At 73.1% G+C, this 112,667-nt stretch carries 107 protein-coding genes, 2 tRNA genes and 1 pseudogene (2 of these 110 running past the window's edge); 50 read left to right on the forward strand and 60 right to left on the reverse strand.

What is annotated here, in order from left to right; all coding sequences use genetic code 11:
• Positions 1–21, forward strand: the final stretch of a protein-coding gene (locus ACTMS2_RS02660) for a DsbA family oxidoreductase (RefSeq protein WP_441173885.1). It extends 615 nt beyond the left edge of the window; only the last 21 of its 636 coding nucleotides appear in the window; its start codon lies off the left edge, out of view; it ends in the stop codon at positions 19–21.
• A gap of 96 nt (positions 22–117) precedes the next feature.
• Here the strand turns inward: ACTMS2_RS02660 and ACTMS2_RS02665 are convergent, their stop codons facing one another.
• Positions 118–666: a YbaK/EbsC family protein gene (locus tag ACTMS2_RS02665; RefSeq protein ID WP_151452791.1), complete on the reverse strand. Its 549-nt coding sequence runs from the start codon at positions 664–666 to the stop codon at positions 118–120.
• 150 nt (positions 667–816) lie between these two features.
• Here ACTMS2_RS02665 and ACTMS2_RS02670 point away from each other — a divergent pair, with 150 nt between their 5' ends.
• A complete protein-coding gene (locus ACTMS2_RS02670) occupies positions 817–1,017 on the forward strand; it encodes a hypothetical protein (RefSeq protein WP_144082310.1) in 201 nt (66 codons plus the stop codon).
• Positions 1,018–1,193: 176 nt separating this feature from the next.
• On the opposite strand, the gene ACTMS2_RS02675 is transcribed toward ACTMS2_RS02670, so the two are convergent.
• The 3 genes from ACTMS2_RS02675 to ACTMS2_RS02685 form a co-directional block, all read right to left on the reverse strand.
• A complete protein-coding gene (locus tag ACTMS2_RS02675) occupies positions 1,194–1,388 on the reverse strand; it encodes a hypothetical protein (protein WP_089002770.1) in 195 nt (64 codons plus the stop codon).
• Positions 1,389–1,425: 37 nt separating this feature from the next.
• On the reverse strand, positions 1,426–2,211 hold the full coding sequence (locus ACTMS2_RS02680) for an SDR family oxidoreductase (protein WP_441173886.1): 786 nt from the start codon (positions 2,209–2,211) through the stop codon (positions 1,426–1,428).
• A 205-nt stretch (positions 2,212–2,416) separates the two neighbouring features.
• Positions 2,417–3,811, reverse strand: coding sequence for an MFS transporter (locus ACTMS2_RS02685; protein WP_441173887.1), 1,395 nt, complete (start codon positions 3,809–3,811; stop codon positions 2,417–2,419).
• Between the two features lie 360 nt (positions 3,812–4,171).
• Here ACTMS2_RS02685 and ACTMS2_RS02690 point away from each other — a divergent pair, with 360 nt between their 5' ends.
• Together ACTMS2_RS02690 and ACTMS2_RS02695 are read left to right on the forward strand one after the other, a co-directional pair.
• On the forward strand, positions 4,172–8,602 hold the full coding sequence (locus ACTMS2_RS02690; protein ID WP_441173888.1) for an HAD-IC family P-type ATPase: 4,431 nt from the start codon (positions 4,172–4,174) through the stop codon (positions 8,600–8,602).
• Positions 8,603–8,693: 91 nt separating this feature from the next.
• Positions 8,694–9,497 (forward strand): MBL fold metallo-hydrolase, encoded by an 804-nt coding sequence (locus ACTMS2_RS02695; RefSeq protein ID WP_441173889.1) that lies wholly within the window; start codon positions 8,694–8,696, stop codon positions 9,495–9,497.
• A 91-nt stretch (positions 9,498–9,588) separates the two neighbouring features.
• Here the strand turns inward: ACTMS2_RS02695 and ACTMS2_RS02700 are convergent, their stop codons facing one another.
• Together ACTMS2_RS02700 and ACTMS2_RS02705 are read right to left on the reverse strand one after the other, a co-directional pair.
• Positions 9,589–10,008, reverse strand: coding sequence for a CBS domain-containing protein (locus ACTMS2_RS02700; RefSeq protein ID WP_441173890.1), 420 nt, complete (start codon positions 10,006–10,008; stop codon positions 9,589–9,591).
• 154 nt (positions 10,009–10,162) lie between these two features.
• Positions 10,163–11,149: an L-threonylcarbamoyladenylate synthase gene (locus ACTMS2_RS02705; RefSeq protein ID WP_441173891.1), complete on the reverse strand. Its 987-nt coding sequence runs from the start codon at positions 11,147–11,149 to the stop codon at positions 10,163–10,165.
• Between the two features lie 109 nt (positions 11,150–11,258).
• On the opposite strand from ACTMS2_RS02705, the gene ACTMS2_RS02710 reads away from it, so the two are divergent.
• The 3 genes from ACTMS2_RS02710 (at position 11,259) to ACTMS2_RS02720 (ending at position 13,008) form a co-directional block, all read left to right on the forward strand.
• Entirely contained in the window at positions 11,259–11,801 is a 543-nt protein-coding gene (locus ACTMS2_RS02710) for a DapH/DapD/GlmU-related protein (protein ID WP_101413467.1), read from the forward strand.
• A gap of 29 nt (positions 11,802–11,830) precedes the next feature.
• Positions 11,831–12,586 (forward strand): HAD family hydrolase, encoded by a 756-nt coding sequence (locus tag ACTMS2_RS02715; protein WP_441173892.1) that lies wholly within the window; start codon positions 11,831–11,833, stop codon positions 12,584–12,586.
• Positions 12,587–12,735: 149 nt separating this feature from the next.
• The gene (locus ACTMS2_RS02720; RefSeq protein ID WP_441173893.1) at positions 12,736–13,008 is read left to right on the forward strand and encodes a hypothetical protein; all 273 of its coding nucleotides are present in this window, start codon (positions 12,736–12,738) and stop codon (positions 13,006–13,008) included.
• A gap of 259 nt (positions 13,009–13,267) precedes the next feature.
• On the opposite strand, the gene ACTMS2_RS02725 is transcribed toward ACTMS2_RS02720, so the two are convergent.
• Positions 13,268–13,723, reverse strand: coding sequence for an ArsI/CadI family heavy metal resistance metalloenzyme (locus ACTMS2_RS02725; RefSeq protein ID WP_441173894.1), 456 nt, complete (start codon positions 13,721–13,723; stop codon positions 13,268–13,270).
• Between the two features lie 19 nt (positions 13,724–13,742).
• Positions 13,743–13,895: a hypothetical protein gene (locus tag ACTMS2_RS02730; protein ID WP_441173895.1), complete on the reverse strand. Its 153-nt coding sequence runs from the start codon at positions 13,893–13,895 to the stop codon at positions 13,743–13,745.
• Positions 13,896–13,972: 77 nt separating this feature from the next.
• Between ACTMS2_RS02730 and ACTMS2_RS02735 the strand changes: the two genes are divergently transcribed.
• Entirely contained in the window at positions 13,973–14,347 is a 375-nt protein-coding gene (locus ACTMS2_RS02735; protein ID WP_441173897.1) for an ArsR/SmtB family transcription factor, read from the forward strand.
• A 21-nt stretch (positions 14,348–14,368) separates the two neighbouring features.
• Positions 14,369–14,593 carry a tyrosine-type recombinase/integrase gene (locus ACTMS2_RS02740; protein WP_441174088.1) on the forward strand — a complete coding sequence of 75 codons (225 nt, stop codon included), beginning with the start codon at positions 14,369–14,371 and terminating at the stop codon, positions 14,591–14,593.
• 61 nt (positions 14,594–14,654) lie between these two features.
• Here the strand turns inward: ACTMS2_RS02740 and ACTMS2_RS02745 are convergent.
• From ACTMS2_RS02745 to gyrB, 6 genes are all read right to left on the reverse strand, one after another.
• Positions 14,655–14,730: transfer RNA gene (locus ACTMS2_RS02745), tRNA-Ala, on the reverse strand.
• Between the two features lie 44 nt (positions 14,731–14,774).
• Positions 14,775–14,903 carry a DLW-39 family protein gene (locus ACTMS2_RS02750; protein WP_210834795.1) on the reverse strand — a complete coding sequence of 43 codons (129 nt, stop codon included), beginning with the start codon at positions 14,901–14,903 and terminating at the stop codon, positions 14,775–14,777.
• Between the two features lie 42 nt (positions 14,904–14,945).
• A tRNA-Ile gene (locus ACTMS2_RS02755) sits at positions 14,946–15,019 on the reverse strand.
• A gap of 209 nt (positions 15,020–15,228) precedes the next feature.
• Positions 15,229–16,140: a DUF3566 domain-containing protein gene (locus ACTMS2_RS02760; protein WP_441173899.1), complete on the reverse strand. Its 912-nt coding sequence runs from the start codon at positions 16,138–16,140 to the stop codon at positions 15,229–15,231.
• A 4-nt stretch (positions 16,141–16,144) separates the two neighbouring features.
• Positions 16,145–18,664: a DNA gyrase subunit A gene (gyrA, locus tag ACTMS2_RS02765; protein WP_357866783.1), complete on the reverse strand. Its 2,520-nt coding sequence runs from the start codon at positions 18,662–18,664 to the stop codon at positions 16,145–16,147.
• Positions 18,665–18,795: 131 nt separating this feature from the next.
• Positions 18,796–20,742, reverse strand: a complete 1,947-nt coding sequence (gene gyrB / locus ACTMS2_RS02770; RefSeq protein WP_441173901.1) for a DNA topoisomerase (ATP-hydrolyzing) subunit B — start codon at positions 20,740–20,742, stop codon at positions 18,796–18,798.
• Between the two features lie 508 nt (positions 20,743–21,250).
• Here gyrB and ACTMS2_RS02775 point away from each other — a divergent pair.
• The gene (locus ACTMS2_RS02775) at positions 21,251–21,805 is read left to right on the forward strand and encodes a hypothetical protein (protein WP_101413461.1); all 555 of its coding nucleotides are present in this window, start codon (positions 21,251–21,253) and stop codon (positions 21,803–21,805) included.
• Here the strand turns inward: ACTMS2_RS02775 and ACTMS2_RS02780 are convergent.
• Positions 21,790–22,275: a MarR family winged helix-turn-helix transcriptional regulator gene (locus tag ACTMS2_RS02780; protein ID WP_441173903.1), complete on the reverse strand. Its 486-nt coding sequence runs from the start codon at positions 22,273–22,275 to the stop codon at positions 21,790–21,792. The two genes, ACTMS2_RS02775 and ACTMS2_RS02780, sit on opposite strands and share 16 nt — an antisense overlap.
• 94 nt (positions 22,276–22,369) lie before the next feature.
• Between ACTMS2_RS02780 and ACTMS2_RS02785 the strand changes: the two genes are divergently transcribed.
• On the forward strand, positions 22,370–22,597 hold the full coding sequence (locus tag ACTMS2_RS02785) for a hypothetical protein (RefSeq protein WP_089002785.1): 228 nt from the start codon (positions 22,370–22,372) through the stop codon (positions 22,595–22,597).
• Positions 22,598–22,599: 2 nt separating this feature from the next.
• On the opposite strand, the gene ACTMS2_RS02790 is transcribed toward ACTMS2_RS02785, so the two are convergent.
• The 5 genes from ACTMS2_RS02790 to dnaA form a co-directional block, all read right to left on the reverse strand.
• The gene (locus ACTMS2_RS02790; RefSeq protein WP_441173904.1) at positions 22,600–23,205 is read right to left on the reverse strand and encodes a DUF721 domain-containing protein; all 606 of its coding nucleotides are present in this window, start codon (positions 23,203–23,205) and stop codon (positions 22,600–22,602) included.
• Positions 23,195–24,328, reverse strand: a complete 1,134-nt coding sequence (gene recF / locus ACTMS2_RS02795) for a DNA replication/repair protein RecF (RefSeq protein ID WP_441173906.1) — start codon at positions 24,326–24,328, stop codon at positions 23,195–23,197. The genes ACTMS2_RS02790 and recF overlap by 11 nt, the downstream gene beginning before the upstream one ends.
• A gap of 17 nt (positions 24,329–24,345) precedes the next feature.
• Positions 24,346–25,218, reverse strand: coding sequence for a phosphogluconate dehydrogenase (NAD(+)-dependent, decarboxylating) (gene gnd, locus ACTMS2_RS02800; protein WP_357717477.1), 873 nt, complete (start codon positions 25,216–25,218; stop codon positions 24,346–24,348).
• Between the two features lie 41 nt (positions 25,219–25,259).
• Positions 25,260–26,393, reverse strand: coding sequence for a DNA polymerase III subunit beta (dnaN, locus tag ACTMS2_RS02805; RefSeq protein ID WP_101413456.1), 1,134 nt, complete (start codon positions 26,391–26,393; stop codon positions 25,260–25,262).
• An 842-nt stretch (positions 26,394–27,235) separates the two neighbouring features.
• Entirely contained in the window at positions 27,236–29,071 is a 1,836-nt protein-coding gene (gene dnaA, locus ACTMS2_RS02810) for a chromosomal replication initiator protein DnaA (protein ID WP_441173907.1), read from the reverse strand.
• Between the two features lie 635 nt (positions 29,072–29,706).
• On the opposite strand from dnaA, the gene rpmH reads away from it, so the two are divergent.
• The 9 genes and pseudogenes from rpmH to ACTMS2_RS02855 all read left to right on the forward strand — a co-directional run.
• Positions 29,707–29,844: a 50S ribosomal protein L34 gene (gene rpmH / locus ACTMS2_RS02815; protein ID WP_089002791.1), complete on the forward strand. Its 138-nt coding sequence runs from the start codon at positions 29,707–29,709 to the stop codon at positions 29,842–29,844.
• 36 nt (positions 29,845–29,880) lie between these two features.
• A complete protein-coding gene (gene rnpA, locus ACTMS2_RS02820; RefSeq protein WP_363892004.1) occupies positions 29,881–30,297 on the forward strand; it encodes a ribonuclease P protein component in 417 nt (138 codons plus the stop codon).
• Positions 30,298–30,341: 44 nt separating this feature from the next.
• Positions 30,342–30,581: a membrane protein insertion efficiency factor YidD gene (gene yidD / locus ACTMS2_RS02825; RefSeq protein WP_231926251.1), complete on the forward strand. Its 240-nt coding sequence runs from the start codon at positions 30,342–30,344 to the stop codon at positions 30,579–30,581.
• A gap of 3 nt (positions 30,582–30,584) precedes the next feature.
• A complete protein-coding gene (gene yidC / locus ACTMS2_RS02830) occupies positions 30,585–31,574 on the forward strand; it encodes a membrane protein insertase YidC (protein WP_089002794.1) in 990 nt (329 codons plus the stop codon).
• 214 nt (positions 31,575–31,788) lie between these two features.
• On the forward strand, positions 31,789–32,379 hold the full coding sequence (locus ACTMS2_RS02835) for a Jag family protein (protein WP_441173908.1): 591 nt from the start codon (positions 31,789–31,791) through the stop codon (positions 32,377–32,379).
• 232 nt (positions 32,380–32,611) lie between these two features.
• Positions 32,612–33,496 carry a 16S rRNA (guanine(527)-N(7))-methyltransferase RsmG gene (gene rsmG, locus ACTMS2_RS02840; protein WP_441173909.1) on the forward strand — a complete coding sequence of 295 codons (885 nt, stop codon included), beginning with the start codon at positions 32,612–32,614 and terminating at the stop codon, positions 33,494–33,496.
• A 277-nt stretch (positions 33,497–33,773) separates the two neighbouring features.
• Entirely contained in the window at positions 33,774–35,066 is a 1,293-nt protein-coding gene (locus tag ACTMS2_RS02845) for a ParA family protein (protein WP_441173910.1), read from the forward strand.
• 27 nt (positions 35,067–35,093) lie between these two features.
• Positions 35,094–36,134 carry a ParB/RepB/Spo0J family partition protein gene (locus ACTMS2_RS02850; RefSeq protein WP_441173912.1) on the forward strand — a complete coding sequence of 347 codons (1,041 nt, stop codon included), beginning with the start codon at positions 35,094–35,096 and terminating at the stop codon, positions 36,132–36,134.
• A 1,470-nt stretch (positions 36,135–37,604) separates the two neighbouring features.
• Positions 37,605–38,199: pseudogene (locus tag ACTMS2_RS02855) on the forward strand (hypothetical protein); the annotation flags it as partial.
• A 296-nt stretch (positions 38,200–38,495) separates the two neighbouring features.
• Here the strand turns inward: ACTMS2_RS02855 and ACTMS2_RS02860 are convergent.
• Together ACTMS2_RS02860 and ACTMS2_RS02865 are read right to left on the reverse strand one after the other, a co-directional pair.
• Entirely contained in the window at positions 38,496–39,494 is a 999-nt protein-coding gene (locus ACTMS2_RS02860; RefSeq protein ID WP_441173914.1) for a D-alanine--D-alanine ligase family protein, read from the reverse strand.
• Between the two features lie 7 nt (positions 39,495–39,501).
• Complete coding sequence (locus ACTMS2_RS02865) at positions 39,502–40,815, reverse strand: PLP-dependent aminotransferase family protein (protein WP_441173915.1); 1,314 nt, start codon at positions 40,813–40,815, stop codon at positions 39,502–39,504.
• Positions 40,816–41,108: 293 nt separating this feature from the next.
• Here ACTMS2_RS02865 and ACTMS2_RS02870 point away from each other — a divergent pair, with 293 nt between their 5' ends.
• Positions 41,109–41,774, forward strand: coding sequence for a GNAT family N-acetyltransferase (locus tag ACTMS2_RS02870; protein WP_210834776.1), 666 nt, complete (start codon positions 41,109–41,111; stop codon positions 41,772–41,774).
• Positions 41,775–41,817: 43 nt separating this feature from the next.
• Here ACTMS2_RS02870 and ACTMS2_RS02875 read toward each other — a convergent pair whose 3' ends face one another.
• The 7 genes from ACTMS2_RS02875 to murJ all read right to left on the reverse strand — a co-directional run bounded on the left by ACTMS2_RS02875 (position 41,818) and on the right by murJ (position 50,361).
• Positions 41,818–42,981, reverse strand: a complete 1,164-nt coding sequence (locus ACTMS2_RS02875) for an N-acetylmuramoyl-L-alanine amidase (RefSeq protein ID WP_441173916.1) — start codon at positions 42,979–42,981, stop codon at positions 41,818–41,820.
• A gap of 148 nt (positions 42,982–43,129) precedes the next feature.
• Entirely contained in the window at positions 43,130–43,453 is a 324-nt protein-coding gene (trxA, locus tag ACTMS2_RS02880; RefSeq protein WP_089002804.1) for a thioredoxin, read from the reverse strand.
• Positions 43,454–43,485: 32 nt separating this feature from the next.
• Positions 43,486–44,439 carry a thioredoxin-disulfide reductase gene (gene trxB / locus ACTMS2_RS02885; protein ID WP_441174089.1) on the reverse strand — a complete coding sequence of 318 codons (954 nt, stop codon included), beginning with the start codon at positions 44,437–44,439 and terminating at the stop codon, positions 43,486–43,488.
• Between the two features lie 180 nt (positions 44,440–44,619).
• Positions 44,620–45,711, reverse strand: a complete 1,092-nt coding sequence (locus ACTMS2_RS02890; RefSeq protein WP_441173917.1) for a hypothetical protein — start codon at positions 45,709–45,711, stop codon at positions 44,620–44,622.
• Complete coding sequence (gene sigM / locus ACTMS2_RS02895; RefSeq protein WP_441173918.1) at positions 45,708–46,499, reverse strand: RNA polymerase sigma factor SigM; 792 nt, start codon at positions 46,497–46,499, stop codon at positions 45,708–45,710. Before sigM ends, ACTMS2_RS02890 begins: the two co-directional genes overlap by 4 nt.
• Positions 46,500–46,542: 43 nt before the next feature.
• The gene (locus ACTMS2_RS02900) at positions 46,543–48,147 is read right to left on the reverse strand and encodes a protein kinase family protein (protein ID WP_363891985.1); all 1,605 of its coding nucleotides are present in this window, start codon (positions 48,145–48,147) and stop codon (positions 46,543–46,545) included.
• Positions 48,148–48,609: 462 nt separating this feature from the next.
• Positions 48,610–50,361 carry a murein biosynthesis integral membrane protein MurJ gene (gene murJ, locus ACTMS2_RS02905; protein WP_441173919.1) on the reverse strand — a complete coding sequence of 584 codons (1,752 nt, stop codon included), beginning with the start codon at positions 50,359–50,361 and terminating at the stop codon, positions 48,610–48,612.
• 134 nt (positions 50,362–50,495) lie between these two features.
• On the opposite strand from murJ, the gene ACTMS2_RS02910 reads away from it, so the two are divergent.
• A complete protein-coding gene (locus ACTMS2_RS02910) occupies positions 50,496–51,956 on the forward strand; it encodes a CCA tRNA nucleotidyltransferase (RefSeq protein ID WP_441173920.1) in 1,461 nt (486 codons plus the stop codon).
• Positions 51,957–52,177: 221 nt separating this feature from the next.
• On the opposite strand, the gene ACTMS2_RS02915 is transcribed toward ACTMS2_RS02910, so the two are convergent.
• Complete coding sequence (locus ACTMS2_RS02915; protein WP_441173921.1) at positions 52,178–53,695, reverse strand: flotillin family protein; 1,518 nt, start codon at positions 53,693–53,695, stop codon at positions 52,178–52,180.
• A 28-nt stretch (positions 53,696–53,723) separates the two neighbouring features.
• Positions 53,724–54,245 carry a hypothetical protein gene (locus ACTMS2_RS02920; RefSeq protein WP_441173922.1) on the reverse strand — a complete coding sequence of 174 codons (522 nt, stop codon included), beginning with the start codon at positions 54,243–54,245 and terminating at the stop codon, positions 53,724–53,726.
• 83 nt (positions 54,246–54,328) lie between these two features.
• Here ACTMS2_RS02920 and ACTMS2_RS02925 point away from each other — a divergent pair, with 83 nt between their 5' ends.
• Positions 54,329–54,808 (forward strand): methylated-DNA--[protein]-cysteine S-methyltransferase, encoded by a 480-nt coding sequence (locus ACTMS2_RS02925; RefSeq protein WP_441173923.1) that lies wholly within the window; start codon positions 54,329–54,331, stop codon positions 54,806–54,808.
• A gap of 104 nt (positions 54,809–54,912) precedes the next feature.
• Here the strand turns inward: ACTMS2_RS02925 and ACTMS2_RS02930 are convergent, their stop codons facing one another.
• Both ACTMS2_RS02930 and ACTMS2_RS02935 read right to left on the reverse strand, forming a co-directional pair.
• On the reverse strand, positions 54,913–55,992 hold the full coding sequence (locus ACTMS2_RS02930) for an inositol-3-phosphate synthase (protein WP_334561472.1): 1,080 nt from the start codon (positions 55,990–55,992) through the stop codon (positions 54,913–54,915).
• Between the two features lie 23 nt (positions 55,993–56,015).
• Positions 56,016–56,654 (reverse strand): PadR family transcriptional regulator, encoded by a 639-nt coding sequence (locus ACTMS2_RS02935; RefSeq protein WP_101413433.1) that lies wholly within the window; start codon positions 56,652–56,654, stop codon positions 56,016–56,018.
• Positions 56,655–56,829: 175 nt separating this feature from the next.
• Here ACTMS2_RS02935 and ACTMS2_RS02940 point away from each other — a divergent pair, with 175 nt between their 5' ends.
• From ACTMS2_RS02940 to ACTMS2_RS02950, 3 genes are all read left to right on the forward strand, one after another.
• Positions 56,830–57,297: a DUF5318 domain-containing protein gene (locus ACTMS2_RS02940; protein WP_441173924.1), complete on the forward strand. Its 468-nt coding sequence runs from the start codon at positions 56,830–56,832 to the stop codon at positions 57,295–57,297.
• 194 nt (positions 57,298–57,491) lie between these two features.
• Entirely contained in the window at positions 57,492–60,425 is a 2,934-nt protein-coding gene (locus ACTMS2_RS02945) for a transglycosylase domain-containing protein (RefSeq protein ID WP_441173925.1), read from the forward strand.
• Positions 60,426–60,543: 118 nt separating this feature from the next.
• Positions 60,544–62,049 (forward strand): glycosyltransferase family 87 protein, encoded by a 1,506-nt coding sequence (locus ACTMS2_RS02950; protein ID WP_441173926.1) that lies wholly within the window; start codon positions 60,544–60,546, stop codon positions 62,047–62,049.
• Between the two features lie 49 nt (positions 62,050–62,098).
• Here the strand turns inward: ACTMS2_RS02950 and ACTMS2_RS02955 are convergent, their stop codons facing one another.
• The gene (locus ACTMS2_RS02955; protein ID WP_441174090.1) at positions 62,099–64,048 is read right to left on the reverse strand and encodes a hypothetical protein; all 1,950 of its coding nucleotides are present in this window, start codon (positions 64,046–64,048) and stop codon (positions 62,099–62,101) included.
• Between the two features lie 353 nt (positions 64,049–64,401).
• Positions 64,402–65,193: a deoxyribonuclease IV gene (locus ACTMS2_RS02960; RefSeq protein ID WP_441173927.1), complete on the reverse strand. Its 792-nt coding sequence runs from the start codon at positions 65,191–65,193 to the stop codon at positions 64,402–64,404.
• A gap of 630 nt (positions 65,194–65,823) precedes the next feature.
• On the opposite strand from ACTMS2_RS02960, the gene rpsF reads away from it, so the two are divergent.
• The 4 genes from rpsF to rplI all read left to right on the forward strand — a co-directional run bounded on the left by rpsF (position 65,824) and on the right by rplI (position 67,474).
• A complete protein-coding gene (gene rpsF, locus ACTMS2_RS02965; RefSeq protein WP_074315517.1) occupies positions 65,824–66,114 on the forward strand; it encodes a 30S ribosomal protein S6 in 291 nt (96 codons plus the stop codon).
• Positions 66,115–66,195: 81 nt separating this feature from the next.
• The gene (locus ACTMS2_RS02970; RefSeq protein ID WP_172896610.1) at positions 66,196–66,732 is read left to right on the forward strand and encodes a single-stranded DNA-binding protein; all 537 of its coding nucleotides are present in this window, start codon (positions 66,196–66,198) and stop codon (positions 66,730–66,732) included.
• Positions 66,733–66,773: 41 nt separating this feature from the next.
• Positions 66,774–67,013 carry a 30S ribosomal protein S18 gene (gene rpsR / locus ACTMS2_RS02975; protein ID WP_007073789.1) on the forward strand — a complete coding sequence of 80 codons (240 nt, stop codon included), beginning with the start codon at positions 66,774–66,776 and terminating at the stop codon, positions 67,011–67,013.
• A gap of 14 nt (positions 67,014–67,027) precedes the next feature.
• Positions 67,028–67,474: a 50S ribosomal protein L9 gene (gene rplI, locus ACTMS2_RS02980; RefSeq protein ID WP_101413423.1), complete on the forward strand. Its 447-nt coding sequence runs from the start codon at positions 67,028–67,030 to the stop codon at positions 67,472–67,474.
• Between the two features lie 127 nt (positions 67,475–67,601).
• Here the strand turns inward: rplI and ACTMS2_RS02985 are convergent, their stop codons facing one another.
• Positions 67,602–69,158 carry a hypothetical protein gene (locus tag ACTMS2_RS02985; RefSeq protein ID WP_441173928.1) on the reverse strand — a complete coding sequence of 519 codons (1,557 nt, stop codon included), beginning with the start codon at positions 69,156–69,158 and terminating at the stop codon, positions 67,602–67,604.
• A gap of 411 nt (positions 69,159–69,569) precedes the next feature.
• On the opposite strand from ACTMS2_RS02985, the gene dnaB reads away from it, so the two are divergent.
• Complete coding sequence (gene dnaB / locus ACTMS2_RS02990) at positions 69,570–70,961, forward strand: replicative DNA helicase (RefSeq protein WP_441174091.1); 1,392 nt, start codon at positions 69,570–69,572, stop codon at positions 70,959–70,961.
• A 60-nt stretch (positions 70,962–71,021) separates the two neighbouring features.
• Here the strand turns inward: dnaB and ACTMS2_RS02995 are convergent, their stop codons facing one another.
• From ACTMS2_RS02995 to ACTMS2_RS03015, 5 genes are all read right to left on the reverse strand, one after another.
• Positions 71,022–71,708 (reverse strand): maleylpyruvate isomerase N-terminal domain-containing protein, encoded by a 687-nt coding sequence (locus tag ACTMS2_RS02995; RefSeq protein WP_441173929.1) that lies wholly within the window; start codon positions 71,706–71,708, stop codon positions 71,022–71,024.
• Between the two features lie 113 nt (positions 71,709–71,821).
• The gene (locus ACTMS2_RS03000) at positions 71,822–72,250 is read right to left on the reverse strand and encodes a zf-TFIIB domain-containing protein (RefSeq protein ID WP_441173930.1); all 429 of its coding nucleotides are present in this window, start codon (positions 72,248–72,250) and stop codon (positions 71,822–71,824) included.
• A gap of 22 nt (positions 72,251–72,272) precedes the next feature.
• Positions 72,273–72,905, reverse strand: coding sequence for a phosphoribosyltransferase (locus ACTMS2_RS03005; RefSeq protein WP_089002830.1), 633 nt, complete (start codon positions 72,903–72,905; stop codon positions 72,273–72,275).
• 9 nt (positions 72,906–72,914) lie between these two features.
• Complete coding sequence (locus tag ACTMS2_RS03010; protein WP_441173931.1) at positions 72,915–74,219, reverse strand: glycosyltransferase 87 family protein; 1,305 nt, start codon at positions 74,217–74,219, stop codon at positions 72,915–72,917.
• Positions 74,220–74,284: 65 nt separating this feature from the next.
• Positions 74,285–76,789 carry a putative bifunctional diguanylate cyclase/phosphodiesterase gene (locus ACTMS2_RS03015; RefSeq protein WP_441173932.1) on the reverse strand — a complete coding sequence of 835 codons (2,505 nt, stop codon included), beginning with the start codon at positions 76,787–76,789 and terminating at the stop codon, positions 74,285–74,287.
• Between the two features lie 790 nt (positions 76,790–77,579).
• On the opposite strand from ACTMS2_RS03015, the gene moaC reads away from it, so the two are divergent.
• The 4 genes from moaC to ACTMS2_RS03035 all read left to right on the forward strand — a co-directional run bounded on the left by moaC (position 77,580) and on the right by ACTMS2_RS03035 (position 80,329).
• Positions 77,580–78,071, forward strand: a complete 492-nt coding sequence (moaC, locus tag ACTMS2_RS03020) for a cyclic pyranopterin monophosphate synthase MoaC (protein ID WP_441173933.1) — start codon at positions 77,580–77,582, stop codon at positions 78,069–78,071.
• On the forward strand, positions 78,068–78,538 hold the full coding sequence (locus ACTMS2_RS03025; protein ID WP_363622896.1) for a MogA/MoaB family molybdenum cofactor biosynthesis protein: 471 nt from the start codon (positions 78,068–78,070) through the stop codon (positions 78,536–78,538). The genes moaC and ACTMS2_RS03025 overlap by 4 nt, the downstream gene beginning before the upstream one ends.
• A gap of 82 nt (positions 78,539–78,620) precedes the next feature.
• Positions 78,621–79,880, forward strand: coding sequence for a molybdopterin molybdotransferase MoeA (locus ACTMS2_RS03030; RefSeq protein ID WP_441173934.1), 1,260 nt, complete (start codon positions 78,621–78,623; stop codon positions 79,878–79,880).
• Positions 79,877–80,329 carry a molybdenum cofactor biosynthesis protein MoaE gene (locus ACTMS2_RS03035; protein ID WP_441173935.1) on the forward strand — a complete coding sequence of 151 codons (453 nt, stop codon included), beginning with the start codon at positions 79,877–79,879 and terminating at the stop codon, positions 80,327–80,329. The genes ACTMS2_RS03030 and ACTMS2_RS03035 overlap by 4 nt, the downstream gene beginning before the upstream one ends.
• Positions 80,330–80,348: 19 nt before the next feature.
• Here the strand turns inward: ACTMS2_RS03035 and ACTMS2_RS03040 are convergent, their stop codons facing one another.
• Together ACTMS2_RS03040 and ACTMS2_RS03045 are read right to left on the reverse strand one after the other, a co-directional pair.
• Positions 80,349–81,791 (reverse strand): glycosyltransferase 87 family protein, encoded by a 1,443-nt coding sequence (locus tag ACTMS2_RS03040; RefSeq protein WP_441173936.1) that lies wholly within the window; start codon positions 81,789–81,791, stop codon positions 80,349–80,351.
• Positions 81,792–82,006: 215 nt separating this feature from the next.
• Positions 82,007–82,552, reverse strand: coding sequence for a DoxX family protein (locus tag ACTMS2_RS03045; RefSeq protein ID WP_101413412.1), 546 nt, complete (start codon positions 82,550–82,552; stop codon positions 82,007–82,009).
• A 125-nt stretch (positions 82,553–82,677) separates the two neighbouring features.
• On the opposite strand from ACTMS2_RS03045, the gene ACTMS2_RS03050 reads away from it, so the two are divergent.
• On the forward strand, positions 82,678–83,232 hold the full coding sequence (locus ACTMS2_RS03050; protein ID WP_441173937.1) for a GNAT family N-acetyltransferase: 555 nt from the start codon (positions 82,678–82,680) through the stop codon (positions 83,230–83,232).
• Between the two features lie 96 nt (positions 83,233–83,328).
• Here the strand turns inward: ACTMS2_RS03050 and ACTMS2_RS03055 are convergent, their stop codons facing one another.
• From ACTMS2_RS03055 to ACTMS2_RS03065, 3 genes are all read right to left on the reverse strand, one after another.
• Entirely contained in the window at positions 83,329–84,570 is a 1,242-nt protein-coding gene (locus ACTMS2_RS03055; RefSeq protein WP_441173938.1) for an AAA family ATPase, read from the reverse strand.
• 139 nt (positions 84,571–84,709) lie between these two features.
• Entirely contained in the window at positions 84,710–85,198 is a 489-nt protein-coding gene (locus ACTMS2_RS03060) for an LppU/SCO3897 family protein (protein WP_441174092.1), read from the reverse strand.
• A 607-nt stretch (positions 85,199–85,805) separates the two neighbouring features.
• A complete protein-coding gene (locus ACTMS2_RS03065) occupies positions 85,806–86,423 on the reverse strand; it encodes an LppU/SCO3897 family protein (RefSeq protein ID WP_441173939.1) in 618 nt (205 codons plus the stop codon).
• Between the two features lie 80 nt (positions 86,424–86,503).
• On the opposite strand from ACTMS2_RS03065, the gene ACTMS2_RS03070 reads away from it, so the two are divergent.
• Entirely contained in the window at positions 86,504–87,532 is a 1,029-nt protein-coding gene (locus ACTMS2_RS03070; RefSeq protein WP_441173940.1) for an EamA family transporter, read from the forward strand.
• A 10-nt stretch (positions 87,533–87,542) separates the two neighbouring features.
• The gene (locus ACTMS2_RS03075) at positions 87,543–88,172 is read left to right on the forward strand and encodes a prepilin peptidase (protein ID WP_441173941.1); all 630 of its coding nucleotides are present in this window, start codon (positions 87,543–87,545) and stop codon (positions 88,170–88,172) included.
• A 46-nt stretch (positions 88,173–88,218) separates the two neighbouring features.
• Here ACTMS2_RS03075 and ACTMS2_RS03080 read toward each other — a convergent pair whose 3' ends face one another.
• From ACTMS2_RS03080 to ACTMS2_RS03100, 5 genes are all read right to left on the reverse strand, one after another.
• Entirely contained in the window at positions 88,219–91,413 is a 3,195-nt protein-coding gene (locus tag ACTMS2_RS03080; RefSeq protein ID WP_441173942.1) for a UvrD-helicase domain-containing protein, read from the reverse strand.
• Between the two features lie 100 nt (positions 91,414–91,513).
• On the reverse strand, positions 91,514–92,785 hold the full coding sequence (locus tag ACTMS2_RS03085; RefSeq protein ID WP_441173943.1) for a metallophosphoesterase: 1,272 nt from the start codon (positions 92,783–92,785) through the stop codon (positions 91,514–91,516).
• A gap of 13 nt (positions 92,786–92,798) precedes the next feature.
• The gene (locus ACTMS2_RS03090) at positions 92,799–93,038 is read right to left on the reverse strand and encodes a MoaD/ThiS family protein (RefSeq protein ID WP_089003790.1); all 240 of its coding nucleotides are present in this window, start codon (positions 93,036–93,038) and stop codon (positions 92,799–92,801) included.
• 122 nt (positions 93,039–93,160) lie between these two features.
• Positions 93,161–94,174 carry a GTP 3',8-cyclase MoaA gene (gene moaA, locus ACTMS2_RS03095; protein ID WP_441173944.1) on the reverse strand — a complete coding sequence of 338 codons (1,014 nt, stop codon included), beginning with the start codon at positions 94,172–94,174 and terminating at the stop codon, positions 93,161–93,163.
• Entirely contained in the window at positions 94,171–95,085 is a 915-nt protein-coding gene (locus tag ACTMS2_RS03100) for a fructosamine kinase family protein (protein ID WP_441173945.1), read from the reverse strand. Before ACTMS2_RS03100 ends, moaA begins: the two co-directional genes overlap by 4 nt.
• 257 nt (positions 95,086–95,342) lie before the next feature.
• Between ACTMS2_RS03100 and ACTMS2_RS03105 the strand changes: the two genes are divergently transcribed.
• Positions 95,343–96,383, forward strand: a complete 1,041-nt coding sequence (locus ACTMS2_RS03105) for a DUF4192 domain-containing protein (protein ID WP_441173946.1) — start codon at positions 95,343–95,345, stop codon at positions 96,381–96,383.
• A gap of 6 nt (positions 96,384–96,389) precedes the next feature.
• Here ACTMS2_RS03105 and ACTMS2_RS03110 read toward each other — a convergent pair whose 3' ends face one another.
• A complete protein-coding gene (locus ACTMS2_RS03110) occupies positions 96,390–97,562 on the reverse strand; it encodes a serine hydrolase domain-containing protein (RefSeq protein ID WP_441173947.1) in 1,173 nt (390 codons plus the stop codon).
• 172 nt (positions 97,563–97,734) lie between these two features.
• Positions 97,735–98,577, reverse strand: coding sequence for a helix-turn-helix domain-containing protein (locus tag ACTMS2_RS03115; protein ID WP_441173948.1), 843 nt, complete (start codon positions 98,575–98,577; stop codon positions 97,735–97,737).
• Positions 98,578–98,602: 25 nt separating this feature from the next.
• Between ACTMS2_RS03115 and ACTMS2_RS03120 the strand changes: the two genes are divergently transcribed.
• From ACTMS2_RS03120 to ACTMS2_RS03130, 3 genes are all read left to right on the forward strand, one after another.
• Complete coding sequence (locus ACTMS2_RS03120; RefSeq protein ID WP_089002847.1) at positions 98,603–99,109, forward strand: VOC family protein; 507 nt, start codon at positions 98,603–98,605, stop codon at positions 99,107–99,109.
• 35 nt (positions 99,110–99,144) lie between these two features.
• Positions 99,145–99,798, forward strand: a complete 654-nt coding sequence (locus tag ACTMS2_RS03125) for a class I SAM-dependent DNA methyltransferase (RefSeq protein WP_441173949.1) — start codon at positions 99,145–99,147, stop codon at positions 99,796–99,798.
• A gap of 93 nt (positions 99,799–99,891) precedes the next feature.
• On the forward strand, positions 99,892–100,836 hold the full coding sequence (locus ACTMS2_RS03130; protein WP_441173950.1) for an acyltransferase domain-containing protein: 945 nt from the start codon (positions 99,892–99,894) through the stop codon (positions 100,834–100,836).
• 44 nt (positions 100,837–100,880) lie between these two features.
• On the opposite strand, the gene coaD is transcribed toward ACTMS2_RS03130, so the two are convergent.
• Positions 100,881–101,303 carry a pantetheine-phosphate adenylyltransferase gene (gene coaD / locus ACTMS2_RS03135; protein WP_441173951.1) on the reverse strand — a complete coding sequence of 141 codons (423 nt, stop codon included), beginning with the start codon at positions 101,301–101,303 and terminating at the stop codon, positions 100,881–100,883.
• A 164-nt stretch (positions 101,304–101,467) separates the two neighbouring features.
• Between coaD and ACTMS2_RS03140 the strand changes: the two genes are divergently transcribed.
• Entirely contained in the window at positions 101,468–102,256 is a 789-nt protein-coding gene (locus ACTMS2_RS03140; RefSeq protein ID WP_441173952.1) for a class I SAM-dependent methyltransferase, read from the forward strand.
• 70 nt (positions 102,257–102,326) lie between these two features.
• On the opposite strand, the gene ACTMS2_RS03145 is transcribed toward ACTMS2_RS03140, so the two are convergent.
• Both ACTMS2_RS03145 and ACTMS2_RS03150 read right to left on the reverse strand, forming a co-directional pair.
• Positions 102,327–102,521 carry a DUF397 domain-containing protein gene (locus ACTMS2_RS03145; RefSeq protein ID WP_441173953.1) on the reverse strand — a complete coding sequence of 65 codons (195 nt, stop codon included), beginning with the start codon at positions 102,519–102,521 and terminating at the stop codon, positions 102,327–102,329.
• A complete protein-coding gene (locus ACTMS2_RS03150) occupies positions 102,509–103,252 on the reverse strand; it encodes a Scr1 family TA system antitoxin-like transcriptional regulator (RefSeq protein ID WP_441173954.1) in 744 nt (247 codons plus the stop codon). The genes ACTMS2_RS03145 and ACTMS2_RS03150 overlap by 13 nt, the downstream gene beginning before the upstream one ends.
• A gap of 206 nt (positions 103,253–103,458) precedes the next feature.
• Between ACTMS2_RS03150 and ACTMS2_RS03155 the strand changes: the two genes are divergently transcribed.
• From ACTMS2_RS03155 to ACTMS2_RS03165, 3 genes are all read left to right on the forward strand, one after another.
• Complete coding sequence (locus tag ACTMS2_RS03155) at positions 103,459–103,782, forward strand: hypothetical protein (RefSeq protein ID WP_441173955.1); 324 nt, start codon at positions 103,459–103,461, stop codon at positions 103,780–103,782.
• A complete protein-coding gene (locus ACTMS2_RS03160) occupies positions 103,779–104,024 on the forward strand; it encodes a flavin reductase (protein ID WP_441173956.1) in 246 nt (81 codons plus the stop codon). The genes ACTMS2_RS03155 and ACTMS2_RS03160 overlap by 4 nt, the downstream gene beginning before the upstream one ends.
• A gap of 189 nt (positions 104,025–104,213) precedes the next feature.
• Positions 104,214–104,909 (forward strand): GAP family protein, encoded by a 696-nt coding sequence (locus tag ACTMS2_RS03165; protein WP_441173957.1) that lies wholly within the window; start codon positions 104,214–104,216, stop codon positions 104,907–104,909.
• Positions 104,910–104,942: 33 nt separating this feature from the next.
• Here ACTMS2_RS03165 and fdhD read toward each other — a convergent pair whose 3' ends face one another.
• Positions 104,943–105,812, reverse strand: a complete 870-nt coding sequence (gene fdhD, locus ACTMS2_RS03170) for a formate dehydrogenase accessory sulfurtransferase FdhD (RefSeq protein ID WP_441173958.1) — start codon at positions 105,810–105,812, stop codon at positions 104,943–104,945.
• A gap of 51 nt (positions 105,813–105,863) precedes the next feature.
• Here fdhD and mobA point away from each other — a divergent pair, with 51 nt between their 5' ends.
• The 3 genes from mobA to ACTMS2_RS03185 all read left to right on the forward strand — a co-directional run bounded on the left by mobA (position 105,864) and on the right by ACTMS2_RS03185 (position 108,018).
• A complete protein-coding gene (gene mobA / locus ACTMS2_RS03175) occupies positions 105,864–106,568 on the forward strand; it encodes a molybdenum cofactor guanylyltransferase (protein ID WP_441173959.1) in 705 nt (234 codons plus the stop codon).
• Positions 106,565–106,831 carry a DUF6457 domain-containing protein gene (locus ACTMS2_RS03180; protein ID WP_089003792.1) on the forward strand — a complete coding sequence of 89 codons (267 nt, stop codon included), beginning with the start codon at positions 106,565–106,567 and terminating at the stop codon, positions 106,829–106,831. Before mobA ends, ACTMS2_RS03180 begins: the two co-directional genes overlap by 4 nt.
• Before the next feature lie 80 nt (positions 106,832–106,911).
• The gene (locus ACTMS2_RS03185; protein WP_441173960.1) at positions 106,912–108,018 is read left to right on the forward strand and encodes a T3SS (YopN, CesT) and YbjN peptide-binding chaperone 1; all 1,107 of its coding nucleotides are present in this window, start codon (positions 106,912–106,914) and stop codon (positions 108,016–108,018) included.
• 106 nt (positions 108,019–108,124) lie between these two features.
• Here the strand turns inward: ACTMS2_RS03185 and ACTMS2_RS03190 are convergent, their stop codons facing one another.
• Positions 108,125–110,008 (reverse strand): beta-propeller domain-containing protein, encoded by a 1,884-nt coding sequence (locus ACTMS2_RS03190; RefSeq protein ID WP_441173961.1) that lies wholly within the window; start codon positions 110,006–110,008, stop codon positions 108,125–108,127.
• An 87-nt stretch (positions 110,009–110,095) separates the two neighbouring features.
• Entirely contained in the window at positions 110,096–110,554 is a 459-nt protein-coding gene (locus ACTMS2_RS03195) for an Lrp/AsnC family transcriptional regulator (RefSeq protein ID WP_089002854.1), read from the reverse strand.
• Positions 110,555–110,613: 59 nt separating this feature from the next.
• Here ACTMS2_RS03195 and ddaH point away from each other — a divergent pair, with 59 nt between their 5' ends.
• Complete coding sequence (gene ddaH / locus ACTMS2_RS03200; protein WP_441173962.1) at positions 110,614–111,447, forward strand: dimethylargininase; 834 nt, start codon at positions 110,614–110,616, stop codon at positions 111,445–111,447.
• A gap of 51 nt (positions 111,448–111,498) precedes the next feature.
• Here ddaH and ACTMS2_RS03205 read toward each other — a convergent pair whose 3' ends face one another.
• Positions 111,499–112,667: the 3' portion of an ABC transporter substrate-binding protein gene (locus tag ACTMS2_RS03205; RefSeq protein ID WP_441173963.1), read on the reverse strand. Its footprint extends 28 nt past the window's final position; only the last 1,169 of its 1,197 coding nucleotides appear in the window; its start codon lies off the right edge, out of view; its stop codon occupies positions 111,499–111,501.

A 112,667-nucleotide genomic window follows, 5' to 3' on the forward strand; every position in this document is an offset into this window, starting at 1 on the left:
CGCGAGGCCGCAGCCGGCTGAGCCGGCCCGCAGGCGACGACGGCGGGGTCGACCACCGGCCACTTACATCGACGCGCGCGATGTTTCACGTGCAACGGTATCGACGTCGGTGAACGGTCAGGCCGGCCTGGCCAGCCCCTCCACCACGCGCGCGCCGGGCAGGGCGCCGAGCGCCGGCCCGGGCAGCGCGATCTTGCTGTGCCGTACGCCCGACCCGATGATCACGTGCGGGGCGGCGATGACGCGCGCGTCGACGAGGATCGGCCACTGCTCGGGCAGCCCGATCGGGGTGATGCCGCCGTACTCCATTCCGGTCAGCTCCACCGCCTCGGCCATCGGCGCGAAGCTCGCCTTCCGCACGTCGAGCGCGCGCCGGGCCACGCCGTTGACGTCGACGCGGGTGGTGGCGAGCACGACGCAGGCCGCGTAGCGCACGACCCCCTCACGCTTGCCGGCCACCACGACGCAGTTGGCCGACTCATCCAGCCCCACCTCGTACGCGGCGCAGAAGGCGGCGGTGTCGGCCAGCTCGGCGTCGATCGGCGCCACCAGCACGTCGTCCACGTCCACCGGCGCCTCGGCGGGCCACTGCCCGACGGCGGCGGCGACCGGCGGCGCCAGCAGGTCGAGCCGGCTGCGGGCAGGTTCGGTCTTCAGCGTCCCCATCACGCCTGCGATCCTCGCACCCGGCCACACCCGGGCCGCCGGCACACCGTCGACGGCCGGAAACGTCGGCGGCAGGGGGTCACCCCTATCGATCCGGAGACGGGTGCCGGCGGCGTGTGGGGGCCGGCGATGCCGGGTACCGGCGCCGACATGAGTGATCTTCCGCTGCACATCCTGACCGACGCCGGCTTCACCACCGACGAGGCGAACTCCATCGTCGACCACCTCCTGAAGGGTGTGGACACCCACGACGGCAGGGGCGAGACCGACCGGATCGACGTCGAGGCGCTCCCCCCGGAGAAGAAGGCCGCCATCGACAAGTTCAACCTCGCCGTGGCCGCCGACTTCTAGCCACCCGGCGCACCGGCCCCGTCCCGGACCACCGGGACGGGGCCGGCCGGGCCAGCCGCCGCCCAGTTGGAACGGGCCAGCCGCGGCCAGACCGGGCCAGCCGCAGAGCGGGCCGGGCGCCGGCTCGGCCAGCCGCAGAGCGGGCCGGGCCGAGGGCCACCGCAGGGTGGCGCCGGTCAGTTGCCCGTGAGGAAGCCGTTGTCGCGCAGCAGGGCGCGGTCCCGTACGGCGGCCAGTTCCTCGGCCCGCTCGGCCTGGACCCGGCGCACCTCCATCTCCTCCAGGGCGTGGCGGATGGCGAGCCGGATCACGCCGTAGAGGAAGACGAAACCGGCGACGTACAGGATGACGGTGGCGACCATGGCGAACATGGCGTCACGGTAGGCCGGACGTGAACGCGGGAGCCGTTCATCTTGCGTCGGTTCCCCCGTACGTGTCGGCGAGGTGGTCGGCCCACGTCCGGGTGCCCGTCGGGGTCGCCCCGGTGACCAGGCCGCCCGAGCGCAGGGCGCGGCCCAGCCGGCCGGGTATCCGCACCGGCAGCAGCGGGCGACGGGACCGCCGGGCGGCCGTCCACGCGCGGGCCGCCTCGTCGAAGCGGAGGACCTCCGGGCCGCCGTACTCCTCGATGCCGCGTAGCGGGCCGGCGGTGAGCCGGCGCACGAGGTGGTCCGCGACCTCGCCGGGATCGACCGGCTGGGCGAGCACGGCCGGGTCGCCGACGACCGGGCCGAGGCGGCTCGCCCCGCGCAGCATCCCGTCGAGGAACTCCGGGAACTGGGTCGCCCGCAGTACGGTCCACGGCACCGGCCCGGCCGCCACGACCTGCTCGGCGGCGAGCTTGTGCCGGTAGTAGGGAATCGGCACCCGGTCCACCCCCACGATCGAGACGTAGACCAGGTGCCGTACGCCCTCCTGCCCGGCGGCGACGACCAGCCGGCGGGTGCCGAGCACGTCGACCCGGTGGGTCTGCCGCCCCCGGTTGGGCGACGATGCCAGGTGCAGGACGGCGTCCACGCCGGACACCGCCTCGACCAGCCCTTCCCCGGTGGCCAGGTCGACCACCACCCACCGCGCCGACCGGTCGGTACGCGCCCGCCGGCTCGTCGCCCGGACCTCCCAGCCCTCGGCACGCAGCCGGGGCAGCACCACCCGCCCGAGCCGACCGCCCGCCCCGGTGACCAGCACCCGCATGGTTCCCTCCCTCTCCGGCCGCCGCACCTCCGCCGCGCGACAGTGGGCAGACGGCACCCGACCCGCGCGTGTGACCGACTGTGCGGCGCCTCACGGCGGCCCATCACCACGGCCATCGGGAGGATGGTCAGGAGCCCATCGTCCCGGGCCGGCGGCCGTCACCGGCCCGAATCGGCACACCCGCCCACCCGCGGCGGTGGGGCGGTCAGCCGGCGCGGATCCCGGGCACGCCGGGCACCACCCGACCGGCGAGTACGACGCCCAGCACGGCCAGGCCGGAGGTCACCGCGAGCGTGCCGGCGTAGCTGGCCGGCCCCGGGGCCGCGCCGGCGGCGAGCACGGCGCCGGTGAGCGCCAGCACGGTCGCCGCGAAGAGCGAGTCGCCCAGTTGCAGCGAGGAACTGTTGCGCCCCTGCTCGCCGGGCGCGGACAGCTCCAACGTCAGCACCGACAGCGACGGGTAGAGCAATCCCATGCCGAGGCCGGCGCCGGCCCAGCCGAGCACGCCCACCCAGACCGGCACGGCCGGCGCGACGGCGAGTGTGACCACTGCCGTACCGGCCGCGATGCACGTCAGTCCCGCCCTCGGCAGGGTGGCCCGGGAGCGCGGGGCGGGCATCCGACCCTGCAACCAGGAACCGGCCGACCAGGCGAGCGCGCCGGTGGTCAGGACCAGGCCGGCGGCGGTCGGCGACAGCCCGCGCTCCCGGGAGAGCATCAGCGGGATCACCACCTCGGCGCCGACGAACGCCGCCGAGGCGAGGCCGCGCAGCCCGACCACCGTCGGCAGGCCCCGGCCGGCGCGCAGGAACCCGGCCGGCAGCAGCCGGGGCGCGCAGACCAGCAGCCCCGCCAGCGCCAGGGCCACCAACCCGACGGCGGTGGCGCCGCGCTGCTGCCCCCCGATGTGCAACAGTGCGGCGCTCACCCCCGCCCCACAGGCCCAGCCGATCCGGGCCGCCGCGCCGGACGGCAGCCCGGTCGCCGTGGTCGCGCCGACCGCCCGCAGGCCGGGGTGGATCAGCAGCACCGCCGGCACCGCCACCGCCGGCACCGCCAGGAAGACCCAGCGCCAGCCGAGGTGCTCCACGATCAGGCCGGCCAGCGCCGGCCCGACCAGGGACGGTACGACCCACGCGGCGGCGAACGCCGCGAAGATCCGACGGTGCAGCACCTCCGGGTACGCCTGCCCGACGATCACGTACAGCGCCACGGAGAGCAGCCCGGAGCCGAAGCCCTGCACGATCCGGCCGGCCACCAGGACGCCCATGCTGGTGGCGCTGCCGGCGAGCACCAGCCCCAGCACGAACCAGACGAGCCCGTGCCACATCGGGGCCCGGGGGCCCCGGGAGTCGCACCAGATGCCGGAGGCGACCATGGCGAGCACCCCGGCGGCGAACGGTCCCCCGAAGGCGATCCCGTAGAGGGCCAGCCCGTCGAGGCTGCGGGCGACGGACGGCATGGCGGTGCCCACCGCCAGCGCCTCGAATGCGAGCAGCGAGATCAGCGCCACGCTGCCCACCGTCATCGCCCGCAGCCGGGGTGCGAAGAGCCCCGCCTCCCCGACGTCCGGGGCGACGGGCGCCGCCGTGTCGGTCACCTCCGGCCCGCCGGGCGCGGCAGGCACAGCGGTCGGTGGCCAGGGCGGGCCCGCGGGTACGGCGTACCCGCCTCGGCGCGGAGCAGTTCGATCAGCATGAGGTCAGCCTGGGACCTCAATCCGGGTTGAGGTCAAGGGTGACCCGCCTCTCTCCGGCCCTCCTATCTCCGGCCCTCCGAAGCCGACGGACACCCTCGGACACGACGGCCGCACGGGAGAAACCTCCGCCGCCCGGGGGCATAACCGACTACCCACCGGGAAGCCAGGCCGCCGGAGCGCAGGCGTGGGAGGCGTGATGGCGTACGGCGGGAGCAGCGGTGGCGAGGGGCCTGACCGGCGCCTGTCCGGTCGTACGCCTCGATGATCTCCCTGGGCCGCGCGGCCGGCCGGCTCCTTCCGGCGGTCCCGGTGCCGCCGGTCGTCGGTGAGGCGTCCCGGAACGTCGGCGCCGTCGCCGCCCGGCTCGCGCGGGTCGCGGGACTGAGCCGACGCCGGGTCTGGTCCCGCCCCGGCCGGCACCACATCGAGGTGCTCGGGGTCTGCCAGGACGGCGGCGACGTCCTCGCGCGGCAGGTCGAGGCGGCGCTGGAGCGGATGCCCGGCGTCGAGTGGGCCCGGGTCAACGCCCCGTCCGGCCGGGTGGTCGTCGCCGTCGGTACGCCAGAGCCCGCCCTGCGCGACCTCATCGCGACCGTCGCCCGCACCGAACGCACCTGCCCCCACGAGCCGGACCCGGAGATCCCGCCGCCACACCCACCCGAGGAGGGACCCCGCACACCGCGCACCCTCGGCGGGCTGGCCTCCGACGCCCTGGGCCTGACCCTCTCCGCCGCCACCCGGATCCTGCCGTTCACGCCGGTGCCCGGGGAGGTGGCCGGGCTGCTCGGCGCGGTCGACCTGCATCCGAAGCTGCACGCGCTGGCGGACCGTGGGCTGCGCGCCGACCCGCGAGCCGACCTGCTGTTCCCGCTCGCCGAGGCGGTGGTGCAGGGCCTCACGGGCAGCTGGACCGGGCTCGTGCTCGACGGCGCGCACCGGGTGGTGCAGTGGGGCGAGGCGCGCGCCCAGCTCCGCGCGTGGGCACAGGCCGAACCTCGGCTGACCGGGCATCCGGAGCGGGCCGCCGCCCCCGCGCCGAAGATCGAGCGCCCCCGGCCGAAGCCGGACGGCCCCGTCGAGAAGTACGTGTCCCGGACGCTCGACGCGGGCGCCGTCGCGGCGGCCGCCGCGACGCCGGTCGTGGGTGGAAAGCGGGCCGCCGCGCTGGGCCTCTCCACGCTGCCGAAGGCGCCGGGCAGCGGCCGCGAGGGTTACGCCGCGCAGCTCGGCCTGATCCTCGCCCGGCGCGGGGTCATCGCGATGGACCGCAGCGTGCTGCGCGAACTGGACCGGATCGACACCGTCCTGCTGGACGCCGCCGTGCTCGGCTCCGACCGGGGAGCGCTGGCGGACCTGGCGCCGCTCGCGGGGGCGGACACCGGGCGGGTGGCGGCGCGCGCGTTCGCCCTCTTCGACCCCGCCGCGCCCCGGGAGCCACGGCACGCCGACGGCTGGCGGCTCGGGCCGCTGGACGCGCTGGACGTCGAGGACCCGGGCGACACCACCGACAGCCGGCGGCTGCGCGACGCGGGCGGACTGCTGCTCGGCCTGGCCGACGGCGGCACCCTCGCCGCCGTGCTGCGGGTCGAACCGGAGCCGGCGCCGGGCGTCGACGCCCTGCCGGCCGCCGCCCGCCAGGCCGGCCTGCGGCTGGTCGTGGCCGGCGACGACGAGCAGCGGTACGGCTTCGCCGACGCCCACCTGCCGGGCCGCGACCGGCTGGCCGAGTCGGTGCGTGACCTGCAACGCGACGGGGCGATGGTGATGGTGGTCTCCGCCGACCGCGCCGCGCTCGGCGCCGCCGACTGCGGACTGGGGCTCAGCGGCCCCGAGGAGCTGCCGCCCTGGGGGGCGCACCTGCTGGTCGGCGCCGACCTGCGGGTCGCGGCACTGCTCATCGAGGCGGCGGGGGTGGCCCGCCGGATGGCCCGGCAGAACATCGGCCTGGCCATGGCCGGCACCGGCCTCGGCGCGCTGAACGCGCTCACCGCCCCCCGCGCACGGCTGCCCGGACGCGCCGTCGTGGCCGTGAACGGGGCGGCCGCGCTGGCCTTCGCCCACGGCGTACTGCGGGCGCACCGGCTGCCCGACCGGACGGACGGCCCGACCCCGGCCGTCACCGCCTGGCACCTGATGCCGTCCCCGACCGTGCTCGACCACCTCGACACCGGCCCCGACGGGCTGACCACCGCCGAGGCCGAGCGCCGCCGGGGCGACCGGAGCGTAAGGCCCGACGGACCCACGGGGCTGCTGCGCGCCTTCGTCGACGAGCTGGCCAACCCGCTCACCCCCGTACTGGCCGCCGGGGCGGTGCTCTCGGCCACCTTCGGCTCGCCCGTCGACGCCGCCCTGGTCGGCGGCGTGGTCGGCGGGTCGGCGCTGCTCGGGGCGGTGCACCAGCACAGCACCGAACGGTCGCTGGCCGAGCTGCTGTCCCGCTCGGCGGTCACCGCCCGCGTACGCCGCGACGGCACGGAACGGACGCTGCCGGCCGAGGAGCTGGTGCCCGGGGACGTCGTCCTGCTCGAATCGGGCGACGCCGTACCGGCCGACTGCCGGGTGCTGGAGTCGGCCGGGCTGGAGATGGACGAGTCCTCGCTCACCGGCGAGTCGCTGCCGGTCACCAAGACCGACCAGCCGGTGGTCGCCGCCGCCGTCGCCGACCGGCGCTCGATGCTCTACGAGGGCACCAGCGTCGCCGCCGGAACCGGGACGGCGGTGGTGGTCGCGACCGGCGCGGACACCGAGGCGGGACGGAGCCTGGCGATGGCCCGGCAGGCCCCGCCGTCGAGCGGCGTGGAGGCGCGGCTGGGCCGGTTGACCCGCGCGGCGATCCCGCTGGCCGCCGGCTCGGCGGTGGCGGTGGCCGGCGCGGGGCTGCTGCGGGGCGTACCGCTGGCCCAGACCGCCGCGACCGCCGCGAACCTGGCCGTCGCGTCCGTGCCGGAGGGGCTGCCGTTCCTGGTCAGCGCCGCGCAGCTGGCTGCCGCACGGCGGCTGGCGGAGCACGGCGCGCTGGTCCGCAACCCACGCACCATCGAGGCGCTCGGGCGGGTGGACGTGCTCTGCTTCGACAAGACCGGCACCCTCACCGAGGGCCGGCTGCTGCTCGCCGGGGTCGGCGACGACGGCCGGTACGCACCCGTCGACCGGCTCGACGACGTCCTGCGGGACACCCTCGCGGCGGCGCTGCGCGCCACCCCCGGCGCCGACGAACCCCACGACCTGGCCCAGCAGACCGACCGCGCGGTCCGCTCCGGCGCCCAGGCGGCGGGCGTGACCGAGCAGACCGGCGCCGGGGGATGGGAGCCGGTCGGCGGGCTGCCGTTCGAGCCGTCCCGGGGCTACCACGCCACCGTCGGCCGGGCCGGGGACCGGCTGCTGCTCAGCGTGAAGGGGGCCCCCGAGTCGGTGCTGCCCCGGTGCTCCGGCCGGCGTACGCCCGGCGGCGAGGACGAGCCGCTCGACGACGAGGGGCGCGCCGGGCTGCACGCCATGCTCGCCGACCGGGCGGGGGCGGGGCACCGGATCCTCGCCGTGGCCGAGTGCCCGGCCTCCTCGCCCGACGTCACGGACGGGCAGGTGCGCGACCTGACCTTCGTCGGCTTCCTGGCTCTCGCCGACGGGGTACGCGAGAGCGCCGCGCCCGCCGTGCGCCGCATCCGCCAGGCCGGCGTGCACACCATCATGATCACCGGTGACCATCCGGCGACCGCCGAGGCGATCGCGGCCACCATCAGCGACCACGAGGACCAGCGGGTCGTCACCGCGACGGAACTCGACCAGCTCGACGACGAGGCCCTCGGCGCGCGGCTCGCCGCCACGGACGTGGTGGCCCGGTGCACCCCGGCGCACAAGGTCCGGATCATCCAGGCGTTGCGCGCGTGCGGGCGTACGGTCGCGATGACCGGCGACGGCGCCAACGACGCCGCAGCGATCCGGCTGGCCGACGTCGGCATCGCCCTCGGTCAGCGGGGCACCCCGGCGGCCCGGGCGGCAGCCGACCTGGTGGTCACCGACGACCGGCTGGAGACCATCATCGCCACCCTGGTCGAGGGCCGGGCGATGTGGTCCTCCGTACGCCACGCGCTCAGCATCCTGGTCGGCGGGAACCTCGGCGAGATCGCGTTCAGCGTGCTGACCGCCGCCGCCACGGGCCGCTCGGCCCTCACCGGCCGGCAACTGCTCCTGGTCAACCTGCTCACCGACCTGGCACCGGCGCTGGCGATCGCGATCCGCCCACCCGCGGCGGACCACGCCGACGGCCTGCTCCGGGAGGGCCCCGACACCTCGCTGGGCGAGCCGATGACCCGGGAGATCGGGCTGCGCGCCGCCGCCACGACGCTGGGCGCCACCGCCGGCTGGACGCTGGCCCGCTACACGGGGCGACGCCGGCGGGCGGGCACCGTCGCGCTGGTCTCGCTGGTCGGCACCCAGCTCGGGCAGACGGTGCTGGCCGGCGGCACCAGCCCGGCCGTACTGGCCTCCACCGCCGCGTCGCTCGGGGTGCTGACGGTGGTGGTCCAGACGCCCGGGGTCAGCCACTTCTTCGGCTGCACGCCCCTCGGCCCGGTCGGCTGGACCATCGCGACGGGCTCCGCGCTCGGCGCCACCTTCGCGAACGGCGCGCTCACCCGCCTCGTAGGGCGCCTGCCCGGCTCCGGGTCCGGCGCGGACGGCGAACCGGCGTGACCGCGCCCGGCGTACGCGGGCGACCAGCACGCCGTGGCCCCGGCCGGAATGGGCCCGCCGATCACGGGTAGGGCTACCGGTGGAGGTGCACATGTCGACGACGCAGCCCGAGGTCACGTTCATCGGCACCGCCACCACGGTGCTGCGGATCGGCGGGTTCACCCTGCTCACCGACCCGAACTTCCTGCACCGGGGCCAGCGCGCGTACCTGGGCAAGGGGCTCTGGTCGCGCCGGCGCACCGACCCGGCGCTGCGGATCGCCCAGCTGCCGTCGCTGGACGCGGTCGTCCTCTCCCACCTGCACGGCGACCACTTCGACCGCGTGGCCCGCCGGGAACTCGACCGGGAGCTGCCGATCGTCACCACCCCCGCCGCCGAGCGCAAGCTGCGCCGTTGGGGCTTCCGGGCCGCCGAAGGGCTGCCCACCTGGAACTCCCGGGAGCTGCGCCGCGACGGCGAGACGCTACGCCTGACCTCGATGCCGGGCAGGCACGGGCCCGGCGCGCTGGACCTGCTGCTGCCCGACGTGATGGGCACGATGATCGACCTGGAGCGCGACGGCAGCCGCCGGTTCCGCCTCTACGTCACCGGCGACACGCTCAACCGGCCGATGCTGGCCGAGATACCCGAGCGGTACCCGGACATCGACGCCATGCTGATCCACCTCGGCGGCACCCGGATCGCCGGGCTCCTGCTCACCATGGACGCGCGCCAGGGCACCGACCTGGTCGAGCTGGTCCGGCCGAAGCTCACCGTGCCGATCCACTACGACGACTATCCGGTGTTCCGCTCGCCGCTGGGTCACTTCGTGGCGGAGGTACGGCGGCGCGGCCTGGCCGGGAGCGTCCGCACCATCGCCCGCGGCGAGACCGTCCCGCTGACCCCGCCCGACTGAGCCGCCGACCCGCCGGGTCGACGGACCCGCGTACGCCGATCGCCGCCTCCCGGCCCGGGGCCGGAGGGCGGCGATCGGTCGTGACGCGCGGTCAGACGCGCTCGGAGATGGCCTCGATGAGGTCACCCACCGGGCGCTCGGGCAGGGAGCGGGCCACGTCGGCGACGGCCACGATGCCGACGAGCTCGTGCCCGTCGATCACCGGCAGCCGGCGTACCTTGTGCTCGCTCATGGTCCGCAGGATCTCCGCCGCGTCGTCGTCGGCCCCGATCGTCACCGCCTCGCCCTGGGCGAGCTCACCGGCGGTGACGCGACCCGGGTCGCGGCCCTCGGCGAGGACCTTCACCACGATGTCGCGGTCGGTCAACATGCCCTTGAGCCGGTTGTCGTCCCCGCAGATCGGCAGCGAGCCGACACCCAACTGGGCCATCTGCTTCGCGGCCGTCCTGAGGTCGTCCTGCTCACGGATGCAGGTCACGTCGTTCGTCATGATCTCGCGTGCGGTCGGCATTGGCTGACACCTCACTTCCAGGGGGTCGTTGCCGTTTCTCCTACCCCCGGCCTCCCCGCCCATGCACACGGAAGGAACCGCCGGCACCGACAGCCGACGTTGGACGCCGTCGCAGCCCGCGGGAGCCGCCGCCGCCTGACGCCGGGTGCCCGCCTCACGCCGCCGGGTGCCAGGTGGCGGCGGCGCGGCGCAGCCGATCGTTGACCGCGCGGCCGACGCCCACCTCGGGGACCGGCTCGACCAGGATCTCGCCGACCCCGGCGCCGTCCAGCTCGTGCAGCGCGTCGAACAGCCGCGCGGCGGCCTCGGTCAGGTCACCGGCGCCCGAGAGCACCTCCACCGCCGCCCAGTCGCCCGCCGGCCGGTCCCGGAAGGCCAGGAAGCCGCGCCGGACCCCGTCGGCCGCCGGCGGCTCGCCGCCCGACGCCAGCCGCAGCGGCGTACGCGGGGCGTAGTGCGCCGCCAGCGTGCCGGGCGCGACGGGCTGCCCCGAGCTGCCCGGGCGTACGGTCACCGGGCCCACGGCCTCCTCCAGCGCCTCCACGGGCAACGCGCCGAGGCGCAGCACCACCGGCCGCCCGTCCCGGGCGTCCACGATCGTCGACTCGATGCCGCACCGCGTCGGCCCCCCGTCGAGCACCACGTCGACGGCGGCGCCCAGCCCTCGCACCACATGCTCCGCCCGCGTCGGGCTGAGCTGGCCGAACCGGTTCGCGCTCGGCGCCGCCACCGGCACCCCGGCCTCGGCGATCAGCGCCCGCGCGTACGCGTTGTCGGGCACGCGGACCGCCATCGTCGGCAGCCCGGACGTGACGATCGGCGGGATCGCCGCCGGCCGGTCCACGATCAACGTGAGCGGCCCGGGCCAGAAGCGCTCGGCCAACGCCGCGACCGCCGCCGGCACGGCCCCCACCAGCTTCTCCAGCTCGGCGGCGTCGGCGAGGTGGGTGATCAGCGGGTCGAAACTGGGGCGCGCCTTCGCCTCGAAGATCCGGGCGGCGGCACGGGCGTCCAGCGCGTTCGCGCCCAGCCCGTAGACGGTCTCGGTGGGGAAGGCCACCAGCCCGCCGGTACGCAGGACGGAGGCCGCTTCGGCGATGCCGCTGTCGGCCGGGAGCACGCGTGGGGATCCGGTGGTCACGCCTCCGACGCTAACCTGCCGGGGCGGGCGGCTCGTGGGCGGCCGTGCGGGTCCGTACGCGTCGGCGGTGCCCCGCGTCGGGCGTGACCGGACCAGGAAGGATCGTGCCGTGTCCAACGACCGTCTGCTGCGCATCCACAGCGCCGAGTTCCAGGCCATGGCCGAGCGGGTCCTGCGGGTCACCGAACTCACGTCCCGCCTGAACGTCCTGCCCTTCGAGGACGAGGCGGGCAAGGCCGCGCTCTTCGAACGGATCCTCGGCAGGCCGCTGCCGAGGAGAGTCACGATCTATCCACCCTTCTACACCGACCACGGCCTCCGCCTGGACCTCGCGGAGCGCGTCTTCATCAACCAGAACTGCACGTTCCTGGACTACGCGGGCATCCGGCTCGGTGCGGGAGTGATGGTCGGACCGAAGGCCACCTTCATCACCGTCGGCCACCCGGTCGATCCGGCGCAGCGGCGGGGCTGGCTCAGCGGCGCCCCCATCGACGTGGCCGAGAACGTGTGGATCGGCGCCGGTGCCACGATCCTCCCCGGCGTCAGCATCGGCCGCGACGCCGTGGTCGCCGCCGGCTCGGTCGTGGCCGAGGACGTACCGCCGGCCAGCCTGGTGACGGGCCGCAAGGCGACGGTGCATCGACAGTGGTGACACCCGTCCCGGTACGCGAGGATGGCGCCATGCTTCGTACCCCTCGGGCTCTCCTGCTGGACTTCGGCGGCGTCCTGGCCGACGCGCCACCCCAACCGCCGGCCCCGCCGGGGCTCGTGCGGCGCCTCGCCGATCTCGTCGACGGCGCGGTGCCCGACGAGCAGATCGCCCGGGACCTGGGCGAGGGCGCGCGGGCATACACCCTGTGGCGCGACGACGTCGGCAGGGCCGGTGATCCCGTCGAGCTGCCGCACACCCAGGTGTGGGCCGACTTCGTGACCCGGTCCTGGCCGCGGGAGGCCCGCGACGCCGTCGAGCGGGAGGCGACCCCACTGGCGTACGCCTGGACCTGGCGGGAGGCGTGGGCGGTGCGTCCCGGCATTGGCGAGGCCCTGCGCCACGCCGCCGACGCCGGCCTGCCGATGGCGGTCGTCAGCAACACGCTCTGCGGCGCCGCCCACCGGGACTTCCTCGCCGCCGCGGGGCTCTCCGGGCTGTTCAGGGCCGAGTTCTACAGCGACGAGGCCGGCCCCCGGAAGCCGAACCCGGAACTGGCGCTGCTGGCGTCCCGCGCCGTCGCGGTGCCGATCGGCGACTGCTGGTTCGTCGGCGACAGCGTGCACCGCGACATCGTGTGCGCCCGTCGCGCCGGTACGGGCGCCGCGATCCTCATGCGCTCGCCCCGCACCGACCGGGAGCCGGCGCTTGCGGGCGTCGAACCGGACGCGCGGATCGAGGACGGCCACGGACTCCTCGCACTGCTGCGTGAGTACGCCGGCGCCTGACCGTCTGTTCCTGTGATTCGGTGGCTTCGAATCATCGGCGGCGACGGAGACTCGAAGCCCGGATCTGTCGTTCTCGGTGCCGTGCTTCGACGGCACCGGGTCCGACGGAACGTAACGGTGGCGTCATCCACGGCACTGGGGACGGCACGATGGCCAACCCTTACGGAAACCAGTTCTCGATCTTCTCCGACAATCAGATCGATGCCAACGGCAACAGCCCGCTGCAACTGGTGAACGCGTTCCGGGCGGACGGCGTCGACACCGGCGTCACGATCACGACGCTGCAGGCCGCCGACATCAACGCCGATGGCACCCCGGACCTCTGGGCCGTGCTACCGACCTACCGGGCGTACCTGATCTCCGGCCTGTCCAGCGGCGGCACCGCGACGGTCACCGCCACCCGCGCCCGACCGCTGGCCTGATCTCTGAGGACCCATCGCCGGGCCAAAAAGATCCCCACCTGCGGAAACGCAGGTGGGGATCTTTCGTACGCACGTTTGGCGCTTCTCGACGTTCTACACGGGTTTTCGGGCTCAGTTGTGCCGGATCTGTGCCCGTTGATCCTGCACAGTCCCCGCCAGGTAGCCCTGTTCTGCTGCCATCCCGCCCGCCGCCTGCCTCGCACTTCAAGCGGAAGCCAGGCGTTGCGGGCGGGTTGGCCTGCGTCTCGTCGTCGCGCCGTCAGCAGCAGTTTGCGCTACCCGTCACGGCTGGCTCCTTCGCGGCGTCCGGGGTGCAGCAGGCATCTGCGGCGACTTTTTCCAGGTGGTCGGAGTCAGCCTTGACGGTGTAGACCTCCCAGGGCTCGTTGCCGGGGCCGCGTACCCACACCTTGTCCTGGAGGGCGTAGCAGCATTCGGTGCTGTTCTCTTCGAGAGTGATCAGGCCGGAGTCGGTGAGGCGCTTGGTGGCGGCGTCGACCTCGTCGGTGCTGAACACCTCGACGCCCAGGTGGTCCATCACGGTGGGCTGGTCGGCCTCGCCCTTGAGAAGCACGAGCTTCAGCGGCGGGTTCTCGATGGCGAAGTTGGCATAGCCGGGGCGAAGCTTGGCCGGCTCGGTGTTGAACAACTTCGAGTAGAAGGCGATGGAGCCTTCGAGGTCGGATACACGCAGGGCGAGCTGGACGCGGGACATGGTTCCCCTCCTGACGGATTTAGCGGATGTGGTAGGTGGTGAGAGCGGCGGTGCGGGTGCGCTCGTAGCGGGCGTCGGCGTGGCAATCCGGAGTGCACACCTGCCCGCACGACTCGCAGAGGGTCACGTCTCGGACGTGGGTGTTGCGACGACGGGAGGACAGCTTGAGCATCACTTCACCCTTGCCTAGATGTTTTTCGAAGCAGGACCTACGTTGCACCCTGTTTCGAGATCTGTCAACCTAGAGTTATGTCGAAACAAGCGCTGCCGGTGGTGGACCTCCAAGCCGTGGCCTGCTGCTCACCGATCGCCGTCCGCCCCCTGGAGGCCGATCAAGCGGCGGTGGTCGCGCCGATGTTCAAGGCACTGGGCGACCCGATCCGGCTGCGGCTGATGTCGATGATCGCCTCCGTGCCGGAGATCTGCGTCTGCGACCTGACCCCGGCGTTCGACCTCTCCGGGCCAACCATCTCCCACCACCTCAAGGTGCTACGCGAGGCCGGCCTGGTCGACGCCGACCGACGCGGCACCTGGGTGTGGTACCGGGTGAAGCCGGAGGCATTCCGGCAGCTCGGCGCGTTGCTGGACATGTCCACCGCCCCCGCCGCCGACACCACGGCGTGAGCCTCCAACCACCTGCGTGTACTGCACGCACTACGGCACTTCTTCGCCACGACGCTGATCACCAACCACGTCGAGCCGCAGGAGGTGCAGCGTCTGCTTCGACACAGGACGTTGCGCATCACGTTGGAGACGTACGTGCACTGGCTGCCGAAGCGAGACCGGCCCAGCGGCGTCATTGGCTCGGTCCTGAGCTCAGCGGCGGAACGTGCCAACAAGGCGACCATCCGGCCGCAAGATCATGACTGACCTGTGCCCGGCTCGTGCCCGTTGATCTTGCGATGAGGAGTCGCCTGATCAGAGGCGGTATTGGTGGAGCCCAGGGGACTCGAACCCCTAACCCCTGCCTTGCAAAGGCAGTGCTCTGCCAGTTGAGCTAGGGCCCCGGGAGGCGGACGACGCCGCCGATGCCGACAGTGCCGGCGGGGAATCAGCGCAGGTCGGGTGCGGTGGTCGCCTCGTGCCACAGGGCGCGCTCGTCGTTGGAAGCCTTGACCTTCCTGGCCACCACGGCTGCCACACCGACGACACCGGCCAGGATCAGAAGCTTCTTGAACATGGGCCCTACCCTCGCGCTCGACTGCCGTCGGACGATGTGCGGTGGGGCTAGCTGGAATCGAACCAGCGACCTCAGAGTTATCAGCTCTGCGCTCTAACCGACTGAGCTATAGCCCCGCGTGGCGACGAGCAAGGTTAACCCATCCGTCCGTCCGGCCCCAAATCGGGGGCCGCCGCGACGTCCGGGTGTTGCCGTCGCCTCTGAACCTACCGGAGGCCTGCCGCCCGGCCCAGCCGATTACGCCGTCCCTGCGACGGGTCGACGCGCCCAGGATGCACGGAAGCCGGGGCGCCGCGCTCGGCGGTGCCCCGGCTTCCGAGGTGGTTCAGTCGCGCTCGGCGAGGGTCAGCTCGATGCCGCCCACCAGGTCCGCGCAGACGTTGTAGACGAACGCCCCGAGCGTGGCGAGCGCCGTGAACAGCACGACGTTGACCAGGCCGATCAGCGCCGAGCTGAGGATCACGCCCTTGGCGGTGATCTGGAAGCCGCTGGTGCTCTGGCCGCCGCCGGCGCTGACCAGGTCGGTCAGGCTGTCGTTGACGCTGGTGAACACGCCCATCGCGTCGAGGGCCAGGTAGAGCACCGAGGTGGCCACCACCACGACGATGAAGAGCACCACCGAGACCGCGAACGCGAACTTCATGACGGACCAGGGGTCGATCCGCTTGAGGTTCAGCCGGGCCCGGCGCGGTCCGCGCGACGCGGCCGAGCTGACCGACGTACGCGCGGCGCGCACCGCGTCACCCACGCGCGCCGCCCCGACGGCGGCGGCGCCACTGATCCCCGGCGGCAGGCCGCCACCGTTGGCGGGACGACCGGCGCCGGTCGGGCGGGCGCCGTCCGACTGCGGCTTCGCGGTACCCGTGACGCGGGGCTGCGTGCCGGTGGCGCCCGTGATCCGCGGCTGTGTGCCGGTGGTGCCGGTCGACTGGGCGGCACCGACCTTCAGCGGCTGTGTCGTCGTCGGTGTGGCGGCGGCCGGCTTGGCGGTGGGGGCCGGCTTGTCGCCCCCCACCGCTTCCGTCCGGTCGGGGGCGTCCCCGTCCTCCGAGGGCTTGTCCGGAGGCGGTGTCATTCCGGGAGCCCGGGTGAATTTCGGGGCAGGCGCGTCGGCGGGGACGGTTGCCCGACCCACGGCCGCGCGGCCGGTCGCTGGTGTGCCGCTCTTCGCGGCCTCCTCGTCGACCGGGGTGGCCGAGGTCCCCGTGTTCCCCGACTTCGCCTGTGTCTCCGTCATTCAACTAGTCCTGTTCGTCAGGCTCGTCGGCATTGCGAGCAATCGCCACGATAGTCACGCCATCCGGGAGGTCCATCAGCTTGACCCCCATTGTGTTCCGGTCACGCGTACGGCGTACAGGCTTCACCGGAGTCCGGATGACACCACCGTTGCTGGTGATCGCGAACAGCTCGTCGTCCGGGTCGATCACCACCGCGCCGACCAGACCACCGCGCCGCTCGGTGATCTTCGCAGTCAGCACGCCCTTACCTCCCCGGCCCTGCACGGGGTATTCCTCGATCGGGGTGCGTTTCGCATATCCCCCGTTCGTGGCCACCAGGACGTCCAGCCCTTCGCGGACGACCTCCATGGCAAGCAGGACGTCGTCCTCGCTGAAGCGCATGCCGATCACGCCCGAGGTGGCGCGCCCCATCGGGCGCAGCGCCTCGTCGCTGGCGTTGAACCGGATCGCCTGCGCGTTCTTCGAGACCAGGAGCAGATCCTCCTCCGGCGCGACGAGCGCCGCCCCGACCAGCTCGTCCTCGTCGCGCAGGTTGATCGCGATGATGCCGCCGGACCGGGGGGAGTCGAACTCCTCGAGCCGAGTCTTCTTCACCAGGCCGTTCTTCGTGGCAAGTACCAGGTAGGGAGCCACCTGGTAGTTCGGAATCTCGATGATCTGCGCGATCTGCTCGTCGGGCTGGAACGCGAGCAGGTTGGCCACGTGCTGGCCCTTGGCCACCCTACTGGCCTCGGGCAGCTCGTACGCCTTCGCCCGGTAGACGCGCCCCTTGTTGGTGAAGAAGAGCATCCAGTCGTGCGTCGAGCATACGAAGAAGTGGCTGACGATGTCGTCCTGCCGGAGGGTCGCCCCGCTGACACCCTTGCCACCGCGGCGCTGGGACCGGTAGAGGTCGACCTTGGTCCGCTTCGCGTAACCCGTACGGGTGATCGTGACCACCACGTCCTCGCGGGCGATGAGGTCCTCCATGGAGACCTCGCCCTCGAACGGCACGATCTTGGTGCGCCGCTCGTCGCCCCACTTGGCGACGATCTCGCCCAGCTCCTCCGAGACGATCCTGCGCTGCCGTTCGGGCTTGGCGAGGATGTCCTTGAGGTCGGCGATCTCCAGCTCCAGCTTGGCCAGGTCGTCCAGGATCCGCTGCCGTTCCAGCGCGGCGAGCCGGCGCAGCTGCATGTCGAGGATCGCGGTCGCCTGGATCTCGTCGATCTCCAGCAGCCGGATCAGGCCCTGCCGGGCGTCCTCGACCGTGGGCGAGCGCCGGATCAGGGCGATGACCTCGTCGAGGGCGTCCAGCGCCTTGGACAGGCCGCGCAGGATGTGCGCCCGCTCCTCGGCCTTGCGCAGCCGGAACGCCGTCCGCCGGCGGATGACGTCGATCTGGTGCTCGACGTAGTAGCGGATGAACTGGGCCAGGTTCAGCGTGCGCGGCACTCCGTCGACCAGTGCCAGCATGTTGGCGCCGAAGGTCTCCTGGAGCTGGGTGTGCTTGTAGAGGTTGTTCAGCACCACCTTGGCGACCGCGTCGCGCTTGAGCACGAGCACGATCCGCATGCCCGTACGCCCGGAGGACTCGTCGCGGATGTCGGCGATGCCGGCGAGCTTGCCCTCCTTGATCAGCTCGGCGATCCGCTCGGCCAGGTTGTCCGGGTTCACCTGGTAGGGCAGCTCGCTGACGACCAGGCAGGGGCGGCCCCGCTTGTCCTCCTCGACCTCCACCACGGCGCGCATCCGGATCGACCCGCGCCCGGTGCGGTACGCGTCCTGGATCGCCTGGGTGCCCACGATCAGGCCGTGGGTGGGGAAGTCCGGCCCCTTGACGATCTCCAGCAGCGCGTCGAGCGTGGTGGCCTCGTCCTCCTCCGGGTGCTCCAGGCACCACTGCACGGCCGCGCCGATCTCGCGCAGGTTGTGCGGCGGGATCTTGGTGGCCATGCCGACCGCGATGCCCTCGGAGCCGTTGACGAGGAGGTTCGGGATCCGCGACGGCAGGATGGTGGGCTCCTTGGCCCGGCCGTCGTAGTTGTCCTGGAGGTCGACGGTGTCCTCGTCGATGTCCCGCAGCATCTCCATGGCCAGCGGGTCGAGCTTGCACTCGGTGTACCTCATGGCCGCAGCCGGATCGTTTCCGGGCGAGCCGAAGTTGCCGTTGCCGTCGACCAGGGGGTAGCGCAGCGACCAGGGCTGCGCCATCCGGACCAGCGCGTCGTAGATCGCCGAGTCGCCGTGCGGGTGGAATTGACCCATCACGTCGCCGACCACGCGGGAGCACTTCACGTAGCCCCGGTCCGGCCGGTAGCCGGAGTCGAACATGGCGTAGAGAATCTTGCGGTGGACCGGCTTGAGCCCGTCCCGGACGTCCGGCAGCGCCCGCCCGACGATGACGCTCATCGCGTAGTCGAGGTAGGAGCGCTGCATCTCCACCTCGAGCCCGACCGGTTCGATGCGGTCGTGCGCGACGACGGCGGCGATGGTCTCGGGGACCTCGGGCTCGTTGGGTGTGGACTCGGGGATATCGGTCACTTGTTAACCCTTATCAGACTCAGAGTCGTTTTCGTGCTGTGGATAACGGCTGTGGATACCGGCCGCGCTGTGGATAACTCTGTGGATCGGTGGGCCGGCCGGTGGATGACCGGCCGGCCCGCCGAGGTCCGTCAGATGTCCAGGAACCGGACGTCCTTGGCGTTGCGCTGGATGAACGAGCGGCGCGCCTCGACGTCCTCACCCATCAGCACGCTGAACAACTCGTCGGCGGTGGCCGCGTCGTCGAGCGTGACCTGACGCAGCGTACGCGTCGCCGGGTTCATCGTGGTCTCCCACAGTTCGGGGTAGTTCATCTCGCCGAGACCCTTGAAGCGCTGGATGTCGTCCGGCTTCGCGTTGGGCTTCTTCTGCTGGCGCAGCGTGATCAGGCCGTCGCGCTCGCGGTCCGAGTACGCGTACTGCGCGTCGTCGCCGCGCTTGTTCCACTTGATCTTGTAGAGCGGCGGGGCGGCCAGGTAGACGTGCCCCATCTCGACCAGCGGGCGCATGAAGCGGAAGAGCAGCGTGAGCAGCAGCGTCTGGATGTGCTGGCCGTCGACGTCAGCATCGGCCATCAGCACCACCTTGTGGTAGCGCAGCTTCTCCATGTCGAAGTCGTCGTGGATGCCGGTGCCCAGCGCGGTGATCAGCGCCTGGACCTCGTTGTTCTTCAGCACCCGGTCGATCCGGGCCTTCTCCACGTTGAGGATCTTGCCCCGGATCGGCAGGATCGCCTGGGTACGCGGGTCGCGCCCCTGCTTGGCCGAGCCGCCGGCCGAGTCGCCCTCGACGATGAAGACCTCGGACTCGCGCGGGTCGGTGGACTGACAGTCGGCCAGCTTGCCCGGCATCGAGCCGGACTCCAGCAGGGACTTGCGCCGGGCCAGCTTGCGCGCCTGCTGCGCGGCGATCCGGGCCCGGGCGGCCTGGGACGCCTTCTGGATGATGATCTTCGCCTCGGCCGGGTTGCGGTCGAACCAGTCGACCAGCCACTCGTTGCAGACGCGCTGCACGAAGCTCTTCACCGGGGTGTTGCCCAGCTTGGTCTTGGTCTGGCCCTCGAACTGCGGGTTGGCCAGCTTGACCGAGATGATCGCGGCCAGGCCCTCGCGGATGTCCTCACCGGAGAGCTTCTCGTCGCCCTTGAGCAGCTTCTTGTCGGTGCCGTAGCGGTTGACGACGCTGGTCAGCGCGGCCCGGAAGCCCTCCTCGTGCGTACCGCCCTCGTGGGTGTTGATCGTGTTGGCGAAGGTGTAGACCGACTCGCCGTACGACTCGTTCCACTGCATGGCGATCTCGACCGACATGCCCTCCTCCTCGGCGCCGAACTCGACCACGGTCTTGTGGATCGGGTTCTTCGAGGCGTTGAGGTGCCGGACGAAGTCGGCGATGCCGCCCTTGTAGCAGAAGGTGACCTCGCGCTGGCGGCCGTCCTCCTCCTCCGGGACCCGCTCGTCGAGCAGGTGGATGGTGAGGCCCCGGTTGAGGAAGGCCATCTCCTGGATCCGCCGGTAGATCGTCTGGAAGTCGAAGTCGACCGTCTCGAACACGTCCGGGTCGGGCCAGAAGGCGACCGCGGAGCCGGTCCGGTCGGTCGACTCGCCCTTCTCCAGCGGGGTCGGCTTGGAGTTGTGGTACTGCTGCCGCCAGACGGAGCCGGACTTGTGGATCTCCACCGCCATCTTCGTGGAGAGGGCGTTCACCACGGAGACGCCGACGCCGTGCAGACCGCCGGAGACCGCATACGCCTTGCCGTCGAACTTGCCGCCCGCGTGCAGCACGGTCAGCGCCACCTCGACACCCGGCTTCTTCAGCTTCGGGTGCAGGTCGACCGGGAAGCCCCGGCCGTTGTCGGTGACCCGGACGCCGCCGTCGGCGAGCAGCACCACGTCGATGGTGTCGCAGTGGCCGGCCAGCGCCTCGTCCACCGCGTTGTCGACGACCTCCCACACCAGGTGGTGCAGACCGCGCTCACCGGTGGACCCGATGTACATACCGGGGCGCTTCCGGACCGCCTCCAGCCCCTCGAGAACGGTGATCGACCCGGCGCCGTACTCCTGCTTGTCCTGCGCTGCCACCTTCGGCCACTTTCTCGCGCCGTCCGCACCTGGTGGCGCGTCGGGCGCGGGTTCGGCGGACAGGACGCGACGTCGGCGCGCGGACCGACACCGGGGACAATTCCGGGGTGCGGGTCGAACGCGCCGGTCGCCGCGGTTGCCCGCGGATCGCGATCGGCTCGACCCGACGTGGACAATGATCGCGGGCCCCGCTCCGGGCCCGTGTCTCGTCGCTCCGCACCGGGTCTTCGTCTCAGGGTCAATCTTACTGTGCGCGGACGACAGAACCACCACTCGGCACCCCCTGCGAGGCGGCTGAGACCGACGTAGCCGCCCGAACCGCGCCGCCCACGACTCCCCCTACACGCCAGGGGGCGTTCGGGGGCGCCGCCGCCTGACGATCGGTGCCGGCCGGACGGCCGGAGACGCGACCGCCGCCACGCCGCAGGCCCGGCCTTGATCTTTTCCGGCCGGAACCGGACGATCGAGCCGATAGGAACTACCCGTGCTCTCGAAGAGGTGACGCCAGATGGGGCTGGACAACGTCGCGGTGCAGTGGCCGCGGACCGGCCGCTTCTACGACCCGGTCGCGCCGGCCGAGTTCGTCGACTTCGGCGACATCGTCGACATGCCCCGCATCTCCGCGCCCACGGCGGCGCTCGCCGAGCTGATCGCCAAGACCGGCACCGTGCGGGCGACCGCGTACACCGAGCTGGTCGACCTGCTGCTCGGCCTCGAGGGTGTGCTCTACGCCACGGACGCGGCGGCCGAGGACGAGGACCCGGTAATCGATCCCGACGGCTGCGCCTGGGTCGCCGGCGGCATCGAGCGGTTCGTGGCGGGCCACCGTCCGCACGGCGAGGCCGTCACCTTCGAGTCGGTGAGCACGGTGCTGCGGTCGCTGCTCGCCGACGGGCGGTTGGCCGAGCAGCAGTTGCGCTGGCTCGACAGCCGCCTGGACGCGCTACGCGACGAGAGCGGCGAGCCGCCGCAGTGGAACTTCACCTGCGCCGAACTGGCCGTGCTGGCCGCCTTCTACCGGCGCTGCGCCGACCGCGGCTTCGCCGTCTACGCCGACGCCTGAGTTCCTGAGGTGGCGCCGGACCCGCCCGCGCGGTTGGCGGCGTCGATGACCCGGGTCAGCACGGTGTGCAGGTGGCGCAGCTCCTCGACCGGCATGCCGAGCCGTTCGACGATCGCGGGCGGGATCCGCTCGGCCCGCTCCCGCAGGGCCTGGCCGGCGGCGGTCAGCGTCACCGCGAGGCTCCGCTCGTCTGCGGGGTCGCGCTCGCGCCGGACGTAGCCGGCCGCCTCCAGCCGCTTGAGCAGCGGCGAGAGGGTGCCGGGATCGAGCTGGAGCAGCCGGCTGAGGTCGCGTACGGACAGCGGCGCGTGCTGCCAGAGCGCGAGCATCACCAGGTACTGCGGATGGGTCAGCCCCATCGGTTCCAGCAGGGGCCGGTAGACCGCGACGACGCCGCGCGCGGCGACGGAGAGCGCGAAGCACACCTGCTGTTCCAGCGCCAGGGGATCCCCGTCGGGCTGGTCGGTCACGGACCCACCTCCTCGTCGTCGTTGCGAGCGTACCAATGATTGGTGTACCAATGTTTTGTAGACCAACCGTTCAGCGCGCACCGGAGGCCAGGCGATGACCGAGGAGAAGCCCACCCCGAAGGCCCCCGGCGAGGGCGGACGCCTGATGGCCTGGGCGTTCCGGCGCCTCGCGGGCCCGCCCGAGGTGCAGGGCGCGGTGCAGGGCGGCTCCAACCACGCCCGGGAGGCATGGAAGCAGGACCTGGAGCGGCGCAAGCAGTGGAGCCGCGAGCAGCGGGAACGCAAGCGCGCCGAGCGGGAGGCCCGGCGCGAGGGACGCTAGCGTCAGCCGTAGGTGTCGCGTGGGCCTCGGCCACGGACCCGGCGCGGGCCCTTCGACCAGGACGGCGCGGCGGGGCCGTGGATGTGCAGCTTGCGCACCACGTTGTGGCCGACCTCGCTGGCGATCTGCTTCAGCAGTGAGCCGGCCAGCAGGCGCAGTTGGGTGGCCCACGCGGTCGAGCGGGCCTCCACGGTCAGCTCGCCGTCCTCCAGCTTCACCGGCCGGCTGTGCTGGGCCACCTCCGGGCCGACCACCCGCTCCCAGGCGCCGAACACCGTCGCCTCGGCCGCCGGCTGCTGCCAGCCGCGTGCCTTCACGAGCCGGTTGAGCACCGCACCGAGCGGCTGCGGGTCGCGCGGGTCCGGCCCCGGGCCGGAGTAGCCCCGCAGGCGCCGCTGGCCGCCCTCGCCGTCGCCTCCCCCGCCGGGGGCACGCCGGCGCGTGCGGGCCGCCGCGTCCCGGCGCGCCTTCGCCGCGTCCAGCACCGCCCGCGCCAGCTCCGGGCCGCTCGCCCCGGCCGCCGGTTCGCCGCCGGGCTCCCCGCCGGGCGGTGCGCCACCGCGGCCGGGGCCGAGGCGGGCCGGCGGAAGCTGCTGCTCATCCGACACGCCGCACCGTCCCCTCGCCCACCGCGTACCGGGTGCCGCGCAGGGACACCGGCACGTCCTCGTCGACCGCGCAGGTCACGAGCAGCTGGCTCGCCCCGCCGACCAGCTCCGCCAGCCGCTCCCGCCGTCCGGCGTCCAGCTCGGCGAAGACGTCGTCGAGCACCAGCACCGGCTCGATGCCGTCGGAACGCAGCAGGTCGTAGCCGGCGAGCCGCAGAGCCAGGGCGTACGACCAGGACTCGCCGTGGCTCGCGTAGCCCTTGGCGGGCAGCGGCCCCAGGGTCAGCGCCAGCTCGTCGCGGTGCGGGCCGACCAGGGTGGTGCCCCGCTCCACCTCGGCGGCGCGGGACTCGACGAGCGCGGCGGTCAGCGCCGCCGCCAGCGCCTCCCGGTCGGTGGTGGGCTCCGCCAGCTCCACCGACGGCCGGTACGCGATCCCGGCGGCACCCCGTCCCGCCGCCACCGCGTCGTACGCCTTCGTCACGTGCGGGCCCAGCGCGGCGACCAGTTCGAGCCGGCCGGCGAGCAGCTCGGCGCCGTGCCGGGCCAGGTGCGTGTCCCACACCGCCAGGGTCGACAGGTCCCCGCCGCGCGACCCACCCGTCTTGCGGGCCAGGTACGCGGTGCGCAGCAGTGCGTTGCGCTGCTTGACCACCCGCTCGTAGTCGGCGCGCACCCCGGCGTAGCGGGGCTGGCGGCTGACCAGCAGGTCGTCGAGGTAGCGGCGGCGCTCGGCCGGGTCGCCCCGGACGAGTTCAAGGTCCTCCGGGGCGAACAGCACGAGCCGCAGCGCGCCGAGTACGTCGCGCGCCCGACGGGCCGGCGAGCGTCCCAGCCGGGCCCGGTTGGCCTTGCCCGGCACGATCTCCAGCTCGATCAGCAGCTCGCGGCCCTCGTGCACGACCGCGCAGCGGATCACCGCCGAGGCGGCGCCCATCCGGACGAGGGGGGCGTCCGTGGCGACCCGGTGCGAATCCAGGGTCGCCACGTAGCCCAGCGCCTCGACCAGGTTCGTCTTGCCGACGCCGTTGGCGCCGGTCAGGACGTTGGCCCCCGGCTCCAGGTCGACGCCGACCCGCTCGTACGAGCGGAAGTCGACCAGTTCGAGCCGGCGGACGTACACAGGTGCGTGGATTCCCGTCAGCGCTTGTGGACGGCGTGACCGCCGAACTGCTGACGCAGCGCGGCGACGGCCTTCATGGCCGGCGAGTCGTCCTGGCGGGAGGCGAAGCGGGCGAAGAGCGAGGCGGTGATCACGTTGAGCGGCACGGCGAGCCGGACCGCCTCGTCGACCGTCCAGCGGCCCTCGCCCGTGTCCTCCGTGTAGCCGCTCAGCTCGGCCAGCTCCGGGTCCTCGTCGAGTGCCCGGTCCAGCAGGTCGAGCAGCCAGGAGCGCACCACGGTGCCCTCGCGCCAGGACTTGAACACCCCCGGCACGTTGGTGACCAGCTCGGACTTGGCCAGCAGCTCGTAGCCCTCGGCGTAGGCGTGCATGAGGCCGTACTCGATGCCGTTGTGCACCATCTTGGCGTAGTGCCCGGCGCCGACCGGCCCGGCGTGCACGAAGCCGAACTCGCCCTCCGGCTTCAGCGACTCGAAGATCGGCATCAGCCGGTCGACGTGCTCCTGGGCGCCGCCGACCATCAGCGCGTAGCCGTTCTGCCGGCCCCAGACGCCGCCGGAGACGCCGACGTCGATGTAGCCGATGCCACGCTCGTTGAGCCGCTCCGCCCGCGGTGCGTCGTCGCTGAAGCGGGAGTTGCCGCCGTCGATGATGATGTCGCCCTCGCCGAGGATGCCGGCGAGTTCGTCGATGGTCGCGTCGGTGACCCCGGCGGGGACCATGACCCAGACCGCGCGGGGGGACTCCAGCTTCTCCGCCAGCTCCGCCAGGGTCGCAACATCGCTCAGCTCCGCGTTGTGGTCGAAGCCGACCACCTCGTGCCCGGCGGCGCGCAACCGCTCGCGCATGTTGCCGCCCATCCGGCCGAGCCCTACCAGGCCGAGCTGCATGTGTTCCTACCTCCGTGCGTCGGGGTCTTCTCGGGATGCGATCAGCGGGAGACGCGGATCGGCATGATGAGGTACCGGTACCCGGGGATGACCTCGCCATCCTCGCCGGCGGGCGAAATCACCGCGGGCTTGAAGGCGTCGACGAACGAGAGCACGGCGAACTGGGCCCCCAGGTTGGTCAGGCCGTCGATCAGGTACTGGGGGTTGAAGCCGATCGTCAGCGGGTCGCCCGTGAAGGTGGCCTCCATGGCCTCGCTGGCCCGCGCCTCCTCGGTGCCGCCGGCCTCGACCACCAGGCCGTCGGCGCTGAAGCTGAGCAGCACCGGGGTGGTCCGCTCGGCCACCAGGGCGACGCGCTTGACGACCTCGATCAGGGTGCTGACGGGCACCCGCGCCTCGGCGTTGTGGCTGGCCGGGAAGAGCGAGCGCACCGGCGGGTAGTTCGCCCCGTCGAGCAGCCGGCTGGTGGTGCGCCGGGTGCCGCCGGCGAAGCCGATCATCCCCTCGCCGCTCTTGCCCTGGGACAGCGCCATGGTGACCTGGCCGCCGATCGGGCCGAGGGCCTTGGCGGTGTCGTTCAGGGTCCGGGCCGGCACGAGGGCGTTGATGCTCACCTCGGGGTCGTCCGGGTTCCACTCCATCTCGCGCAGGGCCAGCCGGTAGCGGTCGGTGGCGAGCATGGCCAGCGTGCCGCCGGAGAGCTCGATGCGTACGCCGGTCATCATCGGCAGCGTCTCGTCGCGGCCGGCGGCCACGGCGACCTGGGCGACCGCCGAGGCGAACGCGGCGGCGTCGACGGTTCCGGCGCTCTCCGGCATCTCCGGCAGGGACGGGTAGTCCTCGACCGGCATGGTGGGCAGGGTGAACCGGGCGCTGCCGCAGACCAGTTCGAGGTGGGCGCCGACGGCGGCGATGTCCACCGGCTTGGCCGGCAGCGCCTTGGTGATCTCGGCGAGCAGCCGGCCGGAGACCAGGGCGGCGCCGTCGGCGTCCCCCTGCACCTCGACGGTGACCTGGCTGGAGACCTCGTAGTCGAAGCCCGAGACCTGCAGGTGGCCGTCGGTGACGCGCAGCATCACGCCCGCGAGCACCGGTACGGACGGCCGGTTGGGCAGGCTCTTCGCGGTCCAGGCCACGGCCTCGGCGAGCGCGTCGCGCTCCACTCGGAACTTCATCAATGCCTCCGCGTCGACGTCAGCGACAACTCTCTCATGCCGACCGCTGCCTACCGACCCGCCTGTCCGTGCGGGTACCCATCGCACCTTAGGGCGCGTGGGCATCGGCTGTGCGCCCGACCCCGTGGACTTCTGGTGCCGGGAGGCCGTCCACGACGGCGTTCCGGCCAATCCACAGGAAGTCCAACGGTGATGATTGGTTTTTGTTCTCTTAGAAGAGATAACTCGTCATCTTCATCGCACCTGTGCAAACTGTGGAGAACCCGCGTTTGCGCAGCTCAGACACGTTATCCACCGGTGGTTTACCTGTGGAGAACCCGGGGTACAACTCGTGTCCCGGTCCACAGGCGGTCGGCGCCCCCAGGTTGTCCACCGTCGTCCACCGGTTATCCACCGGTTATCCACCGACTTTCTCCCCAGACCTGTGGACAGGCGGAAGCCGTGCCGACGGCGTCATCCCCAGAACCTTCAACAGGTTTCCCACAGGCCCACCGTCGTCGGTGGACAACGAGCCGGTTGTCCCCAGGCGTCCACAGCTCGTCCCCAGGGTTTGTCCACAACCTGTGGGTAACCGGGGCGTGGACGGATCGTAGTTTCCCACAGGCTGTGGATGACGAGTTGTGGACAACGATCCGGGCTGTGTACGGACACGGGCTCGATGCTGTGGCCTACACCATGTCGAGGGTCAAGCCGGACGGGCTGTGGAGAACGAAGAAACGCCCGACCGGTGGTCCGGCCGGGCGCCTCCGTGGCCCCTCTCCGCCGCGCGGGCGGCGGGCATACGCGATCGACAGCGTGCGTGCGGCGCACCTGACGCCGCGCGGCGACCTGTCGGGCGTCGCTCAGGTGTTCTGCTTGATCCGGTTGGTCAGCTCCGCGATCTGGTTGTAGAGCGAGCGCCGCTCGGCCATCTGCTGACGGATCTTGCGGTCGGCGTGCATGACCGTGGTGTGGTCCCGGCCGCCGAAGGCCTGCCCGATGCGGGGCAGCGACAGGTCGGTCAGCTCCCGGCACAGGTACATGGCCACCTGGCGGGCGTTCACCAGCACCCGGGAGCGGGAGTGGCCGCGCAGGTCCTCCAGGCTCACCCCGAAGTAGTCCGCCGTGGAGACCATGATCTGGTCGGCGGTGATCTCGGGCCCGGCGCCGTCGGGGATGAAGTCCCGCAGCACCTCCTCGGCCAGCGACAGCTCGACCGTCGAGCGGGTCAGGCTGGCGAACGCCGTGACCCGGATCAGCGCGCCCTCCAGCTCCCGGATCGAGTTCGACACCCGCGAGGCGATGAACTCCAGCACGTCCGGCGGCGCGTAGAGGCGCTCCTGCGCGGCCTTCTTCTGCAGGATCGCGATCCGGGTCTCCAGGTCGGGCGGCTGGATGTCGGCGAGCAGCCCCCACTCGAAGCGGGTACGCAGCCGGTCCTCCAGGGTCGCGAGCTGCTTCGGCGACCGGTCCGAGGTGATCACGATCTGCTTGTTGGCGTTGTGCAGGGTGTTGAAGGTGTGGAAGAACTCCTCCTGCGTACGCTCGCGGTTCTCCAGGAACTGGATGTCGTCGATCAACAGGATGTCGACGTCGCGGTAGCGCCGCTGGAACGCACTGGTCTTGTCGTCCCGGAGCGAGTTGATGAAGTCGTTGGTGAACTCCTCGGTCGAGACGTACCGGACCGAGCGGGCGTTGCCCAGCGTCGTGGCGTAGTGCCCGATGGCGTGCAGCAGGTGCGTCTTGCCCAGCCCCGAGCTGCCGTAGATGAACAGCGGGTTGTACGCCTTCGCGGGCGACTCGGCGACCGCCACGCTCGCGGCGTGGGCGAAGCGGTTGGACGAGCCGATGACGAACGTCTCGAACATGTACTTGGGGTTGAGCCGGTTGCCGCCGCTGTCGGCGCCGGGCAGCCGGCGGTCGTCCCGGCCACCGGGCCGATGGTGATCCGCGCCACCGCGTCCGGGCCCGCTGTCGGTGCCGGTGTCGCGGGGCAGCGCCCGGATGACGTGCTGGTCGCGGGGGGAGACGGCGTCCTCGCGGTAGCGGGGCTCGTAACCCCGGGCGTCGGCGGCCGGCGGGTCCAACCGGGCGGCCTGCTCGTCGTAGCCCCGGCGCTCGCCCGGGTGCCGGGGCGGCGCCGACCGGTCCGGCGGCTCGGCGAAGTGGGTGCTGAACAGGGCCTCCTGCCCGCCCCGGTCGCCGGGCCGGTGCCCCTCGTCGCCCGGCGCCGGGCCGTCGGGGCGACGCTGGGGGTGCGCCTGCTCGGGGATGAGCGGCGGCTGCCCGCCGTCGAAGGCCCCGCCGTCGCGCTGACCGACCATCCCGTCGAAGCCGGCCGGCGCGTCGACGTGGTCGAGCGGCCCGCCGTCGTGGTCGGCGGGCCCGGACTCGGGGACGCTGCGGTAGACGGTCCCCGCCGGGCGGCCGGAGCCGTCCTCGGGCACGCGGACGGTCACCGCGACCTGGATCGGCCGACCCAGCCGGCGGGTGAGCGCCTCCGTGATCGCCGGGCGCAGCCGCGACTCGATCACGTCCCGGGTGAAGGCGTCCGGGACGGAGAGCAGCGCGGTGTCCTCGACGATGGCCCGCAGCCGGGTCAGCCGCAGGTACGCCCGCTGCTGCGCGGAGATGATCTCGTCGGCGAGTTCGTCGGTCGTTGCTGTCCACACCGCGGCAAGGTCGGTCGTACCGGTCACCGTCGTGCCACCCCCCTCGCCTCTGCTGCGCCGACGCCGCCGTCATCTCCGGTCGGCCGTCCCCGGACCCGCCGCGTACGCGCGGGTGGAACGACACCCACCGGGCGACCGACCGGTCCTCGTCCACAAGTTATCCACAGCCTGTGTACGCACCGATTGTGGCCGCCCGCCGGACGCGGGTCGGACCTGCCCCCTGCCTGGACGGGCGCTGAAGCGGGTTCACCGTGCCGAACGATTCACTACCTTGTCCGGTCTTGCCCGCCGGCGACGACCGGACCTTTCGACGCTGACCGCAATCGGGCACGGTAACAGCGTTGTCGGCACGCCATCAACCGCCGACGCGCGGCGACCCTTGGCAACATCAGCGAAAACCGCCGCATCGGTCGCCCACGGGGCCCGGTGTCCGCCCTGCTGGAGGTGTTTGACGGTGGTTGCCGCCCTGCGTAGGCTGGAACGGCTGCTCTCTCGCCCTCTGCTAGGGTGATAGGTGCTTGCTGTCCGCGGTCGCTTCCCCGCATCGCCGAGGTCCCGCGCCGCCGGGCAGCACCGATCGGGGGCCACCGCCGAGGTGGCCTGGACCACCACACGATCCCGGCGACCCCTCGCCCGGGGCGTACGAAAACGGAGAGCCTGACGTGAGCAAGCGCACCTACCAGCCGAACAACCGCCGGCGCGCGAAGACCCACGGCTTCCGGCTGCGCATGCGCACCCGTGCCGGCCGCGCCATCCTTTCGACCCGTCGTTCCAAGGGCCGCGCCCGCCTGTCGGCCTGAGGCCGACCGGGTCAGGTCCGGGGGACGTGGGCAGTCGTGCTGGCGGCCGCACAGCGACTGCGGCGCAGCACTGACTTCGCCGCAGCGGTCCGGGGTGGCCGACGCGCCGGCCGTGGTGCCGTCGTCGTCCACCTGAGCCAGCCGACGACCCCCGAACCCGCGACAGCAACCTCGCCGGAGCCGGCGCGGAGCATCGGTACGGAGCAACCCTCCGCACCGGCCCGCGCCGGCTTCGTCGTGTCCAAGGCCGTCGGGAACGCCGTGGTCCGCAACCGGGTCCGCCGTCGCCTGCGACACCTGGTCCGCGAGCGGCTGGCCGCCCTGCCCGCCGGCAGCACCCTGGTCGTACGGGCGCTGCCCGCCGCGGCCGACACGTCGTACCCGCGACTCGGTGCCGATCTGGACGCGGCGATCGCCGCCGCGAAGGCACCCCGCGGACGGCGGTCCCGGTGACCACCGGAGCGACCGGGCCCCGGCCCGCGACGATCGGTGCCCGGGTGCTGAGCGGGCCGATCGTCGCGTACCGTCGGTGGATAAGTCCGGCTCTGCCGGCCCGCTGCCGGTTCTACCCGTCGTGCAGTGCCTACGCCCTGGAGGCGGTGGCGGTTCACGGCGCGATCCGGGGAGCGGGCCTGACGGCCCGGCGGTTGTTGCGCTGCCACCCCTTCCACCCAGGTGGACACGACCCGGTGCCGGAGCCGGGCGGCCGCCGCCGTGCCGATGTGACTGGAGCCTGAGAATTGAGTCTCGACTGGATCTACTACGCGATTTCGTGGATCCTGCTGGCCTGGCATGGGGCCTGGGACGCCATCGGGGTGCCGGACGCGGCGGTGATCGGCACCAACTGGGCCTGGATCCTCGCCATCGTCTTCCTCGTGGTCACCGTCCGGGTGATCCTCTTCCCCGTCTTCGTCAAGCAGATCAAGTCGCAGCGGGCGATGCAGGCCCTCCAGCCGCAGGTCAAGGCGCTGCAGGAGAAGCACAAGGGTGACCGGGAGACGCTCCAGAAAGAGATGATGGAGCTCTATCGGAAGGAAAAGGCCAACCCGCTCATGGGCTGCCTTCCGATGTTCCTCCAGATCCCCGTCTTCCTGGGCCTCTTCCACGTGCTCCGCCGCCTCAACCCGGACAAGAGCGAGGCCGGCAAGACCCTCTACGGCTGGACGCTCGGCCAGTTCGAGAGCGCCTCGGCGGCGAAGCTCTTCACCGCCCCGATCGCCGGCAAGTTCGGCTCCACCGCCGAGGAACTGGCCCGGCTCGGCGCCAACGGCACCACCGTGAAGATCATCGCCGGCATCCTCGTCCTGGTGATGATGGGCACCACCTACCTCACCAGCCGCCAGATGATCCTCAAGACCGGCTGGGCCGAGGACCCGCAGCAGCGGATGATCCAGAAGCTGATGCTCTACGGCATCCCGCTGTCGCTGCTCATCTCCGGCGCCATCTTCCCCATCGGTGTGATCATCTACTGGGTCACGAACAACCTCTTCACCCTGGCGCAGCAGCAGTGGGTGCTGCGGAAGTTCCCGCCGCCGCCCACCGCCACCAGCAAGCCGGGCACCTCGACCCGCAACCCGGTGCAGCCGGCGAAGACGGGCGGTCTGCTCGGCCGCGCCAAGGCGGCCCCCCAGGCCCCGGCGAAGCCGGCCGCGCCCAAGGTCGCCGGCCCCAAGCCGGGCGCCAAGCCGGCCAACCCGAAGAAGAGCCGCCCCGCCAAGCGGCAGGGCTGAGGACATTCGGGCCGCCGTCGGGAGACCGACGGCGGCCCGTTCCGCACCGCGCAGCCGCCGTACGGCCGGCGCCGGGCGGAACCGCCGCGCGCGGCGCGGCCACGGGCGAGACTGCCCGTACGACAGACGTGCCCGTGGGCACCGGCGACCTCCCGCCGGCCCCGGGAAACCAGCGGACCCGACGGTCCGGCCGAGCGAGTACGGAGATGAGACCGTGACCGACACCAGCACCCCCCGCGCCGACGAGTCCCTGGACGAGGAGGGGACCGAGCCGACCGCGGTGAACGGCGAGACCGAGGAGACCGACGAGGAGTCGGGCCCCAAGGAGAAGAAGGCCGTCGGCGAGAGCGAACTGTTCCGGCAGAGCGAGATCGCGGCCGATTACGTCGAGGGCCTGCTCGACATCCTCGACTACGACGGCGACATCGACGAGCTGGTCTCCGGCGGTCGTCCCGTCGTCGAGGTGGTGGGCGGCCGGCTGCAGAACCTGGTCGGCCAGCGCGGTGCCACCCTGGAGGCCCTCCAGGAGCTCGCCCGGCTGGCCGTCTTCCGGCAGACCGGCACCCCGAGCCGGCTGCTGCTCGACGTCGGCGGCTACCGGGCGACCCGCCGCAAGGAACTCGCCGCCGTTGCCAAGAACGCCGTGGAGAAGGTCAAGGAGTACGGCGAGCCCGTACGCCTGGAGCCCATGTCCGCGTTCGAGCGCAAGTGCGTACACGACGTCGTCAACGCGATGAGCGGTGTGGAGAGCGAGTCCGAGGGCGTCGAGCCGAACCGCCGCATCATCGTCCGGCCGGCGGACTGACCGGGTGACCCACGACGACACCACGGCCGGTGCCGTGGACGGCCCGGGTGGCACGCCGCCCGGGCCGTCGCCTGTCCGGCCCGAGCCGCCCGTGAACCCCGACACCTCCGCGCCCCCGACCGGCGCTCCTGAGGCTGCGACGCCGTCCTCGGGCGACGCTCCCGAGGACGCGACGCCGTCCTCGGCCGACGCTCCTTCGGTCCCGATGCCTTCGGCCGACGCTTCCGAGGCCATGCCGTCTTCGGCTGCCGCTCCCGAGGGCCGGCCGTCTTCGGCTGCCGCTCCCGAGGCCGCGTCGTCGCCGGCGGCGGGCCCGGAGGACCCGCCGTCTCCGGGCGACGCCTCCGAGGGCGCGACACCCCCGGCCGGGGCTGCTCAGGACGCGCCCTCCCCGACCGTGGCGGTGCTGCCGCCGGAACTGGCCGGGGCGGCCCGCGCGCTCTTCGGCGACCGGCTGGACCTGGCGGCCGCGTACGCCGAACTGCTCGCCACCGACGGCGTGGTCCGCGGCCTGATCGGCCCGCGCGAGGCGCCCCGGATCTGGGACCGCCACCTGCTCAACTGCGCGGCGGTGGCCGAGCGGATCCCGCAGGGGGCGACGGTCCTTGACGTCGGCTCCGGCGCCGGGCTGCCCGGCCTGGTGCTGGCCATCGCGCGTCCCGACCTGACCGTGACCCTGATCGAGCCGCTCGCCCGCCGCACCTCCTTCCTCATCGAGGCGGTGCAGCACCTGGGCCTGGCGAAGATGGTCCGGGTGTTCCGGGGGCGGGCCGACGAGGCGGCGACCGGCGCGACGGGCGTCGGCCCGTTGAGCGGGGACGTGGTCACGGCGCGCGCTGTCGCGCCGCTGGACCGGCTCTCGACGTGGTGCCTGCCCCTGGCCGTCCCCGGCGGTCGGCTGATCGCCCTCAAGGGCGCGTCCGCGGCCGACGAGATCGCCGAGCACGCGCAGACGGTCGCCCGGCTCGGCGGCGGCGAGCCCGAGGTGCACCGCTGCGGCGAGGGCGTGATCGATCCGCCGACGACGGTGGTGGAGATCGTGCGGGAGCGGATGGTGGGGCCGGCCCGGCCGAAGGCCCCGAAGAGGTCGCGAGGCGGCCGGTCCCGGCGGCGCTGAGTCCCTCTCGGACACCGTTTCGGATGTACGCGATGCCGGCTTCCCGGCCGGCGGTTGCGTCGTTGAACCGGTACGGGTGGACGGAAGGATGAGAACCCGACGTGGACCGGCTGCGCCCGTGAGCCGTAGGCTGGCTGCGCGTCGATAGTGTGGAGCGGGCGGCAACGGACGTTCACCGGTCCCGCCGCTCCCGCCGGGCCGTACGCTCCGCGGTGCGATCGCGTGCGGCCAGTTGACGGGGTGCGGACCGACCATCCGAAGCGGGCAGGGATGACAGGTGCATGACGACGGAAGGCACGACGATCCACGCGTGACGGGGTCAGCGGGCGACCCCGTTTCACGTGAAACCGACTACCCCAACTGGGCGCCCGACGGCCCGTCGCTCCGGCCGCCCGGCTGGGACGCGGCCGTCTGGCCGTCCGACGCCGAGGCGGTTGGACCGGAGCGCCCGGCGACGCGCGCCGCTCCCGACGTGCCGCGCGCCGGCAACTCGGCCGGCGGCCGGGTGGTTCCGATCCGGCGTAACGCCTCGGCCTCGGCCCGTTTCGAGCTTCCCGTGCCGCAGCAGCCCACCCCGGACTCCGTGCCGGACGCGACCCCCGAACCCGTTCACGTCACCGACACGACCGCCGCCCCGGGAGCCAGTGCTGCCGAGGCCGCGTACGTTTCACGTGAAACCCCGACGCGCGAAGAGGATGACCCACCGTTGGCTATGGAGGCGATGCGCGCCGTGCAGATCCTTAATCCGAGTGGCGAGGTGACGATGCCTCGGCCGGAACGGACCCGGGTCATGTGCGTCGCGAACCAGAAGGGCGGCGTGGGGAAGACCACGACCACGGTGAACCTTGCGGTGGCACTCGCCCTGCACGGCAACCGGGTGCTGGTGGTCGATCTCGATCCGCAAGGAAACGCCTCCACCGGGCTGAACGTCCCGCACCACACCGGTGTGCCGGACGTCTACGACTGCCTCATCAACAGCGTGCCGCTGGAGGAGGTCGCCCAGGGCGTCGAGGGCATCCCCAACCTCTGGTGCGTACCGGCGACGATCGACCTCGCCGGCGCGGAGATCGAGCTGGTGTCGGTGGTCGCCCGCGAGTCGCGGCTGGCCCGGGCGATCGCCGCCTACCCCGGCCACTTCGACTACGTCTTCATCGACTGCCCGCCCTCGCTCGGCCTGCTGACGGTCAACGCGCTCGTGGCCGCGCAGGAGGTGCTCATCCCGATCCAGTGCGAGTACTACGCGCTGGAGGGGCTGAACCAGCTCATCAACAACATCAACCTGGTCCGCCAGCACCTCAACCCCAAGCTCGACGTCTCCACCATCCTGCTCACCATGTACGACCGGCGTACCCGGCTGGCCGACGCCGTCGAGCAGGACGTGCGGAACCACTTCGGCGACAAGGTGCTCCAGGCGGTCATCCCCCGCAACGTCCGCGTCTCGGAGGCACCCAGCTACGGCCAGTCCGTGATGACCTACGATCCGGGGTCGCGGGGGGCGACGAGTTACTTCGAAGCCGCCCAGGAGATCGCCGAGCGTGGCGTCAAGGAGCCGGTGGGCCGGAATGCGTAGTGCGGAACTGTCGCTGGGAGGCGTGGCATGAAGAACCGTCCTCGGGGCGGTCTGGGGCGGGGCCTGGGGGCCCTCATCCCGACCGGGCCGGCGCCGACCGCAGTGGTGGAGCCGACCCCCGCCGTAGAACCGCCTGCGACGGCTGAGGCGTCGATCGCCGTCGACGCCCCGGAGGAGTCGGCACCCGTCGTGGCGAGGCCGCCCGCCGCTGTGCAGCCCGAGCCGGAGCCCGTACTCAGCCCCGTCCCGGGGGCCCGGTTCGCCGAGATTCCGGTCGACGCGATCCTGCCGAACCCGAAGCAGCCCCGCCAGGTCTTCGACGAGGACGCCTTGGAGGAGCTGAAGACCTCGATCCAGGAGGTCGGCTTCCTCCAGCCGATCGTCGTACGGCAGCTCGACGACGAGAAGTACGAGCTCGTCATGGGCGAGCGACGCTGGCGGGCCGCGCAGGCCGTCGGGCGGGAGAAGATCCCGGCGATCGTCCGGGACACCCACGACGACGCCATGCTCCGCGACGCGTTGCTGGAGAACATCCATCGGGCGAACCTGAACCCGCTGGAGGAGGCGGCCGCGTACCAGCAACTGCTGGACGAGTTCGGCGCCACCCACGAGGAACTCGCCCGGCGCATCGGGCGGAGCCGGCCGCAGATCTCGAACACCATCCGACTGCTCAACCTGCCCGCGCAGGTCCAGACCCGGGTCGCCGCGGGCATCCTCTCCGCCGGGCACGCCCGTGCGCTGCTGAGCCTCGACGAGGCCGAGGCGCAGGAGCAGCTCGCACGCCGGATCGTCGCCGAGGGGATCTCGGTACGCGCGACCGAGGAGATCGTCGCGCTGGCCCTGAGCGACGGTACGACGAAGAAGGAGGCGGCCAAGCGCCGCCCGAAGCCGCACGCCCCCGCCCTCACAGATCTGGCCGACCGGCTCTCCGACCGGTTCGACACCCGCGTGAAGGTGGACATCGGCCGGAGCAAGGGCAAGATCACCATTGAGTTCGCGACGGTCGACGACCTGGAGCGAATCGTCGGTCTCATCGGCGTCGGCCAGGAGGAGGAGCCGGAGGCCTGACCTGGCCGACGCGCTCCGGCTCTACGGGCGGATCCACGTCGGTTGAACGGCAGACATCGCTGGCCGCGTGACCCTCAGGGTCACGCGGCCGTTCTGTGTCGCCCAGGAGCTGAGTTCACCGTTCCACGAGCCGGCAGCGCTGTTGCGTCGAGCGCGCGGCAACGGATCGCGGAGGTCGGGGCCGTTTCACGTGAAACCGCGCGGGCGGCGCCTGCTGGCTCAGCCGCCGCCGCGACCGTTTCCCGTGAAACGACCCCCGGTTCTGCGGCCCCCGGTTCTGCGGCCCCCGGTTCTGCGGCCCCCGGTTCTGCGGCCCCCGGTTCTGCGGTCGAGAGGGGGGCGGTCGAGAGGGCAACGAGGAGTACGGGCGAGACCCACCCGAGCCGAACTGAGCAGAGGAACGCGAAGCAGTAGCAGGGGCTGCCGAAGGGGACCGCGAGGCCAGCTGCCGGGGCTGTGAGAGCGCGTCGGAGCGCCTCGTGCCGACTCTGGCACCCCGAGGGCCACCCCTGGAGGGCCACCCCTGCGGCTAAGCGGGACCGTTAGCGCTGTGAGGGACGTGTGTCTGCTCGCCAGGATCGAGCCGTAACCCCACTGCCTCATTGACGCACCCTGCCCGGCCCAACTTTCTCGGGTGCTGCCCGATCGGGCCGTCGCCGGGTCTTGGGATGCCAGTCGCACTCATGACTGCTGGCAGAGCGCTCCGGAGGGTCCGGCGCACGCGCACCGACGATCGCAGCATCCTGACGTGAGCTCGGCAGGATGCCCTCCGGCGGTCCTGAACGTAAGACGAGCAACGGCGTCGTGCATCCGTCGCTACGACCCGCCGGAAACGAAGCTGAGAACGGCGACCCCACGGCCGACGACGGTCGGAGCGCGATGGACAGCCATCGGTCGAAGGCCGGAGGCGTCGGACCCGGAGGCGTCGGACTCAGAAGCGTGGACCGGGAGGCGCGGGCTTCGAGGGCGGCGGACTTGGAGACGGCGGATTCGAGGGCGACGGACCCGGCGGCCATGGAGCGGCGATCACGGGATCGGGAGCTCGCTCGGCGGTCGGGAGCGGCGACGACGTGCGACGACGATGACGGTCTCGGTGGTCACGTTCACGGCGAGGACCGAGCGGGGCGAGGGCGAGGACTGGAGCGATGACGAGGTGCGGCCGACGTCGACGGCGTCCGCTGGTTTCACGTGGAACCATACGACCGCTCTCCTGCCCGAAGCAGAGGCTCCGGGCGCCGAAGTTATCCACAGGGGTTATCCACAGGCCACCCCGTTTCACGTGAAACCCCGTGTGGAACAGGGTGACAGCCTGTGGATGACGGCATGTGTCCGGCGTCTCATCAGCCTGTGGGTGCCTGTGCGTGCCTGTGGATAAGTCGCTCCGCGCGCCCACCTCGGGGCCGGAGCGGCATCGCTCCGTGGCGCATTCGGGTAGGGACAGCGGTGCCGGAACCGGTTAGTGTCAGCGTCGTGCAGGACACCCCTCCCTCCGTTCCGGACTTCACCCAGTGGCCGTCCTTCCCCTTCGAGGGCGACCTTCGTGTCAAGCAACTCGATGATCCGGTCCCGGTCGAGCCGCCGCGCAGGGGCGAGGGACTTCGGGAATGCACCGCCTGCAACGCCCCGGACGATGCGTACATCTGGGTGGGCGAGCGATGGCGGGTACGCGCCATGGACCGTCCCACCGGGCTGCCGATGGTGCTGATCCTCGAATCCCGCTCGCATCTGGATCTCGGCGACCTGCCGAACCTGCTCGCCGCCGAACTGGGGGTGATGACCGTACGGCTGGAGCGGGCCATCCGGTCCCTCGACGGGGTGGCCCGGGTGCACGTCAACCGCTGGGGCGACGGCTCGGCGCACCTGCACATGTGGTTCCTCGCCCGGCCCTACGGTCAGCTTCAGTTGCGGGGGACCTTCCTCTCCCTGTGGGATTCCATCCTGCCGCCCATCTCGGAGTCGCAATGGCGAGAGAACCTCGCCATGGTCGCGGCCTGGCTGGCGGAGTTCGGCGGCCGCCCGCTGGCCGAGCCGCCGCGCATCCAGTGGCAGGCGCCCTCCAGCTTCACCGGGCAGTCCCCGGTCGAGGACGAGCCGACGGAGGGCGAGGCGGTGTCCGTGATCGAGTCCGCCGAGGAGGTCCCGCCAGCAGAGGAACCGGGAGACGAGGCGTCCGCCGCGGAAGCCCGAAGGCCGCGCGTCTAGGGCTTGTCCGTCCTGCCTATTCCTCGAACGGGCGCTCGGTGGCTCCGAGCGGGAGGTCCGGCGGGACCGGTCACCGCAGCGTCCCCGGCCGCAGCCGGCTCACGTGCTCAGCTGGTGGGCTCACGACCGATCGGACGAGACCCCGGAGAGAGAGGCCGGTCAGGGGCGCCGGGTCGCGGCGCGGGCCACCAGTGTTCCGAGCATCCTGCCGAAGTCCAGGCCGGCGGCCTGGACCGCGAGCGGCAGCAACGAGGTCTCGGTCATCCCCGGCGAGACGTTGACCTCCAGCACGTGCGGCTGTCCTGCGGAGTCCACGATCAGGTCGACGCGGCTGAGATCGCGCAGGCCCAGTGCGGTGTGCGCGGCCAGCGCGACGTCGGCCACCGCGCCGGCCACCTCCGGCGCCAGCCGTGCGGGCGTGTGCCAGGTCGTCCGGCCGGCGGTGTAGCGGGCCGCGTAGTCGTACACCCCGTTGCGGGGCACGATCTCCACCGCCGGCAGGGCGCGCGGCCCGTCGCCCAGGTCGACCACGGAGACCGCCACGTCCATGCCGGGCACGTACCGCTCGACCAGCGCCGTCGAGTCGTACGCGAAGCAGCCGACCATCGCGGCCGGCAGGGACGCGGCGTCCCGGACCACAGCGGCGCCCAGCCCCGAACCGCCCTGCGTGGGCTTCACCATGAGCGGTAGCCCCAGCCGCTCGACGATCCGGTCCAGTACCGCCACGGCACCCAGCTCGGAGAACCGGTCGTGCGGCAGGGCGACCCAGTCGGGGGTCGGGATGCCCGCCTCGCGGAGCACCGCCTTGGCCGACGGCTTGTCCCACGCCAGCCGCGACGCGCGGGCGTCGCACCCCACGTACGGGATGCCGCAGAGGTCCAGCACGCCGCGCAGCGACCCGTCCTCGCCGGTGGCGCCGTGCAGGGCGATCACGACGGCGTCCGGCGGGTCGGCGTCCAGGGCCGGCAGCAGCGCCACGTCGGCGTCCCGCAGCTCGGCGTCCATGCCGACGGCCCGGAGGGCGTCCAGCACCCGGCGTCCGGACCGCAGCGAGACGTCACGCTCGTAGGAGAGCCCGCCGGCGAGCACCAGCACCCGCAGGTCGGCGGTGGCGGCGGGGTCGGTCACGACGGAACGGTCGGCAGCGGTGGGAACCATGCCGGAATCATGCCAAGTCGGGTCCCGGCGCGTCCGAGCCGGCCTGCCCGCGTCGCGCCCCGGGGCGACCGACCGTGCCGAAGACCCGCCGCATGGCGATGTCCTGCTCCATCACGCCGGCCAGCCGGCGCACGCCTTCGCGGATCCGCTCAGGGGACGGGAACGAGAAGTTGAGCCGCATGTTGCCGGTGCCGGTGCCGTCGGCGTAGAAGCCGGTGCCCGGCACGTACGCCACCCGGGCGGCGATGGCCCGGGGCATCATCGCCTTGGAGTCGAGGCCGTCGGGCAGGGTCGCCCAGACGAAGAGGCCGCCGGCCGGCGTCGTCCAGGTCGTGCCGGCGGGCATCAGGTCGTCCAACGCGGTGAGCATCGCGTCGCGTCGTTCCCGGTAGACCTCGCGGTAGACCTTGAGCTGTTCCCGCCAGGGCATGGTGCCGAGGTAGGTGGAGACGGCGGCCTGCGCGTAGCCGCTCGGGCAGAGGATCTGCGCCTCGCTGGCGATGACCAGCTTGTCGCGGACGGCGTGCGGCGCGAGGATCCAGCCGACCCGCAGGCCGGGTGCGAAGGTCTTGGAGAAGGTGCTGAGGTAGAAGACCCCGTCACGGCGCCGCGCGCGCAGCGGCGCGGGCGCGTCCCCGGCGAAACCCAGCTGACCGTACGGGTCGTCCTCGACCACGAGCAGGCCGGCGCGCTCGCAGATGTCGAGCACCCGCTCCCGCCGCTCCTCGGTCAGCGTCACGCCGGTCGGGTTCTGGTAGGTCGGGATGGTGTAGAGGAACTTCACCCGCCGGCCGGCGCGCGCCTGCTCGGCGATGGCCGCCTCCAGCGCCTCCGGGATCAGCCCGTCGTCGTCCATGGGCACGTGCGCCACCTGGGCCTGGGCGGCCTGGAACACGCCGAGCGCGCCGACGTAGGTGGGGCCCTCGGCGAGCACCACGTCCCCCGGGTCGAGGAAGAGCCGGGCCACCAGGTCGAGGGCCTGCTGACCGCCCACGGTGACCACCACGTCGTCCGGGGAAGCGCCGCACGCGGCGTCGATGCCGGAGAGCGCCATCACCTCGCAGATCCGTTCGCGCAGCTCCAGGGTGCCCTGCCCGATGCCGTACTGGAGGGTGGTGGCACCGTGCTCGGCACCGAGCCGGCCGAGCATCTCGCCGACCGCGTCGAGCGGCAGCGCCGCGATGTAGGGGGCGCCGCCGGCGAGCGAGACCACCTCCGGGCGACTGGCCACCGCGAAGAGCGCGCGGATCTCCGAGGCGGTCATGCCCCGCACGCGGCGGGCGTACCGGTCGGTGTAGTCGTCGAGCGTCGTGCCGGTCATGACATCACCTCGATGGCTGCTCGGGTGGCTCCCGCCCCGGCGTACCCGGGACACCGACGACCATGGCGACGCGGGACGCCGGGTGTCGATCCTAGTCGCCGCCTGCCAGAATGCCACCGTGCCGGCGGCCGGCGTCCACATCGCGGACCCGGCGGGCGCCCCGACGGGAGGGGCATTCGCGCGTCCCCTCCCGCCGCGTCCGTTTGCGGCGTACGATCGCTCGTCGGGGGCAGGAAAGCGGCGTTGTCGTTCCGTGCCGGTCTCACCTCCGAGCCTAATGTGGGGATGCACCAATGTCGCGACGTCTGGTCAGCTTGACCCTGGACACCCTGGAGGACCTGCCCCGTCCGTGCCGGCAGTGCGTCTACTGGGAGCTTGATCCGGTCTCGGCGGACCGGGCCTGCGCGGCCGGCGACCCGGGGCTGGAGAAGGAGGCCTGGGTCTCGCAGACCCTGCTGGAGTGGGGCTCCTGCGGCAAGCTCGTCTACGTCGACGGCATGCCGGCCGGCTTCGTCCTCTACGCCCCGCCGGCCTACGTGCCGCGCTCGATGGCATTCCCCACCTCCCCGGTATCCGCCGACGCCGCGCTGCTGATGACGGCCAACGTGGTGCCCGCGTTCGCCGGCGGCGGGCTGGGCCGGATGCTGGTCCAGGGCGTCGCCCGGGACCTCACCAAGCGCGGCATCAAGGCCATCGAGGCGTTCGGCGACGCCAAGTTCGGCGACGCGGCCGACCCCGCCGGCACCTGCGTCGCCCCGGCCGACTTCTTCCTCTCCGTGGGCTTCAAGACGGTCCGCCCGCACCCGCGCTTCCCGCGGCTGCGGCTGGAGCTGCGTACGGCGCTGAGCTGGAAGTCCGACGTCGAGTACGCGCTGGAGAAGCTGCTCGGCTCGATGAGTCCCGAGACGCTGCTCCGCCCCGTACGCCCGGCTCCGGCCACCCGCTCGACCGCCGGCTGACCCTGCAAAGGGCGACTTCGGGCGACGTTAGGCGGCAGCGGGCTCAGTCCACCACCGTGCCGGCGGCCACCACCGCCCGCAGCTCGCTCACGTCGATCGAGCCGGTGGGGACGTCCCGCTCGACGGGGAAGTACATCCGCTGCACGGCGGCGACGATGGCCTCCGCCACCCGGTCCCGGAACCGGGGGTCGACCAGTCGGTCCCGGTCGGCCGGCGAGGTGAGGTAGCCGACCTCGACGCGTACGGCTGGCATCCGGGTCAGCCGGAGCAGGTCCCACGCCTTCGCGTGCGTACGGCAGTCGCGCAGCCCGGTGCGGGCGACGATCTCGCGCTGCACCAGCCCGGCCAGCCGCTCCCCGGTCGCCGAGGTCACCCCGTTGTCGGTGCCGTAGTGGTAGGTCGCCACCCCTTCGGCCTCCGGGTTGGCGTGCCCGTCGACGTGCAGCGAGATGAACACGTCGGCGCCGAGGGAGTTGGCCAGCTCCGCGCGGTCGACGTCCGGTAGGCACTCCTCCGGGGCCGGCCCGCGGGTGAGCTGTACGCGGACGCCGGAGGCGGCGAGCCTGCCCTCCAACCGGCTGGCCAGGTCGTGCACGAGATCCGCCTCGGTCCACCGCAGGGACCCGTCCGGCACCAGCACGCCGGGGTCGGTGCCCCCGTGCCCGGGGTCGATGACGACGGTCCGCCCCACCAGCGTCGGGCCGGACTGCCGGATGGCGTCGGACTCGCGCAGCCACTGCGGGCGCCCGCCGACGACCTTGCGGCCGAGCCGGCGCAACGCGTTCATGGTGTGCGGGCCGCACGAGCCGTCGGGCGTCAGCCCGACCTCCCGCTGGAACTGGGCGACCGCCCGGGAGGTCCGTACGCCGTAGATGGCGTCCGCGCGCCCGACGTCGTACCCCATCTCCAGCAGCCGTTCCTGGAGTGAGCGGACGTCCTCGCCGGTGAGCGGCTCCGGTACGGCGTGGTAGAGCGTGCGGGCGCCCAGCCGCCAGCGGGCAGCGTCCAGGGCCCGCCAGGTCTCGGCGCCGACGCGGCCGTCCACGCTGAGCCCCCGGGACTGCTGGAAGGCTCGCACGGCGCGTTCGGTGTGCGTGTCGAACTCGTCGGCGTCCGGCGCCGTCGGGGTGAGAAGGTCGAGGCCGGTGAGCACCGTACGGATCTCCGTCACCGCGGGTCCACGGTCACCGGGTCGGATCGGACGCACGCACGACCCCCTCTGCACGACGGTTGCTGGCCGGGCGGCCCCGGGTTGAGGTTATGCGCTCCGGGGGCTCCGGGGCCCCACGTCGGGAAAAACGCGTCGACCCCGTGCCCGGCGGACCGGGTACGGGGTCGACGCGCGTCGGTGCTGCTCAGAGCGCCGATTCGATGAGCTTGACGAGCTCGCCCTTCGGCTTGGCGCCGGCGATCGACTGCACCGGCTCGCCGTTCTTGAAGACGGTGAGGGTCGGGACCGACATCACCCGGTAGGCGCGGGCGGTCTCCGGGTTCTCGTCGATGTTGAGCTTGACGATGGTGACCTGGTCGCCCATCTCGCCGGCGATCTCCTCCAGCAGCGGCGACACCTTGCGGCACGGGCCGCACCACTCGGCCCAGAAGTCCACCAGAACCGGCTTGTCGGACTTCAGCACATCGACGGCGAAACTCGCGTCGGTGACCGACTTCGTTGCTCCCACTATGACCCTCCTCCGGAATGTGTTTCGGTTGTTCAGCCCTGCAACGTGGCGATGAAGCGCTCGGCGTCCAGCGCGGCGGCACAGCCCGTGCCTGCGGCGGTGATCGCCTGCCGGTAGGTGTGGTCCACCAGGTCGCCGGCGGCGAAGACGCCGGGCACGCTGGTGCGGGTGCTGGGCGCCTCGACCTTCACGTAGCCCTCGTCGTCCATCTCCACCTGCCCCCGGAACAGCTCGCTGCGCGGGTCGTGGCCGATGGCCACGAAGACGCCGGTGACGTCGAGGACCTTGGACTCGCCGGTGTGCGTGTTGCGTACCCGCACCCCGCAGACCTTGCCATCGTCGCCGAGGATCTCCTCGACCACGGTGTTCCACTCGACCTTGATCTTGTCGTTGCTGAGCGCCCGCTCGGCCATGATCTTGCTGGCCCGGAAGGAGTCCCGGCGGTGGAGGATGGTGACCGAGTCGGCGAACCGGGTGAGGAAGCTCGCCTCCTCCATCGCCGAGTCACCGCCACCGACGACCACGATGTGCTGGTTGCGGAAGAAGAAGCCGTCGCAGGTCGCGCAGGAGGAGACGCCGTGGCCCAGGTACTCCTGCTCGCCGGGCACGCCGAGCGGACGCCACGCGGAGCCGGTGGCGAGGATGACCGCCCTGGCCCGGTACGCGGTCTGGCCCACCCACACGGTGCTCAGGGCGTCGGAGCCCACGCTGCCGGTGTCCTTCAGCTCGACCCGCGTCACGTCGTCGGTGAGGAACTCCGCGCCGAACCGCTCGGCCTGCTTGCGCATGTTGTCCATCAGTTCGGGGCCGAGGATGCCGTCGGCGAAGCCGGGGAAGTTCTCCACCTCGGTGGTCGTCATCAGCGCACCGCCGGACTGCACGCCCTCGATGATGAGCGGTTTGAGGTTGGCGCGCGCCGCGTAGACCGCCGCCGTGTAACCGGCCGGCCCGGAGCCGATGATGATCAGGTTGCGGACCTCGTCCACTGCCGTCTCCCGATTCGTGTTGTTCGTCATCGGCGCGCACCGATGCCGATCCGATGCCGACGCCCCTCGGGTGCCGGCACTTCGATGTGCAGAACGTCATCGTACGAACCGGGGATTCCCGAGCCGGTCATCCGGGTGGGTCAGGTCACGCGGACGGTCAAACGTCCGGTGGCCGCGAATTCACCCTACCCGCGTGCGGTAGCGGCTGTCCGAGCCGGACCCGGGGACCCCGCATTCCGGGCCGCTGGCCCAGGCCCAGCCCGTCCCCGTGGCGTCGGTGAAGCGCACGATCAGCGCCGGGCGCCCCTGGAAGCGGGCGTAGTCGACCACGTCGACCACCAGCGGACCGTTGCCGTGCTCGGCCTTGATCGCGCCGATGCAGGCGCCCAGCGCGGCGGGGTCGGTGAGCCGCTCGAGGCCGAGGGCGGAGCCGGGCAGCCGCCCGCCCTCCGCCTGGACGCCGGGCTGCTCCCTGGGCGGTCCGCCGGTGAACGGCCGTGCCTTCGGCGACGACGGGAGGGCGGCCAGTGACTCCGGCGTGTAGTCCGTCCCGCTGCGTACCGACGGCTCGCCGGAGATCCGGAACGGCGTGACGGTGGCCGGGCCGGCCTCCTCGCGGTGCGCGGAGCCGGGCAACGCCGTGTCCGCGGCACCGCCGGTCTGCTGCTCCCTGGTGAACTGGTTGACGCCGAGGCCGACCGCCGCGATCGACACCGCGGCCAGCGCGACGGGCCCCGCCAGCCGGCCCCAGCGGCGCCGCCGTCGGCCGGGCCCGGTGGCCCCGCCGCGACCCGGTTCCGAGCGGGGTACGCCCGCCGGACGCCTTCCGGAACCGCCGAGCGGCTGCGTGGGCACCGCGCCGGCGCCGATCCTGACCCCCGGCTGCGCCCCGGCGTGTTCCGCTTCCGCGCCGCCAGCCGAAGGGCCTGGCCCGACGTCGGCGGACCCCGAAGAACCGGGCCCCGCAAGGACCGGCTCGGAGTCGCCGCCCGGCCCGAAGGACGCGGCACCGGTGGCGGTGGCGTGGGCCAGCGCGGCGGCGATCCGTTCGGCGACGTCGGCCGGCATCTCGGGTGCGGCGGAGCCCCAGGCGGCCAGGTCCGCCCGGACGTCCGCCACGGCGGGGGCCAGCAGCGCGTACGCCTGCGCCCAGTCGGCGTCCTCGTCGACCAGGCGGGCGACGAGTTCCTCCTCCGGGGTGCCGTCCAGCGCCCCGCCGAGGTAGTCGGCGAGCAGGTCGTGGTCGACCTCCCTGAACCCCCCGGCCGTCACGCGTCCTCCTGGTGGGCATCCCGCCGGGACCGTCCCGACCCCGATCGGACGCCCTCGGACGACCGCGGGTTCCCTCGGGTGACGGCCGGCACGTTCGGACCCGCCGTCGGGGCCGGCTCGGCCCGCTGCGGGGTGGACCGCTCCTCGGCCCGCTGCGGGGCGGGACGGGGGCGCAGGTGGCCGAGCTGCGTCGCCAGGCGGGCCCGTCCCCGGGCGCACCGGCTCTTGACCGTGCCCTCGGCCACGCCGAGAATCCGGGCCACCTCGGCGACGGGGTAGCCCTGCACGTCGACCAGGATCAGCGCCGCCCGCTGCTCGGCCGGCAGTTCGGCGAGCGCCTGCCGGACCACGAGCGCCGTGTCGTGGTCCTGCACGGGCGCCGCCGGCTCGACGCCCCCGGTGCCGGAGTCGGTGTCGCGGACCCCGTCCGGCAGCGGCACCGTGGGGTGCGCCTGGCGGCGGCGGATCCGGTCCAGACAGGCGTTCACCACGATCCGGTGGAGCCAGGTGGTGACCGCCGAGTCGCCCCGGAACCGGCCGGCGGCCCGGTGGGCGGACAGCAGGGCGTCCTGGAGTGCGTCGGCGGCCTCCTCGCGGTCGCCGAGCGTACGCAGGGCCACCGCCCAGAGCCGGTCCCGGTGCCGGTGGAAGAGCTCGGCGAAGGCGTGCGGGTCGCCGGCCACGTGGGCGTGCAGGAGGTCGAGGTCCGCAGCCCCGGCCGGCGGCACCGACGACGCGACCGGTGGACCCACTGGTCCACCGGTCGCTCGTTCTCCGCGTACGCCCATCACCACGTCCGGCGGATGCGGTGCCCGGAGCGCGGTGGCCGGCTCACGATCCCTGGACCGTGATCTCCTGGACGCCGAGCTTGTAGCCGCCGTCGCTCGACGGCAGCTCGGTGATCCAGAACAGCAGGTAGCGGTACTTCTGGTCGGCGTTGAAGCCGTTGAAGGTCATCTTGGTGCCCTCGTGCTCCTCGAACGGCTGGCCGATCGCGGTCTTCTTGTAGTCCGCGAAGAGCTGCGCGTCCCCGGAGGACGACGACGGCCGGTCGGTGGTGCCGGCGTAGAGCTGGGCGGAGGCGCCCCGGGCGGACAGGAGGACCTGGACGGACTTGACGGTGTGCTCGCCGCCGAGGTCGATCCAGACGCCCATGCCCTTCTTGAGGTTGCCGAAGTTGGCCCGCCCCCGGTAGGTCTGGGTCTCCCAGCCCTCGTCCTCGTTGCCGTCGAAGACCCTGTCGGCGTTGCGGACCTCGGTCCGGTCGCCCTCCGGGTCGATGATCCGGGCGGCGCTGATCTTCAGCGGCCCGGCCGTGACGGCGGCCGGGGTCGCGTCGTCACCGGGCGCGCTCGACGAGGGCGCGGCGACCGGGTTCGTCTGGGGGTCGTTGTCACCGCCGCGCAGGGTGGTGATGCCGATCAGCAGGCCCACGAGGGCGACCGCCAGCAGGCCGGCGATGCCGATCGCGACCTTGCGTCCGCCGGCGGCGGCCAGCGGCGACGGCTCCTCGCCGGTGTCGGCCGTGAAGCGCAGCGGGCCGGCGTTGTCGAGGAACTGCTCGTCGGCCGGCACGTCCAGCCGGGCCAGCTCGGCCGCGAGCACGTCCGACGAGGGCGGCTCGATCTCGGCGTCGAGCAGGTCCATGGTGAGGTCGTCGAGGTACGCCGGCACGCCCGCCCGGACCTGCCGGGGCGCGGCGAGCGCACCCCCGGCGTCGCGTACGGCGTCGGGGATGGCGGCCCGGCCGTGGCCGGCGGTGGCGCCCCGCAGCGGGGCCTCGGCGTGCGGCCAGTGCCCGGTCAGGGCGAAGTAGAGGACCCCGCCGATCGCCCGGACGTCGCTCTGCTGGCTGTCGGCGCCGTCGGTGCGCGCGTCGGCCAGCACCACCCGGCCGTCGTCGCTGATCATCACCGTGCCGGGGTGGACGTTGCCGTGCACCATGCCGGTGGCGTGCACGGCGGCGAGGGCGCTGGCGACCGCGTTGCCGATGGTGGTTGCGCGCGCCGGGTCCAGCGGGCCGTCGGCGACCAGCTCGCGCAGCGACTGCCCGTCGACCCACTCCCGCACCACGTACGCCCGCTCGGCCTCGTCGATCGCGTCGTAGACGCCGACCAGGTTGGGGTGGATGACGCGGCTGGCCGCGACGGCGCCCTGGAGCATCTCGGTGGCCGAGTCGCCACCCGGGTAGCGCAGCACGACCGCGACGGGACGGCGCAGGATGACGTCGACCCCGCGCCAGACCAGCCGACCCGCGCTGTCGTTGTTGATGTGCTCGACCAACTCGTAACGCTCGGCGAGGATCTCACCGGCCGTGGGAGCACCGAAGGTCACGACCTGAGGAGCGCTCTCCTCCGCCTCCTGACCTTCGCCGACCTGGGTCACCCGTCCTCCCTCGGTGATCGTGTCGATCGATGGACCCGCGCTGCTGGGCATGTGGCTTCCCGCTCTGCCTTCGAAGGAACCGGTCGACCGGTGTCGACGCGGAGCGCCGGCGCCTGCCGTACCCGTCGAGTGCGACCTTACCCGGGTTGGCCGTCTCCCCGACATGTCATCTTCGCGCCGCTCCCGGGCTGAGCTGCCGGCAGGCGGCCGGCTTGTCCGGTTGCGCCCGTTGTCGGCCACGTTGCTGGCACATGTACTGGCCAATCTAGAGGTTGACCGCAAGCACCCGCAGAGAGGGGGCCGGCCGGTGCGGCGATCGCGCCGACGCCGCCGGGTTCCCCCCGACCGGGCCCATCATGCTCATCCGTACGGTTGGTTATCCACAGGCCGATCCGGTGGTTGAGCGGTGAATCGCGGAGTTATCCACAGGCGCATCCCCAGGCTGGTGATCCTCGTTCACAGAGAGTGGAGTCCGCCCGCAGGACGGCCGCCGGCCGGGGAGTCGGGCATCGGTCAGCGGCCCAACCGGCGCCGTACCATGCCCACGACCTCGGTGATCTCGCCGATCCGCAGGACCGTCGCCAGCCCGAGGTACGTCCCGCCGATCACCGCGCCGCCGACCACCAGCTGCACGATGGCCTCCAGGCGGCTCGGCGTGTCGTCGCCGGGCAGCAACTTGACCACGATCAGGCCGACCACCGCCGAGCCGAGCGCCGCGACCAGGACCCGGCCGCCGGTCCGCATGATCTCGCCGAGGCCGATCCGGCCCACCCGGGGGCGCAGCAGCCAGGCCGAGGCGACGGCGGCGGCCAGGTAGGAGACGGCGTTGCCGATCATCATGCCGGCACCCACGAAGCTCGCCGAGAAGGCCACGTAGAGCACGACCTGCACCCCGATGCGCAGCGCCACCACCGGAATGTTGATCAGCGCCGGGGTGCGGGTGTCCGGCAGCGCGTAGAAGGCGAAGGTGAACAACTGGCTCACCGCGAACGGCACCAGGGCGAGCGCGGCGGCGAGCAGCACCACGGAGGTGGCGGCGGCGTTCTCCTCGTCGAACGCTCCCCATCTGAACAGGGTGAACGCGATCGGGGAGGCGAGGACGGCGTAGCAGACGGCGATCGGCGCGAGCACCGCGGTGACCGTCCGGGTGCCCCGGGACAGGTCGGCGGCCACGTCGGCGTACCGGCCGTCGGCGGCGGCGGCGCTCATCCGGGGCATCAGCGCGGTGATGATCGAAACGGCGATGATGCCGTGCGCCGTCATCAGCAGCAGGAAGACGTTGTTGTAGATCAGCGGACCGGCGGCGCTCTCCCGGCCGGCCCGGTTCAGCAGGTTGAACAGCACGATCAGGCCGATCTGGCTGACCGCGACGTAGCAGAACATCCACGCCCCGAGCCGGCCCAGCTCGCGCAGGCCCAGCTCGCGGAAGTCGAAGCGCAGCTTCCAGCGGAAGCCCACCTTGCGCAGCGCCGGCAGCAGGCCGGCGGCCTGGATCGCCACGCCGAGCAGGGTGCCGCCGCCGATCAGCAGGACCCGCCCGGTCGTCATCTCGTCCGGCTGGATGATCTTCGCGCCGAAGATCGCGATGTAGAGGCCGGCGGTGGCGATCACCACCAGGTTGTTCAGGATCGGCGCCCACATCGGGGCGGCGAAGTGGCCCCGGGTGTTGAGCACCGCGCTGATCAGCGCGCTGAGACCCGAGAAGAAGATCATCGGCAGCATCAGGCGGGCCAGCGCCGTGACCAGATCCGAGTAGCCGTCCGTTGACTCGCCGCTCCCGTAGAGCCAGGTCAGCCACGATGCCGCCAGCACCGCCAACAGCGCGGCCACGCCGAGCGCCAGCACCGCCAGGGTGAGCAGCCGCTGGGCGTACGCCTGGCCGCCGTCCGCGTCGGACTTGCGCCGCCGCACCAGCACCGGGATCAGCACGCTGGTGAGCACTCCGCCGAGCAGGAACTCGTAGACCATCCCGGGCAGGATCTGCGCGGTCGTGTACGCGTCACCGACCAGCGCGCCGCCGAGCGCCGCCGCGATCACCAGGTTGCGCAGGAAGCCCGTACCCCGGCTGACGAGGCTGCCGATCGCCATCACCGCGCTGTTGGTCGCGGCGCTGGCCTCGGCCACCTGCTCCTGCGGCGGCGCGGTCGACTCCAGGGCCGGCTGGTTGAGCGGCTCGGCGGAGATGAACGTGGCGCCGTCCGACGGCCGGCCGGGCGCGGCGCCGCCCTGGGCGGCGTTCGCGCTGCGGTAGAGACCGCCGCTCATCTTGTCGCCTCCAAGGCAGAGAGGTACGTCGCAGCCGGGGCCCGGCCCGCACGTCACAGACGATAGTCAACGGCCACCCGTTACCCGCGCCCGGCGGACCACATCCCCGCCGGGACCGATAGGCTGGCGCTCCCATGTCCGACGCCTCCGCTCCCCACGCCGCCGACCGCCGCGAACTCACCGCCGCGCAGCGCAACGCCGTCGCCGAACTCCTCCGGGTCTCCCCGGTCGCCGACGAGTTGGGCCGCCGGTTCGCGCGGGCCGGCCACGAGCTGCACCTGGTGGGCGGTTCGGTACGCGACGCCCTGCTCGGCCGCCTCGGCGACGACCTCGACTTCTGCACCGACGCGCACCCCGACGAGACCCTGCGCGTCGTGCGCGGCTGGGCCGAGTCGATCTGGGAGACCGGCCGCGAGTTCGGCACCATCGGGTGCCAGCGCGACGGGCTGCGACTGGAGATCACCACCTTCCGCGCCGAGTCGTACGACCAGGTCAGCCGCAATCCGGTCGTCGAGTACGGCACCGACCTCGCCGAGGACCTGAGGCGGCGCGACTTCACCATCAACGCGATGGCGGTCAGCCTGCCCGAGCACCGGTTCACCGACCCGCACGGCGGGCTGGACGACCTCGCCGCCAAGGTGATCCGCACCCCGGGCACCCCGGCGGAGTCCTTCGGCGACGACCCGCTGCGGATGCTGCGCGCGGCCCGCTTCGCCGCCCAGCTGCGCTTCGCGGTGCACCCCGACGTGTACGCGGCGATGGCCCGGATGGCCACCGACCTGGACCGGATCACGGCCGAGCGGATCCGCGACGAGTTCACCAAGCTGCTCTGCGGCGCGGACCCGATCACCGGGCTGCGGCTGCTGGTCGACACCGGGCTCGCCGAGCGCTTCCTGCCGGAGCTGACCGGGCTGAAGCTGGAGATCGACGAGCACGCCCAGCACAAGGACGTCTACGAGCACACCCTCACCGTGGTGAGCAACGCCGTCTCGTACGAGACCGAGGGGCCGGACTTCGTCCTGCGGATGGCCGCGCTGATGCACGACGTCGGGAAGCCGGCGACGAAGGCGGTGGGCACGGACGGCCGGGTCAGCTTCCACCACCACGAGGTGGTGGGCGCCCGGCTCACCAAGGCCCGGATGAAGGCGCTGCGCTACCCGAAGGAGATCACCGCCAAGGTCACCGCGCTGGTGGCGCTGCACCTGCGCTTCTACGGCTACGGGCGGGGCGAGTGGACCGACTCGGCGGTGCGCCGCTACGTCGCCGACGCCGGTGACCTGCTGCCGCGCCTGCACAAGCTGACCCGGTCGGACTGCACGACCCGCAACCGGCGCAAGGCGGCCCAACTCGCCGCCGACTACGACGCGCTGGAGGAGCGGATCGCCCGGATCGCCGCCGAGGAGGACCTGGCGCGGGTCCGGCCCGACCTGGACGGCAACGCCATCATGGAGCTGCTGGGCGTACCGCCGGGGCCGGTGGTCGGGCAGGCCTGGAAGCACCTCAAGGAGCTGCGCCTGGAGCGCGGCCCGCTGGACCGCGACGAGGCCGAGGCGGAGCTGCTGCGCTGGGCCCGCGACGAGGGCATCGTCGGCTAGCCCGCCGCGTTCCGCGGGACGGGTCCGACGGACCGGGCCGGACGACGAGGGCCTGATCGATCCGGCCGACGGGGTCGGACTGGTCGAGCCGGCCGACGGCTAGGGCGACCACCGGCACCGACAGCAACGGCGTGGCCCGGCTCCGGCACGGGAAGGGCGCCGCCCCCTGCCGGGGACGGCGCCCTGTCGCGCTCAGCGGCCCGACCGCTGCGCTGGTGGCGTCAGCGGGTCTCGACGGTCGTGCCGTCGACCGGCGGCTTGCCGTTGCCGGTGGTCGCCGCCGCCGAGCCGAGCTTCCCCAGCAGGCCGGCCAGGTCGATGCCGGTCAGGTCGCTGCCGAGCTGGAGCCCCTGGGCGACGTTGCCCGCCACCGACTTCGTCAGGGACGAGGCGCCGTCGGTGGAGATGACGGTCATCTTGTCGATCGCGCCGATCGGGGCGCTGGCCGCCTCGACCACCTGCGGCAGCACCTTGACCAGCAGGTCCAGCACGGCGGCCTCGCCGTACGCCGCGAAGGCCTCGGCCTTGCGGGCCATCGCGTCGGCCTCGGCCTGGCCCTTGGCCAGGATTGCGGCGGCCTCGGCCGCACCCTCCCGCTCGACCGCTTCGGCGATGGCGGAGCGGCGGCGCTGCTCGGCCTCACCCTCCTTGGCGCCCTCGATCGCGTTGGCCTCGGCCAGCGCGGCCCGGCGGGCCCGCTCACCCTCACCGGTGAGCCGGGCCTGCTCGGCGGCGGCCTGGGCGGCGGCGATGACAGCCTGGCGCTGCGCGTCGGCGTTCAGCACAGCCGCGTTGCGGGACGCCTCGGCCTCCTGCTCCACCTTGTAGCGGGCGGCGTCGGCCGGCTTGCGCACCTCGGTGTCGAGCTGGCGCTGCTTGAGCTCGGCGTTGCGCTCGGCGACCTTCTGCTGCTCGGAGAGGATCGCCTGGTCCCGCTCGGCCTGGGCCAGCGGACCGGCGGCGGCGGACTTCGCCTTGGCCGCGTCGATCTCCGCCTGGATGGCGGCCTGCTTGAGCGACAGGTTCCGGTTGGCCTCGGCGATGGCCTCCTCGGCGAGCAGCCGCTCCTGCTCGGCCTGCTGCCGGGCCCGCGCCTCGGCGATGGCTGCGTCCTTGAGCACCCGGGCGGCCTCCGGCCGGCCCAGGTCCTGGAGGTAGGAGCCCTCGGCCAGGATGTCCTGGAGCTGGAAGGTGTCCAGCACCAGGCCCTGGTTGGTCATCGAGTGCTCGGCCTCCTCGGCGACCGCGCTGGCGAACGCCGCCCGGTCCCGGATGACCTCCTCCACGGTGAGCCGGCCGACGATCGAACGCAGCGCGCCGGCCAGCACCTCCCGGGTGAAGTCCTCGATCTCGTCCTGCTGGTGCAGGAAGCGCTGCGCGGCGGCGCGGATGGCGTCCTCGGTGCCGCCGACCTTGACGATCGCGACGCCGTGCAGGTCGGCGCGGATGCCCTGCTTGCTGACGGCGCCCTTGATACCGACGTCGATCCGCCGGCTGGACAGGTCGAGCGACTGGAGCTTCTGCACCACGGGCAGGACGAAGACGGACGCGCCGAGCACGACCTTCTGCCCGGAGTTGTCGGTCGACCGGCCGCCGTCGGCGGTCTGGGTGGTGCGGCCCTTGCGGCCGGTGACGATGAACGCCTCGTTCGGCCCGGCCACCTTGATGCGGGAGAGCACGAAGAGCACGAGCACGAGGACGAGGAGGACCGCGCCGCCGATGGCGATGAGAAGGGGCATGTGACCGTCCTGTTTTCTATGAGGGGGTTCAGTAGGTCTCGACGTGCACGCTGGTCTCGCTCAGCGCCTCGACCACGAAGATCTGGGCGCCGACCGGGATCGGTCGGTCGGCGCGGGCGTTGAGCTTGACCGGCTGGCCGGCCACCCGGACCCGGACCTCGCCGTAGCCGTCGGCGGGCACGGGGGTGACCACCAGGCCGAGCGCGCCGACCAGGTGGTGGCGGGTGGGGGTGGGATCGGTGCGCATGTCGCGGGCCGCCCGGCTCAGCCGGGCCGCGGCCCAGGCGGTGGGCACGGCCGCGACGACGCCGCCGGCCAGGGCCACGGCGATCATCCCGGGCGTACGCCCACCGACCAGCTCGTTGACGATCGCGGCGCCGAAGCCGAGCGCTCCGGTGAACCCGGCGACCGCCTCCGCCGACACCGGACCGTCGAAGTCCGGGTTGCCGAAGTGGAGCAGCTCGCCGCCGAGCAGGGCGAGCGCCAGGACCGCGACGCCCGCGCCGCCGATGATGAGGAAGATCAGCGTCCCCGTGGCCACGACCTGCACGGTATCGGTGGCCCGCAAACGTCGGCCGGGGCGTCGGCGGCTCGGGCGGGAGACCGTGTCGGGGCGCGGGGGACAATGGCGGGATGCGCTGGACCGTGCTCGACTCCCCGATCGGCGAGTTCTCCGTCGCCACCGACGGGACCCACGTGTGCCGGGCCCACTTCGGCCGGGCCCCCGGGGCGGCCGAGGAGCCGTACGACGAGGCGGCCCGGCAGGCGCTGGCGGAGCTGCGGGCGTACTTCGCGGGCGAGCTGACCGCCTTCACCGTGCCGCTGGCGGCGCCGGGCGGCTCCGAATTCGAGCGGGGCGTCTGGCGCGAGATGACCCTCATCCCGTACGGGGAGACACTCACCTACGGCGAGGTGGCCCGGCGGCTGGGCGACCAGGGCGCCGCGCGCGCGGTCGGGGTGGCCTGCAATCGCAACCCGATCCCCGTGCTCGTGCCGTGCCACCGGATCGTCGGCGCGGGCGGCAAGCTGGTCGGCTTCGGTGGTGGCCTGGACCGCAAGGTGACGCTGCTGGAGCTGGAGGCGGGAGTCGCCCTGCGGCGCGCCTGGTCCTGACGCGGCGCGAGACGGCCCCCTGCGCGTACGGCTGCGGGAGGGCCGGACGCGGCGAGGGCCGGGTCCCCGTGGACCCGGCCCTCGACGGTGCTGCTGTCGGCGCGTCAGCGCTCGACGTCACCGGCGATGAACGCCTCGACGGCGGCGTGCGCGTCGTGGTCGGCGTACTGCACCGGCGGGGACTTCATGAAGTACGACGAGGCCGACAGGATCGGGCCGCCGATCTTCCGGTCCAGCGCGATCTTCGCGGCGCGGACGGCGTCGATGATGACGCCGGCCGAGTTCGGCGAGTCCCATACCTCGAGCTTGAGCTCGGCGTTGAGGGGGGTGTCGCCGAAGGAGCGCCCCTCCAGGCGGATGTACGCCCACTTGCGGTCGTCCAGCCACGGCACGTGGTCCGACGGACCGATGTGCACGTCGCTCTTGCTCATCTCGTGCGGGATCTGGGAGGTGACCGACTGGGTCTTCGAGATCTTCTTCGAGACCAGGCGGTTGCGCTCCAGCATGTTCATGAAGTCCATGTTGCCGCCGAAGTTGAGCTGGTACGTGCGCAGCAGCTCGACGCCCCGGTCCTCGAACAGCTTCGCCAGCGCGCGGTGCACGATGGTGGCACCGACCTGGCTCTTGATGTCGTCGCCGACGATCGGCAGGCCCGCGTCCTCGAACTTCTTGGCCCACTCCGGGTCGGAGGCGATGAAGACCGGAAGCGCGTTGACGAACGCGCAGCCGGCGTCGATCGCGGCCTGGGCGTAGAACTTGTCGGCCTGCTCGGAGCCGACCGGCAGGTACGAGACCACGACGTCGACCTGCGCGTCGCGCAGCGCCTGGGCGACGTCGACCGGCGTGGCGTCGGACTCCTCGACGATCTCGCGGTAGTACTGGCCCAGACCGTCGAAGGTCGGACCGCGCTGCACGGTGACGCCGGTCGGCGGCACGTCGCAGAGCTTGATGGTGTTGTTCTCGCTGGCGACGATCGCCTCGGCGAGGTCCATGCCCACCTTCTTGGCGTCCACGTCGAACGCCGCGACGAACTGCACGTCCGAGACGTGGTAGTCGCCGAAGGTGACGTGCATGAGACCCGGGACGCGGTCGTTCGGGTCGGCGTTCCGGTAGTACTCCACGCCCTGCACGAGGGACGAGGCGCAGTTACCCACACCGACGATGGCGACGCGGACGGAGCCCATAGCGTCTGCCTCCTTCTTCTTCATCACGGCCGCTCATTCCTGGACTCTCCAGGCGGAGGCGGGCTGTTGTCTTCTCGTCGGCCGCCGGCCGTCCCGGTTGACGGGATGGTCGGGGCACGGCCGGAGCGCTCGTTGGCGATGAGCTCCTCCAGCCAGCGGACCTCGCGCTCACAGGCGTCCAGGCCGTGGCGCTGCAGTTCCAGCGTGTAGGCGTCGAGGCGTTCGGCCGCGCGGCCGAGCACGTCACGAAGCCCCTCGCGGCGTTCCTCGATCTTCCGCCGGCGACCCTCGAGGATGCGGAGTCGGGTCGCCTGGTCGGTCCGGGCGAAGAACGCGAAGTGCACGCCGAAGCCCGTGTCGTCGTACGTCTCCGGCCCGGTCTGTGCGATCAACTGGGCGAAGCGTTCCTTGCCCTCCGCGGTGATTTCGTAGACCACCCGGCCTCGCCGGCTGGTCAGCGCGGGAACCTCCTCGGCGGTGGCGGGTGCGTCGGCGGCCTCGGTGATCCACCCCGCCGCCTGGAGGCGGCGCAGGGTCGGGTAGAGCGAGCCGTAGCTGATCGCCGCCCTGATCGCACCGAGCTTGGCGGTCAGCTCCTTGCGCAGCTCATAGCCGTGCATCGGAGACTCCTGCAGGAGGCCGAGGATGGCGAGCTCGAGCACGGGCCATCCTCTCTGTACCCTCTAGGCGGAGCGGTAACCGCCGCGATGTATCGGACCGATACATCGCACGCTAGCGGATCACCGTGATCAGGGCAAACCCTCGTTTCCGCGGTTCCGTGGTCACGCATCGTCACCGTGGTCGCCCCGTCCGGCGAGACCGCGTACCCTTCTCCGCATGCGTACGCAGCGCCAGATGGTCGACTACTCGCTCCGGAAGCGAGCGGTGCTGCGTGAACTCCTCGCGGGCAGGGTCGGCACGTACGACGTCTGCGACGCCTCGCCCTACCTGAAGAACGCTGCCCGCTTCCACGGTGAGCCGACCGACGAGCGGTGTCCGATCTGCCGGAGCGAGAACCTGACCCACGTCCACTACATTTACGGCGACGAACTCAAGCAGTCCGCCGGACAGGCCCGGACACTGGCCGAGTTGCCGATGCTGGCGATGACGGTGCGTGAGTTCCAGGTCTTCGTGGTGGAGGTGTGTCTCGGCTGTGACTGGAACCATCTCGTCGAGCAGTACCTGCTCGGCCGGGACGGGCTGACCGGCAGCCCGGAGGGCGGGCCGGATCAGGACGCGGTGGGCGGCGCGGCCGCCACGGGCAACGGTGCGGGTGGTCGACGGAGGCGAGAGGCGCAACGGTGATCTTCGCTCGATCGGCCGACCCCGGCCGCACGCACGCCCGGGGAGACCGACGGCTCGTTGGTCTGATTAGCCCGATTGATTCGCAAGTAGCACCGGTCGACCGGCACGTACGTGCCGCCCTCGACGGGTGTCCCATCTCACGGCAAACCGGTGGCGGCGCAGCCGCGTCCCACCGCGACGGCAGGGTGTGAGGAATGAACTCGTACGGCGATTCCAGTTCCCCGCGCGGGCGGGCCCAGATTCCGGGCCAGCACGGCGACCCCGGCGGTGACGCCCGCGGGGGCGGCTGGTCGGCTGCACAGGAGGGTACGGCACCCGCGGGCCGCGCTTCGGTAGCGCCTCGGGCCGCCGGTGCCGGGCGGGCCTCGGTCGGCGGCTCGGCGTCCGTGCCGCAGCGCGGCGCTCCGGCCTCCGGTTCGGCGTCGGCGGCCGTCCCGCCGCGAGGCGGTTCCGCCGCCGGTTCGGCCTCGGTGGGTTCCGCCTCCGTGGGGCGGGCGGGGCCGGGTCGGGCCTCCGTGCCCGTCTCGCCGGCGCCGGCCGCCGGCCGGGCGGCCGGCGCGGGTCGCGCGTCGGTGCCGGTCTCCCCGGCCGCCAGCGGGTCGGCCGGTCGCGCCACGGTCGGTACGGCTGCCGTGGGTGCCGCCTCGGCCGGACGGGCCAGTGTCGGGTCGGCGGCGGTCGGTGGCGTCAGCGGCCGGGCCACGGCGCGGGCGAGCGTCTCGCCGGCCTCCGGTGGACCGGGTGGGCCCGGCGGGCCGACCGGCCCCGGCCGACGCGCGCGGGGAGCGGGCGACCCGGCCGGCGCGGCGCGGGCGAAGAAGCGCAAGCGGGTGAACCTGCTGATCGCCAGCTTTGCCGTCTTCATCATGCTCGCCGGGCTCGGCGTGGTCGGCTTCACCTACTACTCGACCAACGTGGTGCTTCCGGAGGACACCACGCCGCCGCAGGCGACCACCCTCTACGCTTCGGACAACAAGACGATCATCGCCAAGGTCGGCACGCAGAACCGGACCCTGGTCACCATCGACCAGATTCCGACGCACGTGCAGGACGCGGTCGCGGCGGCCGAGGACCGCAACTTCTACGAGCACTCCGGTGTGGACTACAAGGGCATCGTCCGGGCCGCGTGGAACAACGTCTCCGGTGGCAGCAAGCAGGGCGCCTCGACGATCACTCAGCAGTACGCCCGCAACGCGTTCGACAACCTCAAGGACGACACGTACGCCCGGAAGGTCAAGGAGGCGATCCTCGCCTCCAAGCTGAACGACGAGTACACCAAGCCGCAGATCATGCAGCACTACCTGAACATCATCTACTTCGGGCGGGGCGCGCACGGCATCGAGGCGGCGGCACAGACGTACTTCGGCAGGCCGGCGAACAAGCTGAGCGTGGCCGAGGGCGCGGTCCTCGCGGCGCTGATCAAGCAGCCGGAGGCCAACGCGGGCCACAAGGGCTACGATCCGGCGGTCAACCCCACCGACGCCAAGTCCCGTTGGGAGTACGTCATCAGCGGCATGGTCGCCGAGGGCTGGCTGAACGCCCCGGGCAAGCCGCAGGCTCCCACTCTGGCCGAGTACCCGACCAAGACGCTGAGAAAGCCGAGCCAGGGCGGCGCCGGCATCGACTACGGCGTCAACACCCCGTACGGCAACGTGATCAACTACGTCAAGCAGGAAATGCGGGACAAGGGCATCTGCGTCGACAAGGAGGATCAGGTCACCGACGCCAAGCCGCTCTGTTCCCAGGCGCTGATGTCGGGTGGCTACAAGATCCGTACCACGATCGACACGAAGATCCAGAAGGCGGCGGTCGAGACCGCCCAGCGCAGCAGGAAGGGGTCGGAGCTTTCCGACCAGCCGCCGAACCTGATGGCAGCGGTGGTCGCCATCGAGCCGAAGAACGGTCGCGTGCTCGCCTACTACGGCGGCGACAACGGCACCGGCACCGACTACGCCGGCAAGAACACCGACGCCTCCGGCAACCCCTACGGCGGTCACCCGCCGGGCTCGAGTTTCAAGATCTACACCCTGGCGGCGGCGCTCAAGGAGGGCAAGGCCCTCGAGTCGCGCTGGAAGGGCAGGGCGTTCACGCCGAAGGGCACCAAGTTCAAGGTCAGCAACGCCGGCGTCGACAACCCGGAGTGCGGCGACTCCTGCACCCTGACGGTCTCCACCCTGAAGTCGCTGAACGTGCCGTTCTACCACGTCACCGAGACGATCGGCCCGGACAAGGTCGTCGACATGGCGGCCAAGGCCGGGGTCAGCATGATGTGGCGTTCGGACACCAACCCGCCGAAGGGCTACGACCTCACCAAGACCGACCCGAAGGACATCGCGCCGAGCCCGTTCTTCCACGTCGTCGGCTACGGTCAGTATCCGATCACCGTCCTGGACCACGCCAACGGCGTCGCCACCTTCGCCAACCAGGGCCGCTACCACAAGGCCCACTTCCTCTACTCCGTGGAGAAGCGGGACGAGTTGACCGGCAAGTGGAAGAAGATCGCCGACGAGGGTTCGCTCAAGGGTGAGCAGCGCATCGACAAGAACGTCGTGGCGGACGTGACCTCGGTGCTGGAGCAGTACCCGGCACGGGTCGACCACAAGCTCGACGACGGCCGGAAGGCCGCCTCCAAGACGGGCACCTGGGAACTCAAGTCGAACAGCGACGACAACGGCGACGCCTGGATGATCGGTTACACCCCGCAGATCGCGACCGCTGTCTGGGTCGGCAACGTCAAGGACCGCAAGCCGCTCAAGCTGAAGAACGGCACCAAGATCAGTGGCGGCAACCTGCCGGGCACCATCTGGGAACGGTTCATGGACGAGGCACACAAGGTCAAGGACTGGGAGAAGAAGGACTTCCCGCCCGCGGCGAACGTCGGCGACCCGAACACCGGCAACGGCGAGGCGCCCCCGCCCCCGCCGCCTCCGTCGGGCCCGCCGAACTGCGATCCCCTCGGCCTGTTCTGCCCGCCGGGTGGCGGGAACAACGGCGGCGGAAACAACGGCGGCGGCAACCCTCCGGGTGGTCCCACGGCGCCGACCACCCCGACCGATCCGCGTCCCGGTCGGGACGGCGGCGGGGGCGGGCTGCTACCGAGCCTGACACCCCGACCGGACAACGACTGATCGACGAACGCCGCCGGCGGCCGGAGCAACCTCTCCGGCCGCCGGCGGCGTTTCGCATATCGACGTGTCGTGAGCGGGAGGGGACGCGGAGGCCCGATGTACGGCAGGATGCACCTTCATGAGCACGCAGTCGACGCCAGGCATCGACGACGCCGGTGCCCCTGACCATCCGTCCCGCTCCGACGGCTTCGTCCGGGGCCTCTCCGGCGCCATCGGCGGCCCGCTGGGCGATCACGCCGTCGCCCTGGACCGGCCCGCCGGGCGGGAGAGCCGGTTCTGGACCGCGACCCGCATCGTCCTGGCCCTGGTCTGCCTGACCCTGGCGCTGCACTGGGTGCAGAAGTCGCCCTGCCAGGACGGCGCCTGGCAGAACAACGTGCAGTACACCCGGTTCTGCTACACCGACGTGCTGGCGCTCTACTACGCCGAGCGGCTCAACGAGGGCGCGGTGCCCTACCAGGACCACCCCGTCGAGTATCCGGTGCTCACCGGGTACTTCATGGGTGCCCTCGGCCTGCCCGTGCACGCCCTCGGCCAGAACGACCCGGGGCTCAACCAGGGCATGTGGTTCTACAACCTGAACGCCCTGGTGCTCGGCGCGCTGGCGGTCGCCACGGTGGCGGTGCTCCTCGCCCTACGCCGCCGCCGACCCTGGGACGCCGCGCTCTTCGCGCTCGCCCCCGCGCTGATGCTCACCGCCACGGTCAACTGGGACCTGCTCGCCATCGGTCTGGCCGCGTTCGGCCTCTTCGCCTGGGCGCGCAGCCGACCACTGGCGGCCGGCGTCCTGCTCGGTCTCGCCGGGGCGGCCAAGATGTGGCCGCTGTTCATCCTCGGCCCGATCCTGGTGCTGGCGCTGCGCGCCGGGCGCCTCCGGGCCGCCCTCACCGCCTTCGGCGCCGCCCTGGTCTCCCTGGTCCTCGTGAACCTTCCGGTCGCCATTCCCTACCGGGAGAACTGGGACCGCTTCTTCGAGCTGAACTCGACCCGCCCCATCGACTGGGGCACCCTCTGGTACATCGGCCGCTACCTGGACGGCAAGGTCGGCAGCACCAACCCCGCCGACCTCGGTCCGTTCGAGTGGCTGAACGTCAACATCCCGACGCTGAACACCCTGTCGTACGCCCTCTTCGGGCTGGCCTGCCTCGGCGTGGCCGCGCTGGGGCTGCTGGCCCCGCGCCGGCCCCGGCTCGCCCAGCTCGCGTTCCTGGTGGTCGCCGCCTTCCTGATCTTCAGCAAGGTGTGGTCGCAGCAGTTCGTGCTCTGGCTGCTGCCGCTGGTGGTGCTCGCCCGCCCGAAGTGGGGCGCCTTCCTGGCCTGGCAGGTGGCCGAGGTCTGCTACTTCGTGGCCTTCTACGGTGAGCTGCTCGGCGCGGCGACCAGCAAGCCGGTCTTTCCGGAGGGCGTCTTCGTGCTGGCGTCGACCCTGCGGCTGGCCACCGTGGTGGTGCTCTGCGTGCTGGTCGTCCGGGAGATTCTGCGGCCGGAACTCGATCCGGTGCGGCGGACCTACGCCGACGACCCGGATGGCGGGCTGCTCGACGGGGCCCCGGACGCGCCCTGGCTCGACCGCTGGCGACGCCGCCCCGAGGTGCCGGCGGAGCCGACGCCCGCCGCCGTCTGACCGGACCCCCGGCCGTAGGCGACGACCCCGACGGCCGGGAGAACACCGGTCAGAGGCGGTAGACGACCACGTCGCCGATCTCCTCGCGGGTGATGCCGAGCCCGTCGACCGGCGCGTCCACGGTGACCTCCCACGGCGTGCCGGCGATGTGGTCGCGCATCAGCAGGACGTTGCGGACGCCGAGGACGCGCAGGTAGTCGACGCTGACCTGGTCGGGGAAGGAGAGCGTGACCCGGCGTACGTCGTCGAGCTGCCGCGGCGTGAAGCCGCTCCCTCCGTTCACCACGTCCTGGAATCTGGTCGTGGACCAGAGCATCACCGGCTGGTCGAGGCTCTGGTTGCTGGGCAGCACCAGCAGCGGCCCGTCCACGGTCCGCATCGCGGCCGGCTGGGGTGGCACGACCGGGTGCGGCGTGGAGTTCAACCCCTCGCCGATCACCAGCACCAGCGGCAGCAGCGTGGCCAGCCGCAGCCACGGGCTCGGCCAGGAGGGGATCCGCTCGGCGGAGATCTCCCGGACCCGGGTGGCGAACGCGCTGACCGCGCCCGCCGCGAGAAGCCCGAGCAGCAGCGTCGTCCAGAGCATCAGCCGGCCCGGCGTACGCAGGCCGTTCCAACCGGGCAGGTACTCGAACAGCGGCACGTAGGTGAAGGTGCCGTCGAAGAACCGGGTGCCCATGGCGAGCACCATCGTCACCACCACCCCGGCGAGCAGCAGCAGCCGGTGGCGCAGCTTCCAGACCGAGAAGAAGAGACCGCCGGCGGCGAGCGCGTAGAGCACGAAGCCGGGCAGCAGGGTCATCTCCGGATGCCAGGGCAGCAACGCCCTCGCCCCCTCGTGCAGCCCGCCCCACACCCGCGACTCGGCGGGCGCGGTGAAGAAACCGCTCGCCGGCGGGGAGAAGATGGCGATGTCGCCGATGGAGCGCTTCGCGTTCGGGTGCGCCTCGGCCACCGTGAAGAACGGGTAGGCCAGCAGCGCGCCGACGCCGGCGAAGAGCAGACCGCCGACCAGGTCCGCGATCAGCAGCCGACGGCCGAACGGGCGCTTGACCGGCCGGACGACCCAGCGTCGCAGGAACCAGGTGACGGCCGCGACAAGCACGGTCCCGGCGAGGAAGTACGCGAACGGCAACCCGATGCCGAAGCCGAGACTGAGTTGCCAGGCCGCGACCATCCAGCCGGTGTAGACCCAGCCGTCGTGCCGGCGTTCCGGACGGTACCCGTGCCGCAGCGACCAGCCGTGTCCCCGGGCGAGCATGGCCAGCGCCAGTGGGATGCCGCCGTTCGAGATCACGTGCAGGTGCCCGGCCTGGGCCAGCAGCCAGGGCGCGTACGTGAAGCTCACCCCGGCCACCGCGGAGCCGATCCGGCCCGCGCCGAGCTGCCGGGCCAGCGCGTACGCCCCGAGCGTGGCGAGCGCGTGGGCCAGCACGAACATGATGTTGTAGCGGAGCACGGCGGCCTCGGGGCCGGTGCCGATCATGCCCGCCGGGGCGTACCCGAGCAGGGTGTCGGAGAAGGCGAAGCTCCACGGCTCCGGGAAGAAGGTGTTCGACTGCCACAGCTGCGCCGGGTTGGTCAGCAGGATGTGCCCCGACCAGGCCATCTGCCACGCCTGGAGGCTGGGGTCCCAGTAGTCCTGCGGCAGGGTGTGGCGCGGGTAGCGCAGCGTCGGCCAGGTCAGCAGCACGGCCAACGCCAGCGAGGCGAGCGCCGCGAGCGTCCACTCGTGCACCAGCAGGCGGCCGACCGCCCGGGCGGCGCGCCCGAGCCGGGACGGCACCGGTTCGGGGGCGGACGCGAAGGCCTCCCAACGGTCGGGCTTCCCGTCCTCGGCCTTTCCGCTCCCGTCCCCGGCCTTACCGGTGGCAGCCTTGCCGCCGTCCCCACCCGCGCCCTCGGCACCGGCCGTACCGGCTGCGCCTGCCTTGCCGGTCGCATCCGTCTTGTCCGAGCCGCGGGCCTCGGCCTCTTTCTTGCCGGTCGTGCCTGCCATGGCAGCGTCCGTCTTGCCGGCCGCGTCCGTCTTGCCGGCCGCGTCCGTCTTGCCGGCCGCGTCCGCCTTGGCGTCCGTCCCGCCGGTCGCGCCAGCCTCGGCGGCGTCTGCCTTCCCGGCGGCGTCCGCCTTCCCGGCGGTGCCGGAGGCCTCGGCCTTCGTCTTGCCGGTGGTGGCGGTGTCCGCCTTCCCGGCGGCGTCTGCCTTCCCGGCGGCGTCCGCCTTCCCGGCGGTGCCGGAGGCCTCGGCCTCCGCCTTGCCGGTCGTGGCGGCGGCGTCCGTCTTCCCGGCGGCGTCGGCGTTCCCGGCGGCGGCGTCGGGACGGGGGCTGCCGGCGGCGGACTGCTCGGTCGTCATGCCGCAGGGCTCCCCGCGCCCAGCCGGTCACGCAGGAAGGCGATGTCGGCACCCTGACCGTCGACCCCGCCGGGGGTTTCGACGATGACGGGTGCGCCGGCCGCGCGGATCACCGCCACCACCAGCTCCGGGTCGATCGTGCCGCCGTCGAGGTTGTCGTGCCGGTCCTGCCCGGAGTTGAACGCGCCCTTGGAGTTGTTGGCGTGGATCAGGTCGATCCGCCCGGTGATCGCCTTGACCCGGTCGACCAGCCCGAGCAGCTCCTCGCCGCCGGCGTGGGCGTGGCAGGTGTCCAGGCAGAAGCCCACCTCGTGGTCGCCCACTGCGTCCCAGAGACGGGCGAGCGCATCGAGTCGCCGGGCGCAGGCGTTGTCGCCGCCGGCGGTGTTCTCGATCAGGACCGGCACGTCGAAGCCGCCGGAGTCCGCCGCGTACGCGAAGGTCTTGCGCCAGTTGTCGAAGCCGACGGCCAGGTCGTCGCCGGCGTTGACGTGCCCGCCGTGCACGATCAGGCCCTTCGCGCCGATGGCGGCGGCCGCCTTGGCGTGCCCGAGCAGCAACTTGCGGCTGGGGATCCGGATCCGGTTGTTGAGGGTGGCGACGTTGATGACGTACGGCGCGTGCACGTAGAGGTCGACGTCCGCGGCCCGCAGCCGGTCCGCGTCCTCCCGCGGCTTCGGTGCCTTCCACCCCTGCGGGTCGGAGAGGAAGAACTGCACGGCCTCGGCCCCTCGGGCGGTCGCCTCCGCCATCGGGTCGGTCGAATCGACGTGGGCTCCGATACGCATGCAGGGGAGCCTACGTCGCGTCTCCGACAGCCGGGATGACGGCGGTGGCGGACTCGCCGGCCCCGCGCGTCACCTCCCGGCATGGGCGGTCGTTGATGCGAGTGGGATCCACGGTTGCCGCAGCCGGCCAGGAACGGCCGCCGGTCGGCCGACCGGACGTACCCGTAAGGCAGGGGCACCCCCGCCCGCGCGGCCCGGCGCGGCGGGGGCCCGCCCTGACGGAAGCGGACTCATCGGGAAATTTGTCGGAGAATTCCGCCATAACCCCCGACAAGGGGCAAGAGCCGTTGTAACGTCAGGTAACAACACGATAAAGCTCCGCGGGGCGTCCCCGGTCCAACCTCATCGGTGTGGTCGTTCCTCCCCAGGTCCCACCCAAGGAATGCGGACGGGACGCCCCGCGGCCTCGTGTACGGGGGCTCGCATCGACAGCGACGTCGAGGCGGGCCCCCGTCGCTTCGCCCGGCGGACGGCTCCCGCCGACCACCCCGGGCATGATCGTCGGGACCGGGTATCCTGGTCCGGTTGTCCGCGTCCGGCCGGGTCCCCCCGGAACCGGCGTGGGCCACGACGCAGACCTCCTGCCACGGAAGGACCGTGGCCGCCTAGCCCACAGGAGGTGAGCACGTCTTGCGTCATTACGAAGTAATGGTGATCCTCGACCCCAGTCTCGAGGAGCGCACCGTCGCCCCGTCGCTCGACACGTACCTGAACGTGATCCGGACCGCGGGTGGCTCGGTGGAGAAGACCGACGTGTGGGGCCGCCGGCGCCTCGCGTACGAGATCAACAAGAAGGCCGAAGGCATCTACGCCGTCGTCGACCTGCAGGCGACGCCCGCGGCGGTGGCCGAGCTGGACCGTCAGCTGCGGCTCAACGAGTCCGTGCTGCGCACCAAGGTCATCCGGCCGGAGATGCGCTAAAAGCATTCAACCCGGTTCACCCGGATCAGCCTCATCGGCACTGTCGGAGGGCTCTGAGAGCCTGTACGGCAGAACAGATGAGTGCGCGAGGAGATGGTCATGGCAGGAGACACCACCATCACGGTCATCGGCAACCTGACCGATGACCCCGAGTTGCGGTTCACCCCCTCTGGTGCGGCGGTCGCCAAGTTCCGGGTCGCTTCGACGCCCCGGTTCATGGACAAGGCCTCCGGCGAGTGGAAGGACGGCGAGCCGCTCTTCCTGGCGTGCACCGTGTGGCGGCAGGCGGCGGAGCACGTCGCCGAGTCGCTCCAGCGGGGCGCCCGCGTGATCGTCTCGGGCCGGCTGCGTCAGCGGTCGTACGAGACGCGCGAGGGCGAGAAGCGCACCGTCATCGAGCTCGAGGTCGACGAGATCGGCCCGTCGCTGCGCTACGCCACGGCGAAGGTGCAGAAGATGTCCCGCTCCGGCGGCGGTGGCGGCGGCTTCGGCGGCGGTGGTGGAGGTGGCCAGGGCGGCGGCGGAGGCAACTTCGACGACCCCTGGGCCTCGGCTGCACCGGCACCCTCGCGCGGTGGTTCGGGTGGCGGCAACTTCGACGAGGAGCCCCCGTTCTAATGGCGCCGAGCGCCCGCGATCGCAAACCAGGAGCACGAGCAATGGCCAAGGCCGCTGCACTTCGCAAACCGAAGAAGAAGGTGAACCCGCTCGACAAGGACGGGATCACCTACATCGATTACAAGGACACCGCGCTGCTGCGCAAGTTCATCTCCGACCGCGGCAAGATCCGCGCTCGGCGGGTGACCGGCGTGACCTCGCAGCAGCAGCGGCAGATCGCCCGTGCGGTCAAGAACGCCCGTGAGATGGCGCTCCTGCCGTACACGGCCACGGCCCGCTGAGAGGAGGCACCGATATGAAGATCATCCTGACTCAGGAGGTGTCCGGCCTCGGTGCCCCGGGCGACATCGTCGAGGTCAAGAACGGCTACGGCCGTAACTACCTGCTGCCGCAGGGCTTCGCGATCGCCTGGACCAAGGGTGCGGAGAAGCAGGTCACGGTCATCAAGCGGGCCCGTTCGGCCCGGGAGATCCGCGACCTCGGCCACGCCAACGAGGTCAAGGGCCAGCTCGAGGGCCTCAAGGTCAACCTGAAGGCCCGCGCCGGCGACGGCGGTCGGCTCTTCGGCTCGGTCACCCCGGCCGAGATCGTCGACGCCGTCAAGGCCGCCGGTGGCCCGGTCCTCGACCGTCGTCGGCTGGAGCTGTCCGGTCCGATCAAGTCGACCGGCTCCTACCCGGTGCAGATCAAGCTGCACCCCGAGGTGACCGCCAAGTTCGACCTCAACGTCGTCCAGGGCTGACACCTCACCCCGCACCACGACACAGGGCCCGCACCGACCGGTGCGGGCCCTGTCCGTCGTACGGCCGCTCGTGCCGCTTCCCGGCGGGCCTTGACCGTCACCGGCCCGGGGCGCCAACCCCGACCGCTCAGCCGATCGGCTGCCCGGTGACCGCGCTGATCATCACCGTGGACAGGCCGCCGCCGACCACTGCCGCCGCCAGCGCGACGCTGGCCGGACGCCACGTCGTACCGACCCGGCGCAGCAGCAGCGCCACGACCAGGCTGCTGGCCAGCGCCAACCCGAAGCGCGGCAGGCCCGACGCCACCGAGCCGAGCGCCCGCGACCTCGGTGAGTCGCAACCTCCTCCGCTGATGTCCGTGACGCACCCCGCCGGCACCTGGCCGTCCAGCGTCAACAACCAGCCGAAGATCAGCACCGCCGGCACCAGATAGCAGGCGACCGTGTAGAGCAGCGACCGCCACGGCCCACCCGGATCGGGATCGAGCAGGTCGTCCTCGATGCGGCGGCTCCGGACCCCCGGCCGGGCGGTCCCGGACGATCGGCGTACGGCTGCCCCAGCGGCACCGACCGGCTGCGCCGCCCCCGCCGTCGGTGCCGCCACCCGCCGGCGCGGCGCGGTGTAGGGCGCGACCGGTGACCGGGTTGCCGCCGCCGACGGACCCGCCCACCGGGGATCGTCGCCCGCCAGGTGCGTGCCGGACCAGAAGCCCTCCTCGCGGTCCTCGCGCCCCGGCCAGGGCCAGCCCTCCGCCGTGGTGCCGGAACCGGGCGCGGTCCGGTCCCACCCCCCGCCGTCGGCATGCCGCTCCCACCGCCCGGTGTCGTCGGTGCGGTCCCACCGCCCGGTGTCGTCGGACCGGTCCCAGCGGTCGGGGCCCGCGTGCTCCCAGCGGTCGACCTCCCCGGCCGAACGCCACGCGTGCACACCCGAGGCGTCCCACGTGTGCACACCCGAGGCGTCCCACGCGTGTGCACCCGAGGCGTCCCACGCGTCCACGGTCGGAGTGCGGGAGGGCGGGTTCTCGGACGCGTCGGAAAGCGCTCCCCGGTCCCAGGGATCGACGGCGGGCCGGTCCTCCGCCGCCCACCGACCCCGGCGGGTCTCCCGGTCCGGTACGGGCCCGGCCGCCTCCGCCTCCTCCAGCCCGGACCAGACGACCTGCGGGGGGTGCGACGGTGAGCGCCTCGGCCGGCTCGGCGGTGCCGCTCCCGAGACGGGATCGTCCTCGGCCCGCCGGCGCCCGGAGTAGCCCCGCTCCCGCAGGTGGTCGAACGTCCACTCCCCGGTGTGCTCCGACTCCGCCGCCGCGCCGGACGCCGCAGCCGTTCTCCAGCTCGTCTCGCTGACCCGGCGCCAACTGCTCGTGGTCTCGGTGGTCCGCCAGGCGGCACCGGAAGACGGTTGGTCGGCCTCGACCCGGACCTCGTCGTCGGGCGCGGCGTGTCGTCCGCCGCCGTCCGCGCTGCGGATTCCCGACTCCAGCGCCCAGCGGGGCAGGTAGCTGTCGACCGGCTCCCCCTGGCCGCGTTCGGCGGCCCGCCGCCGGCTCGGCGTGCGGTGCCGAGCGGGTGCGCGCTCGTAGGGACCGGCCGGTGCGGGGTCGGCGGGATCGTGCCAGGGGGCTACCGGCCGTCGCTCGCGCGGCGCATCCTCCCCGCGTCTCCAGTCCCGGTTACTCACGGCGGGAGCGTGACCCTTCTCAACCGATGGCGCAATCCGCTGTCCAGGTGTAGCCGTTCGCTGGAGATAGTACGGGACGTTCGACCGGGCAGTTCGACCGAAAACTTGTCATCCACAGGCTGGGGATTGCGTTTCCGCAGTTCACGGGCGCGCGGCGGAGAATTCCCCAGCCGTTGTCCACAGGTTGTGCACATCCTGCGCACATGCTCGTCCCCCGGCGTCCACAGGTTGTCCCGAGGCTCGTCCACCGACGTGGTTGAGGGGCTGACCTCGGGTTCCGTATGGTTGGCCCCCGACCGGCCGTGCGATGACCCCCGATCGACCGGCAGGTCGAGGTTGTCGTACCCCGGCGATACGGCTGGATCCGGATCCGACGCAGTGGAGGGGGAACCCGTGTCGGTCACCGACGACATGCGGGCGGACTCGCGAGCGGGTGGGGGGCAGGCGTCCCCGCCGCCGCAGCGCGACGGCCAGTTCGACAAGACCCCGCCCCAGGACGTCGCCGCCGAGCAGTGCGTGCTCGGCGGCATGCTGCTGTCCAAGGACGCCATCGCCGACGTCGTCGAGATCCTGAAGACCAACGACTTCTACCGGCCGGTGCACGCCACCATCTTCGACACCATCCTGGAGATCTACGGCCGCGGCGAGCCGGCCGACTCCATCACCGTGGCGGCGGCCCTGGCCGACTCCGGCGATCTCGTACGCATCGGCGGCGCCCCCTACCTGCACACGCTGATCGCCAGCGTGCCCACCGCCGCGAACGCGGCGTACTACGCCCGGATCGTCAGCGAGCGGGCGGTCCTGCGGCGCCTCGTCGAGGCCGGCACCAAGATCGTGCAACTGGGCTACGGCACGAGCCAGGGCGGCAGCCGCGACGTCGACGACATCGTGGACCTCGCCCAGCAGGCGGTCTACGACGTCACGGAGCGCCGCGTCAGCGAGGACTTCGCCGTACTCGCCGACATGCTCCAGCCGACGCTGGACGAGATCGAGGCGGTCGGCGCCCAGGGCGGCGTCATGACCGGCGTCCCCACCGGCTTCACCGACCTGGACCGGCTGCTCAACGGCCTGCACGCAGGGCAGTTGGTGATTGTTGCCGGACGTCCCGGTCTGGGCAAATCAACCGCAAGTATGGATTTCGCGCGCAACGCTGCGATTCGGGCAAATCAAGCGTCGGCCATCTTCTCGCTGGAAATGAGCAAGGTCGAGATCGTCATGCGGCTGCTGTCGGCCGAGGCGCGCGTGCCCCTGCACGTCCTGCGCAGCGGCCAGCTCTCCGACGACGACTGGACCAAGCTTGCCCGCTGCATGGGCGAGATCAGTGAGGCACCGCTCTTCGTCGACGACACGCCAAGCATGAACCTGATGGAGATCCGGGCCAAGGCGCGCCGGCTGAAGCAGCGGCACGACCTCAAGCTGATCGTGGTCGACTATCTCCAGCTGATGACCTCCCCGAAGCGCACCGAGAGCCGGCAGCAGGAGGTCGCGGACCTCTCCCGTGGCCTCAAGCTGCTCGCCAAGGAGGTCGAATGCCCGGTGATCGCGGTGAGTCAGCTGAACCGTGGCCCGGAGCAGCGGACCGACAAGCGACCACAGCTGTCCGATCTGCGTGAATCGGGCTCGATTGAGCAGGATGCCGACGTCGTCATCCTGCTGCACCGCGACGACTACTACGACAAGGAGTCGCCGCGGGCCGGGGAGGCGGATTTCATTGTCGCCAAGCACAGAAATGGTCCGACCGACACGGTGACGGTGGCCGCACAGCTCCACCTGTCGCGATTCGTGGACATGGCCATCGTCTGAGGACGGTCGCGCCTCCGCCCCGGGAGAGGGAACCGGTCAGCCCAGAGCGGCGGGAACCGGTCAGCCCAGCAGTGGGAACCAGCCGGCGACCTCGCCGAGTTCGAGCTGGTCGCGGTCGGTGAGTGGCAGTCGGCCGGTGGCCTTGAGTAGGTAATCCGCGTCGCTCCAGGCGGCCGGTCGGACGGCGTCGTCGCTGAGCAGGCCGTCCATGGTGGTGACGGCGACGCCCGTGGCGAGCACGCCGGGCAGGGGTGCGTCGGGCAGGTCGAGGACCAGGTCCAGGTGGTGCACGACGGCCTCGGTGGTCAGGGTGGCGAGCAGGTCCGGCACCCGCAGCACGTGCCCCTGGGTGGTGACGTGGCCGTCGGGGTCGGCCGCGCCGGCGGCGCGTACGGCGGCGGGGGCGGTGTCGGTCCAGAGCCGGACGATGGCGCCGGGCCGGTCGAAGGCGGCGGCGGAGCGGCGGGCCCACCAGGCGTGCCGTGCGTCGTCGCCGTCCTCGTCCTCGCCGGGCGGGAACGCGCGCCAGTAGCTCACGTCGTCCACGTCGGGCGGGCCGTCGGCGGGGCTGGCCAGGGCGACGAGGGCCCGTTGGGCGTCGCAGAGCACGTGGAACAGCAGGTCCGCGACGAGCCAGCCCCGGCACCGGGTGGGCCGTTGCAGGTCGGCGTCGTCGAGGTCGGCGACGACCCGGGTGATCCCGTCGTACGCCTGCGCCAGCGGATGGTGGAGCGTGTGCGGCGTCATGGGGGCAGCGTCGCACGACGGCCGTCGGGCGGCACGGCGAGCGGCGCGGGCGGTGGGCGCGGAGCCACGGGTGACCGGGCCGGTCGAGGCGCCGGCCCGGTCGACGGGGTGGCTCAGCCGAACATCTCGTCCAGGAAGCTCTTGTGCTTCTTGCGCTTGTAGTGCCCGTGGTAACCGTGGTGCTGCTGGCCGTGCCCGTAGGCGGGGGCCGGCGGGTAGCCGTGCGCCGGCGGGGGCGGCGGCGGGACGGCGCCGTAGCCCGGCTGGTGCGGGGCGGGGGCGGGCGGCGGCGGGGGCGGCGGGGGCGCGTAACCGCCCTGCTGGTGGCTCGGCTGGCCGGGGTAGCCGCCCTGCTGCTGGGCGGGCTGCGCCGGGGCCGCACCGCCCTGCTGGCGGTTCCAGTTGGCCTCCGCCTCGAACAGCTTCTCCAACTCGCCGCGGTCGAGGAAGATCCCCCGGCACTCGCCGCACTGGTCGATGACGACGCCGCTGCGCTCGTACTGGCGCATTTCTCCGTGACACTTGGGACAGGTCAGGCTCATCCTCCGACCGTACCCGGTCCGGTCATGCGGTCGCTGTCAGCGCTTGCGTGACTTCGGAGTCGGAAACCTCGTGGAAGTCCTCGTAGTAGGCGCTCACCGCCATGAACTCCGGCGGATGCTGGGCGCAGACGACCTGGTCGGCCTCGGCGGCCAGCATCTCGTACGCCTCCTGCGAGCCGACGGGGACGGCCACCACGACCCGGCGGGCGCCGAGGTGGCGGGCGACCTGGACGGCCGCGCGGGCGGTGGCACCGGTGGCGAGGCCGTCGTCGACGATCACGGCGGTGCGCCCGGTCAGGTCGAGCGGCGGCCGGCCGGCGCGGTAGAGCCGCTCGCGGCGTTCCAACTCGGCCTGCTCGCGGCGGACGACCTCGGCGACGTCGCCCTCGGTGAGCCGGCTGGCCACGACGTCGTTGAGGACCCGCACGCCACCGGGGCCGAGCGCGCCGAAGGCCACCTCGGGCGCCCACGGCATACCGAGTTTGCGGACGACGAGCACGTCCATGGGCGCGCCGAGACGCTCGGCGACCACCCGGGCGACGGGCACGCCGCCGCGTACCAGCCCGAGCACGATGACGTCGGGTTCACCGATGAGGGCGGTGAGCCGGTCGGCGAGCGTCCGGCCCGCCTCTTCGCGGTCGCGGTAGGTGGTCATGCCTCAGGTCTACGCCGTGTCGCCGGCCTCCGCCCGCCAGTTCGCGGAAACCGGGGGGCGCAGGGCGGGGGCCCACACCAGGAGGGCGAGCGGGTAGAGCAGGTAGCCGAAGCGGGTCGTGGGCATCAGCAGGATCGCGGCGAGCAGGCCGTACCCGCAGGTCAGGGCGGTGGCGACGGCGGTGCGGGGCGGGTGGCGGGCGAGCCGGACGGCGATGGCCAGCCCGGCCGCGAGCAGCAGGGCGGCGGCGACGGCGCGGCCGGCGGGCAGCGCGGTGGCGATCAGGTGGCCGGGGAACGGGGACTGCGCGGGGCTGGTGACCAGGCCGTGCCCGAGCGGGAAGCGGAGCACGTTCTCGACCAGTGCGTCGCGGTCGACGAGGAGAGCCGGCAGCAGGGCGGCGGCGGGCAGGCCGATCGCGCCCGCGGCGACCCGCAGGCCGGCGCGTCGGGTCAGGCCCCAGATGATCAGTACGAGGGCGACCGGCCAGGCGAAGAGCTTGAGTGCCCCGGCCAGGCCGACGGCGAGGCCGGCCCGACCCGGTCGGCCGGCGGCGGCGAGGGCGAGGGCGAGCAGGCAGAGCGCGAGTACGGGCAGGTCGTCGCCGCCGGTGGCCAAGGTGAGTGCGCAGACCGGGAGGACCGTGGCGGCCTGTACGCCCCGCAGGAGGGCGGCCCGGGTGTGGTCGTCGGCGGCGCGGCGGGCGCCGCGGGTGAGGGCGCGGACCGCCAGGGCGAGGGCCAGCGCGGTGCCGACGGCGAACCAGACGCGGGCGTCGGTCCACCAGGCGTCGACGGCTGCCCGGGGTAGCCCGAACAGGGCCATTCCCGGCTGGTAGGGGGTGTAGCCGAGCAGTTGTTCGCCGGGTGGCAGGGCGGCGATCGCGTCGTGCCCGAGGTACGGGGTGCCGGTGTCGACCAGCCGCTGGCCGGACTCCTCGACGACCAGCACCTCCTCCTGCGCCCGGTCGGTGCGTCCGCCGGCCCGTTGGATGCTCTGCCAGGCCAGCGGCAGCAGGGCGGTGGCGAACCAGGCGAAGCCGGTGACGGCCCAGCGGGCCCGCAGCCCGGCCGGCGGCGAGGCGGGATCGCGGCGGCGGGCCAGGAGCTGGCCGGTCGCGGCGAGGGCGGCGAGGAGGTATCCGACGGCGGCGACGGCGCCCCAGGCCCGGTGCGGGGCCAGGGTGGAGGTGGCGGCGGTGATCGCGGCGAACGCGGCCGACGCGGCGTACAGGCCGAGGTCGAGGGCGAGTCCGCCGGCGGCGGAGTCGAGGCGCTGCCAGCCGGGGCGGCGGGTGGTCGGGGCGGCGGTCACGCGGGCCAGTCTGGCAGCAGGCGCGTGCCGCCGCGGCAGGTGGGCAGATGGCGCCTGCCGCCGCGTCAGGCGGGCAGGTGGCGGTCGGTTCGGCCGCGCCCGCCCTGCCGGCGGCCGGGGGCGAACCGGATGACGGCTCCCGCGTCGTGCAGTGGGGGCGCGAGCGTGCCGGGGCTGCCCCCGGAGCCGCGCCGGAACGCCGCGAGGAGGGTGCCGGCGGGCATCGGCCGGGCGAAGAGGTGTCCCTGGCCGGCCGTGCAGCCCAGCTCCCAGAGGGCCCGGCGCTGCGGCTCGCTCTCCACGCCCTCGGCCACCACGTCGAGCCCGAGGCTGCGCCCGAGGTCGAGGGTGGAGCGGATGACGGCGGCGGCCTCGGCGGAGCTTTCCATGGCGGTCACGAAGCTGCGGTCGATCTTCAGCTCGTGCACGGGGATGCGGGAGAGCAGCGACAGGGAGGAGTAGCCGGTGCCGAAGTCGTCGAGCGCCAGGCGGACGCCCTCGTCGCGCAGCCGGCTGAGCACCCGGTCGACCACGTCGAGCTGGCTGAGGGTGAGCGTCTCGGTCAGCTCGAGGACCAGCCGGTCGGGGGGCAGGTCGTGGGCCCGTAGGCGGGCCAGCACGGAGCCGGGGAAGCGGGCGTCGAGGAGGCTGCGCGGCGACACGTTGACCGCCACCGGCACGTCGAAGCCGGCGTCGCGCCAGCTGCCCGCCGCGATGAGGGCCTGGTCGAGGATCGCCTCGGCGAAGGCGGGGAGCAGGCCCGAGCGTTCCACGGCCTCCAGGAAGCGCAGCGGATCGATCATGCCGTGGGTGGGGTGGTGCCAGCGGGCGAGGGCCTCCGCGCCGGTGACCCGGCCGGTGCCCAGGTCGACGATGGGCTGGAAGTTGACGGTGAACTCGTGGTCGGCGACGGCGCGCGGCAGTTCGCCGCCGAGGGTGAGCCGGCCGAGGTCGGCGGTGTCGCGGGTCGGGGCGTACGTCGAGGTGCGCTGCCCGGCCCGCTTGGCCTGGTACATCGCGACGTCGGCACGGCGCAGCAGCTCCGGCATGCCGCCGGTGGCGGGTGCGGCGGCGATCCCGCCGCTGGCCTCGACGCTGATCCGCATGCCGTCGAGGTCGAACGGTTCGTGCAGCGCGGCGAGCAGGGTCTCCGCGCGGTGTGCGGCCACCGCCGGGGCCGGCAGACCCCGCAGGAGTACGGCGAACTCGTCGCCGCCGAGGCGGGCCACCAGGTCGCCGTCCTGGGCGGCGCCGCTCAGCCGCTCGGCGACCTGCACCAGCACCTGGTCGCCGGCGGCGTGCCCGAGGGTGTCGTTGACCTCCTTGAAGTGGTTGAGGTCGATCAGCACCAGGGCTGTCACGCCGTCGGCGTGGCGGGTGCCGAGGTGTTCGCTGCCCTGGTCGAGCAGGTGCCGGCGGTTGGCGAGCCCGGTCAGCGCGTCGTGGGTGGCGGCGTACGCGTGCTCGTCGGCGACGCGGGCCAGCTCGGCGTACGCCTGCGCGTTGCGGACGGCGGTGCAGAGCGCCGAGGCGAAGGTGCGCAGCGTGTACTGCTCCCGCTCGGAGAGGGCCACGGGACCACGGAACCGCAGTCGCAGGATGCCCACGTCGACCGTCCGGTCGTGCCCCTCCAGCGGGGTGGGGACCACGGTGCCGTCCGTCGGGGTCGGCTCGCCGGCGGGCCCGTCGTACGTGATGGCGACCGCGCCGCCGCGCACGGTCCGGCCGCCGTCGCGCAGCTCGATCTCCACCTCGTCGGCGGAGAACAGCTCGGCGGCCTGGGTGACGGCGGTGGTGAGGACCTTGTCCAGGTCGACCACGTTCAGCGCGTCGGTGGTGCGGGCGAGGCGCTGCCACGCCTGCTGCTCGGTGCGGGCCTTGACCCGGTTGGAGTAGAGCAGGTGGAGGCTGAGCACCAGGGGCGGCACCGCGAGCAGGAGCCGGGGGTCGGCGTGGAGGATGAACAGCGTGGTGACGATGAGGACGAAACGCGCCAGCGCGCTGGTCAGGCGCAGCCCGAGGTCCTCACGGAAGAGCTGTCGGAGCCGGGTGCCGGTGGCGAGTGCGATGACCGGGAGGGTCAGCAGCTCGTCGAGGATCACCGCGACGGCGTAGGCGAGGCCGATCGGGCCGAGGACCTGCCACAGGTCGGTGATCGGCGGTGATCCGCCGGCGGCGTGCAGGGCTGCCCCGCCGCCCACCGCCAGGAGCATGGTCTTGGCCACTCCGAACGCGGCCTTCAGCGGCGGGAGCTTGGCGAAGTACTGGGCCATCGCCGCTCCGATCCCGGTGGTCAGGATGACCAGGGGGGTCGGAGCGACCGCCAGGCTCAGGATGATGGCGGTCTCGCTCCAGGAGATCGCGTGCACCGTCGCGCGGATCCGGATCCGCCATTTGATCGTCATGCCCAGGAAGGCCAGGCAGATCAGGGCGAGGGAGAGGGTCAGGTAACCACGGGACCAGTCCAGCCGGGTCAGCTCGCGCAGGCACAGGGCGGCCGCGATGGCGGCCACAACGCAGACGAGGCCGACGTGCAGCGTGAGCCGCCGCTCGGCCTCTGTCTTGCCCACGTCCAGTCGTGTCACCGCGTCCCGACTGCTCTCGCCTGCGAAGCACGCCAAGATTACCCGCGGTCACGCGCCAGCCACAATGCTCAGTTCCACTCGTGTGCCGACATCGCTATCCCTCCCCGGTCTCGCGTTGGCCCTTGCGCCGCTGTGTTCCGCGACGCCGACAGCCTAAGTGCGGTTCGGCCAATTATGGAGGGATATATGTAACTATGGGCAATGGATGAGAAGCGCGCCCTCTGGCGTGACTTTCTGCTTCTGGGCGGGAACTCAGTGCTGTGTTTCTATCGACTTCCGGTTAACGCTAGATAATGGACCGGTGGAGGCCTTCACGGCATCGGACACGACGGTGCAGTTTGCAGCGGGAGGCGGCTGCGGCACCGGCCCGTGAACCGGCCCCCGGGCGCGTCGGGTGGCCGAGGCACCGCTTCCGCGCCGGTACGCCCCGTCCGCCAGGCAGTTCCGTCGGCGTGGCCACCCGCGTACGGGCCGGACGTCGTCACGGAATGACAGGGAGCAAGATGCACTCCGTACGTTGCCCGTCGCCGCCGGATCGACCGGCAGTGGGTAATTCCCCGCTGGCGATGATCGCTTCTCGGGTCGGTGAAGGGCCAATGGCGTCACGCGGTTACCGGACGACATCCCGGTCCAGCGTCGCGCCGGGGAGGACGACTATCGGACCGGTCCGTGGAAGCGGGGTGGAAACGGTCGTGACGCAACGAGCCGGAAACGCGTTCCCTCTCCCGGTCAATTCGCGACAGGATGGTGCCACCCGCCGGATAGGCTCGCGACCGTGACCGATCCCGCGCAGCTCACCCATGTCGATCCGGCGGGCGCGGCCCGCATGGTCGACGTCTCCCCGAAGGCGGTCACCGGCCGCCTGGCCGTCGCCACCGGCCGGCTCCGCACCACCAGAGAGGTCGTCGAGCTGCTACGCCGCGACGGGCTGCCCAAGGGCGACGCGCTGGCGGTCGGCCGCCTCGCCGGCATCATGGGCGCGAAGCGCACCCCCGAGCTGATCCCGCTCTGCCACCCCATCGCCCTGCACGGCGTCACGGTCGACCTGACCCTCACCGACGACACCGTCGAGATCACCGCCACCGCGCGGACAGCCGACCGTACGGGCGTGGAGATGGAGGCGCTGACGGCGGTGGCCGTCGCCGGGCTGGCGCTGATCGACATGGTCAAGGCGGTCGACCCGGCGGCCAGCGTCGACGCGGTCCGGGTGCTGCGCAAGGAGGGCGGCAAGACCGGCCTGTGGGTGCGCCCGCAGGAGCGGTCGTGATCCGCGCGCGGGTGGTCGTGGCCTCGAACCGGGCCGCCGCCGGCGTGTACGCGGACACCAGCGGCCCCCTGCTCGTGGCCGGCCTGCGTGACCTCGGCTGCGAGGTGGACGGGCCGGTGGTGGTGCCCGACGGCGAGCCCGTGGGCGAGGCGCTGCGGGCCGCCCTGGCCGACGGGATCGACGTCGTGCTGACCAGCGGCGGCACGGGGATCAACCCCTCCGACCGCACGCCCGAGGTGACCCGGGCGCTGCTCGACCACGAGGTCCCGGGCATCGCCGAGGCGATCCGGGCGCACAGCCGCGACAAGGTCCCCGCCGCCGCGCTCTCCCGGGGGCTCGCCGGCGTCGTCGGCCGGATGCTGGTGGTCAACCTGCCCGGTTCGACCGGCGGTGCCAGGGACGGTCTCGCCGTACTCGGGCCGATCCTCAGCCACGCCGTCGACCAGCTCCGCGGCGGCGACCACTGACGACCGCCCCGGGCCACGGCCAACCGGTGGGCGTGGCGCCGCTGACGGCGCGACCGTCGTGTCCCACCGCTAGGCTCGGCCGGTGAGCACGGAAACCGCACCGGCCGCCGAGCCGGTCAGCGCGCCCCCGCCCGCCGGCTGGGAGGAGGCCCGGTCCCGGGTGTACGCCGTCGGCCTGGCCGCCGCGCTGCCCGCCGTCAGTCGGCCGCTCGCCGAGACCGACGGGCACACCCTCGCCGAGCCGTTGGCCACCCGTACGGACCTGCCCGCCTTTCCCACCTCCAGCGTCGACGGCTGGGCGGTGCGGGGTGCCGGGCCGTGGCGGCCGGTCGGGCGGGTGCTGGCGGGCGGCACCCCCGCCCCGCTGGCCGACGACGGGACGACCGTCGAGATCGCCACCGGCGCGATGGTGCCGGAGGGCGCCACGGCCGTGCTGCGGGTGGAGGATTCCCGCCGTACGCCGGAGGGGCTCGTCGACGGCACGCCCCGGCCGGCGCCGGAGTGGCGGGAGCCGGGCGAGGAGGCGTACGCCGGGGAGGAACTCGTGCCCGCCGGCACGCCGGTGGACCCGGCGGTGATCGGCCTGGCGGCCTCCTGCGGGCACGACCGGCTGCTGGTACGGCGCCAACCCCGCGCCGCGCTGCTGGTCTTCGGCGACGAACTGCTGACCGCCGGCCCGCCCGGCGCCGGGCGGGTGCGCGACGCGCTCGGGCCGGCGGTGCCGGCGTGGCTGCGCCGCTACGGCTGCCTCGTCCGCCCCTCGGACGTGGTGGGACCGGTCGCGGACACGCTCCCCGCGCACGTGGCGGCGCTGCGCGCCGCGCTGGGCACCGCCGACCTGGTGTGTACGACCGGCGGCACGATGCACGGGCCGGTCGACCACCTGCATCCGGCGCTGGAGGCGCTCGGCGCCGACTACGTCGTCAATACGGTGGCGGTGCGGCCCGGGTTCCCGATGCTGCTGGCGCGGCTGGCCGACGCCGACGGCCGGGTCCGGTTCGTCGCCGGGCTGCCCGGCAACCCGCAGTCGGCCATCGTCGCCCTGGTCTCGCTGGTCGCTCCGCTGCTGGCCGGCCTGGCGGGCCGCCCGATGCCGGTGCTGCCGCACGTCACGCTCGCCGAGCCGGTGCGAGGCCGGGGCGCGTACACGCACCTGGCGCTGGTGCGGGTGGACCGGACCGCCGGCACCGCCCAGCCGGTCCGGCACGTCGGCTCGGCGATGCTGCGCGGGCTGGCCGGCGCCGACGGGTTCGCCGTCATCCGCCCCGGCACCTCCGGCGAGCCGGGCGACCGGGTGCCGGTCGTACCGCTGCCGCTGCTGCCCGGGGAGCGTGCGTGGTGACCGCGCCGACGGCCGACGCGTCGGGCCGACAGCCCGCGACGTTCGGTGAGGTCACCGAGCGGCCGCTCGACCTCGCGGCGCACGAGGCGGCGGTCGCGGACCGCCGGGCGGGGGCGGTGGTCTCGTTCCAGGGGGTGGTCCGCGACCACGACCACGGCCGCGCGGTGACCAGCCTGGAGTACGAGGGCCACCCGAGCGCCGAGCGGATCCTGCGCGAGGTGGCGGCCGAGGTGGCCGCCGACCCGGACGTGTACGCGGTCGCGGTGTCGCACCGGGTCGGCCCGCTCGCCATCGGCGACGTGGCGCTGGTGGCGGCCGTCAGCACCGCCCACCGGGCCGCCGCGTTCGCGGCCTGCGCCCGGCTGGTCGACGAGGTCAAGGCGCGGCTGCCGATCTGGAAGCGGCAGGTCTTCGCCGACGGCACCGAGGAGTGGGTGAACTGCCCCTGAGCGGGGCGGCTCCATCCCGTCAGCGGCGGACGCCCGGCACGGCCTGGCGGCCGAACCGGTCGCCGTAGAAGGCCGGCTCGGCACCGGGACGCCACGGCAGCGCGGCGACCAGCAGGATCAGGGCCAGCGCCAGCGAGTTCTCCATCAGGGCGCCGAAGAGGCCGTCCTGGTAGTGCGACACCTCGGGGAGCTGGTGCTCGTACGGCCAGATCGGGGAGATCAGGAAGAGCAGGTAGAGCCCGGTCGCGGCGGCGCCGTGCCGCAGCCCGGTCAGCGTCGGGTACCAGATCGGCGGGCGCAGCCCGGTCACCCCCGGCGGGCCGCCGTAACCGCCCTGACCGGACCGCTGGGCCAGCCCACGACTGGCGTCGCGGCGGCGTACGGCGGCGTCGGCGAGCACGATGATCGCCGGGATCACCCAGACCAGGTGGTGCGTCCAGGAGATCGGGCTGATCACGTTGGCGGTGAGGCCGACCAGGGTGAACGCGGTCAGCTCGTCACCGTCGGCGCGGGCGTTGACGGCCCGGGAGAGGCCGACCGCCAGCATCAGTACCGAGAACGCCAGCCAGAGCAGGCCGGGCGTCTCGATCGAGTCGTACAGGCGGGCCAGCAGCCCCGCCAGCGACTGGTTGGGCGTCATGTCGGCGGCCCCGACCCGCTCGGTCTGCCAGAGCACGCCGCCGAAGTAGGCGCGCGACTCCGTGCCGACGACCGCGAAGGAGCCGAGGGTCACGGCGATCACCGTGCCGATGGCGGTGGTGGCGGCGCGCCACTGCCGCGTGATCATCAGGTAGGCGATGAACAGCGCCGGGGTCAGCTTGACCGCCGTGGCCAGGCCGATGCCCACGCCGGCCCAGGCGCCGCTGTGGACGAACCGCAGCAGCGGCCCGTCGCTCGGGGCGATGTGGGTGCCCCGGCGCGACCGCCAGCGCAGGCCGATCAGGTCGGCCATGATCAGGGCGAAGAGGAGCAGGTTCACCTGGCCGTAGCCGAGGGTCTCCCGGGCCGGCTCGATGGCGACCGCCAGCGGCGTCGCGATGCCCACGGTGAACCAGAGGGGCCAGCCCAGCCGGTCGACGATCGGGCGGAGCAGCCCGGCCAGCACGACGGCCAGGGCCGCGACGCTGGCGAGCGCGTTGACGATGCCGGCCAGCTCGACCGGCAGGTGCGCCATCGGGAGCATCACCAGACCGCCGAACGGCGGGTAGGTGAAGCCCAGGGTGGTGCCGGGTGCGATGAACTCGTAGAGCTCGTGACCGCTCGCCCACCACACCACCGCGCCGTGGTAGATCTTCATGTCGAAGAAGTTGTACGGCCGCCCGAAAGCACCGATGGCGAACCATGCGGCATAGGCGACGGCGGCCACGATGCCGGTCCGTACGACTGTCCTACGATCGATCCCACGCGTTACGCGGCGGACTGGGGCGAGGCGGTCCACCCGTCTTCCGACGGTCGCCGGCATGGCGTGGCCACCCCCGTACCAAGGTCGTCCTACCCGTCCAGGTCCTGCACGGAGCCTAGAACGGCGCCTCACGTTAATGCCTCCCGCGTTATGCGACCGTGTCCGATCCCACACATGTTTTTGACATTTCCACCGCGTTAACGCCTGTCGGGCGGTTCAGGTGATTCGCGGCGTTGACACGTGAGGGGTCGGCCGGGGGGAGGTATCGACGCAGGTCAGCCGGGTAGTCGTCGGGCCGTCGCTGCTGATCGTACGGCGATCCGGGCCTCCCTGCGGGCGGTACGGACGGCTCGCTGCACCGAACGTCGGGAGTGGCCGATCCGGTGACCCGTCCGCCAGCGCAGCCCCGGCTTGCCGCCGGTGTCCGCCGCGGCGAGCAGCAGCCCGCCGAGGAGGCCCAGGTTCTTCAGGAAGTGGATCTGGTTGTTGTGCCGCGTCGCCGGGTCGTCGTTGTTCCAGAAGGGATGCCCGGCGAGGGTCACCGGGACCAGCGTGCCGGCGAGGACGAGCGCCGCGGGCCGGGCGAACCGGCCGGTGGCGAGCATCAGCCCGGCGCCCACCTGCACCGCCGCGTTGGCGCGGATCAGCGTCTCGGTGTCGGTGGGGATGCGGGGGTCGGCCTTCTCCAGCAGCGGGGTCACCCGGTCCGTCACGGGCTTCGCGGCCGGGACCAGCCGCCCGGGGTTGCGGAGGTTGGTGAACCCGCTGACCACGAAGATGCCGCTCAGCATGGCACGGGCGAGGGAACGCACGGGTTTCATGGATCAGTCATACCCCGTCGCCGGCCCCGCTACCCCCGCAACCGCCGATCCGGATCGGCGGACGTGCACGTCGCGCCACGCCGATTCGAGCGACCGTCGCTGATGGACCGCCTGTGAGGGGTAACGTGCCCGGCGTGACGACGCTGCGGTTGCGACCTGAGGACCCGGCCGACACCGGCGCGGTCCGCCGGGTGCTCGCCGCCGCGTTCGCCCGTCCCGACGTGGCCACGCCGCCGGAGGTCGGGCTGGTCGACGAGCTGCGCGACAGCGACGCCTGGGTGCCGGAGCTGGCGATGGTCGCCGAGTACGGCGGCGAGGTCGTCGGCTACGCCCTGCTCACCCGGGTGCGGGTGAAGTCCGACGACCACGTCGTGCCGGCGCTGGCGCTCGGCCCGGTGGCGGTCGCGCCGCACCGGCGGCGGATCGGGCTCGGCACGGCGGTGGTGCAGGCCGCCATCGAGGCGGCCACCGAGCTGGGCGAGCGGCTGGTGGTGGTGCTCGGCGACCCGGCCTACTACCACCGGTTCGGCTTCGGTCGGGCCGACCGGATGGGCCTGACCAGTCCCTGGTCGGGTCTCGGCGACCCCTGGCAGGCGCTGGTGCTGCCGCCGGCCACGAGCGGCGAGGGCCCGCCGCCGCGCGGCGAGGTGCTCTTCCCGCCCCCCTGGTCCAAGGTCTGACGCCTCCGCTGGCCCGACGCCCGCGCCGCGCCGGACCCGGCCGTCCCGCGCCGCGCTGACCGGGGGTGGCGCCCTGTCGCGGTCCGTGGTGGCCGGTCAGGCCGGTTGGGTACGCAGGTAGCGGCCGAAGTGGGGGACGGTGAAGGCGACCGTGCCGCGTTCCCCGGAGTAGATCAGGCCCTTCTTGATCAGCGCGTCCCGGGCCGGGGAGAGGCTGGCCGGCTTGCGCCCCAGCGCACGGGCGATCTCCGCCGTCGGCACCGCGGCGTCCATGTCGTCCCGGCCCCCGCCGTCGATCTCGCCCTCCACCAGGGACAGCGTGGCCATGGCCCGCATGTACTCGCGTTCGGCCGGGGTGGCCCGCTCGAAGCGGGAACCGAAGAAGCCGACCGCCAGCTCGGCCTCGGCCTCCGGCGCGGCGACCCGTACGTCGGCGGCGGTGACCGGCGAGCGGGGCGCGTGGTCCCAGGTCGCCTTCCCGTACGCCTGGACGAAGTACGGGTAGCCGCCCGACTTCTCGTAGAGCAGGTCGAGCGCCTTCTGCTCGTACTCCACCTCCTCGCGCTCGGCCGGCGCGCAGAGCGCCTGGTCGGCGGCGATCCGGTCGAGCCGGTCGATGCGCTGGTAGCGGAAGAGCCGTTCGGAGTACGACTTGGCCGCGCTGAGTACGGCCGGCAGGTGCGGCAGCCCGGCGCCGACCACGATCAGCGGCGCGCCGAGCTGGGACAGCTCGTGGCAGGCGGCGCAGAGCGCGGAGACGTCCTCCGGGCCGAGGTCCTGCATCTCGTCGATGAAGATCGCGATGCCGGTGCCGACGTCGGCGGCCACCGCCGCGGCGTCGGTGAGCAGCTCGACCAGGTCGATCTCGATGTCGCCGGAGTCGGCCCGGCCGCTGGCGGCGGGTACGTCGATGCCGGGCTGCCACCGGTCGCGCAGCTTCGGGGCGGCGTTGCCGCGACCGGTCGGCGCGGTGCGCTGGGCGAACGCCTTGAGCACGCCGAGGAAGGCGTCGATCCGGTCGGGGGCGCGGTGGCGGGGCGCCAGCTCCCGGACGGCCATGTGCAGCGCGGCGGCGATCGGGCGGCGCAGCGACTGGTCGGGCCGGGCCTCGATCTTGCCGCTGCCCCAGAGGTGGTTGATGGCCTGGGAGCGGAGGGTGTTGAGCAGTACCGTCTTGCCGACCCCGCGCAGGCCGGTGAGCATCAGGCTGCGTTCGGGCCGGCCCCGGGCGATGCGCTCCAGCACGACGTCGAAGACGTCCAGCTCGCGCCCCCGCCCGGCGAGCTCGGGCGGGCGCTGGCCGGCGCCCGGGGCGTACGGGTTGCGGACCGGATCCACGCATCGCACAGTATCGGGCCGTCTAGCTGCGGGACTAGACATGCGTAGATGGGGCAACCGGCGTGTCGGGGCGTCGGAGCCTCTCGACACGAAACTAGGGCTGTCTAGCGTGGACGCTAGACAGCCCTAGTTTTGGTAATCAGCGCTTCTTCAGGCAGAGCACGTAGTCGAGGAAGTCGATTGAGTTGTCGTGCACGTAGTTCGCGGTGGCCTCCGGGGCCCGGGTCTTGCACCGGTCGCCGTCCGCCGTGCCCGGGATCCGCAGCAGCACCTCGTACGTGTTGGGGCCGCAGGGCACCTTCCGCAGTTCGGCGTCGGTGGCCGTACCGTCGTTGACGACGCAGTCGCCCTTGGCGAAGTCCCTCCTGCTGGGGCTCGGTTTGGCGGAGGTCGGCGCGGCGCTGGGCTCGTCCGTGGGCTCGCTCGTCGGTCGGCCCGTCGGCTGGCCGCTCGGGTTCACCGGAGCGCTCACCGTCGGGGCCGCGATCGGATCGTCGTCCTCGCCGGCCTGGTAGAACCCCCAGCCGACGAGGGCGAGGCACGGGCAGAGCAGGAGGACCACGACCAGGCCGATGATCAACGCGACCTTGCCGGCGCCGCTCTTCGCCGGCGGAGCGGCCGGCGGCATCCCGTACGCACCGGGGCCCGGCGGCGGGGCGCCCCACTGGTTGCCCGGGGCTGGCGTCGGCCCGGCCGGCGGATACGGCCCGGCCGCCGGGTAGCCGCCCTGGTCCGCCGGCGACGGGTAGCCGGCCCCGGAGCTGGGCGACGGGTAGCCCGCGCCGGAGCTGGGTGGCGGGTAGCCGGCCCCGGAACTGGGTGGCGGATAGCCCGCGCCGGAGGTCGGTGGCGGGTAGGCCGGCTCCGGGTTCGGCGGCTGCGGCTGGTTCCACATCGGGTCCGGCTGCCCCCACTGCGGGGCGGCCGGTGCCTCGCCACCGGACGGCGGCTGGCCCCACTGCGGCTCGCTCCCGGGCTGCTGCTGACCCCACTGCGGTTCACCCCCCGGCTGCTGCTGGCCCCACTGTCCGGCGGCCGGCGGCTGACCCCACTCGGGCAGCGTCGGGTCGATGGGTGGCGGGCCGCCCGGGGTGCCGGGCGGGCGCTGGTAGGGGTCCTCCGGCTGCGCGGGTGATCCGTAGGTCGTCATCTCTTCCTCAGGGGTGCGGGTGGATCAGGGGTGCGTGGTCCAGGGTGCGGTGCTCAGGGGGGTGCGGATATGCCGGGCGCGGCGCTCAGCGCTGCTTCAGGCAGAGCACGAAGTCGAGGGTGTCCAGCTCGCTGTCGAAGAAGTACCAGTTGGTGTAGCCGTCGACCTTCGCGCACTTCGCGGCGGCGTCCTTCTCGCCGCTGGTCGCCCCGTCGATGCGGCGCAGCACCTCGTACGTCTGCGGGGCACAGTCGCTGATCAGCAGCTTGGGCTTGCCGCCGGCGGGGCCGTCGTTGCGGACACACTGGCCCGCCTTGACGAAGCGCGGGTCGGCCGAGGACTCGGGAGCGGGCGGCGTGACCGGGGCGGCGGTGGCCGCGCCCGTCGTCGCCGTCGGCGGGTCGGTCTTCGCCGCAGGTGCGGGCTCGCTCGGCGTGGCGACCGGCGTGTCGTCGTCCTGACCGAGCAGGTAGAGCACGGCGGCGCCGCCGACGACGACCAGCAACACCACCGTCGCCAGCACCGCGACGACCGGACCCGCCCGCCCGCGCCGGCGCTGCGGGGGCGGGGGCGGGGCGGGACTACCCGCGTACGGGGCCTCCCCGCCGCCCCACCCGCCGGCCGGCGGACCGTACGACTCGTCGGGGCGTCGCCCGTGCCACGGGTCCGGGTCCCCGTGACCCGGTGCTCCGTAGTTCGCCATGCACGCCTCCCGTGCGAGTGGTGAGAGGCCGGCCACCAACGAGGGACGCCGACGCCGAGGCCACCGTAGCGTGTCCACCGATGAGCCCACCTCCACCGAGTGCACCGCCGCCGGCCGACGCCGGCACCCGAACGGGCCCGGGAGCCGGGACCGTTCGTACGGCTGCCGCCAGGCCGGCGCTGCTCTGGACCGCCCTGCTGCTGGTCTACGTCCTCTGGGGCTCCACCTACCTGGGCATCCGGATCGCGGTGGAGTCCATGCCGCCGCTCGGTTCCGCCGCCGCCCGGTTCGCCGCCGCCGCCCTGGTGCTGGCGATCGTGCTCCGGGTGCGGCGGGGGCGGGGCGCGCTGCGGGTCGACCGCCGGCGACTCGCCTCGGCAGCGCTGGTCGGCGTGCTCCTGCTGGCCGGCGGCAACGGGCTGGTGGTGCTCGCCGAGTCCGGGCCGCCGGGGGTCGCGGTGCCCTCCGGGATCGCCGCGCTGCTGGTGGCCACCGTTCCGCTGCTGGTGGTGCTGCTGCGTACGGTCACCGGCGACCGACCCCGGTCGTGGACGCTGGCCGGGGTGACGCTGGGCTTCGTCGGGCTGGTGCTGCTGGTGCTGCCGACCGGCGGGACGGGTGCCGTGCCGCTCACCGGGGCGCTGACCGTGGTCGTCGGCGCCACCTGCTGGTCGGTCGGCTCCTTCCTCTCCGGGCGCATCCAGATGCCCGCCGATCCGTTCGTCGCCACCGTCTACGAGATGCTCGCCGGGGCGGCGGCACTCGCCGTACTCTCGGTGGCCCGGGGCGAGCTGCGCGGGTTCGACCCGGGCACGGTGACGACCCGGTCGTGGCTCGCGCTCGCGTACCTGACGGTGGCCGGCTCGCTGGTGGCGTTCACCGCGTACGTCTGGCTGCTGCACCACGCCCCGATCTCGCTGGCCTCCACGTACGCCTACGTCAACCCGGTGGTCGCGGTGGCGCTCGGCGCGTTGTTCGTGGCCGAGCCGGTCACCGCGCGGGTGGTGCTCGGCGGCGCGGTCATCGTCGCCGGGGTGGCCCTCGTGGTGAGCACCGAGAGACCGCGACGTCCCGCACCGGGGACCGCGCCGAAGCCGTCGCGGCGGTAGCGTCCGCCCCGTGTCGACGGGGCTGCTGGCGTGCGTGACGCTGCTCGGCGCCCTGGCCGGCCTCGCCGCTCCCGGGGCCGCCCGCCACTTCACCGCCCCGCCCACCGCCGGTGTCGTCCGGGCCGCGCCGGGTGCGGCCGCGGGGGCGGTCGTGTTCGCCGGGCTCGCGGCGGCGCTGGGGGCCGACCCCGTCCTGCCCGTCCTCCTCGTGCTGGCGGCCGTCGGGCTGGTGCTCGCCCTGGTCGACCTGGCCTGCCTGCGGCTGCCCGACCCGCTGGTCGGCGCCGCCGCGCTGGTCGCCGCCGTCGGCCTGGCCGGCGCGGCGCTGATCTCCGGCAGCCCCGGGCGGCTGCTCGGGGCGGCGGCCGGGGCCGCGCTCTGCTTCGCCTGCCACGTGGTGCTGGCGTTGCTGCCCGGTTCCCGGCTGGGCTTCGGCGACGTGAAGCTCGCCGCCGTCCTGGGCCTGCCGCTCGGCTGGCTCGGCGGCTCGTCCGTGGCGCTCGGGCTGCTCCTGCCGCACCTGCTGCACGGCGCGGTGGTGCTCGCCCTGCTGTCCGCCGGCAGGGTGCGCCGCGACACCCCGCTCCCGCTGGGCCCGGCCCTGCTCACCGGCGCCTGGCTGGCCGCCCTGACCGCCTGAGCGTTCGCCCGCGGCCGGACCGAGGCCTACGGCCCGACCGGGTGGCTCAGATCAGGCGGAGCTGGCGGTCGCGGGGGCGGCGGGGCTCGGCCTCGCCGAAGCGCTCGAACAGGCCCGGATCGATGGCGTCGAGGAACGGCGACGGGACGCACTCGCGTTCCGTTCCGTGCCGGCTGCGACGGCCGGCGTGGGTGACGTACAGCCGGTCCTGGGCGCGGGTCAGCCCGACGAAGAAGAGCCGCCGCTCCTCGGCGATCGCGTCGTCGTCGGGCGTGCTGCCGGGCCAGCGCAGCGGGAGCAGCCCGTCCTCGGCGCCGACCAGGAAGACCACCGGGAACTCCAGCCCCTTGGCGGCGTGCAGGGTGAGCAGGGTGACCGCCTCGGCGCGGGGGTCGAGTGCGTCCACCTCCGCGCCGGTGGCGAGCTGGGAGAGGAACAGCGGCAGGTCGTCGCCGCAGCGGCGGGCCAGCGGGGTGAGCAGGTCGACGGCCGAGCGGACGTCCTCCGGCCGTACCGCGCCGGCACCGTCCAGCGTGGGCACCGCGAAGCGCTCCGCCAGCACCTGCCCGGCCAGCCGGACCCGGGCGGCCAGCGAGCCGTCGAGCCCGTCGGCGTGGCGCAGCTCGCGGGCGATGGCGGACACCCCGGGCCGGTCCCGCAGCCGGTCGTGCGAGCGCTTCTGCACGGGGATGTTCGCCCGGGCGAGCGCGTCCACGATCGGTGCGGCCTGAGCGTCGGTGCGGTAGAGCACCGCGATGTCGGAGAACGAGAGCGAGGTGGACCGGCCGTCGATGCGCCCCGAGTCCAGGGACCGGTGGGAGAGCCCGCCGACCAGCTCGTCGATGGTGCGTACGACGAAGTCTGCCTCGTCGGCGACGGACGCCGCCGGGTAGCGACCCACCAGTGGGGCCTCCGGGTCGAGCCGGGCCGGGTCGAGGCGGCGGCCCCGCACCAGCGACGACGGCGCGATGGCCTGCACGGCGGCGGCCAGGATCGGGGCCGACGAGCGGTAGTTGCGGTTCAGCCGGACCAGCCGGGCGTCGGTGAAATCCTGCGAGAAGCGCAGGAAGTAGCCGACGTCGGCGCCCCGGAAGGAGTAGATCGCCTGGTCCGGGTCGCCGATCGCGCAGAGGTTGCCGTCGGCGGGGCTGAGCAGGCGTAGCAGCTCGTACTGCACCTCGTCGACGTCCTGGTACTCGTCGACGAAGATCCACCGCCAGCGCTCCCGGTACCGCTGCACCAGCTTGCGGTCGGCCCGTAGCAGCGCGACCGGCAGGGTCAGCAGCTCGTCCAGGTCCACCAGGTCCTGCTTGCGCAGCAGCGCCGCGTAGCCGGTGTCGTCGTCGCCGGCCTCGGCACGGGCCTCCGCCCGCTGGGCGTCGTCGGCGATCCGGAAGTCCGCCGGCAGGCCGACGGCGTCGGCGTTCTCCCGCAGGATCGTCAGGCCCAGCGAGTGGAAGGTGCCGACGGTGACGTCCTCGGCGACCGGGCCGAGCAGGCCGTCGAGGCGGTGCCGCAGCTCCTCGGCGGCCCGCCGGGTGAACGTGATCGCCAGGCACTGCTCGGGGAAGACGTTCAGCTCCGCGCAGAGGTAGGCGATCCGGTGGGTCAACGTCCGGGTCTTGCCGGTGCCCGGCCCGGCCACGATGAGCAGCGGACCGCCCGGCGCGGAGGCGGCCACGCGCTGCATGGCGTCCAGGCGGTCCAGCAGGCCGGTGCCGACCTCCTCCATCCCGGCGAGCATCGGCTCGAACGGCTCGTGCGGCGACGGCGTCGGCGCGATCGGGGGCGGCGGCGCGGGCGGTGCGGCCTTGCGCTTGGGCTCGGCCCTGGCCGCCGTCGGGCGCTTGGCCCGGGGCTTCGGCGCCGGCTCCGCGGGGGTGCGCTGCGCCGGCACGGGTACGTCGAAGAGGGTCTCCTGCGCCGTACCGGCGTCGCCGCCCAGCTCGGCCGGGTCGAAGAGGGTGATGACGCCGTACTCGCCGTCGTAGCCGGGGACGCGGCGCACGTCGCCCCGGCGCAGCCGGCCGATGCCCTCGGCGAGCAGTTCCCCGCCGACCCGGCCGATCTCGTCGAGCGGCGTGGTGGTGAGGATCTCCAGCTCGGGGCCGAGCGCGGCGATCAGCTCGTGGAGCTTCCCCTCGACCCGCTTGGACCGGGCGCCCACCTTGTTGAGTTCGCCGAGGATCTCGGCCAGCGGCACCAGGTGGGTGACGTCGCGGGCGTGTGCGGGGCGGTGCCCCGACGGGCGGTCGGCCAGCTCCTCGATCCGGCTGAGCACGCCGACGGTCAGCGGCTTGCCGCACTCCGGGCAGCGGCCGCCGGCGGCCCGGGTCTGCTCGGGCGACCAGTTGACCCCGCAGAGCCGGTGCCCGTCCGCGTGGTACTTGCCCTCCTCGGGGAAGAACTCGATGGTCCCGGCCAGCCCGTCGCCCGTACGCAGCGCGTCGCGGATCGCGAAGTAGTCGCGGGCGGTGGCGAAGACGGTGGCCTCCCGGGCCAGCGCCGGCGGCGAGTGCGCGTCCGAGTTGGACACCAGTTGGTAGCCGTCCAGGCTGCCGACGCGCCAGTTCATCCCGGGGTCGGAGGAGAGGCCGGTCTCCACCGCGAAGATGTGCTCGGCGAGGTCGGCGTAGCAGTCGGCGATCGCGTCGAAGCCCGACTTGGAGCCCAGCGCGGAGAACCACGGGGTCCAGATGTGCGCCGGCACCAGGTAGCCGTCCGCGCTGGCCTCCAGCGTGATCTCCAGCAGGTCCCGGGAGTCCAGGCCGAGGATCGGCCGGCCGTCCGAGCCGAGGTTGCCGATCCGCCCGAGCGCGGCGTTGAACCGGGCCACCGCGTCCAGATCGGGCAGGTAGATCAGGTGGTGCACCTTGCGGGTGCGGTCGTCCCGCTTGTAGATCGTGGAGATCTCCACGCTGAGCATGAACCGGACCGGGTCCGCCTCCGCCTCGCTGGCCAGCCGGGGCGGCAGCCGGCGGGCGACGTCCCGCTCCGTCTCCGGGCTGAGCCGGTGCAGGCCGGGCTCGGCCGGGTGCAGCGTCTCGCGCAGGTGGTCGTACCAGGCGGGGTGGGTGAAGTCGCCGGTGCCGAGCACCCCGATGCCCTTGCGCCGCGCCCACCAGCCGAGGTTGGGCAGGGTCAGGTCGCGGCTGCACGCGCGCGAGTACTTCGAGTGGATGTGCAGATCCGCGACGAACGGCGAAGGGCCGCCGGGGGGTGCGGGACTGAACGGAGGCACGCCGCATCCTGTCACGACCGCGCCATTACCCACCCGTCGCCACGCACACCCGTGACCTGAGCATCCGGTGCTGGACAACGCCGGCCGCCCGCGCTATGGGTCAGCGGGAGCGCAGCTCCACCAGGGTGATCTGGGGTTCGGCGCCGACGCGCACCGGCGGGCCCCAGAAGCCGGCGCCGTTGGTGACGTAGACCTTGGTGCCGTCGACCTCGCCCAGGCCGGAGACCACCGGCTGCTGGAGCTTCACCAGCAGGTTGAACGGGACCATCTGGCCGCCGTGGGTGTGCCCGGAGAGCTGGAGGTCGACGCCGAACTTCGCCGCCTCGACCGCCGCCACCGGCTGGTGGGCGAGCAGCACCACAGGGCGGTTCGGGTCGCGGTCGCCGAGCGTCGCCGCGTAGTCCGCCGGGGCGGCCAGGCCCGTACCGGCGGCCGTGACGTCGTTCACCCCGGCCAGGTCGAGTACGCCGCCCCGGGCCTGGATCTCCGTCCGCTCGTTCTGCATGACCCGCAGGCCGAGGCGGTCCAGCTCCTGGACCCACTCCTCGACGCCCGAGTAGTATTCGTGGTTGCCGGTGACGAAGTAGCTGCCGTGCCGGGACCGCAGCCTGCGCAGCGGCTCGGCGGCCTCGCCCAGCTCCGCGACCGAGCCGTCGACCAGGTCGCCGACGACGGCGACGATGTCGGCGTCCAGGCGGTTGATCGCGGCGACGATCCGCTCGGTGTGCGCCCGCCCGCGCAGCGGGCCGAGGTGGATGTCGGACACGGTGGCGATCCGCAGGCCGTCCATGCTGCGGGGGAGCTTGGCCAGCGGGATCTGCACCCGGTCGAGCTGTGGCGGGCCGAGGGCGGTGCGGATGCCGTACCCGGTGAGGCCGGTGGCGGTGAGCCCGGCGAAGATCGCCGCCCCACGGGCGAGCAGCAGCCGGCGGGCCGGGTCGTGGTCGGGCTGCCCGACGGCGCCGGCGGCCGGCGGGTCGGCCGGAACCGCCGCGCCCACCGCGGGGGTTTCGGGCGCGGCGGAGACCATGGCGGGCTCGGGCGCGGCGGCGGTGGGCTCCGCGGCGGCGACCCGGCGACGCAGCACGAGCTTCGTCGCCGCCATCGGCACTTCCAGCGCCACGAGCAGGACGAGCAGGTAGAACATGACGGCGAGCCAGAGGTAGCCCGGCCACGCGAGCCAGTAGAGGCCCGCCTGGGTGCCGACCATGGTCGCCGGTACGAGCAGCGCGAGCACCAGGGCGGTGATCCCGCCGATCCGCCGCCAGCGCCCCGGGATGGTGGTGTCCCGCACCAGGCGCTTCCACAGGTAGAGGTGGATCAGGCCGGTGACCAGCCCTATGGTGGCGACGAACGCCAGTGCCGCCAGCATGTGTGCGCCTCCCTCAGCCGCCCGCGAAGGGCGGCAGGACGTCGATCGTGGCCCCGGCCGGTAGCGGTGCCCGCCGATCATGACAGGTCACGCCGTCGACGAGGAAACTCGCCACCTTCAGCACGGCGGCGAGCCGTTCGCCGTGCCGTTCGGTCAACTCGACGAGGAGTTCGTCCAGGGACCGGCCGCCGGATGCGGTCTCCTCGGACCGGCCGGCGGCGGCCCGCGCCCCGGCGAAGTAGCGGACGGTCAGCGGCGCCCCGGCGCCGGCCGCCGGTGCGGTCGGGGTCGGTTCGGGCTCGGCCGGGCCGGTGTGCGCCGGAGGGGCGGGAGCCGCTGTCCCGGTACGGCCCGCGTGCGTCGGTCCCGCCACGGTCAGCCTCCGATCGCGGACATCGGCCGGGCGGGCTGGAGGAAGGCCGGGTCGTCGATGCCGTGCCCGGCCCGTTTTCCCCACATCGCGGTACGCCAGCGCCGGGCCAGTTCGTCGTCGTCCGCTCCGGCCCGCAGGGCGCCGCGCAGGTCGGACTCCTCGGTGGCGAAGAGGCAGGCGCGGACCTGCCCGTCGGCGGTGAGCCGGGTGCGGTCGCAGTCGCCGCAGAACGGCCGGGTGACGCTGGCGATCACGCCGACCCGGGCGGGGCCGCCGCCGATCAGCCAGGTCTCGGCAGGCGCCGCGCCGCGCTCCGCCGGGTCGGGGGTCAGGTCGAACTCCCCGCGCAGGGAGGCCAGGATCTCGTCGGCGGTGATCATGGTGTCGCGGTTCCAGCCGTGCTGGGCGTCCAGCGGCATCTGCTCGATGAACCGCAGCTCGTAGCCGTGGGCGAGGGCGAAGCGGAGCAGCCCGGGTGCCTCGTCGTCGTTGACGCCGCGCATGAGCACAGAGTTGATCTTCACGGGGGTGAGCCCGGCGGCGGCGGCCCCGGCCAGCCCGGCGAGCACGTCCGCCAGGCGGGGGCGCCGGGTCAGCCGGGCGAACCGCTCCGGATCGAGGGTGTCCAGCGAGACGTTCACCCGGTCCAGCCCGGCGGCGCGCAGCGCGGGGGCGAGCCGGTCCAGCCCGATGCCGTTGGTCGTCAGCGAGATCCGGGGGCGCGGCTCCAGCGCCGCCACGGCGGCCACGATGCCGACCAGGCCGGGCCGGATCAGCGGCTCCCCGCCGGTGAACCGCACCTCGGTCACGCCGAGCAGGCGCACCGCGACCCCGACCAGCCGGGCGATCTCGTCGTCGCCGAGCAGTTGCGGGCCGGGCAGCCAGGCCAGCCCCTCGGCCGGCATGCAGTAGGTGCAGCGCAGGTTGCACTTGTCGGTCAGGGAGACGCGCAGGTCCCGGGCGACGCGGCCGTACCGGTCGGCGAGGACGCCGGAGTTCGGCGGGGCGGCGGTCACCCGTCGACGGTAGCGCGCCCGAGCCCGGCAAGCGCCGACCGGGCGGTACGGGCGACCGCATCGCGGTACGCCCCGCCGAACAGGGCGGCGTGCACCAGCAGCAGGTGGAGCTGGTGCAGCGGCACCCGCTCCCGCCACCCGTCGGCCAGCGGCCACTCCTGCGCGTACGCGGCGAGGATCCGGTCGAGGTGCGGGGCGCCGCCGAAGAGAGCCAGCTGAGCCAGGTCGGTCTCCCGGTGCCCGCCGTGCGCCGCCGGGTCGACCAGCCAGACCCTGTCGTCCGCGCCCCAGAGCGCGTTGCCCGGCCAGAGGTCGCCGTGGATCCGGGCCGGCGGCTCGTCCCCGCCGAACTCGCCGATCCGCTCGACGACCTGCTCGACCAGCGTGGCCTCGACGTCGCTGAGCCCGCCGCCGGCCACCGCGCGGCGCAGGTGGGGCAGCAGCCGGCACCGGGCGAACCAGCGCGACCAGGGGCCGTCGTCCGGCCTGTTGTCCTGCGGGAGGGACCCGACGAAGCCGGCCCAGTCGGCCCCGAACGCCGGCGCGCCGGCCCGGTGCAGGGCCGCTAGCTCGCGACCGAACCGCTCGGCCGCCTCGGGCGTCGGCTCGCCGGGCTCGATCCACTCCAGCGCGAGCAGCCCCGGCAGCGCCACGACCACCTCCGGTACGGCGACCGTCCCGGCCTCGCGCAGCCACCGCAGGCCGGCCGCCTCGGCGGCGAAGAAGCCCTCGGGCACCGGTCCTCCGGCGGTCTCCGGCCAGGTCTTGGCGAAGACCGAGTGCCCGTCGTCCAGCGTGAGCCGGGACGCGGCGCAGATGTCGCCGCCGGCGACCGGCGTCTCCCGGATCCGCTGGTGGGTCAGGAAGGTCGGCAGGTGCTCCGGGTGCGCCCGCAGGTACGCCAGATCCATCTGCGCAAGGTAACGCGCCGACGGCGTCCCGTCCCGCCGGAAACGGGCTGTCGTGAATCTTGGACGATTTCGGCCCCTCAGGGGGCTCGTTCGCTCCATGATCGCCGGGGCTCGGTGCGGGGCGTGCCCGTTGCGGGTGGCGCCTGGGGGACGAGAATTGGGCTTGAGCTGCATAGATACTCTCCGTGTCTGTGGACAACCCGCGTGTCGTCCACAGGGGCCGGCGGCCGCCCCGCCCCCGCCGCAGGCTGCCAGCCATGACCCCGACCGACCGCCCCCGGCTCGCCGTCCGTTCCCCCGCCGACCTCATCGCCGCCGTGCCCTTCCTGCTCGGCTTCCACCCGACCGACAGCGTCGTCGTGGTGGCGATGCGGGGCCGCCGGATCACCTTCGCCGCCCGCGCGGACCTGCCCGACCTCGCCGACCCGCGGGACCCTGCCGGCCACCTGGCCGGCGTCGTCGCCCGGCAGCACGCCGAGACCGCCACGGTCCTCGGCTACGGTCCGGCGCCGCTGGTCACCCCGGCGGTCGACGCCGTGCGCGCCGCGCTCACCACCGCCGGGCTCCCCGTGCTCGACGCCCTGCGCGTCACCGAGGGCCGCTACTGGTCGTACCTCTGCACCGAGCCGGCGTGCTGCCCGCCCGACGGCACCCCCTACGACGTCGGCGCGAGCGAGGTCAGCGCGGCGGCCGTCTTCGCCGGCCAGGTCGCGCTGCCCGACCGGGCCGCCCTGGTCGCGCAGGTCGCCCCGGTGACCGGTCAAGCCCGTTCGGCCGTACGCCGGGCCACCGCCCGCGCCGAGCGACGCCTCGCGGCCCTGCTCGACCGGGAGCCCGCGACCGACCCGCGCGGCGGGCGTGCGGTCCGCGCGGCGGGGACGGCGGCCGTACGCTCCGCGCTGCGCCGGCAGCGGCGGGGGCAGCGCCTCAGCGACGACGAGGTCGCCTGGCTGAGCGTGCTGCTGACCCACGTGCCGGTACGCGACCACGCCTGGGAGCGCACCGACGGGCGGGACGAGGACATCGCCCTCTGGACCGACGTGCTGCGCCGGGCCGAGCCGGAGCTGATCGCCGTGCCGGCCGCGCTGCTGGCGTTCGCGGCCTGGCGGGCGGGGCAGGGTGCGCTGGCGGCCGTGGCTCTGGAACGGGCCCTGGCCGAGCATCCCGGCCACTCGATGGCGCTGCTCCTCGACGACCTGCTTCGCCGGGGCGTGCCGCCGGCGGAGCTGGACGGTTGGCCGGCGGTGGGAACGCCCGGAGTGCTACGCCGCCGGCGCAGCCGACGCGGCCCCCGCTGACTCCCGTCAGAGCATCCCGAGTGCGGCGCCGATGACGGCCTGAGCTGTACGGCTGAGCTCCTCACCCTTGGCGTCGGTCCCGGTGATCGAGTACTGCGTCCGGAACCGGCCGTCGCGGGTGGACGCCACGCCGGTCAGGTAGCCGAACCGGGAGCCCGTTTTGATCCACAGGACTTCGCCTCCGGGCAGCGGGAACGCGGTGAGCCCGGCGCTGTAGCGGGCCGGACCACCGGAGACGTCGGGGACAGCGGGCAGGGTGAACATCTCGGCCAGCTGGGCCGGCGGCACGACCCGGCCGGCGAAGAGCGCGGCGACGAACGTGTCCAGGTCGGCGAGGCTGGAGATGACGTTGCCGGAGGCCGGGGTGAAGGTCTGGCTCCAGGTCGTGGCGTCCACCAGTTCGGTGCCTCCGTCGCGCACGACGGCCTGGTATCCGTGTGCGTGCGGACCGAGGATGCGCGGGTCGTCGCCAGGGGCGTACGTGTCTCGCAGGCGGAGCGGGCGGGCGATCCGCCGGTCCAGCTCCCGCGCGTACGCGTGGCCGGTGACCTTCTCCACCAGCAGGCCGGCGACGATGTAGCCCATGTTGGTGTAGTGCTGCTTCGTCCCGGGTTCGAACTGCCTGGGGTTGCGCAGGCCGAGTCGCACGACTTGCTCCGGGGTCCAGCGGTCGTACCGGTGGGCGAGCTGCCACTCGATGCCGTCCGGCATGGTCGGGCTGGGGATGCCGTTGGTGTGGTCGAGCAGTTGGCGGACGGTGACGGTCGGGTAGTCGGCGGGCAGCAGCCCGGGCAGGTGACGCTGCACCGGGTCGGCCAGGTCGATGCGGCCCTCGGCGACCAGTTGCAGCACCAGTGCGGCGGTGAAGACCTTGGTGGCGCTGCCGATCCGGAAGCGTGCGTGCGGCGGCACGGGGGCCTGACTGCGCAGGTCCCGGACGCCGGTGGCACCGGTCCAGCAGCCGTCCGGGGTGATGATTCGGACCTGGGCGCTGGTGGCGTCGGAGTCGGGTAATCCGGCGATCGCCTGCCGGAGCGGGCCGGGGTCGAGGGTGCCGGGGCGGCAGTCGGCGGCGGAGCGGGCCGGGGGTGCGGCGGTGACCGCGCCGGGGGCCACGACGGTCAGCACGGTGGCGAGCGCCGTCGCGACGAGAGCGGTCCGGCCATTCATGATTTTCATGACATCGAGCCTTGTCTCCCGGTGCCGGCCGGGCATCGGGGAGATTCCCCTGGCGCACCCGGATCGGACGACCGGGGAGAACCCGGTCATCCGTGGCAGCGGCTCGACCTCGGCGACACCAACGTGGCAGGCGTGCATGGCCGCGCGGCAGACCAGGTCCGGCGACGTCCTGTCACACCCCGTCCTCCTCGCGCGTGGCCCGCTGTCGGTAGGCGCTCAGGGAGAGGCCGAGTACCGACCGGAACTCGTTGGCGAGGTGGGCGTGGTCGCTGTAGCCGAGGTCGGCGGCGACCGCGGCCAGGGTCGTGTCCGGGTCGGTACGCAGGCGTTCGGCCGCCTCCTGTAGCCGACGCCGACGGATCATCGTCGACGGCGGCAGCCCGACGTACCGTCCCGCGAGCCGCTGCAACGAGCGGGTGGACAGGCGCAGGCGTACGGCGGCATCCTCGACCGTCCGGATAGTCGGATCCGTGTCGATGGCCTCGGCCATCGCGTTGGCCAGCAGCGCCTCGTCGTTCGGCGGTGGGACCACCTCGCTGAGCCACCCCGCGAAGGCGTCGACGGCCCGGCGGTGCCGGGTCTGCCGGTCGCCCGGCCCGGTCATCTCGCGGTGCACCCGCTCGTGCAGGACGGGTAGGTCCACGGCCTCGTAGCGGTCCCGCAGGGCCGCCGGGTCCGCGACGAGATGGGGTACGGCCGCCGGCCGCAGCAGGGCGCCGACGGCCCAGCCCGTTCCGGTGAGGTCACGGTACGAACTGCCGGTCGTCGGTCCGGAGACGCCGACCGCGTCCGGTTCGACGACGAGGTTGCAGGCGGGGAAGGCGATCAGATGCTGCCGGGAGGATCGCCCCGGCTGGATCTGCCACTCCGGGATCCAGAACCACCGCACCAGCTGCCGCACCGCCTCCGGCGGCGGGAGCCGGTCGAACGTGGGCAGCCGCGCCGGGTAGAGGACACCCGGTGGGCTCGCCGCACCCGGGCCGGCCGCCTGTCGCGAATCTTCAAGCCGGCCCACGCCCGCCGTTCCTACGATCGGTCACATGACTGCAACGAGCCGAGCCGCCGACGGTGAGCACACCACGAACGGTACGCCGCACGGCGCCACCAGCCTGACCCCCTTCCTGGCGATCCCCGACGCACGCGGCGCCATCGACTTCTATCGGGACATCTTCGGTGCCCGGGTGGTCGACGTGACCGAGATGGGCGGGGTCGTGGCCCACGCCGTCCTCGACTTCGGCCACGGGCTGCTGCAACTCGGGGAGCCGATGCCCGACTACGGGCTCGTCGCGGCACCCGAAGGGGACCAGGACTGCTACTCGATGGGCCTCTACTGCCCGGATGTGGACGCGGTCGTCGCCCGGGCCGAGGCTGCCGGCGCCGTCGTCCGTGAGGCGCCGTCCACCTTCGTGTCCGGCGACCGGTTCGCCAGCATCAGGGACCCCTTCGGCGTACGGTGGTCGGTCATGACCCGGGTGGAGGACCTCTCCGAGAAGGAGAGCGCGCGACGGGTCGCCGAATGGGCCGAGCAGCAGAACCAGGCGAGCTGACACGGAAAAGGCGAGCGTCGCCTGGAGGACCTAACGTGTCGGGCGTGAGGAACGAAGGCTGGTTGGCGGACACCAGGGACTCCTACGACACCGTTGCCGCCAGCTACGCGGAACTTGTGCGCGACCTCCTGGTCGACGCGCCCCACGAACGGGCGGCCCTGGCGTTGTTCGCCGAACTGGTGCTGGCCGCTGGCGGAGGCCCGGTCGCCGACATCGGCTGCGGGTCCGGACGCGTCACCGCCCTCCTGCACCGGCATGGCCTCGACGCCTTCGGCATCGACCTTTCCCCGGGGATGATCGGGATAGCTCGGCGAGACCATCCCCACCTGCGGTTCGAGGTGGGCTCGATGACCGACCTCGCGCTCGCCGAGGCCTCGGTCGCGGGCGTGATCGCCTGGTACTCGCTCATCCACGTCCCGGACGAGGAAATCGGCCGGGTCCTCGCGCAATTCCGGCGGGTACTGCGCCCAGGGGGCCCGCTGCTGCTCGGCTTCCACGTCGGCGACGGGTCGCGGTTGAAGACCGAGGGCTACGGCGGCCATCCCATGAAGGTCCACGTCCACCGCCGCCGGCCGGAACGGTTGGCGGCCTGGCTGCGGGCGGCTGGATTCACAGTGGAGGCCGAGACGGTCGTGACCTCGCCCGAGAGCAGGCTCGGCGGCATCCTCTTCGCACGCCGGCATCCCTAGCCCTGTCCCGCGAGCCATGGCCGTTGTCAGACCGGTCCGACCCGAGCGGTACGGGGCCGTGGGAGACGCCGACCGGCCGGTAGGGTCGTCCGCGTGGACCTGGACGACACCGCCGCCCGGCTCGGGGTGCCCGTCGAGGACGTCGAACGCGTACACCGGCTCGCCGGTGACCGGCCGTCGGCTCCGCTGCCCGCCAGGGCCGACGCGCCCGCGATCCTCGACCGGCTCGCGGTACGGCCGGACGACGCCGCCGAGATCATGGCGGGCTGGCCCGACGATGACTCCCCACTCTGGACGCCGGAGCTTCGCTGGCTGCTCGACCGGTCGATCGCCCTGGTCCGCGCCGATCTCGGGGGCCACGGTTGGCTGCCGCCCGGTCCGGAGCTGCCGCGCGAGCGGGGCCCCGCCTGGCGGCATCTCTACGTGTACGCGTACCTGGCCCTGCTCGACGCTGTCAGGGGATACCACCGCGACCACGGCATCGCCGACGCCGTCTCGTGGGCGACCCTCGCGGACCTGGGCCGCAACCTCGCGATCGACCGGCGGATGCAGCGCGAGGGCTGGCCGGTCATGCAGAGCTGGCTGACGCTGCACGCCCGCGGCGGCCTCTACGAGTTGGGCCGGCTGCAACACCAGCGCGGCGGCACCGCCCTCGACCTGCACATCCCCGAGGCGGGGCCGCTCACTCCGGAGGCGGTCGCGGCCTCGCTCGACGAGGCCCGCGCGTTCTTCCCGCGCCACTTCCCCGACGAGCACTACACGGCGTTCGCCTGCGGCTCGTGGCTGCTCGACCCGCAACTGCTGGAGTACCTGCCCGACGACTCCAACATCGTCCGGTTCCAGCGGCTGTTCGAGTTGTCACCCTACGAGGAACCGGAAGGGCTGGACGCCGACGTCGAGGTGCTGCGGTTCGTGTTCCGCACCCTGACCACGCCCCTCGACGAGCTGCCGCGCCACACCGTGCTCCAGCGCGCGATCGTCGATCACCTGAAGGCCGGCCGCCACTGGCAGGTCCGGCGCGGCCGTTTCCCGATCTAGCACCCCGGCGTCACTCCGGCCGCCTGCGACCGTGGGGACGAACGTCACTTCCTCAGGGTGCGCACCGCGGTCGAAGACACCGTGGCAAGTTCGGGCTGCGCAGGCAAAAACACCGTGGGGACACCGAGCGACTCGTTCATCGCGGCGAGCTGGTACTCGCTCTGAAGGTCGGTGGTGTTCCGCACGCCGCGGACGATCACTCCTACCTCGTGGTGACGGCAGTAGGTGGAGGTCAACCCGCTCCAGGCCGCGACGCTGACGGAGGTCCACCCGGCCGGCAGAACGGCCCGGACAGCGGCCGCTCGCTCCTCTTCGTCGGTGCCCGGATTCTTGAGGCTGTTGACCGCGACGAGCACGACCACCTCGTCGAAGAGGCGGCGTGCCCGGTCCACCACATCCAGATGCCCGGAAGTGAAGGGATCGAAGCTGCCGGGATAGACCGCCCGCACGCCTCTGCCGGTGCTCATGGCCCGACTGTAGGTATCGGCTGTCGGATCCGCTGGCCCCTCGCTGTGGGCAGTACGTCACACCCACAGGGACTCGCCGCGCCCGGCGCAAGCAGCGACACCTTTGGCCATGCCCTGAGCAGAATCGCTCGCTTCCCGATCTGCGCTGCGGGCAGGCTGTCGAGATGAAGGCGAGCTTCAGCGGTGAGGTGGCGACGTACTACGCGAGGCACCGGCGGGGTTACCGGCCCGAGGTGCTCGACGCCCTCGTCGGAGCGTTCGGCCTCAGCGCCGAGGACAGGGTGGTCGACCTCGGCTGCGGCACCGGCCAGTTGAGCCTCCCGCTCGCCGTCCGGGTCGGGGCCGTCATCGGCGTGGACCCGGAGCCCGACATGCTGGCCCTGGCCCGCCAGGCCGCCCTCGACGCTGCGACGGTCAACACCACGTGGCTGCTCGGCACGGACAGCGACCTGCCCGCGCTGGGTCGGCTACTCGGCGAACGGACGATCGGCGCGCTGACCGCCGCTGTCGCCATCCACTTCATGGACCGCGACGCGCTGTTCAGGGCCGCCCGGCCGCTGCTGCGTCCCGGCGGCGGCATCGCCGTGGTCACCAACGGAGCGCCGCTGTGGCTCCAGGACGCCGATTGGTCCGAGGCACTGCGCGAATGCCTGGAACGGCTGCTCGGGCACCCCGTCACCGCCGCCTGCCAGACCGACGAGGCCGGCCGCCTACGCAACCAGGACGCCCTCGTTCGCGCCGGCTACCGGTACGCGGAGACGTCGGTGCAGTACGACGCACCGCTCACCGTCGATGACATGGTCGGCGGCGTCTTCTCCGCGTTGTCGGCCGACCGGCTGCCTTCCACGCAGGGCCGAGTCACGTTCGCCGCAGAGGTCCGCGACGCCCTCGGCGGACGCGACGAGGTCACCGAGCGGATCCGCGTCTGGCTCCAGTTCGGTACGCCCGATTGAGAGCCGCGCCTCCCTCAGCTACAGCCTTCCCTTGCCACAACCCGCCGGCAGCGGAGCGCGCCCCGGTTGGTCAGGCCCGCTCGGCCAGCTCGGCGACGAACGCGCGCCACGCCGCCGGGGCGAAGGCGAGTGCCGGGCCGGCCGGGTCCTTCGAGTCGCGGACGGCGACGACGCCGGGAAGATTGTCGGCGACCTCGACGCAGGCGCCACCGTTCGAGCTGCTGCGGGTGCTCTTGCGCCACTGCGCGCTGGTCAGGTCATCCATGATCGCGCTCTCAACAGGTCGATGGTCTGGTCTCGCGGCAGCGCGACCGACCTCACGGTATCCCAGACGGCCCAGAGCGGAGCAACGTCATTCGTCAGGCGACCGGCGGCTTGGTCGTCCAGGTAGCCGACCTCGCCGTCCGGCGTGCTGGCGATGATGAACGGTCCGGCCTGACCGGGGTGCAGCCCGGCGCGGAGGGGAAGCACATGGACCATGACGTTCGGACGCCGGGCAAGCTCGATCAGGTGATCAAGCTGCGGTTGCATGACCTCGGGCTCTCCCCGCCGGAGCGCAGCCTCGTCGATCACGAAGACGAGGAGGGGAGGACGCGGGCGGTCGAGCACGGCGGCCTGCCGGCGTAGCCGGGCGTCCACATGAGCTTCCGCGTCAGCCATCAGCGGCCCGCTGGTGAGGACGGCCCGGGCGTAGTCCTCGGTCTGTAGGAGGCCCGGGAGGACGGCCGACTCGAACCACCGCAGCCCTGACGCCTCACGCTCGATCTCGGTCCACGGTCTGAACCACGCTGGCTCTCTTCGCTTCAGTGCGTCCGGCCAGAGCTCTTCCATGTCCTTGTTGAGAATCTCGGCGACCCGGGCACGGTGACGGGTCTGCGGGATTCGTCCCTGACTCACCCAGCGTGCCGCCGTCTTCGGGTCGACGCCAACCTGAGCTGCCAGGCTCTCCGCAGTCTGCCCGGCCTTCGCCATCGCTACCTGAACCGCCCGGTTCATCCCCGCCCCTCACACGAACGTCCCGAATGCTCCGGGTACAGACTGCTACGCGGTGTGATCGACCGGCAACCCTGGGCAGGGTGCTTCTCAGACGGCGCGAGCCGGTGGAGGCATCCCGAGGCCCGCCGGTCGTGCCACGAGGGGGCCGCCGCCGGGCGAGCATCCGTGGCGGCCCCCTCCTCCACCGACCGCTGAGGGGGAAGACCTTGCCGGAGCGCCAGCCGCCGCCGAAGCCGGACCCGAGGCCCGCGCCGCGGCAGATCAGGTCGGGTGACGTCCTGCATCTGACCCGGTCCGCGAGCCCGCAGTTCGCCCGCCCGATCGTCGTGCGCGTGATCCGCGTCCTCACCGACTGGCACACGTACCACGGTTGGTGCTGGATCGACGTCTACCAGTTGGGTGCGCGCGGCGACGCCGTGGACCGGCGCTCCCTCTACGTGCGATGCGAGGGGGTCCGCTGGCGTACGGCGACTCCGGCCTCCCCGGCGCCGGCCCGGCGCCGGCCGGTCCGCCCGCGGGTCCCGGCATGACCCGCCGCCGCGCTCACCTGCCCACCCGGCCGACCTGGCGCTGCGCGGCCTGCGGTATCGCCTGGCCGTGTTCGGCGGCGAAGCTGCGCCTGCTCGCCGAGTACCGGACGGACCGGCCAGCCCTGCTGATCCACCTGGCGACCCTCCAGGCCGAGGCGGGCGAGGAACTCGCCGCGCTGGACCACGCCACGACACCGGCCGGCCTGACCGTCCGCTTCACCGCCTGGGCCCGCCCGCGCTGACCGCCGCCGAAGGCACCGCCCCCGGGAACGCCACTACCGGGAGGACCGCCTCCGGGAGCGCCACCACCGGGAGCGACGGCATGGCGTTCTCCGTCGAAAGATGTAGGGGACGTTCGTTCCACGGGGCGAGTCGGCGGGTACGACGCCGGCACAGAATGGTTCCGTGCCCCAACCCACCGCAAGCACCGCATGAGCGTCGGACTGCTGCTGACGCTCGCCGGCCTGGCCCTGGTCGACAGCACGAGCATCGGCACGCTCTTCATCCCCGTCTGGCTGCTGCTCGCACCCGGGCCGGTCAACGCGCGCCGGATCCTCGGCTACCTCGGCACCATCGTCGTCTTCTACTTCGGCGTCGGGCTGCTGCTCGCCCTCGGCGGAAGCCGGCTGGCCGACGTCCTCGGCGGGGCGATGGACAACCGGCCGGTGCTCTGGGCGCAACTCGTCCTCGGGGTCGGGCTGTTCCTGCTCAGCTTCCGCTACGACGGCAAGCGGCGCCCGCGCAGCGGAGGCGTGCTGCGCTGGCGGGACCGGGCCATCGCCGGCGACTCCTCGGCGCGGTGGCTGGTGGGGTTGGCGCTGCTCGCCGCGCTCGCGGAGGTGGCGACGATGCTGCCGTACCTCGGCGCGGTCGGCCTGCTGACCACCTCGGGTCTCGGCGCGGCCGAGATGGTGGGGCTGCTCGCCGGCTACTGCCTGGTCATGGTGCTGCCGGCGGTGCTGCTGCTGGCGGCCCGGGTGACCCTGCCGAGGCTGATCGAGCCGGTGCTGGCCCGGCTCAACGCCTGGATCATGCGGACCTCCGGCAGCATGCTCGGCTGGATCCTCGGCATCGCCGGCTTCCTGCTGGCCCGCGACGCCGCGTTCCGGTTGGGGCTGTTCGACTAGGGCGTATTTTCAGAGGCATGTGAGGCCTGGGGATCAGGTGGCTGTTCCGTCGGTGGTCACGCGGTCGGGGCGGGCGTAGACGTTCATCGCGTCGCCGCGCAGGAAGCCGACCAGCGTCAGCCCGGCCTCCTCGGCCAGCTCCACCGCCAGGGTGCTCGGCGCGGAGACCGCCGCGAGCAGCGGCACCCCCGCCATCCACGCCTTCTGGGTCAGCTCGAAGCTCGCCCGCCCGGAGACCAGCAGGACGTGCCCGGCCAGCGGCAGCCGCCGCTCGCGGACCGCCCAGCCGACCACCTTGTCGACGGCGTTGTGTCGGCCCACGTCCTCCCGCAGCACCACCAGGTCGCCGTCGGCGGTGAACAGACCCGCCGCGTGCAGGCCGCCCGTGCGGTCGAAGCCGCGCTGCGCCGCGCGCAGCCGGTCCGGCAGCGCGGTCAGGACCGCCGCCGGCACGGTCAGCGGGTCGTCGCCCACCGCGAAGACCGATCGGGTACGCACGGCGTCGATGCTCGCCTTACCGCACACCCCGCAGGAGCTGGTGGTGTAGAAGTTCCGGGCCGGATCGACGGCGGGTTCGGGCACGCCGGGCGCCAGCACCACGTCCACCACGTTGTACGTGTTGGGCGTCTCCGCGCCGGCGCAGAGCTGCGCGGTGCGTACATCGTCGGCGGCGCGGATCAGCCCCTCGGTCAGCAGGAAGCCGATCGCCAGGTCGAGATCGTCGCCGGGCGTACGCATGGTCACCGCGAGCGGCCGTCGCCGCCCGGGGCCGGCCGCACCGACCCGGATCTCCAGCGGTTCCTCCACGGCCAGGCTGTCCTGCCGGCGTACCGAGGTGCGGCCGGTGGCCGCCGCGTCGAGGTCGATGCGCAGCACGCCGCGCCGGTCAGTCGCCCGTCCCATCCCGCCATCCTGCACCCCCGGCCCGGGCCGCCGCGCGGCTACCGTGGCCGGATGGACGCGTACGCGGCGGTGGTGCTGGCGGGCGGGGCCGCGCGGCGGATGGGGGGCGTCGACAAGCCGGCCCGGACGGTCGGCGGCCTGCCCATGCGGGAGCGTGTGCTCGCGGCGGTCTCCGACGCCGCGCCGCGCATCCTGGTCGGCCCGCCCGGACGGGTGCCCGCCGGGGTGCGGCTGACCCGGGAGGATCCGCCGGGCGGCGGTCCCGTCGCCGCCACCTCGGCCGGGCTGGCCCTGCTCGACCCCGGTACGCCGGTGGTCGCCCTGCTCGCCGCCGACCTGCCCCTGCTCACCCGCGCGGCGGTCGGGGAGTTGCTCGACCACCTCGACGCCGGCCACGACGGCGCCTGCTACGTCGACGCCGACGGCCGGCGGCAGACCCTCTGCGGCGTGTGGCGGGTGGCCCCGCTGCGCGCCGCCCTGGACCGCCTCGCCACCGAGCGCGCCCTCAGGCCCGCCAGGCCCGCCGAGGTCGCCACCAGGCCCGATGAGGTCGCCCCCAGGCACCCCGGCGGCTCCGCCGGGCGCGCCAGCGGGCACCCCGGCGGCTCCGCCGCGTCGCTGGCCGGGGCACCGATCAGGGCGCTGCTCGCCGGGCTGCGGGTGCGCGAGGTGCCGTGGGCCGGTGGTGGCCCGCCGCCCTGGTTCGACTGCGACACTGACGAGGACGTACGCCGGGCGGAGGAGTGGACGCGATGACGGTCATGGACGACTGGGTGACGGCGGCCTGCGCCGAGCTGGACCTCGACCCCGCCCAGGTGCCGGTGCCGGCCGTGCTCGACCTGGCCAAGGACGTGGCGCACCAGGTGCTGCGCCCGGGCGCGCCCGTCAGCGCGTACCTTCTCGGGCTCGCGGTCGGGCGGGGTGCGGACCCGGCCGGCGCCGCGGCCCGGCTCAGCGCGTTGGCCGCCCAGTGGCCGGTGGGGCTCGACGCCGAGCGCCCGGGCGGGACACCCGCCTGACCTCCGCTGTCCGATCACGGTCGGGCTGATTCGCCTCCCCCTTCCCGTGGGTAGGGTGACCTCGACGGACGGAGGCGATCATGACGGCAGACCACCCCTCGGCGCCGAGCGGCGACTCGCCCGGCACCCTGCCGGCGCACCACGAGCCGATCCTGCTCGACGAGCCCAGCACGGCCGACCTGCGGGCCAAGGTAACCCAGGCCTGGCACGAGTTCGCCCGGGCGCTGGCCGGGCGGTTGGCGGCGCTGCCCACGGGCACGCACGTGGAGCTGACCCTCGACCCGACGGCCTCCGGCACCGGCGACGCGGTCTACTCGGTCAGCATCGACGTGCGCGAGGAGGGCCAGCTGGCCGCCCGCGCGGTCGGCAACGCGACCCTGCCGGAGGGCTACCGGCTCGACCGGGCCGCCGTGGCGGACATGATCGCGCTCGGCTGGTCGCCGCCCGGCGTGGTGGCGGGCTCCGGGGAGTACTTCGGGCTGGACAGCGGCACCGCCGAGGCCACCCGGCTGGCGGCCCTGCTCACCCGCACGCTGCGCGACGTCTACGGCGCCCCGCACCCCGCCTTCCTCGTCTACCTCATCCACGACGCCGAGGGCGAGGCGCTGCCGGTGGAGCCGCTGGGCACCGCGCGCAGCGAGTTCGGCCCCGACCGCAACGTGGAGGCCGACCTGGACGAGGCGCTCGCGGCGGCCGCCGCCGCCCAGGCGCCCGAGCACGACGCGGCCGCGCTCGCCGAGCAGGTCCGCACCGTCGTCTCGACCATGCTCAAGTCGGAGCCGGACCGGTTGCAGGTCGACTCCGACGGCGACATCAACATCCGCGCCGGTTCGGCGATGGTCTTCGTCCGGGTCCGGGACAACCCGCCGCTGGTGGACGTCTTCTCCCCGGTGCTCACCGAGGTCGAGCCGACCGAGCGGCTCTACGTGAAGCTCTCCGAGCTGACCAACCGGATGCCGATCGGCCGGCTCTACTGCGCCGACGACACCGTGTGGGCGTCCATCCCCGTCTTCGGCCGCAACTTCCAGGCCACCCACCTCATGCTGGCGGTCCAGGTGATGACCGGGCTGGCGGACGAGCTGGACGACCGCCTGCACGGCGAGTTCGGCGGGAAGCGCTTCTTCGGCGAGGGCGACAAGCCCGTCAAGCGGGACCAGGGCGAACACCGCACCGGCATGTACCTCTGATCCACGCCCCGCCACCGGTGGGCGACGGGGTGGGGCCCGGATCGGTGGTGGCGGGTGGAGCCCGGAAACCCCGAGAAACCGGGCCCCACCCGCCGGGGAGGGAGGATCAGGTCACGGGGAGCCAGTCGAGGCTCCGGGCGGTGGCCGGGTCGGTGGCCCGCAGGCCGGCGGCGGAGACGGTCCAGAGCACGTCCCCGACCAGCAGCGACCGCAGCACCGGGCCCGACGGGCCGGTGTGGGAGACCGTGCCGACCTCGCCGATGTCGGTCCCGGACACCCGCAGCAGGCGTACGTCGTCGCCGACCGGGAGCGCCACCAGGCCCGTCTCCGGGTGGTGCAGGAAGGCGTGCGTGTCGTGCTCCAGCGCGGAGTACGCCCTCGGCACGTGCCACTGGTCGAGTCGGCTCGGACGGGCCGGGTCGCGGACGTCGAACAGTGACACCTGGAGCCCCTGCGTCCGCCCCCGCCGGTCGGCCTCCTGGCCCACCCCGAGCAGCCGGCCCTCGGGCAGCGGGTGCAGGTACGCCGAGTACCCGGTGATCTTCAGCTCGCCGGTGACCCGGGGCGCGGTCGGGTCGGTCAGGTCGACCGCGTAGAGCGGGTCGGTGAGCCGGAACGTGACCACGTACGCGGAGCCGCCGAGGAAGCGCACGGAGAAGATCCGCTCCCCGGGACCGAGGCCGGTGACCGCGCCCGTACGGACCAGCGTGCCCCCGTCGGGGCGCAGCACGTGGACGGCCGACTCGGAGGTGGGGCGGGCGCCCCACGTGTCGCCGGTGGTGGTGGCCACCCGCAGGTGCCCCTGCCACTCCGAGAGCGCGTACTGGTTGACGAGTGAGCCGGGCACCGAGCCGGAGGCCACGTAGCGGGGGCGCCCGGGCGTGCCGGTGTCGAACCGGTGGATCTCGGTGACCTGCGGGACCGGCCGCCGGACACCCCCGCGCGGCGGGCCGGGCCGGGTCGTCTCCGGCCGCTCCCCGGCGAGGTAGAGGCTGGACCCGGTGCCGTAGACGGTGGTCGCGTCGGCGGCGACGCTGACCGGATCGCCGTCACCGAGCCGGTCGCCGCCGAGGTCGAAGCTCAGCACGGTCAGCATCGACGTACCGGACCAGGCGGGGGGCCGGCTCAGCCGGTCGCACTCGACCCGGCCGGCGTGCCGCTCCGCCCCGGCCGTCCACTCGTACGCCGGCAGCCACGCCTCCACCCCGGCGGCGGCGATCACCGCGCGGTTGGCGGCGGTCCGCGTCGCGTCGGTGCCCCGGTCGGCGTACGGGAAGACCAGCCGGGGGCGGGTGCGGACCACGACCCGCGCGGTGGACCCGGTCTGCCGGGCGTCGACGAGGTTGCCGTCCATCCGGTAGGTGCCGAGCACCCGTGGCGCGCCCGCGAGGTCGACCAGGATCAGGTGCGGCGCGGTGCGGGGCCGCGCGCCACGGGTCCCCGGCTGCATCTCCGGGCCGACCTGCGTCAGCACCAGCGCCCGGTCGCCGTGCAGCAGCAGGTTGGCCTGCTCCCCCCAGCTCAGCTCCGGCATCGTCCGCGTGAGGTCGAGGCGGCCGGTCTCCCGCCGGGCGGCCGGGTCCACCACCCGCAGCACGCCCCGGGTGACGGTCACGATCCGCCGCCCGTCGGTCTTGACGAGGTCCGGCTCGTCGGCGCCGGCCTCGTGCACGTTGGTCGTGGAGTGCTCCTGCGCGGGCTGGGCGGACTGGGCCGATGCCCGGGACCCGGACGCGCCCTTCGCGGCCTCGCTGAAGGCGGCCCCCGTACGCCAGCCGTCACCGAAGCCCCACGGGCCGACGGAGGCTGCGGCGGCGGCGCGGAGCCCGGCCAGCGCCTCGGCGCAGGAGTCGTAGGAGACCAGGACGGGAGCGGCCGTCGGCTGCCCGGGGCCCGGTGGATCGGGCGGCACCGCCGGGATCGCGCTGCCGCCGAGCAGGGTGAGCGCGGCCAGTGTGCCGACCGCGAAGATGGGGGCTCCCCGTGTCATGGGCGGTTCGACGCGCCCGGCCGCCGGGCGGTTCCGGCCTTCCGTGCCGCTTCTCCCGGGTGCCGTCCCTCCGGCGGCCCGCGCGGGTCAGCGGGGGGAGGGACCGACGCCGGGGGACTCGACCAGCCGGGAGAGCACGATGGTGCTCCGGGTCGAGGTCACGAAGGGCTCGGCCCGCAGCCGCTCCAACGCCGCCTCCAGGTGCGCGATGTCGGCGGCCCGCAGGTGTACGAGCGCGTCGGCCTCGCCCGAGACGGTGTACGCGCCCACCACCTCGGGGTGCCGGCGGGTGGCCACCCCGATCTGCGCCGGCGTGGTCCGCCCGGCGCAGAACAACTCGACGAACGCCTCCGTGGTCCAGCCGACGGCGGCGGGGTCGACGACGGCGGTGAAGCCCCGGATCACGCCGGCCGACCGCAGCCGGTCGACCCGCCGCTTGACCGCCGGGGCGGAGAGCGACACCCGCTGGCCGATGTCCGCGTACGAGGCGCGGGCGTCCGCGACGAGCAACGCAATGATCCGCTGGTCTACGGCATCTATCTGCAACGTTCCGCCTTTGGGAAGCAACGGTTGTGGCTGTTACCAAAGTTCGAGGGTACCTACCCTTGGTCACCGTGAACCAGCAGCGAGTCCCGCGAAAGCGGACATATCTCATGTGCTCGCCCGAGCACTTCGCGGTCGAGTACGCGATCAACCCGTGGATGGACGTGTCCACCCCGGTCGACTCGGAGCTTGCGGTCAAGCAGTGGGACCGGCTGCGGGAGACCCTGGTCGGCCTCGGCCACGAGGTGCACCTGCTGACGCCCGAGCGGGGCCTGCCCGACATGGTCTACGCCGCCAACGGGGCGTTCGTGGTCGACGGCTCGGTCTACGGCGCGCAGTTCAAGCACGAGCAGCGGGCCGCCGAGGCCGCCGCCCACCGGGCCTTCTACGAGTCGCGGGGCTGGCGGTTCATCGCGCCGATCGAGACCAACGAGGGCGAGGGCGACTTCGCGTACCTGCCGGAGGCGCACGGTGGTCTGATCCTCGCCGGGCACGGCTTCCGTACCGAGCTGCCGGCGCACGCGGAGGCGCAGGAGGCGCTGGGCCGGCCCGTGGTGTCGCTGCGCCTGGTCGATCCGCGCTTCTACCACCTGGACGTTGCGCTCGCCTCCATCGACGACGAGAACGTCGTCTACTACCCGGGCGCCTTCTCCGCCGCCAGCCAGCGGGTGCTCACCCAGCTCTTCCCCGACGCGGTGGTCGCCGACGCCGAGGACGCTCTGTCCTTCGGCCTCAACCTGGTCAGCGACGGGCTCAACGTGGTGCTCAACAGCGAGGCGACCCGGCTGGCTGGGAAGCTGAAGGCGGCCGGCTACCACCCGGTCCCGGTCGAGCTGGCCGAGCTGAAGAAGGGCGGCGGCAGCGTGAAGTGCTGCATCGCCGAACTCCGCTCCTGACCCACTTCCGCCGTGCCGCCCCACCCGCCCACCCCACGGTGGGCGGGTGGGTCAGCCCAGGGTGGCCAGTTCGGTCACCAGGACGTTCGAGAGGACCTGGCCGTCGAGCTGCACCTCGCGCAGGTACCACTTCTGCTGCGGCGTACGGGGCTGGTTGAACTGCCACAGCCCGCGCGGGCTGTCGATCTGGCCGATCTTGCCGAGGGCCAGGTTGACCTGCTGCGGGTTGGGTGAACCGCCCGCGATCCGGATCGCCTGGTCGAGCACCTGCGCGGCGTCGTACGAGGCCATCGCGTAGGTGGTGGGCGAGGTGCCGTGCTTCTTGCGGTACGCGGAGGCGAACCGGCGGTTGGCCGTGTTGTTGAGGTCGGACGAGTAGTTGAGGGCCGTCTGGATGCCCAGCGCGTCCTCGGCCTTGACGCTGCTGAGCACCGCGCCCTCGGTGAGGAAGCCGGGGGCGTACACCTTGCCGGTGAACCCCTCGATGCGCAGCTGCTTGATGAACTCGACGGCCGCCGGCCCGGCGAAGAAGCAGAACACCGCCGACGGGTTGCGGCCCAGCGCCGTGCGGATGTCGGCCCGGTACGCGGACTTCGACGGGTTGGTGTGGACGCCCGTGGAGACCGTGGCGTCCTTGATCCGGGGGTCGGACTCGCCGAACTCCTGCCGGAAGCCCCGGATGACGTCCTGGGCGGGGACGCTGTCCGGCGCGATGATCGCCAGCCGTGCCGAGTCCGGCAGCTGTTCGCGCAGGTAGCGACCGAGTGCCCGGCCCGCCTCGTCCAGCACGTACGACGTCCGCCAGATGTAGACGACGCTCTGGAGGCTGGACGGCGAGGCGTTGGAGCCGATCAGGGGCACCCGGGCCTGCTCGACGGTGTCCCGGATGCCGGACATGACGTTCGCGTCGACCACGCCGGTGAGGGCGAGTACGCCCTGCTTGAGCAGCCCTTCGACGGCCGCCTTGCCGGTCTTGACGCTCTCGCCCTCGTCGGCGGTGAGCAGGGTGGTCGGGTGCCCACCCAGCAGCTTCTCGTTGAGGTCGAGGAAGAGCTGGAAGCCGTTGGTGATCTCATCGCCGATCGCCTTGAGGCCGCCGCTGGTCGGCGCCACGAGGCCGATCTTGATGGGGCTTCCGGGGCTGGCCGACTCGCCGTCGGCGTCGTCGGTGCCGCATCCGGCGACCAGTCCGGCCGTACCGAGAGCGGCCAGGAGTTGGA

The organism is Micromonospora sp. SD12, from assembly GCF_052068495.1.
Taxonomy (GTDB): domain Bacteria; phylum Actinomycetota; class Actinomycetes; order Mycobacteriales; family Micromonosporaceae; genus Micromonospora; species Micromonospora echinofusca.

Coding starts and splice junctions, on each gene's coding strand:
- ACTMS2_RS02785 (WP_089002785.1), top strand. CDS start 22,370: ATGACCGAGGAGAAGCCCACCCCGAAGGCCCCCGGCGAGGGCGGACGC.
- sigM (WP_441173918.1), bottom strand. CDS start 46,499: ATGGGCGTACGCGGAGAACGAGCGACCGGTGGACCAGTGGGTCCACCG.
- ACTMS2_RS02720 (WP_441173893.1), top strand. CDS start 12,736: ATGGCCAACCCTTACGGAAACCAGTTCTCGATCTTCTCCGACAATCAG.
- ACTMS2_RS03085 (WP_441173943.1), bottom strand. CDS start 92,785: ATGCTGGCGGCACTGGCGTTCGTCGCCACCATAGGGCTGGTCACCGGC.
- ACTMS2_RS03140 (WP_441173952.1), top strand. CDS start 101,468: ATGAAGGCGAGCTTCAGCGGTGAGGTGGCGACGTACTACGCGAGGCAC.
- ACTMS2_RS03145 (WP_441173953.1), bottom strand. CDS start 102,521: ATGGATGACCTGACCAGCGCGCAGTGGCGCAAGAGCACCCGCAGCAGC.
- ACTMS2_RS03180 (WP_089003792.1), top strand. CDS start 106,565: ATGACGGTCATGGACGACTGGGTGACGGCGGCCTGCGCCGAGCTGGAC.
- ACTMS2_RS02670 (WP_144082310.1), top strand. CDS start 817: ATGAGTGATCTTCCGCTGCACATCCTGACCGACGCCGGCTTCACCACC.
- ACTMS2_RS02995 (WP_441173929.1), bottom strand. CDS start 71,708: ATGACGCCGCACACGCTCCACCATCCGCTGGCGCAGGCGTACGACGGG.
- ACTMS2_RS03105 (WP_441173946.1), top strand. CDS start 95,343: ATGACCCCGACCGACCGCCCCCGGCTCGCCGTCCGTTCCCCCGCCGAC.
- ACTMS2_RS02760 (WP_441173899.1), bottom strand. CDS start 16,140: ATGACGGAGACACAGGCGAAGTCGGGGAACACGGGGACCTCGGCCACC.
- ACTMS2_RS02675 (WP_089002770.1), bottom strand. CDS start 1,388: ATGTTCGCCATGGTCGCCACCGTCATCCTGTACGTCGCCGGTTTCGTC.
- ACTMS2_RS02865 (WP_441173915.1), bottom strand. CDS start 40,815: ATGACCGGCACGACGCTCGACGACTACACCGACCGGTACGCCCGCCGC.
- ACTMS2_RS02750 (WP_210834795.1), bottom strand. CDS start 14,903: ATGTTCAAGAAGCTTCTGATCCTGGCCGGTGTCGTCGGTGTGGCAGCC.
- ACTMS2_RS02850 (WP_441173912.1), top strand. CDS start 35,094: ATGAAGAACCGTCCTCGGGGCGGTCTGGGGCGGGGCCTGGGGGCCCTC.
- ACTMS2_RS02715 (WP_441173892.1), top strand. CDS start 11,831: ATGCTTCGTACCCCTCGGGCTCTCCTGCTGGACTTCGGCGGCGTCCTG.
- ACTMS2_RS03120 (WP_089002847.1), top strand. CDS start 98,603: ATGACTGCAACGAGCCGAGCCGCCGACGGTGAGCACACCACGAACGGT.
- ACTMS2_RS03040 (WP_441173936.1), bottom strand. CDS start 81,791: ATGCCGGCGACCGTCGGAAGACGGGTGGACCGCCTCGCCCCAGTCCGC.
- ACTMS2_RS03070 (WP_441173940.1), top strand. CDS start 86,504: ATGAGCCCACCTCCACCGAGTGCACCGCCGCCGGCCGACGCCGGCACC.
- ACTMS2_RS02665 (WP_151452791.1), bottom strand. CDS start 666: ATGGGGACGCTGAAGACCGAACCTGCCCGCAGCCGGCTCGACCTGCTG.
- ACTMS2_RS02735 (WP_441173897.1), top strand. CDS start 13,973: ATGTCGAAACAAGCGCTGCCGGTGGTGGACCTCCAAGCCGTGGCCTGC.
- fdhD (WP_441173958.1), bottom strand. CDS start 105,812: ATGGGACGGGCGACTGACCGGCGCGGCGTGCTGCGCATCGACCTCGAC.
- ACTMS2_RS02730 (WP_441173895.1), bottom strand. CDS start 13,895: ATGCTCAAGCTGTCCTCCCGTCGTCGCAACACCCACGTCCGAGACGTG.
- ACTMS2_RS03160 (WP_441173956.1), top strand. CDS start 103,779: ATGACCCGCCGCCGCGCTCACCTGCCCACCCGGCCGACCTGGCGCTGC.
- rpsR (WP_007073789.1), top strand. CDS start 66,774: ATGGCCAAGGCCGCTGCACTTCGCAAACCGAAGAAGAAGGTGAACCCG.
- ACTMS2_RS03000 (WP_441173930.1), bottom strand. CDS start 72,250: ATGAGCCTGACCTGTCCCAAGTGTCACGGAGAAATGCGCCAGTACGAG.
- ACTMS2_RS02945 (WP_441173925.1), top strand. CDS start 57,492: ATGAACTCGTACGGCGATTCCAGTTCCCCGCGCGGGCGGGCCCAGATT.
- ACTMS2_RS03190 (WP_441173961.1), bottom strand. CDS start 110,008: ATGACACGGGGAGCCCCCATCTTCGCGGTCGGCACACTGGCCGCGCTC.
- ACTMS2_RS02900 (WP_363891985.1), bottom strand. CDS start 48,147: ATGCCCAGCAGCGCGGGTCCATCGATCGACACGATCACCGAGGGAGGA.
- ACTMS2_RS03045 (WP_101413412.1), bottom strand. CDS start 82,552: ATGAAACCCGTGCGTTCCCTCGCCCGTGCCATGCTGAGCGGCATCTTC.
- ACTMS2_RS02940 (WP_441173924.1), top strand. CDS start 56,830: ATGCGTACGCAGCGCCAGATGGTCGACTACTCGCTCCGGAAGCGAGCG.
- coaD (WP_441173951.1), bottom strand. CDS start 101,303: ATGAGCACCGGCAGAGGCGTGCGGGCGGTCTATCCCGGCAGCTTCGAT.
- ACTMS2_RS03150 (WP_441173954.1), bottom strand. CDS start 103,252: ATGAACCGGGCGGTTCAGGTAGCGATGGCGAAGGCCGGGCAGACTGCG.
- ACTMS2_RS02690 (WP_441173888.1), top strand. CDS start 4,172: ATGATCTCCCTGGGCCGCGCGGCCGGCCGGCTCCTTCCGGCGGTCCCG.
- ACTMS2_RS03060 (WP_441174092.1), bottom strand. CDS start 85,198: ATGCCGCCGGCCGCTCCGCCGGCGAAGAGCGGCGCCGGCAAGGTCGCG.
- gnd (WP_357717477.1), bottom strand. CDS start 25,218: ATGCAGCTCGGCCTGGTAGGGCTCGGCCGGATGGGCGGCAACATGCGC.
- ACTMS2_RS02960 (WP_441173927.1), bottom strand. CDS start 65,193: ATGCGTATCGGAGCCCACGTCGATTCGACCGACCCGATGGCGGAGGCG.
- ACTMS2_RS02860 (WP_441173914.1), bottom strand. CDS start 39,494: ATGGTTCCCACCGCTGCCGACCGTTCCGTCGTGACCGACCCCGCCGCC.
- ACTMS2_RS02870 (WP_210834776.1), top strand. CDS start 41,109: ATGTCGCGACGTCTGGTCAGCTTGACCCTGGACACCCTGGAGGACCTG.
- ACTMS2_RS02775 (WP_101413461.1), top strand. CDS start 21,251: ATGGGGCTGGACAACGTCGCGGTGCAGTGGCCGCGGACCGGCCGCTTC.
- ACTMS2_RS02925 (WP_441173923.1), top strand. CDS start 54,329: ATGCGCTGGACCGTGCTCGACTCCCCGATCGGCGAGTTCTCCGTCGCC.
- ACTMS2_RS02930 (WP_334561472.1), bottom strand. CDS start 55,992: ATGGGCTCCGTCCGCGTCGCCATCGTCGGTGTGGGTAACTGCGCCTCG.
- murJ (WP_441173919.1), bottom strand. CDS start 50,361: ATGAGCGGCGGTCTCTACCGCAGCGCGAACGCCGCCCAGGGCGGCGCC.
- ACTMS2_RS02680 (WP_441173886.1), bottom strand. CDS start 2,211: ATGCGGGTGCTGGTCACCGGGGCGGGCGGTCGGCTCGGGCGGGTGGTG.
- rsmG (WP_441173909.1), top strand. CDS start 32,612: ATGCCGTCTTCGGCTGCCGCTCCCGAGGGCCGGCCGTCTTCGGCTGCC.
- ACTMS2_RS02695 (WP_441173889.1), top strand. CDS start 8,694: ATGTCGACGACGCAGCCCGAGGTCACGTTCATCGGCACCGCCACCACG.
- ACTMS2_RS02950 (WP_441173926.1), top strand. CDS start 60,544: ATGAGCACGCAGTCGACGCCAGGCATCGACGACGCCGGTGCCCCTGAC.
- ACTMS2_RS03185 (WP_441173960.1), top strand. CDS start 106,912: ATGACGGCAGACCACCCCTCGGCGCCGAGCGGCGACTCGCCCGGCACC.
- ACTMS2_RS03110 (WP_441173947.1), bottom strand. CDS start 97,562: ATGAAAATCATGAATGGCCGGACCGCTCTCGTCGCGACGGCGCTCGCC.
- ACTMS2_RS02910 (WP_441173920.1), top strand. CDS start 50,496: ATGTCCGACGCCTCCGCTCCCCACGCCGCCGACCGCCGCGAACTCACC.
- rplI (WP_101413423.1), top strand. CDS start 67,028: ATGAAGATCATCCTGACTCAGGAGGTGTCCGGCCTCGGTGCCCCGGGC.
- ACTMS2_RS03005 (WP_089002830.1), bottom strand. CDS start 72,905: ATGACCACCTACCGCGACCGCGAAGAGGCGGGCCGGACGCTCGCCGAC.
- ACTMS2_RS03065 (WP_441173939.1), bottom strand. CDS start 86,423: ATGGCGAACTACGGAGCACCGGGTCACGGGGACCCGGACCCGTGGCAC.
- ACTMS2_RS02915 (WP_441173921.1), bottom strand. CDS start 53,695: ATGCCCCTTCTCATCGCCATCGGCGGCGCGGTCCTCCTCGTCCTCGTG.
- ACTMS2_RS03165 (WP_441173957.1), top strand. CDS start 104,214: ATGAGCGTCGGACTGCTGCTGACGCTCGCCGGCCTGGCCCTGGTCGAC.
- ACTMS2_RS02955 (WP_441174090.1), bottom strand. CDS start 64,048: ATGGCAGGCACGACCGGCAAGAAAGAGGCCGAGGCCCGCGGCTCGGAC.
- mobA (WP_441173959.1), top strand. CDS start 105,864: ATGGACGCGTACGCGGCGGTGGTGCTGGCGGGCGGGGCCGCGCGGCGG.
- dnaB (WP_441174091.1), top strand. CDS start 69,570: ATGCGGGCGGACTCGCGAGCGGGTGGGGGGCAGGCGTCCCCGCCGCCG.
- ACTMS2_RS02725 (WP_441173894.1), bottom strand. CDS start 13,723: ATGTCCCGCGTCCAGCTCGCCCTGCGTGTATCCGACCTCGAAGGCTCC.
- dnaN (WP_101413456.1), bottom strand. CDS start 26,393: ATGAAGTTCCGAGTGGAGCGCGACGCGCTCGCCGAGGCCGTGGCCTGG.
- ACTMS2_RS02700 (WP_441173890.1), bottom strand. CDS start 10,008: ATGCCGACCGCACGCGAGATCATGACGAACGACGTGACCTGCATCCGT.
- ACTMS2_RS03100 (WP_441173945.1), bottom strand. CDS start 95,085: ATGGATCTGGCGTACCTGCGGGCGCACCCGGAGCACCTGCCGACCTTC.